The sequence below is a fragment of the Nonomuraea sp. B12E4 genome, assembly GCF_039871825.1.
Classification (GTDB): domain Bacteria; phylum Actinomycetota; class Actinomycetes; order Streptosporangiales; family Streptosporangiaceae; genus Nonomuraea.
In genome coordinates this window covers 113,515-228,857 of record NZ_JBDPME010000005.1, presented here as the reverse complement: position 1 = coordinate 228,857, position 115,343 = coordinate 113,515, and the positions used below count along the sequence as shown (strand labels likewise).

87 protein-coding genes and 2 pseudogenes (1 of these 89 running past the window's edge) are annotated in these 115,343 nt (G+C 72.2%); 37 read left to right on the top strand and 52 right to left on the bottom strand.

The annotated features are described in order from the left end of the window. Window positions 1-43: 43 nt before the first annotated feature. Window positions 44-6,289 (bottom strand): CHAT domain-containing protein, encoded by a 6,246-nt coding sequence (locus tag ABGB18_RS14645; protein WP_347696023.1) that lies wholly within the window; start codon window positions 6,287-6,289, stop codon window positions 44-46. Window positions 6,290-6,561: 272 nt separating this feature from the next. Between ABGB18_RS14645 and ABGB18_RS14640 the strand changes: the two genes are divergently transcribed. Continuing rightward, window positions 6,562-6,966, top strand: coding sequence for a nitroreductase family deazaflavin-dependent oxidoreductase (locus tag ABGB18_RS14640; RefSeq protein WP_347696022.1), 405 nt, complete (start codon window positions 6,562-6,564; stop codon window positions 6,964-6,966). A 48-nt stretch (window positions 6,967-7,014) separates the two neighbouring features. On the opposite strand, the gene glgA is transcribed toward ABGB18_RS14640, so the two are convergent. After that, window positions 7,015-8,187, bottom strand: a complete 1,173-nt coding sequence (glgA, locus tag ABGB18_RS14635) for a glycogen synthase (RefSeq protein ID WP_347696021.1) — start codon at window positions 8,185-8,187, stop codon at window positions 7,015-7,017. Between the two features lie 181 nt (window positions 8,188-8,368). On the opposite strand from glgA, the gene glgC reads away from it, so the two are divergent. Together glgC and ABGB18_RS14625 are read left to right on the top strand one after the other, a co-directional pair. Then, the gene (gene glgC, locus ABGB18_RS14630) at window positions 8,369-9,604 is read left to right on the top strand and encodes a glucose-1-phosphate adenylyltransferase (RefSeq protein WP_347696020.1); all 1,236 of its coding nucleotides are present in this window, start codon (window positions 8,369-8,371) and stop codon (window positions 9,602-9,604) included. A gap of 355 nt (window positions 9,605-9,959) precedes the next feature. Further along, window positions 9,960-11,438, top strand: coding sequence for an Nramp family divalent metal transporter (locus ABGB18_RS14625; RefSeq protein ID WP_347696019.1), 1,479 nt, complete (start codon window positions 9,960-9,962; stop codon window positions 11,436-11,438). A gap of 133 nt (window positions 11,439-11,571) precedes the next feature. Here ABGB18_RS14625 and ABGB18_RS14620 read toward each other — a convergent pair whose 3' ends face one another. The 4 genes from ABGB18_RS14620 to ABGB18_RS14605 all read right to left on the bottom strand — a co-directional run bounded on the left by ABGB18_RS14620 (window position 11,572) and on the right by ABGB18_RS14605 (window position 15,538). After that, window positions 11,572-12,528, bottom strand: coding sequence for a winged helix-turn-helix domain-containing protein (locus tag ABGB18_RS14620; protein WP_347696018.1), 957 nt, complete (start codon window positions 12,526-12,528; stop codon window positions 11,572-11,574). A 440-nt stretch (window positions 12,529-12,968) separates the two neighbouring features. Continuing rightward, window positions 12,969-13,616, bottom strand: a complete 648-nt coding sequence (locus ABGB18_RS14615) for a class I SAM-dependent methyltransferase (protein WP_347696017.1) — start codon at window positions 13,614-13,616, stop codon at window positions 12,969-12,971. Window positions 13,617-13,670: 54 nt separating this feature from the next. Next, window positions 13,671-14,369, bottom strand: a complete 699-nt coding sequence (locus ABGB18_RS14610) for a response regulator transcription factor (RefSeq protein WP_347696016.1) — start codon at window positions 14,367-14,369, stop codon at window positions 13,671-13,673. Next, window positions 14,366-15,538: a histidine kinase gene (locus ABGB18_RS14605; RefSeq protein ID WP_347696015.1), complete on the bottom strand. Its 1,173-nt coding sequence runs from the start codon at window positions 15,536-15,538 to the stop codon at window positions 14,366-14,368. Before ABGB18_RS14605 ends, ABGB18_RS14610 begins: the two co-directional genes overlap by 4 nt. A 262-nt stretch (window positions 15,539-15,800) precedes the next feature. Here ABGB18_RS14605 and ABGB18_RS14600 point away from each other — a divergent pair, with 262 nt between their 5' ends. The 3 genes from ABGB18_RS14600 (at window position 15,801) to ABGB18_RS14590 (ending at window position 20,298) form a co-directional block, all read left to right on the top strand. Continuing rightward, window positions 15,801-17,180, top strand: coding sequence for a xylan 1,4-beta-xylosidase (locus tag ABGB18_RS14600; protein WP_347696014.1), 1,380 nt, complete (start codon window positions 15,801-15,803; stop codon window positions 17,178-17,180). A gap of 174 nt (window positions 17,181-17,354) precedes the next feature. Then, window positions 17,355-18,056 carry a TetR/AcrR family transcriptional regulator gene (locus tag ABGB18_RS14595; protein ID WP_347696013.1) on the top strand — a complete coding sequence of 234 codons (702 nt, stop codon included), beginning with the start codon at window positions 17,355-17,357 and terminating at the stop codon, window positions 18,054-18,056. Window positions 18,057-18,207: 151 nt separating this feature from the next. Continuing rightward, the gene (locus ABGB18_RS14590) at window positions 18,208-20,298 is read left to right on the top strand and encodes a SpoIIE family protein phosphatase (RefSeq protein ID WP_347696012.1); all 2,091 of its coding nucleotides are present in this window, start codon (window positions 18,208-18,210) and stop codon (window positions 20,296-20,298) included. A 37-nt stretch (window positions 20,299-20,335) separates the two neighbouring features. On the opposite strand, the gene ABGB18_RS14585 is transcribed toward ABGB18_RS14590, so the two are convergent. Then, window positions 20,336-20,701, bottom strand: a complete 366-nt coding sequence (locus ABGB18_RS14585; protein WP_347696011.1) for a hypothetical protein — start codon at window positions 20,699-20,701, stop codon at window positions 20,336-20,338. A 138-nt stretch (window positions 20,702-20,839) separates the two neighbouring features. Here ABGB18_RS14585 and ABGB18_RS14580 point away from each other — a divergent pair, with 138 nt between their 5' ends. From ABGB18_RS14580 to ABGB18_RS14565, 4 genes are read left to right on the top strand one after another with little or no spacing between them, the layout of a single operon-like run. Beyond that, entirely contained in the window at window positions 20,840-22,825 is a 1,986-nt protein-coding gene (locus ABGB18_RS14580; protein WP_347696236.1) for a serine/threonine-protein kinase, read from the top strand. Next, window positions 22,822-23,607 (top strand): FHA domain-containing protein, encoded by a 786-nt coding sequence (locus ABGB18_RS14575; protein ID WP_347696010.1) that lies wholly within the window; start codon window positions 22,822-22,824, stop codon window positions 23,605-23,607. Before ABGB18_RS14580 ends, ABGB18_RS14575 begins: the two co-directional genes overlap by 4 nt. Before the next feature lie 22 nt (window positions 23,608-23,629). Next, window positions 23,630-23,947, top strand: a complete 318-nt coding sequence (locus tag ABGB18_RS14570) for a hypothetical protein (protein WP_347696009.1) — start codon at window positions 23,630-23,632, stop codon at window positions 23,945-23,947. A gap of 10 nt (window positions 23,948-23,957) precedes the next feature. Beyond that, window positions 23,958-25,082: a DUF418 domain-containing protein gene (locus tag ABGB18_RS14565; RefSeq protein WP_347696008.1), complete on the top strand. Its 1,125-nt coding sequence runs from the start codon at window positions 23,958-23,960 to the stop codon at window positions 25,080-25,082. Here ABGB18_RS14565 and ABGB18_RS14560 read toward each other — a convergent pair. Further along, window positions 24,981-25,580: pseudogene (locus ABGB18_RS14560) on the bottom strand (carboxylesterase family protein); the annotation flags it as partial. The gene ABGB18_RS14565 and the pseudogene ABGB18_RS14560 sit on opposite strands and share 102 nt — an antisense overlap. Window positions 25,581-25,765: 185 nt before the next feature. Here ABGB18_RS14560 and ABGB18_RS14555 point away from each other — a divergent pair. Next, window positions 25,766-26,755, top strand: a complete 990-nt coding sequence (locus ABGB18_RS14555; protein ID WP_347696007.1) for a class I mannose-6-phosphate isomerase — start codon at window positions 25,766-25,768, stop codon at window positions 26,753-26,755. A 230-nt stretch (window positions 26,756-26,985) separates the two neighbouring features. Then, entirely contained in the window at window positions 26,986-28,050 is a 1,065-nt protein-coding gene (locus tag ABGB18_RS14550; protein ID WP_347696006.1) for a hypothetical protein, read from the top strand. A gap of 49 nt (window positions 28,051-28,099) precedes the next feature. On the opposite strand, the gene ABGB18_RS14545 is transcribed toward ABGB18_RS14550, so the two are convergent. The 3 genes from ABGB18_RS14545 to ABGB18_RS14535 all read right to left on the bottom strand — a co-directional run bounded on the left by ABGB18_RS14545 (window position 28,100) and on the right by ABGB18_RS14535 (window position 30,868). Next, on the bottom strand, window positions 28,100-29,467 hold the full coding sequence (locus ABGB18_RS14545; protein ID WP_347696005.1) for an ATP-binding protein: 1,368 nt from the start codon (window positions 29,465-29,467) through the stop codon (window positions 28,100-28,102). A 108-nt stretch (window positions 29,468-29,575) separates the two neighbouring features. Then, window positions 29,576-30,412 (bottom strand): SDR family oxidoreductase, encoded by an 837-nt coding sequence (locus ABGB18_RS14540; RefSeq protein ID WP_347696004.1) that lies wholly within the window; start codon window positions 30,410-30,412, stop codon window positions 29,576-29,578. Window positions 30,413-30,481: 69 nt separating this feature from the next. Then, window positions 30,482-30,868 (bottom strand): VOC family protein, encoded by a 387-nt coding sequence (locus ABGB18_RS14535; protein WP_347696003.1) that lies wholly within the window; start codon window positions 30,866-30,868, stop codon window positions 30,482-30,484. 166 nt (window positions 30,869-31,034) lie between these two features. On the opposite strand from ABGB18_RS14535, the gene ABGB18_RS14530 reads away from it, so the two are divergent. From ABGB18_RS14530 to ABGB18_RS14515, 4 genes are all read left to right on the top strand, one after another. Next, window positions 31,035-31,295 carry an SAV_915 family protein gene (locus ABGB18_RS14530; protein WP_347696002.1) on the top strand — a complete coding sequence of 87 codons (261 nt, stop codon included), beginning with the start codon at window positions 31,035-31,037 and terminating at the stop codon, window positions 31,293-31,295. Then, window positions 31,295-32,614 (top strand): diaminopimelate decarboxylase, encoded by a 1,320-nt coding sequence (lysA, locus tag ABGB18_RS14525; RefSeq protein ID WP_347696001.1) that lies wholly within the window; start codon window positions 31,295-31,297, stop codon window positions 32,612-32,614. The genes ABGB18_RS14530 and lysA overlap by 1 nt, the downstream gene beginning before the upstream one ends. Before the next feature lie 122 nt (window positions 32,615-32,736). Continuing rightward, window positions 32,737-33,270, top strand: a complete 534-nt coding sequence (locus ABGB18_RS14520; RefSeq protein ID WP_347696000.1) for a hypothetical protein — start codon at window positions 32,737-32,739, stop codon at window positions 33,268-33,270. Further along, window positions 33,263-34,651 (top strand): SRPBCC family protein, encoded by a 1,389-nt coding sequence (locus ABGB18_RS14515; protein WP_347695999.1) that lies wholly within the window; start codon window positions 33,263-33,265, stop codon window positions 34,649-34,651. Before ABGB18_RS14520 ends, ABGB18_RS14515 begins: the two co-directional genes overlap by 8 nt. A gap of 6 nt (window positions 34,652-34,657) precedes the next feature. Here the strand turns inward: ABGB18_RS14515 and ABGB18_RS14510 are convergent, their stop codons facing one another. The 4 genes from ABGB18_RS14510 to ABGB18_RS14495 form a co-directional block, all read right to left on the bottom strand. After that, on the bottom strand, window positions 34,658-36,007 hold the full coding sequence (locus ABGB18_RS14510; protein ID WP_347695998.1) for a HAMP domain-containing sensor histidine kinase: 1,350 nt from the start codon (window positions 36,005-36,007) through the stop codon (window positions 34,658-34,660). A 270-nt stretch (window positions 36,008-36,277) separates the two neighbouring features. Next, window positions 36,278-37,072: a cytochrome c oxidase assembly protein gene (locus ABGB18_RS14505; protein WP_347695997.1), complete on the bottom strand. Its 795-nt coding sequence runs from the start codon at window positions 37,070-37,072 to the stop codon at window positions 36,278-36,280. After that, on the bottom strand, window positions 37,051-37,572 hold the full coding sequence (locus ABGB18_RS14500; RefSeq protein ID WP_347695996.1) for a DUF2243 domain-containing protein: 522 nt from the start codon (window positions 37,570-37,572) through the stop codon (window positions 37,051-37,053). The genes ABGB18_RS14505 and ABGB18_RS14500 overlap by 22 nt, the downstream gene beginning before the upstream one ends. 342 nt (window positions 37,573-37,914) lie before the next feature. Then, entirely contained in the window at window positions 37,915-39,261 is a 1,347-nt protein-coding gene (locus ABGB18_RS14495; protein WP_347695995.1) for an SGNH/GDSL hydrolase family protein, read from the bottom strand. Between the two features lie 159 nt (window positions 39,262-39,420). Between ABGB18_RS14495 and ABGB18_RS14490 the strand changes: the two genes are divergently transcribed. Then, entirely contained in the window at window positions 39,421-40,224 is an 804-nt protein-coding gene (locus ABGB18_RS14490; protein WP_347695994.1) for an SAM-dependent methyltransferase, read from the top strand. A 248-nt stretch (window positions 40,225-40,472) separates the two neighbouring features. Here ABGB18_RS14490 and ctaD read toward each other — a convergent pair whose 3' ends face one another. Further along, window positions 40,473-42,125: a cytochrome c oxidase subunit I gene (gene ctaD, locus ABGB18_RS14485; protein WP_347696235.1), complete on the bottom strand. Its 1,653-nt coding sequence runs from the start codon at window positions 42,123-42,125 to the stop codon at window positions 40,473-40,475. Between the two features lie 743 nt (window positions 42,126-42,868). On the opposite strand from ctaD, the gene ABGB18_RS14480 reads away from it, so the two are divergent. Further along, window positions 42,869-43,510 carry a histidine phosphatase family protein gene (locus ABGB18_RS14480; protein ID WP_347695993.1) on the top strand — a complete coding sequence of 214 codons (642 nt, stop codon included), beginning with the start codon at window positions 42,869-42,871 and terminating at the stop codon, window positions 43,508-43,510. 234 nt (window positions 43,511-43,744) lie between these two features. Further along, window positions 43,745-44,326: an AraC family transcriptional regulator gene (locus tag ABGB18_RS14475; RefSeq protein ID WP_347695992.1), complete on the top strand. Its 582-nt coding sequence runs from the start codon at window positions 43,745-43,747 to the stop codon at window positions 44,324-44,326. 104 nt (window positions 44,327-44,430) lie between these two features. On the opposite strand, the gene ABGB18_RS14470 is transcribed toward ABGB18_RS14475, so the two are convergent. The 5 genes from ABGB18_RS14470 to ABGB18_RS14450 all read right to left on the bottom strand — a co-directional run bounded on the left by ABGB18_RS14470 (window position 44,431) and on the right by ABGB18_RS14450 (window position 48,274). Continuing rightward, window positions 44,431-44,673, bottom strand: a complete 243-nt coding sequence (locus ABGB18_RS14470; RefSeq protein WP_347695991.1) for a hypothetical protein — start codon at window positions 44,671-44,673, stop codon at window positions 44,431-44,433. 66 nt (window positions 44,674-44,739) lie between these two features. Then, complete coding sequence (locus tag ABGB18_RS14465; protein ID WP_347695990.1) at window positions 44,740-45,546, bottom strand: ABC transporter permease; 807 nt, start codon at window positions 45,544-45,546, stop codon at window positions 44,740-44,742. A 14-nt stretch (window positions 45,547-45,560) separates the two neighbouring features. Further along, entirely contained in the window at window positions 45,561-46,379 is an 819-nt protein-coding gene (locus ABGB18_RS14460; protein ID WP_347695989.1) for an ATP-binding cassette domain-containing protein, read from the bottom strand. Then, a complete protein-coding gene (locus ABGB18_RS14455) occupies window positions 46,376-46,795 on the bottom strand; it encodes a MarR family transcriptional regulator (protein WP_347695988.1) in 420 nt (139 codons plus the stop codon). Before ABGB18_RS14455 ends, ABGB18_RS14460 begins: the two co-directional genes overlap by 4 nt. A 288-nt stretch (window positions 46,796-47,083) precedes the next feature. After that, a complete protein-coding gene (locus ABGB18_RS14450) occupies window positions 47,084-48,274 on the bottom strand; it encodes an MFS transporter (RefSeq protein ID WP_347695987.1) in 1,191 nt (396 codons plus the stop codon). A 58-nt stretch (window positions 48,275-48,332) separates the two neighbouring features. Between ABGB18_RS14450 and ABGB18_RS14445 the strand changes: the two genes are divergently transcribed. After that, window positions 48,333-48,698 (top strand): MerR family transcriptional regulator, encoded by a 366-nt coding sequence (locus ABGB18_RS14445; protein ID WP_347695986.1) that lies wholly within the window; start codon window positions 48,333-48,335, stop codon window positions 48,696-48,698. Between the two features lie 42 nt (window positions 48,699-48,740). Here the strand turns inward: ABGB18_RS14445 and ABGB18_RS14440 are convergent, their stop codons facing one another. The 10 genes from ABGB18_RS14440 to ABGB18_RS14395 form a co-directional block, all read right to left on the bottom strand. Further along, window positions 48,741-50,216, bottom strand: coding sequence for an MFS transporter (locus ABGB18_RS14440; protein ID WP_347695985.1), 1,476 nt, complete (start codon window positions 50,214-50,216; stop codon window positions 48,741-48,743). 98 nt (window positions 50,217-50,314) lie between these two features. Further along, window positions 50,315-52,237, bottom strand: coding sequence for a beta-L-arabinofuranosidase domain-containing protein (locus ABGB18_RS14435; protein ID WP_347695984.1), 1,923 nt, complete (start codon window positions 52,235-52,237; stop codon window positions 50,315-50,317). A gap of 26 nt (window positions 52,238-52,263) precedes the next feature. Next, complete coding sequence (locus tag ABGB18_RS14430; RefSeq protein ID WP_347695983.1) at window positions 52,264-53,133, bottom strand: carbohydrate ABC transporter permease; 870 nt, start codon at window positions 53,131-53,133, stop codon at window positions 52,264-52,266. A 2-nt stretch (window positions 53,134-53,135) separates the two neighbouring features. After that, a complete protein-coding gene (locus ABGB18_RS14425; protein ID WP_347695982.1) occupies window positions 53,136-54,020 on the bottom strand; it encodes a sugar ABC transporter permease in 885 nt (294 codons plus the stop codon). A gap of 59 nt (window positions 54,021-54,079) precedes the next feature. Then, window positions 54,080-55,372 (bottom strand): sugar ABC transporter substrate-binding protein, encoded by a 1,293-nt coding sequence (locus ABGB18_RS14420; protein ID WP_347695981.1) that lies wholly within the window; start codon window positions 55,370-55,372, stop codon window positions 54,080-54,082. Between the two features lie 90 nt (window positions 55,373-55,462). After that, window positions 55,463-56,434: an aldo/keto reductase gene (locus ABGB18_RS14415; protein ID WP_347695980.1), complete on the bottom strand. Its 972-nt coding sequence runs from the start codon at window positions 56,432-56,434 to the stop codon at window positions 55,463-55,465. Beyond that, window positions 56,434-57,321 (bottom strand): NAD(P)-dependent oxidoreductase, encoded by an 888-nt coding sequence (locus ABGB18_RS14410; RefSeq protein WP_347695979.1) that lies wholly within the window; start codon window positions 57,319-57,321, stop codon window positions 56,434-56,436. Before ABGB18_RS14410 ends, ABGB18_RS14415 begins: the two co-directional genes overlap by 1 nt. Window positions 57,322-57,335: 14 nt before the next feature. Next, entirely contained in the window at window positions 57,336-58,997 is a 1,662-nt protein-coding gene (locus tag ABGB18_RS14405) for a four-carbon acid sugar kinase family protein (RefSeq protein ID WP_347695978.1), read from the bottom strand. Further along, on the bottom strand, window positions 58,994-59,686 hold the full coding sequence (locus ABGB18_RS14400; protein WP_347695977.1) for a FadR/GntR family transcriptional regulator: 693 nt from the start codon (window positions 59,684-59,686) through the stop codon (window positions 58,994-58,996). The genes ABGB18_RS14405 and ABGB18_RS14400 overlap by 4 nt, the downstream gene beginning before the upstream one ends. Window positions 59,687-59,884: 198 nt before the next feature. Then, on the bottom strand, window positions 59,885-60,859 hold the full coding sequence (locus ABGB18_RS14395; protein WP_347695976.1) for an NAD(P)-dependent alcohol dehydrogenase: 975 nt from the start codon (window positions 60,857-60,859) through the stop codon (window positions 59,885-59,887). Window positions 60,860-61,303: 444 nt separating this feature from the next. Here ABGB18_RS14395 and ABGB18_RS14390 point away from each other — a divergent pair, with 444 nt between their 5' ends. Genes ABGB18_RS14390 through ABGB18_RS14380 form a run of 3 tightly spaced genes read left to right on the top strand, consistent with a single transcriptional unit; the run spans window position 61,304 to window position 64,780 of the window. Next, entirely contained in the window at window positions 61,304-62,704 is a 1,401-nt protein-coding gene (locus tag ABGB18_RS14390) for a family 2B encapsulin nanocompartment shell protein (RefSeq protein ID WP_347695975.1), read from the top strand. A gap of 11 nt (window positions 62,705-62,715) precedes the next feature. Continuing rightward, window positions 62,716-63,909 (top strand): family 2 encapsulin nanocompartment cargo protein terpene cyclase, encoded by a 1,194-nt coding sequence (locus ABGB18_RS14385; protein WP_347695974.1) that lies wholly within the window; start codon window positions 62,716-62,718, stop codon window positions 63,907-63,909. Window positions 63,910-63,925: 16 nt separating this feature from the next. Further along, on the top strand, window positions 63,926-64,780 hold the full coding sequence (locus ABGB18_RS14380; RefSeq protein ID WP_347695973.1) for a geranyl diphosphate 2-C-methyltransferase: 855 nt from the start codon (window positions 63,926-63,928) through the stop codon (window positions 64,778-64,780). Between the two features lie 85 nt (window positions 64,781-64,865). On the opposite strand, the gene ABGB18_RS14375 is transcribed toward ABGB18_RS14380, so the two are convergent. Then, a complete protein-coding gene (locus ABGB18_RS14375; protein WP_347695972.1) occupies window positions 64,866-65,222 on the bottom strand; it encodes a hypothetical protein in 357 nt (118 codons plus the stop codon). 89 nt (window positions 65,223-65,311) lie between these two features. Between ABGB18_RS14375 and ABGB18_RS14370 the strand changes: the two genes are divergently transcribed. The 7 genes from ABGB18_RS14370 to ABGB18_RS14340 all read left to right on the top strand — a co-directional run bounded on the left by ABGB18_RS14370 (window position 65,312) and on the right by ABGB18_RS14340 (window position 84,095). Next, complete coding sequence (locus ABGB18_RS14370; RefSeq protein ID WP_347695971.1) at window positions 65,312-66,220, top strand: class I SAM-dependent methyltransferase; 909 nt, start codon at window positions 65,312-65,314, stop codon at window positions 66,218-66,220. A gap of 154 nt (window positions 66,221-66,374) precedes the next feature. Next, a complete protein-coding gene (locus ABGB18_RS14365; RefSeq protein ID WP_347695970.1) occupies window positions 66,375-66,785 on the top strand; it encodes an ATP-binding protein in 411 nt (136 codons plus the stop codon). A 316-nt stretch (window positions 66,786-67,101) separates the two neighbouring features. Then, entirely contained in the window at window positions 67,102-67,683 is a 582-nt protein-coding gene (locus ABGB18_RS14360) for a GNAT family N-acetyltransferase (RefSeq protein WP_347695969.1), read from the top strand. Between the two features lie 5 nt (window positions 67,684-67,688). Next, window positions 67,689-68,948, top strand: a complete 1,260-nt coding sequence (locus ABGB18_RS14355) for a SidA/IucD/PvdA family monooxygenase (RefSeq protein ID WP_347695968.1) — start codon at window positions 67,689-67,691, stop codon at window positions 68,946-68,948. Continuing rightward, window positions 68,945-72,058, top strand: coding sequence for an amino acid adenylation domain-containing protein (locus tag ABGB18_RS14350; protein WP_347695967.1), 3,114 nt, complete (start codon window positions 68,945-68,947; stop codon window positions 72,056-72,058). Before ABGB18_RS14355 ends, ABGB18_RS14350 begins: the two co-directional genes overlap by 4 nt. Beyond that, window positions 72,055-83,886, top strand: a complete 11,832-nt coding sequence (locus tag ABGB18_RS14345) for an amino acid adenylation domain-containing protein (protein ID WP_347695966.1) — start codon at window positions 72,055-72,057, stop codon at window positions 83,884-83,886. The genes ABGB18_RS14350 and ABGB18_RS14345 overlap by 4 nt, the downstream gene beginning before the upstream one ends. Continuing rightward, window positions 83,883-84,095 (top strand): MbtH family protein, encoded by a 213-nt coding sequence (locus ABGB18_RS14340; protein WP_347695965.1) that lies wholly within the window; start codon window positions 83,883-83,885, stop codon window positions 84,093-84,095. Before ABGB18_RS14345 ends, ABGB18_RS14340 begins: the two co-directional genes overlap by 4 nt. 88 nt (window positions 84,096-84,183) lie before the next feature. On the opposite strand, the gene entS is transcribed toward ABGB18_RS14340, so the two are convergent. The 5 genes from entS to ABGB18_RS14315 all read right to left on the bottom strand — a co-directional run bounded on the left by entS (window position 84,184) and on the right by ABGB18_RS14315 (window position 90,835). Next, window positions 84,184-85,437, bottom strand: coding sequence for an enterobactin transporter EntS (gene entS, locus ABGB18_RS14335; RefSeq protein WP_347695964.1), 1,254 nt, complete (start codon window positions 85,435-85,437; stop codon window positions 84,184-84,186). A 242-nt stretch (window positions 85,438-85,679) separates the two neighbouring features. Continuing rightward, entirely contained in the window at window positions 85,680-86,972 is a 1,293-nt protein-coding gene (locus ABGB18_RS14330; protein WP_347695963.1) for a PHB depolymerase family esterase, read from the bottom strand. A gap of 160 nt (window positions 86,973-87,132) precedes the next feature. Then, window positions 87,133-87,267, bottom strand: a complete 135-nt coding sequence (locus ABGB18_RS14325; RefSeq protein ID WP_347695962.1) for a hypothetical protein — start codon at window positions 87,265-87,267, stop codon at window positions 87,133-87,135. Window positions 87,268-87,601: 334 nt separating this feature from the next. After that, window positions 87,602-88,714: a thioester reductase domain-containing protein gene (locus ABGB18_RS14320; protein WP_347695961.1), complete on the bottom strand. Its 1,113-nt coding sequence runs from the start codon at window positions 88,712-88,714 to the stop codon at window positions 87,602-87,604. Window positions 88,715-89,041: 327 nt separating this feature from the next. Continuing rightward, complete coding sequence (locus ABGB18_RS14315) at window positions 89,042-90,835, bottom strand: APC family permease (protein ID WP_347695960.1); 1,794 nt, start codon at window positions 90,833-90,835, stop codon at window positions 89,042-89,044. A 350-nt stretch (window positions 90,836-91,185) separates the two neighbouring features. Between ABGB18_RS14315 and ABGB18_RS14310 the strand changes: the two genes are divergently transcribed. Continuing rightward, on the top strand, window positions 91,186-91,644 hold the full coding sequence (locus ABGB18_RS14310; RefSeq protein ID WP_347695959.1) for a GNAT family N-acetyltransferase: 459 nt from the start codon (window positions 91,186-91,188) through the stop codon (window positions 91,642-91,644). Window positions 91,645-91,715: 71 nt separating this feature from the next. On the opposite strand, the gene ABGB18_RS14305 is transcribed toward ABGB18_RS14310, so the two are convergent. Both ABGB18_RS14305 and ABGB18_RS14300 read right to left on the bottom strand, forming a co-directional pair. Further along, window positions 91,716-91,895, bottom strand: a complete 180-nt coding sequence (locus ABGB18_RS14305; protein ID WP_347695958.1) for a hypothetical protein — start codon at window positions 91,893-91,895, stop codon at window positions 91,716-91,718. Between the two features lie 200 nt (window positions 91,896-92,095). Next, window positions 92,096-92,890 (bottom strand): sporulation protein, encoded by a 795-nt coding sequence (locus tag ABGB18_RS14300; RefSeq protein ID WP_347695957.1) that lies wholly within the window; start codon window positions 92,888-92,890, stop codon window positions 92,096-92,098. A 254-nt stretch (window positions 92,891-93,144) separates the two neighbouring features. Here ABGB18_RS14300 and ABGB18_RS14295 point away from each other — a divergent pair, with 254 nt between their 5' ends. Further along, a complete protein-coding gene (locus ABGB18_RS14295) occupies window positions 93,145-93,453 on the top strand; it encodes a hypothetical protein (protein ID WP_347695956.1) in 309 nt (102 codons plus the stop codon). On the opposite strand, the gene ABGB18_RS14290 is transcribed toward ABGB18_RS14295, so the two are convergent. The 6 genes from ABGB18_RS14290 to dnaE form a co-directional block, all read right to left on the bottom strand. Beyond that, a complete protein-coding gene (locus ABGB18_RS14290) occupies window positions 93,419-94,156 on the bottom strand; it encodes an IclR family transcriptional regulator (protein WP_347695955.1) in 738 nt (245 codons plus the stop codon). The two genes, ABGB18_RS14295 and ABGB18_RS14290, sit on opposite strands and share 35 nt — an antisense overlap. After that, window positions 94,099-96,114, bottom strand: coding sequence for an exo-alpha-sialidase (locus tag ABGB18_RS14285; protein ID WP_347695954.1), 2,016 nt, complete (start codon window positions 96,112-96,114; stop codon window positions 94,099-94,101). Before ABGB18_RS14285 ends, ABGB18_RS14290 begins: the two co-directional genes overlap by 58 nt. 285 nt (window positions 96,115-96,399) lie before the next feature. Further along, window positions 96,400-96,660 (bottom strand): hypothetical protein, encoded by a 261-nt coding sequence (locus ABGB18_RS14280; RefSeq protein ID WP_347695953.1) that lies wholly within the window; start codon window positions 96,658-96,660, stop codon window positions 96,400-96,402. A gap of 548 nt (window positions 96,661-97,208) precedes the next feature. Beyond that, complete coding sequence (locus ABGB18_RS14275) at window positions 97,209-98,267, bottom strand: diaminopropionate ammonia-lyase (RefSeq protein WP_347695952.1); 1,059 nt, start codon at window positions 98,265-98,267, stop codon at window positions 97,209-97,211. 72 nt (window positions 98,268-98,339) lie between these two features. Continuing rightward, window positions 98,340-98,684: a DUF6300 family protein gene (locus ABGB18_RS14270; RefSeq protein ID WP_347695951.1), complete on the bottom strand. Its 345-nt coding sequence runs from the start codon at window positions 98,682-98,684 to the stop codon at window positions 98,340-98,342. Continuing rightward, on the bottom strand, window positions 98,681-102,223 hold the full coding sequence (gene dnaE, locus ABGB18_RS14265; protein ID WP_347695950.1) for a DNA polymerase III subunit alpha: 3,543 nt from the start codon (window positions 102,221-102,223) through the stop codon (window positions 98,681-98,683). Before dnaE ends, ABGB18_RS14270 begins: the two co-directional genes overlap by 4 nt. A gap of 121 nt (window positions 102,224-102,344) precedes the next feature. Here dnaE and ABGB18_RS14260 point away from each other — a divergent pair, with 121 nt between their 5' ends. Beyond that, a complete protein-coding gene (locus tag ABGB18_RS14260) occupies window positions 102,345-103,310 on the top strand; it encodes a LysR family transcriptional regulator (protein ID WP_347695949.1) in 966 nt (321 codons plus the stop codon). Between the two features lie 45 nt (window positions 103,311-103,355). Here the strand turns inward: ABGB18_RS14260 and ABGB18_RS14255 are convergent, their stop codons facing one another. Continuing rightward, window positions 103,356-103,787: an ATP-binding protein gene (locus tag ABGB18_RS14255; RefSeq protein ID WP_347695948.1), complete on the bottom strand. Its 432-nt coding sequence runs from the start codon at window positions 103,785-103,787 to the stop codon at window positions 103,356-103,358. Window positions 103,788-103,912: 125 nt separating this feature from the next. Between ABGB18_RS14255 and ABGB18_RS14250 the strand changes: the two genes are divergently transcribed. The 3 genes from ABGB18_RS14250 (at window position 103,913) to ABGB18_RS14240 (ending at window position 106,152) form a co-directional block, all read left to right on the top strand. Further along, window positions 103,913-104,434, top strand: coding sequence for a GNAT family N-acetyltransferase (locus ABGB18_RS14250; protein WP_347695947.1), 522 nt, complete (start codon window positions 103,913-103,915; stop codon window positions 104,432-104,434). A gap of 213 nt (window positions 104,435-104,647) precedes the next feature. Then, on the top strand, window positions 104,648-105,007 hold the full coding sequence (locus ABGB18_RS14245; protein WP_347695946.1) for a DUF488 family protein: 360 nt from the start codon (window positions 104,648-104,650) through the stop codon (window positions 105,005-105,007). Window positions 105,008-105,387: 380 nt separating this feature from the next. Next, window positions 105,388-106,152, top strand: a complete 765-nt coding sequence (locus ABGB18_RS14240) for a GH25 family lysozyme (RefSeq protein WP_347695945.1) — start codon at window positions 105,388-105,390, stop codon at window positions 106,150-106,152. Window positions 106,153-106,171: 19 nt separating this feature from the next. Here the strand turns inward: ABGB18_RS14240 and ABGB18_RS14235 are convergent, their stop codons facing one another. The 4 genes and pseudogenes from ABGB18_RS14235 to boxC all read right to left on the bottom strand — a co-directional run bounded on the left by ABGB18_RS14235 (window position 106,172) and on the right by boxC (window position 110,683). Further along, complete coding sequence (locus ABGB18_RS14235) at window positions 106,172-107,038, bottom strand: alpha/beta hydrolase (protein ID WP_347695944.1); 867 nt, start codon at window positions 107,036-107,038, stop codon at window positions 106,172-106,174. 72 nt (window positions 107,039-107,110) lie between these two features. Continuing rightward, window positions 107,111-107,770 (bottom strand): annotated as a pseudogene (locus ABGB18_RS14230) (LLM class flavin-dependent oxidoreductase); the annotation flags it as partial. 370 nt (window positions 107,771-108,140) lie between these two features. Next, window positions 108,141-108,995 carry an amidohydrolase family protein gene (locus tag ABGB18_RS14225; RefSeq protein WP_347695943.1) on the bottom strand — a complete coding sequence of 285 codons (855 nt, stop codon included), beginning with the start codon at window positions 108,993-108,995 and terminating at the stop codon, window positions 108,141-108,143. 2 nt (window positions 108,996-108,997) lie between these two features. Further along, entirely contained in the window at window positions 108,998-110,683 is a 1,686-nt protein-coding gene (boxC, locus tag ABGB18_RS14220; RefSeq protein ID WP_347695942.1) for a 2,3-epoxybenzoyl-CoA dihydrolase, read from the bottom strand. Window positions 110,684-110,852: 169 nt separating this feature from the next. Between boxC and ABGB18_RS14215 the strand changes: the two genes are divergently transcribed. Next, window positions 110,853-111,734 (top strand): PaaX family transcriptional regulator C-terminal domain-containing protein, encoded by an 882-nt coding sequence (locus ABGB18_RS14215; RefSeq protein WP_347695941.1) that lies wholly within the window; start codon window positions 110,853-110,855, stop codon window positions 111,732-111,734. Here ABGB18_RS14215 and boxB read toward each other — a convergent pair. Together boxB and ABGB18_RS14205 are read right to left on the bottom strand one after the other, a co-directional pair. Next, window positions 111,731-113,209 (bottom strand): benzoyl-CoA 2,3-epoxidase subunit BoxB, encoded by a 1,479-nt coding sequence (gene boxB / locus ABGB18_RS14210; protein ID WP_347695940.1) that lies wholly within the window; start codon window positions 113,207-113,209, stop codon window positions 111,731-111,733. The genes ABGB18_RS14215 and boxB overlap by 4 nt on opposite strands. 505 nt (window positions 113,210-113,714) lie before the next feature. After that, window positions 113,715-115,343, bottom strand: partial view of an amino acid transporter gene (locus tag ABGB18_RS14205; protein WP_347695939.1) — the 3' portion only. 324 nt of this gene lie beyond the right edge of the window; only the last 1,629 of its 1,953 coding nucleotides appear in the window; its start codon lies beyond the right edge, outside the window — the gene reads right to left on this strand; its stop codon occupies window positions 113,715-113,717.

Below are 115,343 nucleotides of genomic sequence, written 5' to 3'. Positions count from 1 at the left end.
CCGGAACGACGACCGCCGCGCCCGACGTGACCGTGCCCGTCGGCTAGTTCGGCAGGCCGACCAGTACGTAGGGGGCCCACAGCTCGGGCTCGGCGGAGCCGTACAGCTCGCGTAAGTCCAGGACGGAAGCGCGCAGGGCCTGTGCCTGGCCGGTGCCGTCGCGCAGCCTGGTGTGGAAGTCGCGCAGGAGGGCGCGGGTGAGTTCGGCGGCCGGTGGCCAGAGGGTGAGGAGTACGGACCTGGCGCCGGCGTGGAGCAGGGCCTGGGTGAGGGCGGCGATGCCGGCCGCCGGTGAGCCGGTCTCCTGCGCGGCGGCGGGGGCGGGCTCGTGGGCGGCGAGGATGACCAGTCTGGCGTCCACGGTCATGCTCATGAGCTGCCTGGCGGTGAGGAGGCCGTCGGCGAGGCGGATGCCCGAGCCGTACGGGTCCGCCGGGTCGAACGCGGCCGGGCAGGACAGATGCACGACGTCCCAGGAGCCCGGCAGGAGCGCGGCGGTGGCCGCGGAGCCCGTGTGGGGCCGGGTGCCGAGCAGGCCGGCGGCGTCCTGCGCGGCTCCTTCGGACACGGGGCGGTCGTCGGGGTTCACGGTGAAGCCGAGCACCAGTGACCGTCCTCCTTCGGCGGGGGCGCGCCCGGTCAGGTGGGTGAGGGCCGCGGCGGACGGGGCGTGGACGACCGGGAAACGTTCGAGGAGGGGGCGGCCGCCGGGGGCCAGCGCGTGCAGCGGGAGGCGGTGCAGGCCGGCGTGCGGGATCAGGTAGAGCAGGCCGAGGTCCTCGCCCAGGGCCTCAAGGGCCGGGGCCAGCAGCAGGTCGGCCATGCGGTGCCGGAGATCCACTCGGTGGCGGCGGGTCTCCAGGTCCAGCAGTCCCGGACGGCGGCCGGTGGTGGCGGCGGCGAAGTCGGCCAGCAGGCCGGGGCCGACGAAGGCGGGGAAGGCGCGCGGCTCGGCCCAGCCGGTGCGGTGTGCCAGCACGGTCACGGAGTCCCCGCCGACGTGGAAGCCCAGCAGCCCGGTAGGGCCGCTACGGGCGGGGACAGTGGTGCCCGGCCGGGCCCTGCCGGATCGGGTGCCGGCGGCGGGGGCCTTCGGCTCGGCCCGGTCCGGGTGAGTCCCCGTGGCGGTGGGGGTGTCCGGATGCGGCTGGGCGGGTGAGGCGCCGGCGGTGGGGGTTGCCGGCCGGGGGTGGTCTGGTGGAGGGGTGATGGTGACGAGGGTGTCCAGTTGGGGGTGGGTGAGTGGGGCGGGGTGGCGGAGGGTGACGTAGGCGGGGGCGAGGGGTTTCATGCGCTGCCACAGGGCGTTCAGGCCGGTACGGGCCGTGCGGGCGCGGCGGGTGAGGGCGGCGGCCTCGGCAGGGTCGCGGGTGCGGTGGGCGGCCGACTCGAGGGTTCGTACGGCGTCCAACGCGCGTTGTTCCGCCTCCCGCAGATCGAGGGGTACGCCGCTCGGAACGGGTGGGTGCCGGTCGCCTAGCGCGGCCGTCAGGGCGTGGGCCTTGCTCCACTCCGCGTGCCGCCAGGCCGTCATCCCCTGACCCGAGCGCGCCGCGAGGGTGATCGCCCGGTCGCGGGCGGGGGCGTGGCCCAGGTCGCCGGCGCGTTCGGCGTCGGCGAGCGCCCCCGGCAGGTCACCGAGCGCCTCAGCGGCCAGGGAACGGTCATGGTGGGCCGCCGCCAGGTCCGGCTCGTGCCCGAGTTGCTCCAGCAGGTCGATGGCGGTGGACAGGCGGCGGTGGGCGCGGGAGGCGTGGGAGGCGTGGGAGCCGGCGACGTCGAGGGCCCCCAGGCGGCTCAGCGCCATCGCCTCCCCGGCGGTGAATCCGCTCTCTCTGGCCAGGGTCAGGGCCTCCTCCAGGTGGACCGTCGCGCGGGCGGAGTCCAGGAGGCGGGCGAGCATGATCAGGTCGAGGACGGCCCCGCGCCGGCGGCCGTGGGCGGTGTTGAGGTCGAGGGCCCGTTCGACGAGCGGGACGGCCTGCGGGCGTTCGCCGCGCAGGAGGTGGATCAGGGCAAGGTCCGCATAGGCGGTCGCCAGGCCGCCGGTCCGATCTTTCTGTTCCTCCATGAGGGAGATGGCGCGGGTGTAGCCGGTGGCTGCCGCGTCCAGTTCGCCTAGTTTGAGGTGGAGTGCGGCACGGCCGACGAGCAGCGCGGACCGCTGGGCGCGCCAGATCGCGGGCCCGGCCAGGGACAGGCCCTCGTCGTACACGCGGGCGGCCTCGGCCCAGCGGGCCTCGTCGGTCAGGCTCCGGCCCAGCTCGGTGAGGACTCCGATGAGCTGGGCGGGGAGGGAGGAGCCCGGCCGGCGGGCCAGGCCGGCGGCCCTGGTGAGGTGCTCCACCGCCTCGCCGGACCTGCCCAGCTCCCTGGCCGCCGTGCCGAGGTTGCGCAGGTGCTCGATCACGCGCTCGTCGCGCAGCTCGTAGCCGCGGGCCGCGTGGTCGTGGGCGGCGGTGAGATCGCCCAGGGCACGGCAGTACGTGGAGAGCCTGGCCAGCAGGTAAGACCGGTCGCCGGAGTCCGGGCTGTAGGGCCGCGTGGGGGTCCGGCCGTTCGTGCTCTGGGTGGGATCGGCGGCGAGGGCCTGCTCGGCCACGGCGCGGGCAGTGACCAGGTCGCCGGCCGCCTCGGCCTCCGCCAGCCGCAGCCAGAGCTCCAGCCGCTCCGCCGGCTCGCCGCGGCCGCCGGTCCGGAGCGCCGCGAGCGCCTGCTCCAGGGTGGCCCGGCCGCGGGTCAGGTCCCCCATCGTGAGCTGGATGGAGGCCAGCCGGGCCAGGAACGCCACGTCCAGCCCGCCCGCCATCGCCACCACCACCTCGAACGGCGCCCCCTCCAACCGAAGGAAGTCACCCGCTCCGGCACCTCCACCCAGGACGGAGCCCGCCGCGGAGCCTCCGGCCACCCCCGGTAGTCCCTCCAGGCCGGTGCCACCATCTGGTGGCGGAGTGGTGGTGAGGGATTCGAGGCCTGATTCGAGGGCTGCTCGGGCGCGGCGGAATTCGCCGCGTTCCTCCAGGGCGAACCCCAGCTTGATGGAGGCCAGCGCGGCCAGCCGGTGACGGCCGCTCGCGCGGAAGCCCGCCACCGCCAGCTCCAGCGCCGCCACCTGCGCCCGCAACTCCCCGGTACGGGCGGCGAGGGCGGCCAGCCGGTCGCGTACGACGGCCTCCTTGAGCGGGTCGCCGGCCGCCGGCCCCAGCGCCGAGCGCAGCCGTTCCGCGCCCGCCTGGAACTCCCCCAGCGCCACGTCCAGCGCCGCCCGCCCCAGCCTGGCCGTGAACAGCGCGTCCCGGTCCTCCGCCGCGGCGGCGAGCTCCAGAGCCCGCTCCAGGTCCGCCAGAGCCTCGTCGTGGCGCTCCAGGCCGGTCAGGCAGGCGGCACGCATGCTCAGCGCCACCGCCTCCTTGGCGGGCGCCCGCAGCGTGGCGAACCGCTCCCCCGCCGCCCCGAAGTCCTCCAGCGCCCGCTCGGCCGCCCCCTCGGTGTAGGCGAGCACCCCCAGGTTGTAGCGGACGGAGGCGGCGCCGTCGGCGTGGCCGATGGCCTCGTACTCGCGCTCGGCCAGCTCGAAGGCGACCCTGGCGCTGTCGGTGGCGCCGTGGCCGCGGCGGCGTTGCGCGACGCGGTACCACTCGTCGGCCGGTTCCCGGGGCTGCCCCCGGCGCCGCACGATCTCCACCAGGCGGTTCTCGCAGGTGGCGGCCTGGGCGAGGTGGCCGAGGGCGGCCAGCCGTACGGCGTGCGCGTCGAGCGCCCTGCAGGCGTCCTCCCAGGCGCCGCGGGCCTCCAGCTCCAGGGTGCAGGCCACGATGCGCTCCCCGGCGGCGATGAGGTCACCCTGGTCGGCGGCCGCCCCGGCGGCCGGCACGAGGACGAGTGCGGCCGCCCGCGTCTCGCCCAGCCCCAGGTAGAGCTCCCTGGCCCGGGCCGCGCAGGTAACCGCCCTGGCGGGGTCGCCCGCGGCCAGGCAGGCGCCGGCCGCGTCCGCCTGGTGGGCGGCCTCCTGGGCGGCCAGCCCGGCGCTCTCGCTCAGGGCGGCGGCGCGCAGGTGGTGCTCGACCGCGCCCGCGGCGTCGCCGGTCCGCAGCAGGACCTTGCCCATGCTGCCGAGTTGCCGCGCCTCGGACCCGGTCTCGCCGAGCGAGCGGTGGATCGCCGCCGACCGCCTGAACGCCTCCAGCGCCGCGTCGAACTCCCCGAGCTGCTCGTGGTTCGTCCCCTGCGCGGACAGCGCGTACGCCTGCCGGGACGGCGACCCGGCGGCGGCCCCGGCGGCTCGCTCCAGCACCCGCCCGGCCACCGGGTACCGCCCCAGCTCGGCCAGCCGCGCGCCGGCGTCGAGCAGGAATTCCGCGGGCACGTCGGCGGCCCGCTCGGCGAACCGCAGCAGCTTGAACGCCACGTCGTCATCCGGCGTCTGCAAGGCCAGGGACACGGCGGCCGCACCGAGCGACTCGTCCGGCGTCCCGGGGACCGCACCGAGCGACTCACCAGACGAGGCGGCGGCCGCACCAAGCGACTCCCCAGGCGGCGGGGCGACCGGGCCGGGCGGCTCATCCAGCGGCGGGGCAGCCGGGCCAGGCGGCGTGCCCGGCGTGTCGTCCGGGGAGTCGAGGACGGCGCCGATCTCGGACAGGACGACGGGGTCGCCGCCCGAGGCCAGTTTGAGCGCCTCGGCGAGATCGCCCGCGCCGCCCCGCGCCGAGAAGCGCGCGAGCAGCGCCCTGGCCAGCGCGCGTTCCGCCGGCACCTGGTCGCGGGCGCTCTTCAGGGCCAGCTCGGCGCCCTGGCGGGCGGCCGCCACCGCCTCGTCCAGATCCTCCGCCCGCCGCGCGGCACCGGCCCGCAGGGCGCGCCACACCAGCACCTCGGCGACCAGCCCGTACGCCTCCACCTGGACGGCCGCCCGCCCACCGGCCGCCAGGGCCTCGCGCAGCACACCAACGGCCTCGTCGGCGCCCCGCGCGGTGCGCTCCAGGTGGAGCGCCCGGCCCAGCAGCACCAGGGCGCCGGCCCGCCCCGGATCCTGCTCACCGTGTTCCGCCAGCGCCGTGCGGGCGGCCGCGATCGGCCCGGCGGCGTCCCCGCCGGTCACGACGGCCCTCCTGAGCAGCGCGTTCGCCAGGCCGGTGAGCAGCCCGGGGCGCTCGGGATGGCCGGGGGGAGCCAGCTCGGCCGCCTCGCGCATCGCCTCGACGGCGATGTCCAGGTCGGCCAGGGCGCCGGTGACGCCGTACCGCCGCCAGCGCCGCTCGCCCAGCAGGACGAGCCGGACCACCGGGTCGGCGCCCAGCCCCCGCGCCGTCTCGTCGGGCGTCAGGTGCAGGGCCTGCAGCATCTCCGTCGCCGCTTCCAGCGAGTGCTCGTTGCCGGAGACGACGTACCACTCGACCAGCCCGGCCGCGTACGGGCCCAGCACGCCGGGGTGGGCCCACTGATCGTGCCAGAAGTCCAGCGCGCACTGCCCCACCCTGATGAACGCCAGCAGGTCGCCGTCCGCGCACGACGCGGCGGCCCGCGCCTGGGTGAGGTCGACGAGCGTCCTGAGCGCCTGCGACCTGTCCTGGCTGCCCGGCGCGCTCCCGGCGGCCCCCAGGTAGGCCGCCACCAGCTCCACGTCATCGGGCACGGCCAGGGCGAGCGCCCCGGCCAGCTCTCCGCCCTGCGCCCCGTCGGCCAGCGCCGCCCTGAGCAGCACGTGCACGGCGTCGTCGATGACCTCCCGGTCCCCGGTGAGCCCGTGCAGCCTCACCAGGCCGCCGCCCAGCAGGGACAGCGCGCCGGGCGCCCACCCGGGGTCGGCGGCGCGCATGGACTCCTGCAGCAGCAGCCGGCCGAGCCGCTCGGCCACCTCCACCGTCGGGTGGGCCATCGCCCGCCGCACCAGGGCGTGCACGAGCAGCCCCACGTGCGGGTACGCGGCCGGGTCCACGTGCCCGAACACCTCTTCCACCAGCCCCGCCCAGGTGTCGGCCGTCTCCCCCGGCGGCACCCTGGAGCCGCGCAGCTTCTCCGGTAAGCGCCCGGGATCGACCACGGCCACGGCGGCGAAGAAGGCGCCCGCCACCGCGGTGTCCTGCGTGAGCCGCTGGTCGAGGCGGTAGCGGGCCAGGTGCAGGATCCCGATCAGCCGCCAGGTCGCGGCGTCGGACCGGTCGCCGGCCAGCGCCCGCATCGCCTGCTCCGCCTCGGCGAGCGCCGCGGGGTCCCAGATGAGCTCGGGGTCCGCGGCCTGTTCGAACCGCTCGATGCGGGCGGCCAGTCGCTCGGCCGGATCGTTCATGGGCCCAGGCTCTCACCGGCGCGCACCCCGCGTACAGAACCGCCGTCAGAGTGCCAGCTCGATGTCCGGCACGCCGGGCATGGGCAGCTCGAACGCCACGGGTCGAACGCGTATGCCCCGTCCTTGACGATCCCGCCGCCGGCCAGCCAGATCAGCGGTGACAACAGCGATGTGAGCGCTTACACAAATGCGGTGTGCCAGGCGCGTCAACATCCCGTACAGACCCCACCCCGTAACGGTGAGGTCACCCCGATCTTGGGTAGTTTGTCCCCATGCTCTATGGCAAGGAACACGTCCAGCGCTACCAGGAAACCGACGGAGCCGAAGGACACGACTGGAACAACACCACTGTCCTGCTCCTCACCACCAAGGGACGCAAGTCAGGCAAGCCCTACACCACGCCGCTCATCTACCAGCGGCACGGAGACGACTACGTGATCGTGGCCTCCAAGGGCGGCGATCCGGCGAATCCGCAGTGGTACGAGAACCTGCGGGCCGACCCCGACGTGGGCGTACAGGTGCTGGGTGACCGGTTCAGGGCCCGCGCCCGTACGGCCTCGGACGAGGAGAAGCCCGAGTTGTGGCGGCTGATGGCCAGGACCTGGCCGGACTACGACCAGTACCAGACGAAGACCGACCGGCCGATCCCGGTGGTGGTCCTCGAACGCGTCGACTAGCCGGGACCCCCGCGGGCCTGCCGGGCACGACAAGCCCGCGCCCGGCGTTCAGGTCCGCAACGTGGCGTACAGGTCCACCGTACGGTGAGCGATGCGCTCCCATGAGAAGCGCTCGACGGCGCGGGCCCGCCCGGCCCGGCCCAGCTCGCGGGCCCGCGCCGGGTCCCCGAGCAGCGTGTTGACGCGTTCGGCCAGGTCGGCGGCGAAGCGACCGGGGTCGTGCGGCGTCCCGTCGGCGCCCTGCGAGATGGGCACCAGCAGGCCCGTCTCCCCGTCGGCCACGACCTCGGGGATGCCGCCGGTGGCCGTCGCCACCACGGCCGTCTCGCAGGCCATGGCCTCCAGGTTGACGATCCCCATCGGCTCGTAGACCGACGGGCACACGAACACCGTCGCGTGCGTCAGGAGCTGGATCACCTCGGGCTTGGGCAACATCTCCTGGATCCAGACCACGCCGTCCCGGTCGAGCCCGCGCACCAGGTCCGTCACCTCGGCCGCGATCTCCGTCGTGTCGGGCGCGCCCGCGCAGAGCACGAGCTGCGCGCCCGGGTCGAAGGAGCGCGCCGCGTGCAGGAGGTGGACCAGGCCCTTCTGGCGGGTGATGCGGCCCACGAAGACGACGTAAGGTCTGGCCGGGTCGACGCCGTGTTTCCGCAGCACGTCGGTGCCGGGGTCGGGGGTGTACTGAGTGGTGTCGATGCCGTTGTGGATGACGCTGACCCGGGACGGCGGGATCTCGGGATAGGCGGCCAGCACGTCGCGCCGCATGCCCTCCGACACCGCGATCACCGCGTCCGCGGCGGCCAGGGCGGTGCGCTCGGCCCATGACGAGATCGCGTAGCCGCCGCCGAGTTGCTCGGCCTTCCACGGCCGCAGCGGCTCCAGGCTGTGGGTGGTGATCACGTGCGGCACCCCGTGCAGCAGCTTCGCGACATGCCCGGCGAAGTTGGCGTACCAGGTGTGCGAGTGGACGACGTCCGCGCCCGCGCAGGCCGCGGCCATCTCCAGGTCCACGCCGAGCACCTGGAGCGCGGCGTTGGCGCCGGCCAGCCCGCCGGGCACCCGGTAGGCCGAGACGCCGGGCTCGTCGCGATCGGCTCCGAAACAGCGGACCCGCACGTCGGCCAGCTTCCGCAGCTCCCTGGCCAGGTATTCCATGTGCACCCCGGCCCCGCCGTAGACCTCGGGCGGGTATTCCCGGCTGAGCAGATCAACACGCATGACACGACCCTACGAGCAAGGCGGCTTCCGGGCACACATCGACAAGCCCGGGAACCGTGCGCGCCGGCTCACGATCCACCGGCCCCCGTTCGTACGATGTCCTACAAATCTGGACACGAAAGGAGATTCACCATGCCGGGTTTCGTCGATAGATCGGCCATTTGAGGGTAGCGTCCTGGGCATGAGGTCCCGGAGGGTGCTTGCGGTTGTGCTGGCAGGTGGAGAGGGCAAGAGGCTCATGCCTCTCACGGCGGATCGGGCGAAACCGGCGGTGCCGTTCGGGGGGATGTATCGCCTCATCGACTTCGTGCTGTCCAATCTGGCGAACGGCGGCTTCCTGAAGATCGTCGTGCTGACGCAGTACAAGAATCACAGCCTCGACCGGCACGTCTCGCGCACCTGGCGGCTGTCGGCGATGCTGGGCAACTACGTGACCCCGGTGCCCGCGCAGCAGCGGCTCGGGCCGCGGTGGTTCTCCGGCTCGGCCGACGCACTCTTCCAGAACCTCAACCTGATCTACGACGAGATGCCCGAGCACGTGATCGTGTTCGGCGCCGACCACATCTACCGCATGGACCCGCGGCAGATGGTCGAGCAGCACGAGGACTCCGGCTCCGACGTGACGGTGGCGGCGATCAGGCAGCCGCTGTCGCTGGCCGACCAGTTCGGGGTGATCGAGACCGACCCCGAGGGGCGCCGGATCGTGGCGTTCAGGGAGAAGCCGAGGGACGCGGTGGGGCTGGCGGACTCGCCCGACGAGGTGTTCGCCTCGATGGGCAACTACGTGTTCAAGACGCAGTCGATGATCGACGCGCTGCGGGAGGACGCCCTCGATCCCACCAGCAAGCACGACCTGGGCGGCAACATCATCCCGATGCTGGTCAAGTCGGGCGGCGCCGACGTCTACGACTTCAAGAACAACATCGTGCCCGGCTCCAGCGAGCGCGACCGGGGCTACTGGCGCGACGTGGGCACCCTGGACGCGTACTACGACGCGCACATGGATCTCATCTCGGCGCATCCGGTGTTCAACCTCTACAACGACAAGTGGCCGATCTTCACCGGGCACGACCCGCTGCCGCCGGCCAAGTTCGTGCACAACGACGGCGACCGGGTGGGGCGGGCGATCGACTCGCTGGTGTCGCCCGGCGTGATCGTCTCCGGCGGCACGGCGTGCCGGTCGATCCTGTCGCCCAAGGTCGTGCTCCACTCCCACTCGCTGGTGGAGGACTCCGTCCTGATGGAGAACGTCAAGGTCGGGCGGGGCGCGATCGTCCGCAAGGCGATCATCGACAAGAACGTCGTGATCCCGGACGGCGCCAGGATCGGCTTCGACCTCGAATACGACCGCACGCGGTTCGCGCTGACCAGGGGCGGGGTCGTGGTCATCGGCAAGAACGAGATCGTCGATCGCTGACGCCCTCCAGGACGAATCTGCGCCGACCGCCCCGCCATGCCGAAGAGAGCAGCGGCGGCGGCGACGCCACCCGCGTGATGGGGTCACCCTTCATGGCCTCCCCCTGCGATCAGGAGACTCGATCGTCACTGTAGGCAGCATCGTCACTGGAGGCAGCGAGACCTTCCCCGTCGCGCCACGCCCGGCTCGCCCCACCTCCTCACCTTTCAGCCCACAAGATCCTTAAGAGGGCCTACGCCCCCGCCGGTTCCGGCACCCTCGTCAAGACAAATCTCCCTAAGACCGCCAAGCGATCACAATTGGGCCTTGTTGCCACCCTGCTTGAGGATCACCCTGAACGGCAGGAGGCACTGACATGTCGCACCCACTCGGAGTCAGCCGTCCAGACCTCGAAGTAGCCGATCTACCCACGCCTGAGGAGGTCTTCAAGGTCTCCAAGATCGGCAAAAAGGAACTCTTCAAGTACGCCGTCGGACCGAGCCTGATCGCGCTCGGCATCTCCATCGGCAGCGGCGAATGGCTGCTCGGCCCGCTCAGCGTGGGCCAGTACGGATTCGTCGGAGTCGGCTGGGTGATCGTCGTGTCGGCGTTACTGCAAACGTTCTACAACGTCGAATGCTCACGCTACGTACTGGCGACGGGCGAGACACCGGTCGTCGGATGGGGCAGGGTGCCGCCTGGCTGGCCGCTCTGGGTGCCGCTGTCCGTCCTCATCGTGATCTTCGCTTTCATCGCGGGAGGCTGGGCCGCCTCCGCGGGGCAGGGCGTCTACGCCCTGGTCCACGGCGTGCCGCCGGCCGCCGACGACGTCGAGCCGCGCTGGTGGGCCGTCGGCCTGCTGGTGCTGGTGTTCCTCATCACCGCGTCCGCCCGCCGCATCAGCCGCGCGCTGGAGCTGGCGAACTGGGTGATGGTGGGCGCCATCCTGCTCGCCCTGCTGGCCACGTGCCTGCTCGTGGTGCCGTTCAGCCAGTGGTGGGAGGGCATCCGCGGCTTCGTCACCCCGGCCGCGCCACCCGCCGGGATCACCGCCACCCAACTCGGCGGGCTGGCCGGTTTCACCGCGCTGGCCTCCGGCCTCAACTGGTACGTCATGGGCCACTACCGCGACAAGGGCTACGGCATGGGCCACCGCGTCGGCTACATCTCCGGCCTGCGCGGCGAGCGGAACGAGATCCGGGCCAGCGGCGTCACCTTCCCCGACGACGAGCTCAACCGCGGCCTCTGGCGCAGGTGGTACCGGCTGCTCATGGTGGACATGTGGGGCGTGTTCTTCGTCGGCGCCATGCTCGGCATGCTGCTGCCCACGATCCTCATGGCCCAGGCGGTCACCCTGGCCGGCGAGCAGCCCACCCGGGCGAACGTGCCGACGTTCGTGGCCAGCGCGCTCGGCGACCAGTACGGGTCGGTGGTCTTCTACGTGGCGCTCGTCGTGGGCGTGCTGGTCCTGTTCTCCACGCAGCTCGGCATCTTCGAGGCGATGGTGCGGGTGACGACGGACGCGGCCAACGCCACCAGCCCGCGCCTGCGCGCCCTGATCTCGGGCGACCCCCGCCGCTTCTACTACCCGTTCATGATCGTGCTGCTCGTCATCATCTCGATCGTCATCTTCCAGTCGCTGCCGGTGGGCCTGGTGGAATGGTCGGCCAACATGTCGAACCTGGGCGCGCTGATCTACCCGTTCCTGCTCATGTACCTGAACAGCAGGCTCCCGCGCCCGGCCCGGCCACGCCCCTGGCACTACGTCATCCTCGTGCTCAACTTCCTGTTCTTCGGCTTCTTCTTCGTCAACTTCATCGCCGACTTCATCGGGGCGCCGCTGGTGACCTTCTGAAGGTTCCAGGTTCGCCCAACCGAGAGGGGTCCCTCCGGCTCGGCACCAGCTTGGCCGGCGCCTCGCCCGTGGCGATGGGCCTGTCCGAGCCGGAGGGAAACCGTCGTGGGCACGCACCCGCCTCGCCGAAGCCTCAGTGGCGGAACAGCTCCAGCAGCTCGTCCGCGCGGTCGGTGCGGGCGATCCAGACCTCGCGGCCGCGGCGCTCCCTCGTGATGAGCCGCGCGGCCCGCAGCCGGTCGCAGTGGTAGGTGATGCTGCTGGGCGCCACCCGCATCCCGCTGGCCAGCATGGACATGGTCATGGGCCGCCTGAGCGAGCAGAGCAGATCCGCGCGGACCTGCCCCATCAGCGCCGACAGCTCGTCGTGCGCCGGAGCCTCGGGGCGGCGCCAGAGCGAATCGGCCCCGGGCACCGGGTACGCGATCCACACGGCCTCCTCCTGGTCCAGGCTGACGATCAACGCGTCCTTGCCCGCCAGCATCGGCACCAGGACGATCTCCCGCCCGCCCAGCTCGAACGTGCCGGGTTCGAGGTCGGAGATCAGCAGCCGGCCCTCGTCGTACACGATGCGGCCGTTGAGCGCGCCGAGCAGCAGCTCCGGCCCGCCGCGTACGGAGGCCACGCCGACCCGCCGCACCTCCCTGTCCAGCAGGCCGCGGGCCTGCTGCCACAGGGGCTCGGTGGCGCGCCAGACCGCGGCCAGGGCGTCGGCGTAGCCGTGCAGCCACTGGGTGGGGTGCTCGGCGGCCCAGCGCCAGTGCGGGGGCGGCGGCCCCTCGCCGAAGGCCTGCTCCAGGTCCTTGATGAGGGTGCCGGACGGCAGCTCGCGCAGGGCGGCGAGCTGGGCCGGCACCGTGACGTCGGCGCCGACGGGCGCGCGGGGCACGAGACTGTCGGGGACCACGGAGTGGCCGGGGGCGGCCAGCGGTCGCACGGCCTGCCGGCCCAGCGGGCCGACCCGCGAGGTGACGGCCTTGCGCCAGAGTTCCGGCAGGCCGCGGCGGCGGCCGGCGAGCGCGTCGCTGATCACGGCGAGCGCCGTGAGATGCGGGGAGACCGAGACGGAAATCTGTGGCGTGGAGGTCATGCGCAGTTCGCTCCACACGGTGGTGCTGGTTACGGTGGCTCCTCGGGTTGAACTCGATCCGGTGACGATTCGCCAACCTAGCTCTGACCCTTTCTGGTGACTTTCACCCGAGTTGCACAATCGAAGCCACCGACTTTCATGCGAAATATCGGCGTAATCTGAGCCTGAGTAGGGATCATCCGGTGGGACAGGACGGTGATGAGCGAACCAGCGGCCGAGCTCTACCGCCGGCCGGCCCTTGGGGCCGAACGCGGCCCGGCCGCTCGCGACAGCAAGGACACCGACCTCGGGAACGGGGTCGATGCCTGAAGCCCGGCACGGGCGGTGCGCGACGGCCGTCTTCCTGGCGCATTCGATCGGCACCCAGGTGATCACGTTCGTGCTGCGGCCCACCATGTCCTACAGCACCCCGCCGCCGGTCAGTGCTCGGGTGCCGCCGGTCAGTGTTCGGGTACGGCCTGCTCGGCCTCGTAGACGGCGACCGCGAACGGGCGGTGCGACTTGTCCTCCACGTGGTGCGACAGCAGCGGCAGGCCGATGTGCCCGTGCAGCCGCCGCGACTCCGGCCAGGGATGGACCAGGACGAGCAGCCCGCCGGGGCTCAGCAGCCTGGTGAGCCGGGCCGAGGCGAGGCGGAGCCGCTCGTCCGTACCCAGGTAGTAGAGGGTCTCCGCGCAGAAGACCAGGTCGTAGTCGTGCGGGTGGTCGTAGGAGAGCAGGTCGGCGCGGACGAAGGTCAGGCCGGGCGGGCCCGGGTGGGCGCGGGCGCGGTTGAGCGCGCGTTCGGAGACGTCCACGCCGGTGATGCTCGCCTGCGGGTAGGTTTCGCCGAGCTTGTGGGTGAAGGCGCCCTCGCTGCAGCCCACGTCCAGGATGCGGGCGTAGGGCCGATCGGGCAGGGCGCGCAGCGTGGTGGCGTACTTGTGCTGCTCGTAGGAGTCGGTACGCAGGCGCCAGCGGTCGGGCGCGCGATGGTGCCAGTTGAAGTAGCGGCGCAGCACGGCCGCCTGGCGGTGCGGCGGGAGCACGGACACGCTCTTGAAGAGCGCGCGGTGCATCAGCTCGGGGAGGGGGCGGGGATGGGTCATACGACCTGCCGCCGATGAGACGCGGGCATGCCCGGAATGTACGAAAGGAGCGGCCTAGGCGTCATGAGGCGTGGGACCGAATCGCCCCTCGTCCTTGAGGCCCAGCCGGCGCCCGCCGGGGCGGACGAGGCCGATCTCGAACGCGTACACCGCCGCCTGGGTGCGGTCGCGCAGGGAGAGCTTGGTCAGCACGTTGCTGACGTGGGTCTTGACCGTGCGCTCGGCGATGACGAGCTCCTCGGCGATCTCGGCGTTCGACCGGCCGTCGGCGATGAGGACCAGCACCTCCGTCTCGCGCTCGCTCAGCCCCTCGATCTGCCGGGAGGCGGGGGTGGCGGGGCTGAGCCGGGCGAACTCCCCGATCAGCCGGCGGGTCACGGAGGGGGCCAGCAGCGCGTCGCCGGCGGCCACGATGCGCACCGCCTCGCTCAGCTCGCGGGCTCCGGCCTGCTTCAGCAGGAAGCCGCTGGCCCCGGCCCTGAGCGCCTGGTAGACGTACTCGTCCAGGTCGAACGTGGTCAGCACCACGACCTTGGCCTGCCCGGCGATCTGCCGGGTGGCCTCCAGGCCGTTGAGCACCGGCATGCGCACGTCCATCACGACGACCTCGGGACGCAGCTCCGCGACCAGGGCGACGGCCTCGCGGCCGTCCCCGGCCTGCCCGACCACCTCGATGTCGGGCTGGGCGTCGAGCAGCACCGCGAATCCCTCGCGGACCATGGCCTGGTCGTCGGCTATCAGCACGCGGATCATGCCTCTCCTTCCCGGGTCAGCGGCAGCCGGGCGTGGACCAGGTAGCCACCGTCCGGTCGCGGTCCCGTCTCCAGCTCTCCCTCCAGCATGACCACCCGCTCGCGCATCCCGATCAGCCCGCGCCCCGGTCCCGCCCGCAGCGGGGCCGGCGGCCCGGCGGGCGCGTCGTTGGCCACCCGCACCCCCAGCAGGCCGGGCAGGTAGGCCACCTCGACCAGCGTCGCGGCGCCGGGCGCGTGCCGCAGCACGTTGCTCAGCGCCTCCTGCGCGATGCGATAAGCGGACAGCTCGACCCCGGGCGAGACCGGCACCGGCTCGCCGCGGACCTCCAGCCGGGCCGGCACACCGGCCTCGGCCATCCGTGCCACCAGCCGGTCGAGCTGGCCGAGGGCGGGCGGCGGCGCCCCGGGGCCGTCGTCGTCCCTGAGCAGGCCGAGGATGCGGTGCAGCTCCGTGAGCGCCTCCAGGGCGCTGGACCGGATGACGGCGAAGCTCTCGGTCAGCACCTGCGGCGGGTCTGGCAGCCGGTACGGCGCCGCCTCCGCCTGCACGGCGACCACCGACATGTGGTGGGCCACCACGTCGTGCAACTCGCGGGCGATGCGCGCGCGTTCCTCCAGCAGGGCGTGCCGCGCCCGCGCCTGGCTGCTCTCGCGCCGCGCCCGCGCCAGGTGGCGCTGCGCCTCGTCCCGGGAGCGCACCACGACGACCGCCACCAGCGCCGCCCCGGACAGCACCGTCATGTCGGCCAGCGCCGGCAGCCCCGCCCCGCCGGGCACCACCAGGCCGAGCACGAGCCCGGCCAGCAGGGTGAAGAGCCACCGTTCCGCCAGCACCCGCGTCCTGGCCCGCAGGCCGCTCAGCACCAGCACGCTGACGTGGATGGCCAGGACAGGCGCCGGCCAGACCACCCCGTCCTGGGCGGCCCGCGCGATGAGGGCGGCCAGCACGGCGCCGGCGAGCGAGAGCCAGAAGGCCACCGCCGGCCGCCACGGGCACAACGCCACCGCCAGGGCGAACACCAGCGCCAGCGCGCCCGCGGGCTCGATACGCACCCCGTGGCTCTCGATCAGCGTGTGCCAGGCCACCACGGCCAGGAAGACCGCGTAGAGCCCCGCCGCCGCCTGCCCCCACCGCACCGTCTCCATCAGAACGACCACCTCGCGCATCGCCGCACCCTGTGCGCGATCCTGCCCGACGAACGCGGCGAGCGCGCCGCTTCGTTTCCCGGGCGGGCCGGCCGGCGGGCTGAGAGATTCTTCACATCCGTACGGCCCCCGCGAACGAACGGTCTCAAGGGTGAGTCAAGGCTTATCCGCGCTTCGGACGATAACGATTGGCTGTGAAACATTGCTCCCCGTGTGACCCTTTCAGTCCGCGCATGGAACGCTACTGACGGCATGAGGCCGGCAAGGATCAGGTGAGATTTGGGTGGGATCGACTAACGGGCGCTCGAAGCGACGGCGGCTCGGCCGGCTGACGGCCTCGGCGGCGGCGGTCGCCGCCATGGTGCTGGCCATGGCGAGCTGCGGAAACGTCGGCGCGGAGGAGCCGGAGACGCCCCCGCGGACCTCGGCGGCGCCGCAATCCGCGGCCAGGAGCGAGCTGGTCAGGCCGCCGGAGGTGGAGCCCGGCTGGCCGCGATGGGGTTTCACGCACACGGGGACCAGCGCGAACAACATCACCGAGCGGTTCGAGCACGACGTGGCGGATTCACTGGCACGCACGCCGATGCTGCAGAACCAGCACATCATGGGGTTCGGCGCGCTCAATCCGGAGCCGTACCGGGGACGGTTCTTCTGGGAGGACCTCGACAGCCGGCTGAACCTCATGCAGGAGTCCGACGCCACCGCGGTCATCACGCTCTGCTGCGCGCCCGACTGGATGAAGGGCGGGCCCGAGGGCGAGACCGAGGATTCGGCGTGGGACGAGCACCTGGAGGACGCCCCCTATCCCGAGCACTTCGACGACTTCGCCCGGCTGGCGGCCGAGGTGGCCACAAAGTACCAGGACGTCAAGTACTTCATGGTGTGGAACGAGTTCAAGGGCTTCTGGAAGGACCACTCCAAGCCCGCGGACTACAAGGGCTACACGCAGATGTACAACAAGGTGTACGAGGCGGTGAAAAAGGCCCGGCCGGACGCCCAGGTCGGCGGCCCGTACATCGGGTTCGACAGCAACCAGAACGGTGAGTCCGAGCTGCGCGGCCCGTGGGGGGTGGTCAACCAGAACGTCCTCGACGCCTTCGAGTACTGGTTCAAGCACAAGAAGGGCGCCGACTTCGTCGTGGTCGACGGCGCCTCGCCGACCGACGCGCACGAGTTGCTGCCGGACGAGTTCGGAGCGCTGCAGAAGTTCTCCGACGTGACCAAGTGGCTGCGTAACAAGGTCGGCGACCTGCCGGTGTGGTGGTCGGAATACTACTTCGAGCCCGAGGACGGCACCACCCAGTGGTCCGCGGAGAAGATCTTGGCGGTCCAGGCCGCCGCGATGATGGAGTTCGCCAAGAGCGGCGCCGCCACCGCGTTGTACTGGAACCCGCAGGAGAAGGAGGGTCCCTGCCCCGGCTGCATGTGGGATCAGCAGACCGGTGGGCCCACGGCGACGGGCGAGCTGATCGCCAGCTTCACCCGCTGGTTCCCCGCCGACGCGCGAATCGAGGCGGTCACCTCCTCCGACCCGAGGGTGCGGGTGCTGGCCCAGCCCGAGCAGCTTCTCCTGGTCAACACCTCCGACTCCGCGGTGACCACGTCCGTGGACGGCGAGGACTTCCAGCTCCAGCCGTACGAGATCAGGTGGAGCGACCGGTAGCGGGGAGCAGGCGACCGGGGACGGAACCCCAGGGTGATCCCTGGGCCGCCCCGGTGCCCGCGCCGCCGCGCCGAGGCGGCTCGTTCCGGCTCCGGTCCGGGCAGAGGTTACTTTTACCCGTGCTTGTCGATCAAGTCGCGGGCCCGGCAACGGGTCCGCTCTAGGGTCGCGTGCATGGACTCTCCAGAAGCGGGCGTGGACTCTCCGGGGGACGGCGAGCGGGCGCGGATCCTGCGGGCGGCGATCAAATTGTTCGCCGCGCTCGGCTACGACAGCACCGCGATCCAGCAGATCGCCGAGGCCGCCGGGGTGGAGACGAAGAACGTCGGCGAGCATTTCCCGACCAAGCGGGAGCTCTACCTGGCGGTCATGCGGGAGGTCCACAACGTCCAGTCCGCCGATGTCATGGCGTGGGCCGACGGCCTGCGGGCCGCGCCGCCCGAGGAGAAGGCGGCCGCCCTGCGACGGCTCCTGGACGGCTATCTCGACCTGTGCCTGCGCCACCCCGAGATCCCGATGTTGTGGACGCACCGCTGGATGGCCGACGCCAGCGACATCGGCCTGGACACGGTCGACGTGCAGCCGATGACGCCGCACATCATCGACAGGATCGCCGCCGTGACGGAGCCGGCGGGCATCGACCCGCAGTTCACCACGTACACGATCATCTGGTGCATCCACGGGTTCGTGCTCAGCGGGGTGCTGGACCCGGCGGCGCAGCGGCATGGCACGGACGATCCGTACACGTTGGAGCGTTTTCGCGAACACATGTACGAGCTGCTTGTCCGGGCCGCCGGGCTGCCCAGGCCGGGGGCGCAGAGCACTGGCCAAGGCACGCACGGCGCCGGCTCGAGGAACCCCGAACCGAGCCCCTAAACCGCCTCTGCGCTGACGCAATCGTCAACAACCCGTTACGATCACACGTGTATTCTGCCCGTATGTGGAGTTTTGGGCGGATTATCCGCTCACGGCTCGTGAGCGGGGCAGGCTGAGGCAGGTGCGGGGGCACGCCGTCTCGGCCCCTGGCGTGGCGACCCATTCGCCCCGTCTCGACGATCTGCTGGCCGAGGCCGTCAGCGGCACCGGGGCCCACATCGGCGCCGCCTACCTGCTGGCCGAGGACGGCCGGGTGCTGCTCATGGACGCGGCCCTGGGCCTGCCGGCGGCGCTGGCCAGGGCGCTGTCCAGGATCAGGACGAACGACCCCGTGCCGATCGCCGCGGCAGTGCGAGAACAGCGGCTGATCTGGCTGTCCTGCCGGGAGCAGCTGGCCCGCTCGTTCCCGGTGGCGGCGCTGACCATGCCCTACCACTTCGCCGTGGCGGCCGTCCCGATCCGCTGCGGCGGCGCCGTCCGCGGCGGGTTCCTGTTGCTGTGGCCGGCCGGGCACATGGCGCGGCTGAGCCCGCGCAAGCTCGGCGTCATCGAGGACGTCTGCGCCCGCGCGGGCGACACGCTCCGGCGGGCCACCGAACGAGGCCGGCCGATCCTCCCCGAGCCGCGCCCGCGGATCCTGGACCCGCGCTCGGTGCGCCCGGCGGACCCGCGGGCTGACCTGGTCGCGCTCGACTGCCTCAACCGGCTGCCGGAGGGCTTCTGCGTGCTCGACGCCGACGGGCGCGTGACGCTGGTCACCGCGCCGGCCGCCGACCTGCTGCGGAGCCGCCCGGCCGAGCTGGTCGGCGCGCGCCCGTGGGAGCGGCTGCCGTGGCTGGGCGACCCGGCGTTCGAGGACCGCTTCCGGGCCGCCGTCGTCGGGCGCCAGGTCACCCGTTACACGGCCCGCGGCCCCGCGGGGAGGCGGCTGTCGTTCCAGCTCTACCCCGGCCTGTCGGGCGTCACCGTGCGCGTCGCCGCGGAGGACGGCCCCGGCGGCCACGCGCCCGAGGGCGGCACCGACCGGCGGCCACAGGTGCTCGCGCTGCACGAGATGCTGCACCTGGCGACCACGCTCGCGCGGGCGGTGTCGGCGCAGGAGGTGATCGACCTCGTCGCCGACCACGTCATGCCCGTCTATGACGTACAGGCCCTGGCCATCCTCACCGCCAAGGGCGGCCGGACGCGGGTGGCGGCCGCCCGCGGCTACAGCCGGCAGGCCGTGGACGACTTCGAAGGCCGCCCGGTGATCCCGCCGGTGCCCGGCGGGCAGCCCTTCGACCACGGCGGGCCGGAGTTCTTCGGGTCCTGGGAGGAGTTGCGGCGGGCCTACCCGGAGGTGGTCCGCTCCGACGGCATGTCGGCGTGGGCGTTCCTGCCGCTGGTCACCTCACACCATGCCGCCATCGGTACCTGCGTGCTCGCGCACGACCGCCCTCACCGGTTCGGGCCGGAGGAGCGCGCGACGCTGACGGCGCTCGCCGGGCTGATCGCCCAGGCGTTCGAGCGCGCCCGGCTGTACGACGTCACGCACCAGCTCGCCAAGTGCCTGCAGTCGAGCCTGCTGCCGCGTACGCTGCCCGAGATCCCCGGCCTGGAGCTGGCCGCCCGGTACGTGCCCGCCACCCCCGGCATGGACATCGGCGGCGACTTCTACGACCTCATCCGCCTGGACGACGCCGTGGCCGCGGCCGTCATCGGCGACGTGCAGGGCCACGACATGACCGCGGCGGCCCTCATGGGCCAGGTGCGTACCGCCATCCGCGCCCACGCCACCGCGGGGGCCAGCCCCGGCGAGGTGCTCGCGCACACCAACCGGCTGCTCACCGAGCTGGCTCCCGACAGGTTCACCAGTTGCCTGTATCTCAGCCTCGACCTGCGCGCCCACACCGCGTGCCTGGCCAGCGCCGGCCACCTGCCACCTCTGCTGAGCCGGCTCGACGCGCCCGCTCGGGTCGTCGAGTCCACTCCCGGCCTGCTGCTCGGCATCGACCCCGGGGCCGAGTACACCACCACCGAGCTGGCCCTGCCGCCCGGCTCCGTGCTGGCCCTCTACACCGACGGCCTCATCGAGGAGCCTGGCCGGGACCTGGGTGAGGCCATCGCGAAACTGGCCGAGCTCTTCGCCCCCTGCCCCGGCCTGCCCCTGTCCGACGTGCTGGACTCGCTCATCGAGCCGGCCGCCATCGAGCGGCGCACGGACGACATCGCGGTGCTCCTCCTGCGCGACGCGACCGCGTAGCGCGCCTTCACGGACCTCAGAGCCTTCCGGCGGGCGCTCAGCGGACGGGTGCCAGCCGGAGCACCGCCTTGCCGGACGACAATCCGGCCACGCGTACGCCGATGCCGTTGACCGACCCGGAGGTGCCCTTGCCGAGCCGCGCCTGCGACATCACGCCCGGCCCGGTGCCCTTCACGAGCACGCTCTGCCCGGTGAAACTGATGGCCAGCCGGGTGATGCCGAACTTGGAGCTCACCCGGAACGTGACCCGTTTGGTCAGTGTCAGGTTGCATTTGCCGTCGTAGCAGGCGCGCAGGTTGGGCGCGGCCACGGCGGCCTTCATGGTCACCGGCGCCTGGGTCACGGGCGCCAGACCGCCGGCGAGGGACGCGGCGATCATCAACGTGGCGGCGACGGGGGGCATGATCCTCCTCGGTAAAGTGGCCGGAATGCCGTTAACCGGTTAGTGTGCACCGATCCGTCGGGACCGGTCCCCTGTGATCATGCCACGGAAACGCTGCGTGTTCGATACCTCACTCGATAGGTTCGATTCGTGCGCAACATGGTCAAGGGCGTCGCGGTGCGCCCCGGGACGACGATCGACAGGCGCTACCGGCTCACCAGGAGACTGGCGCGCGGGCAGACGGGCGAGGTCTGGCTGGCACGCGACCGGGAGCTGGGCAGGGACGTCGTGCTCAAAAGGCTGGCGGACGGCGACGGCGGCACGTTCGACCGGTTGTGGGCCGAGGCGCGGGCGCTGGCGCGGTTCAGCCACGCGCACGTCGTCACCCTCTACCACGCGGTCCGCGTGGGCCGGGGCCGCCGGGCCACCTCCTGGCTGGTGATGGAGTACGTGCCGGGCGGCAGCCTGGAGGGCCGGCCCCCGATGTCCCCCGGGCTGGCGGCGCGGATCGGTGCGCAGATCGCCGGCGCGGTGGCCGCCCTGCACGCCGAGGGCATCGTGCACTGCGACATCAAGCCGGGCAACGTCGTCGTGACCGCCGACGGCACGGCCAAGCTGGCCGACTTCGGGGCCGCCTACCGGGTCGGCGGCGTGGCGACGATCACCCCCAACAGCGCGATCGGCTACACCCCCGACTACGCGGCGCCCGAGGTCGTCCGGGGGCAGCCGGAGAAGCGGTCGGACGTGTTCTCGCTGGCGGCCATGGTGTACACGCTGGTCGCCGGCCGGCCGCCGCGCCGGGGCACGTCGGGCGCGGACTCCTACAACGTGAGGTGGGAGGCGGCCAGGGCCGAGATCGTACTGGAGGCCGAGCTGGGGCCGCTGGCCGACGTGCTGCGGCCGATGCTGAGCCGCGACCCGGACGAGCGGCCGGGCGCGGCCGAGGCGCGGCTGCGGCTGGAGGCGGTCGCCGGGGCGCCCGAGCCGATCCCCGAACCGGACCCGGCCGGGGACGGCAGGGACGAGCACGGCCCGGGATGGCGGTTCGTCCGGCGGCCGGTGCTGGGCTCGCTCCCGGGTCCGTTCCTGGGCCCGGTCCCGGTGGTGGGCCTGGTCGCCTTGGCGGCGGCGCTGGCGCTGGCGCTCGCCGTGCCGTCCGTGATGTCGGGCTGGGACGGCCCCACGCCGACCGTCGCCGTGGAGCGGCCCACGCCGACCCCCGGCGGCGGCCGGCCCGCGCCGCCGCCCAGCCTGCTCGGCGACCCGCGTACGGCCGACCCGTGCGCGCTGCTCGAACCCGCCTCGCTGGGCCGCTTCGGCAGGACGGAGCTGGACGTCGACTACGGCAACTTCGACCGGTGCGACGTGCTCGTCCATCCCGAGAACGACAGCGTGGTGGACGTCCGGGTGGACTTCAACCACGACCAGCCGCCCGAGCAGGTGGACCCGGCGCACACCACGGGGCGGGTCAGCGTCCTGGAGGATCCGGCGGAGAGCGACGAGTGCATGCGCACGCTGGTGCTGTCCGGTGTGCACGACTCGGTCGTGACGGTCACCGCGAAACGCGACGAACGTGGCAAGGCACCCCTGTGCGAGATCGCCGACCTGGCCACCTCGCGCGCGGTCGAGGTGCTCAACCAGGGCCCGGTCAAGCGGCGCTCGCCCGGTCTCCCCGCCGGGTCGCTGGCCCACCAGGACGCCTGCACGCTGCTGAACGCGAGCGCGCTGGAGATCATCCCCGGCGTGGACGCGGCCGACCCCGACCCCGGCTTCGGCCGCTGGGACTGCGAGTGGGACAGCACCACCAGCGACACCTGGCTGACCCTGCGGTTCGACCGGGGGCAGCCGCCGGACGCCTCGGACGGCACCGCCACCCGGCTGAACGGCTTCCGCGCCGTGATCGAGCCGGCCGGCGAGGGCGACGACACGTGCCTGGTGCAGGTGGTCTACCGCTCCTACTCCGACCAGCACGGGGAGACCGCGGTCGAGACCGTGCGCCTGCTGGTGGGCGGGTCGCGGCCGATGGACCGCCTGTGCCGGATGGCCACCGAGCTCGCCGGCTCGGCCACCGCCGGGCTCGCCCGGGGAAGGGTCCCGGACCCCACCGGGCAGGCTGGAGCCGAACAAGAGGGAGGCGAGCGATGAACGTCCAGGACAGCCTGGCCCGCGGCGTCGCGCCCGCGCCGCCGGGCACGCTGCACGCGCGCACGGTCGCGGGGGGCATCCAGGTCCGGCCGCGCCCGGGGCTGACCGTACGCTTCGGGCGCGGGGAACGGCCCGACGTCCACCTGAGCGTCGGGGAGGACGACCTGTGGGTGAGCCGCCAGCACGGTGAGCTGACCTACCGCAAGCGCCAGTGGTGGCTGCGCAACACCGGCCAGCAACTCCTCCGGCTGCCGCGCGGCCGGCTCATGCACGCGACGACCGAGTCCATCCCGCTGGCGACGGGGTACACGCCGGTGTTCGTCCGGGGCTCCGGCTATCGGGAGCACCTGGTGGAGCTGTACGTGTCGGGCCACGAGCCCCGCACGCCCAACCGGCACGCCGTCACGCTGCCGCCGCGCCGGTGGCCGCTCGACGACGACGAGCGGCTGCTGCTGGTGGTGCTGGGACAGCGTTATCTGCTGTACGAGGACGGCCCCCGTCCCCTGTCGTACCGGCAGGCCGCCGAGCAGCTCGACACCTTGCGGCCGGACGGGCAGTGGCGGGAGCGCAGGATCGAGAACAAGATCGAGGCCGTACGGAAGCGGCTGGACGCGGGCGGGTTCCCGTACCCGCTGGTGCACGACAGGTCGGCGGGCGGGCCGAGCGACAACCTGCTGCACAACCTGCTCAGGGGGTTGGTGGACTCCACCACGCTCGTGCCTCCCGACCTGGACCTGCTGGAGGAGGAGCAGGGCGGAGGGGACGGCATACTGCGGATGTAGAACGTGGCTGGGGAGGAGTGCGATGGCCGGGGTGCCCGACGCCGACCAGCGTGGGCGCGACTACGTGGCCTACGTGGACGGGCTGATCCTGCACCGCCTCCTGGACATCGGGACACCGCCGGCCCTCCGTCCCGGCACCCCGGAGAGCGTGCGGGACCTGCGCGACCGGATCCGCGAACTGCTCGGCGCGATGATCCGCCACACACCGGGGACCGCGGCCGAACCCCAGGTCAGCGGCGACCACCCCGGGGACCCGATACCAAAGATGCGCGGCCGTACATCTTCTTATGTAGCGCTGTTTCGGTCCCGGGGACGAGCTTGGGGCGGGGCGGCGCCGTGAAGCTTGAAAGGTGACGAAACGCATCGACGCCCTGGACGTCCTCCGCGGCGTGGCGATCATGGGCACGCTGGGCACCAACATCTGGATCTTCACCGACCCCGGCGGGCCGGCGAACTTCCTGGGCAGCGACCCGAACGTGGCCGAGACGTTCCTGCGGTTCCTGTCGAACGGCAAGTTCCTGGGTCTGCTGACCCTGCTGTTCGGCGTCGGGCTCGAACTGCAGTATCGCAGCGCGGTACGCCGGGGCCTGACGTGGCCGGGCCGGTATCTGTGGCGGGCGGCGCTGCTGTTCGCCGAGGGCGCGCTGCACTACATCCTGATCTTCGAGTTCGACGTGCTCATGGGGTACGCCATCACGTCCATGCTCGTCGCGTACCTGATCGGCCGGAGCGACCGCGCGATCAGGGCCTGGATGATCACCGCGGGGACGCTGCACGTGTTCCTGGTGAGCGTGCTGACCGCGGCCCTGCTGTTCGGCGGCGGCGGGATCGCCGGCACCGCGACCACCCTCTACAGCCAGGGCAGCTGGCCCGAGCAGGTCGCCGCCCGGCTCCGGGACCTGCCCGTCTACCGGTCGGAGCTGATCTTCATCATCCCCATGGGGATCGTGCTGTTCCTGGCCGGCGCCCGGCTGCTGCGCGCGGGCGTCTTCGAGGAGCGCGGCGCGCGCCTGCGCGGGCGGCTGGTGGTGGCCGGGCTCGGCGTCGCCGCGCCGCTGAACCTGGTGACCTCCTTCGCGGGCCCCGCCTGGTTCGCCGTCGACCGCTACATCCTGCCGCCCCTGGTCGCCCTGGGCCTGCTGGGGCTGGTCACCTCGATCGTGCTGGGCCTGCGCGGCGCGCCCGGCGTGGCCCGTACGGCCCTGGGCAGGGTCGGCCGCACGGCACTGTCCTGCTACGTCCTGCAGAACCTGGTGGCGAGCGCGCTCTGCTACGGCTGGGGCCTCGGCCTGGCCGCCCGGCTCGACTGGCTGCGCCCCTGGTGGGTGCCGGTGGCCTGGGCCGGGATCTGTCTGCTGTTCATGATCCTCGCGTCACTGTGGCTGCGCCGCCACGAGCGCGGACCGCTGGAACTGGCCTGGCAGTGGGCCTACCAGGCGCCCTGGCGCAAACGCGCGACCAGCCCGGTCGCCTAGCGAAGGGCGCTCAGCCCGCGAGGGCCCCCCGCGGACAACGAGGGTGGCGCTCTCGTCCCTGGTCGTGCCGATCAGCATCGGCAGGTCCGGCGGGGCCAGCAGGTCGTCCGCCAGGCCGTCGGCGGCGACGAGCTGGAACGGCGGGCTCACGTCGAGCGGCCGCTGCCGCCGCCGGGCCACGTCGAGCTGGGCGGCCAGCAGGTCGGGCACGGGGCACGATCGCAACCGCTCCTGATGCGCCCGGTCGAGCCCCGCGGCCTCCAGGTAGAGCTCGCCGATCTCGGCCGCCTCCACCGGGTCGTACGGCCGCAGCCCCGTCGGCGCGCTCTCCAGGATGACCTGCTGGAACAGGTCATGGCCCGCGGGGTGGGCGAGGATCGCGAGGGCGGACTGCGCCCCGCCGGACTGCCCGGCCAGCGTCACCCGTGCCGGATCGCCACCGAAGGCGGCGATGTTCTCCCGTACCCAGCGCAGGGCCGCCATCTGGTCGAGCAGGCCCGGGAGGTGCCTGCCGTGGCCGGGCCCATGTCCGCACGCGGCAAAGAAGGCGCAGGTCACCGACCCGGCCGCCCCCGCCCGGGCTCGTCCATGCACGCCATCACCGACGCCCTTGAGATGCCCACCGGTCCGGCACGCCGCGCGCCGGTACGGCCCACGGCCCCCACAGCGGTTTGATAGAGGACATGCACCCTTTGCTCCTTGGTCCGAACCAGCCGCCCGAGCGCTTCTACCTGGGAGGCGACAAGATCTCCCGATTCCGCGGCCTGGAAAGCGCCGGGCCGCGGACGCCGGAGGACTGGATCGCGTCGGTGACGACTCTCTTCGGCGAGGAGACCCTCGGCCTGACCCGGCTGCCCGACCGGGAGTGGCTGGCGACCGCCATCGCCCGCGACCCGCTCGCCTGGCTGGGCCCGCGGCACGCCGGCCGCTTCGGCGACGACCCTTTGCTGCTGGTGAAGCTGCTCGACGCCGGGCAGCGCCTGCCCGTGCACAGCCATCCGGGCGGCGATTTCGCCCGGCGCCACCTGGGGCGGCCGCACGGCAAGGCAGAGGCGTGGCTGATCCTCGAGGGCGGCCCGATCCATCTGGGCTTCCGAGCCGGCCTCGACCGCCCGACACTGGACCAGTGGGTAGGCGACCAGGACGTCGGCACCATGCTCGCCGCCCTGAACACGGTCGAGGTGTCCCCCGGCGACACGGTCTTCGTGCCGGCCGGGGTGCCGCACGCGATCGGGGCCGGGGTCTTCGTCATCGAACTTCAGGAGCCCGAGGACCTGTCCGTGCTGATGGAGTGGACCGGCTTCGCCGTGGACGGGCCGGCCCTGGGGCATCTCGGCCTCGGCTTCGACCTCGCGCTGAGCTCCGTGGACCGCACCGCCAGAGACGTCGAGCCGCTGATCCGGCGGGGGGCCATGACCGTGCCCGGGAGCGTGCTGGCGCCGGAGGCGGATCCGTTCTTCCGTGCGGAGCTCGTCCGGGTGGCCGGGGAGGCGGTGCTCGAACCGGGATACAGCGTGCTCGTCGTGACCAGCGGCGACGGGACCCTCGCCGGCGCCGGCCAGGACCCGCTCCCCCTCCACGCCGGCGCCACCGTCCTGGTGCCGCACGCCGCCGGCCCCCTCACCCTGATCGGGCACATGGACCTGGTGAGGTGCCTGCCTCCAGCGGCCTGACACCGGATCTCGTCCCAGGGCGGCGGGCGGCATGCCGGTCAGGCCCCCGGCGGGGCGGCGGCGCTCGGATCGGTCGGTGGCGGCGCCGGTCATATCGACACGGCGCTCATCCTGCTCGCGACCGGCGCCACGTCTTCCGATTGGGGCCGGTGGGGTGGATGGGACGCGTTCGCCTGGAGGACGGGCGGCGTTCACAGGCGCGCCCGAAACACCCCATAAGATTGTAGTTCATGGCTTTTAACGACATTTCCCCCAACAGGAATCGTGGTCTGACCCGGCGCTCCCTCCTGGCCGGCGCGCTGTCCGGAGCCGGGCTCGCCGTGGTGGGCGGCACCGCGGCGCACGCCGCGGGACGGCCGAGCAGCAGGCGACGCGTGCTGGTCGCCACCAACGAGCCCTGGGGCACCTACCACGCGGCCCCGCTCCTGCCGGAGGCGCGCCGCCAGGGGTGGGAGGTCGTGCAGTTGGTGCCCGACCGGTCGCAGATCAAGCCGGACGACCCGGTCAAGGTCGCGACGCCCGACGAGATCCCGGCGGCCGACCTGCTCGTGGTGACGGGCGCCGGGGACTGGCCCGCCGACTGCGCCGCCCGGCTGCGCGACCTGCCGCTGGTCGCCAGCTCGCTCGCGTACCAGTTGCCGCAGGAGGCGCCGCGGGCGAGGGAGTTCCGCGACCGGCTGCGGGCGATCACCGCCTCGTCACCCGCTGAGGCGAAGGTGTTCGACGACTACCTGGGCACGCGCCGCCGGATCGAGGTGGTGGGCACGCCGCAGACGGACGATCTGCCCCGCTACCGGCCGGAGGCGGGGACCGTACTGGTGCTCACCAGCGTGACCAAGGACGACGAGACGGGTGGTTCGGCTCCCGGCACGCAGTTGCTGCTGGACTCGGCCGAGCGGCTCGCGGCGGCGGGCAAGCACATCCTGGTCGGGCTGCACCCGCGCGAGGACCGCTCGCTGTGGGAGCGGTACGAGATCAGCGCCGTCCCCTCGGTCCAGGCGTCGGCGCGGGCCGAGTCCGCCATCGGCATCCCGGGCACGGTCTTCCCCGTCGTGGCGGCGATGGGCGTGCCGCTGGTGGGCTGCACCGACCCGGCCCTGCAGATCCCCGACTACCTGCTGAGCGTCTGCACGCACACCATCACGAAGGCGGACGACGCGGTGACGGCGGTGGAGACGGCCGAGCCCGTCTCGCGCAAGGTGCTCTACGAGGCGGTCGGCCCGGTGGGCGGCTCGGCCAAGCGGCTGTTCAAGGTGTGGCGGAAGGCCGGGCACTCGGCGCACGCCGCGGCCTGACCTGCCCGAACAGGCCCCCAGCGGGACGAGGGGCCGGGGCCGCCGGCTGTCACTCGTGGTCGGCGGCCGGCTGCGCGAGCGGGAGGCGCAGCACGAACCTGGCGCCCCGCTGGGACTCCTCGGCGCGCAGAGTCCCGTGGTGGGCGTGCGCGATGGCGCGGCAGATGGCCAGGCCCAGCCCGCTGCCGCCGGGATCGCGTTCCCGGCCGTCCCGGAGCCGTACGAAGGGTTCGAACACCCGCTCCCGGTCCTCGGGCGCGATCCCGCCCCCGTCGTCGGTCACGGTGAGCACGGCGTACCCGCCCGAGCGCACCACGCCGACCTCGACCCGGGTACAGGCGTGCCGCTGCGCGTTGACCAGCAGGTTCGTCAGCAGCTCGGCCAGCTGGACGCGGCTGCCGAGGACCCGCAGGCCGTGCTGCACCCGCACCCGCGTCGCCAGGCCCGTTCTGAGGCCGCTCACCTCGTCGCGTACCAGGGCGCTCAGGTCGACCGGCTCGGGACGGTGCGGGGAGGTCGTGGTGATGCGGGCGAGCAGCAGCATCTCGTCGATGATGGCCTCGGCGCGCTCCAGCGTGGCCAGCGCGTCCCGCATGACCTCGTACGGGTCCGCGTCGGGATATCTCAGCGCCTCCTCCAGCCGGGCGCGCAGGCCGGTCAGCGGCGTACGCAGCTCGTGCGAGACCATCGAGCTGTAGCGCCGCTGGAGCTCCACGGCCTCCTGCAGGCGCGCCAGGGTCCTGTTGGCGGTACGCGCGAGCCGGGCGACGGCGTCCCGGCCCGGCGGCGCCGGGATCCGCCGGCCCAGATCGCTCACCGTGATCTCGGCCATCCTGGCGCGCATCGCCTCCACCGGCCGCAACGTCCGGCTGACGAGCATCGAGGTCACCCACGTCATCAGGGCGGTGACGCCCAGCACCCCGGCGGTGACCGAGAACTCCAGGCCCGGCGCGTCCAGGATGGCCGGGCGGGTCCTGCCCGCGTACACGACGTGGGTGTCGCCGCCCCACAGCAGTTCCTCCTCCTGCGGCGAGGGCCTGCTGGCGGTGAGCATGACGCACTCGCCCGCCGCGCACTCGGTGCCGTTCGTGGTCCGGTCGCGCGAGGAGGGCCACAGCGTGCTCAGCCGCGGCCGCCCGGCGGCGGCTCCGCTGGCCGACACCACCCGCCCGCTGGAGTCGACGAGCTGGAGCAGATCCGCCCCTGACGTGGTGTCCGGCATGGCTCGGCCGGTGCTCAACGCCCCGAGGCACTGCGTGGCGGCGTGCTGCGTGCCGCGGAAGACGTTCTGCTCGATCCTGTCACGGACCAGCAGGTCGATGGCGAAGCCGACCACCGAGAGCCCGATCAGCGACAGCAACGCGATCGCCACGATGAGGCGTGCCTGCACGGAGAGCCGGCCAAGACGCAGGGACACCACCCCCCCCGGTGGTCATTCCGGTGGTCGTCAACCCATATCGTGTCAAGAATCAATTCATGCGTGATCAAAGCCCCTGCAATGACTTAGTTGTCCCTTTAACCACCGTCAGGAGTCTTTGCGGTGGGCGGCGACGGAGACCGGCTCCCAGGCCCGCCACGTCGCCAGCCGGCGTTCGTAGTCGGCCACGGCGACGGCGAGCGGGCCGTCGCCGAAGAAGATCCGCAGCGGCGGCTCCTCGGCGTCCACGACCTTGAGGATCGCCTCGCGGGTGGCCTCGGGGTCGCCGGGGTCGCCCACCCGCCTGGCACGCTGCTCGGCTGCCTTGGCCCGGGTCCCTTCGTAGGCGGGCAGCGGGGTGGCGTGCGCGGCCGACGAACCGGCCCAGTCGGTGGTGTACGCGGCGGGCTCCACCAGGGTCACCCGTATGCCGAAATCGGCGACCTCCTGGGACAGCGCCTGGCTGAAGCCCTCCAGCGCCCACTTGGAGGCGTTGTACCAGCCGATGTTGGGGAAGGCGGAGACGCCGCCGATCGAGGAGACCTGGATGATGTGGCCTCCGCCCTGCTCGCGCAGGTACGGCAGCGCCGCCTGGGTCACCCACAGCGCGCCGAACAGGTTCGTGTCGATCTGTGCGCGGGCCTCCTCCTCGGAGAGCTCCTCGATCATGCCGAACTGGCCGTAACCGGCGTTGTTGACCACCACGTCCAGCCAGCCGAACCGCTCGTGGGCGCGGGCGAGGGCGTCGAAGACCGCGGCGCGGTCGGTGACGTCGAGGGGCAGGGGCAGCAGCGCGTCGCCGTACTCGGCGGCCAGGCCGGCCAGCGACTTGGGGTCCCTGGCCGTCGCGGCCACCTTGTCGCCGCGGTCCAGGGCGGCGATGGCCCATTCGCGGCCGAAGCCGCGCGAGGTGCCGGTGATGAACCAGATCTTGTTCGCGCTCATGTGCGTCTCTCCCGGATGCGAGGGTTCGGCGGGCGGGCCCCCGAGCGGCCCGACCTCGACCGTACGGCCTCAGCGCGGGTCGCGGCGTAGGGGGTGGCCGGCCGGCACCTGCACCAGGGCGATGCGGTGGCCGTCCGGGTCGGCGATCCACGACTCGATGAGGCCCCACGGCTCCAGGCGGGCCTCGCGCAGCACCGTGACGCCCGCCTGCCGGAGCCGCTCCTGCTCGGCCGCCGCATCACGGACCTGCAGCCAGAGGGACAGCCCCGCGCCGTCCTTGCCGTCGGACTGCCCGGAGACCTCCAGGAACCCCTGGCCCAGGAAGAACACCACGCCTGGATGGTCGGGCGGCCCGAACTCGCGGTAGACGGCCAGGCCGAGCGTCTCGGCGTAGAAACGGCGGCTGCGGGCGAGATCGTTCGGCCGCAACAACACGCGGCTGCTCAGCACCTCCATGCCGGATCCCTTCCCCTCCTGCCTGGTGACGACGCCCCGCCTGGCCCCCGCTGTCAAGATGGCGTCAGGACTCGGGCCTTCGCCGTCGTGATGCCGTAGCAATCGGCCGCCCGGCCCGGAACCCGGCCTAGCGTGCTTGGTGAGCATCTCTCATCAGGAGGAAGCGATGTTGCAAGCCCCGTTGTACGTCCCGGTCAATCGGGGGGCGTACGCGCAGGTCCTGCGCCTTTTCAGGACCGCTTCGGGCAAGCGGACGGCCGCCGCCTTCACCTCGCCGCTGCGGCTGGCCAGGGTGCTGGGCGCCGACCAGCAGTGGATCCGGCTCAGCGAGCCGGCGCTGCGGCACATGATCGCCGACCTCGACGTCATCGGCGTCGTGATCGACCCCGCGGGCACGATGACCCGGCCGGCCGCGAAGGTCGCGTGATGGACGTCCTGGATCGGGCGCAGGCGCTCGGCGCCCCGTGGGCTCCGTCGATGCGCTCCCTGCCCGACGGCGACGCCGACCTCGCGGGCGTGTCGCTCATGGAGCTCGTCCGCCGCTTCGGCACCCCCGCTTACGTGCTGGACGAGGCCGAGGTCCGCCGGCGCTGCCGCGCCTACCGCGCCGCGCTGCCGAACGCCGACATCATGTACGCGGCCAAGGCGTTCCTGTGCCGGGCCATGGTGAGCTGGGTGCGTTCGGAAGGGCTCGGCCTGGACGTGTGCTCGGGCGGCGAGCTGGCCCTGGCCCTGGCCTCCGGCTTCCCCGCCGGGCGGATCGTCTTCCACGGCAACGCCAAGACGCCGCGCGAGCTGCACGAGGCGGTGGACGCCGGGGTGGGCCGCATCGTGATCGACAACCTGGCGGAGATCAACCACCTGGCGGCGCTCATCCCCGCGGGGCATCGGCAGAAGGTGCTGATCCGGGTGATCCCCGACATCGAGGCCGGTGCGTACGCGGCGATCCGGACCGGTGGGGAGGACCAGAAGTTCGGGCTGTCGATGGCGGGCGGCTCGGCCGCCGAGGCGGTGCACCGGGTGCTGGACCAGCGCGGGCTGGAGCTGGCCGGGCTGCACTGCCATCTCGGCTCGCAGATCTCCGAGGTGGAGCCGTACGAGCTGGCGGCCCGTACGATGGTGGAGCAGCTCGCCCGGATCAGGGAGACCCGCGGCGTGGCGCTGCCGGAGCTGGACCTGGGCGGCGGTCACGGCATCGCCTACCTGCACGGCGAGCACGGCCTCGACCTCGGACGCTTCGCGGCCACGGTGCGCACGACGGTCGAGGAGCGGGCGGTCGGGCTCGGCCTGCCCGTGCCCCGGCTGATCATAGAGCCCGGCCGGGCGATCAGCGGGCCCGCCGGGGTGAGCCTCTACCGGGTGATCGCGGTCAAGCGTGGGATGCGGCGGACGTTCGTGGCCGTGGACGGCGGCATGAGCGACCACCCCCGTACGTCCCTCTATGGCGCCCGCTACGCCACCACCATGATCGGCCGCGTCTCCACGGCGGGGCCGCGCGAGGTGACCGTGGTCGGGCACCACTGTGAGTCCGGCGACACGATCGCCGAGGACGCCCCGCTGCCCGCCGACATCCGGCCAGGCGACGTGCTGGCGGTGGCCGCCACCGGGGCCTACCACCACTCCATGGCCTCGACCTACAACCTCACCTGTCGCCCGCCGGTGGTGGCCGTGGCCGGTGGGCAGGCCCGGCTGGTGGTCAGGCGCGAGGAACAGGACGATCTGATGCGCCGCGATGTCGGCCTGTGACGGGTGGTGAGCCTGGGCTCTTGCTCAATTCCTGTCCACTTTTTATCTAGTTTTAGATTCTTCGTCCCTTTTGCGGGCAGGCCACCGGCAAGTGTCCCCGGCCACGCAGAGGAGCGCGGATCATGTCGAACAAGTGCCGGATAGCCTTGGCCGTCCTCGCCGGGTATTACCTCGGCCGGCGCCGCAAGTTGCGCATGGCCGCGGCCCTGGCGGCGGCCGGGCTGGCCGGCCGCGTACGCATGGGCGAGGGTGGGCTGCTGTCGCAGGGACTCAAGTCTCTCGGCTCCACCCCGGAGATCGAGCAGCTCACCGGCCGCCTCCGCGGCGAACTACTGGAGGTCGGCAAGGCGGCGGCTGTGGCCGCGACCAGCAGGCAGATCGACTCGCTGAGCGACCGGCTGCACGAGCGCGCCGAGGCGCTGCGCGCGCCTGAGGCGCTGAAGGAGCCGCGGCGGGCGGCCCGCCCCAGGAACCACGAGGACGAGTACGACGAGCGCGACCGATACGCGGACCGCGGGGAGGACGAACGCGACGAACGCGACCGATACGCGGAGCGCGAAGAGGACGAACGCGACTCCAGGGAGTCCGGCCGGGCACGGCAACGACCGCGTCCCGTACGGCGAACCGACCCGTCTCGGAGGCGATCAGATGACTGAGGCAGCAAGGTCCGGACAAGTCGGGCGCGCGGTCCGCGGAGCGACGGGCGCGGCCAGGCGAGCGGCCGACACGGGCCGGGACACGGCGGGCCGGGCGGCCCGGGAGGCAGGCCGGGCCCCGGAAGGGGCCAAGCGCGTCGCCAAGGAGGCCGGACGCATCCCCGAACGCACCAAGGAGGCGGCCGGCGGGATCTCGGAGCGGGCCAAGGAGGCCGGCGGCGGGATCTCCGAGAGCGCCAAGGACCTCGGCCGGGGAATCATCGGCAGCCTGCCGACGGACCGGCTCCGGCAGGAGGCGCAGAACCTGCTGCAGGCCGCCGGCGAGCGCGCGCTCGCCCGCGCCGGGGAGAAGATCGAGGGCCTCACCGGCCGGCTGACCGACTACACCGAGAACAGCGGCAAGAGCCTCATCGGGGCGGTGACCGGCTCGGGCAAGCTCGGCGGCGGCATCCGCGGCGGCATGATCGGCGGCGCCATCAAGGGCGGGCTGAAGGGGCTGCTGCGCAAGGCGACCGGCGGCAAGGGCGGCAGCAAGGGCGGGCACGGCAAGGTCACCAACATCGTCGAGACGCTCGACGTCGGCGCGCCCCGCCGCCTGGTGTACAACCAGTGGACCCAGTTCCAGGACTTCCCGACCTTCATGAAGAAGGTGGAGACCGTCAACCAGGAGTCCGACGAGAACCTCGCCTGGAAGGCCCAGATCCTGTGGTCCCACCGGAACTGGAAGGCGCACATCGTCGAGCAGATCCCGGATCAGCGCATCGTCTGGCGGTCCGAGGGCCAGAAGGGCTATGTCGACGGGGCCGTGACGTTCCACGAGCTCACCGACGACCTCACCCGGATCCTGGTGGTGCTGGAGTATCACGCGCAGGGGTTGTTCGAGCGTACCGGGAACCTGTGGCGTGCCCAGGGACGGCGGGTACGGCTGGAGCTCAAGCACTTCAGGCGGCACGTGATGGCACATCTCGTGCTGGACCCCGACAGCGTCGGCGACGGCTGGCGCGGCGAGATCCGCGACGGCGAGGTCGTCAAGGACCACCAGACGGCGATCGCGGAGGAACGGGGCGAGGAGCCCGAGGAGGAGCGGGCCGAGGACGAGGAGCCCGAGGAGGAGCCCGAGGAGGAGCCCGAGGAGGAGCCCGGCCGGGAGCGCGCTGAGGAGGAGCCGGAAGAGGAAGAAGAGGAAGAAGAAGAGCCCGAGCGGAGGCGCGCGGCGGCGGAACCCGAAGAGGACTACGAGGACGAAGAGGACTACGAGGACGAGGAGCCCGAGGGCTACGAGGAAGAGCGCGAGGAGGAGCCACGCGCCCGCCGCCCGATCAGAGCCGAGTCCCGCCAGGCCCCGGAACGGCGCCGCTCCGCACGCCACTCGACCGAATAGCCCGGTCTAACGGCACGAGTCCATCAGCGGGAGCCACAACACGAACTTGGCCCCCCGCTGCGAGTCCGCGACGCGCAGGGTGCCGTGATGGGCGCGGGCGATGTCGCGGGAGATGGCCAGGCCGAGCCCGCTGCCGCCGGGATCGCGGCGGCGCCCGTCGTCGAGGCGGACGAAACGTTCGAAGACCCGCTCGCGGTGCGCGGGCGCGATCCCGGACCCGTCGTCCGCCACCGTGACCGCGACCCCATCGCCGGCCGGCGCGACGGTGACCTCGACGGAGCTCTCGGCGTGCCGCTGGGCGTTGGTCAGCAGGTTGTCCACCACGCGGATCAGCTGCATCCGGGAGCCGCAGATCCGCAGCCCGGCCGGCGCGTGGACCTTCGTCGGAATCGGCCGGTGCTGCGCGTTCACCTCCGCGACGACCAGCTCGCCGACGTCGATCTTCTCCGGGGGCGCCGGGTCGGTGGCCCGGAGGCGGGCGAGCAGCAGGAGGTCGTTGACGATCGCCTCCAGCCGGTCGGTGGTCGCCAGCGCGGTCCGGAGCGTCTCCTGGGTGTCGACGTCGTCGGGATATCGCAGCGCCTCCTCCAGTTGCATGCGCAGCCCGGCGATCGGGGTGCGCAGCTCGTGAGAGGTCGTGGAGGCGAACTGGCGCTGCTCCTCCACCGCGCCCTCCAGTTGGGAGAGCGTGTGATTGGCGGTGGTGGCTAGCTGCGTGATCTCGTCATGCCCGGGCGGCACGGGGACGCGCAGGCTCAGGTCGCTCACGGTGATCTCGGAGATCCGGGCCCTGATGGCCTCGACGGGCCGCAGCGTGCGCCCCACCAGCACCCAGGCCGTCCACGCCGCGACGGCGGTGATCAGGCCGATGCCCGCGACGACGGCGTAGTCCAGGCGGTGGGTGGCCAGCAGGTCGGGCTCCCGGATACCGGCGTAGACGACGCCCGCGTCGGCGTCCGGGGTCAGGCGGATGGCCTCCAGCAATACGCACCGCCCCGGCCCCTCGCACTCCTCGCGCCGCTGGAAGCGGTCGTCGGGCGGGGGGCGGAGCCGGCTGATCGGGACGGTCGCGGAGGCCCTTCTGCTGGACTTCAGGACCTTCTGGTGGGCGTCCACGATCTGGACGAGATCGACAGGCGGATACGCGGGTATCCGGTGGGGCACCACTCCGTTGCGCGCCGCCGCGCTCCACTGACTCGCTACTCGTTCGGCCTGGTCGAAGAGGTTCGACTGGACCCGATAGCGGATGGTGAGATCCACCGTCGCTCCGAGCACGGCCAGGATGATCAATGAGAACCCGGCCGCGACCGCGGTGTAACGCGCACGGATGGAGCGTGGACGTGGAAGTGGTGACACTCCGTCTCCTCCTCATGCGGCTGACCCCCGACTACGGCAGCCGCAGCAATCAACCAGCGTAAGTGGTCAAACGAGCATATTGAGCGCATAAAGGACCATAATTATGAATTCATCCAAACCACTAACCTTGCGTGACCATTTCTTTCCTTTGGGGTGGGGAACCGTTTCTCGGCCATGACCGTGGCCGCAGCCCGGAGAAACGTTCCGTAATCGCAGCCCCCTGGCGGTGACTCCGGCCGTAAAGACCCGGCCACGAGGCTTTGCCATCGGTCAGCCGCGTACGGGGACTTCCCGGCGGGGCCGCCACCCGGTCACCAGGGCCAGGGCCAGCAGCAGTTCGCTGAGATCACCGCCGTAGTACATGATCTCGGCCCCGCCCCGCAGCGCCTCCTCGGGCACGGGCACGTCCACCCCGAGCCCGGCGTACATGAGCTGCGACAGCCCGGCGTGCGCCGCCACCGCCACGCCCAGCACCACCAGCCGCGCCGGCACCGGCGGGCGGCGCGGAGCGGGATCGGGCCCCGCGACCACCCACGCGAACAGGCAGCCGGCCAGGAGGAAGTGCACCTCCACCGCCGCGTGCAGCCAGCCGTTCGCGACGGTGTGCCGGTAAAGGGGCGTGCAGTAGAGCACCACCATGCCGCCCACGCTCAGGGCCAGCGCGGTGACCGGGTTGGCCAGGACGTGCACGGCACGGCGGCGCAGCAGCGCGCCGAGCAGCCGCGCGCGGGCGGCGGGCAGGGAGCGCAGCAGCAGCGTCATCGGCGCGCCGAGCACCAGGAACAGTGGCGCCAGCATGCCGATGAGCAGGTGCTGCAGCATGTGGCCGCGGAAGTCGGCGGCGGCCAGGGCCGCGACCGGCCCGGTCGTGGCGGCGGCCACCAGCACGCCGCCGGCCAGGAACGACGTGCCGCGCCACCCGCTCCACCCCCGCGGATCCCGGCGCAGCCGCGCCGCCAGCAGCAGGTAGCCGGCCATGGCCAGGACGGTCAGGAGCAACACCGGCGAGCCGCCGGGAGGCGGGTGCCCGGTGTGCGCGAGCGTCACGTACGCCCGGTTTCGCACAGGTCGATCGTGCGGCCGCCGCGGCGCAGCGCCCACCCGCCGACCACCAGCAGCGCGCCCAGCAGCAGGAAGCCGAGATCCCACCAGAGCTGGTACGGGCCCGTGCGCACGTGGTGGATGCCCAGCAGATGGTGGTCGATCACGCCCTCCACCAGGTTGAAGAAACCCCAGCCGGCCAGGATCCAGCCCCACAACTGCCGCGAGCGCCACACCCGCCCGCGGGAGGTGGTGACGCGGGAGTAGAGCAGGCCGAGCCCGATCAGCACCGCCAGCCAGGTGACGGTGTGGAACAGCCCGTCCCACAGGGTGTTCATGCGCAGGCCCGGCACGGTGTCGGGCGAGTAGTAGCGCACCCCGATGTTGTCGGTGTCGGTGCTGCTCAGCATGTGGTGCCACTGCAGGATCTGGTGCAGTGCGATGCCGTCCACGAACCCGCCCAGCCCGATCCCCAGGATCGTGCCGGGCAGCGCGATCCCGCGCCCCGTCCTCGTGGCGGCCATGGCGAACCCTCCTTCGCGTCCGGGCGTGGACTACCCGGATGGCGGGCGGGGCACGCGAGGGCGGCCGAGGTCCTTACCAAAAACCGCCGCAGCCGTGGGCCGCCGCCCGCACCCGCTGTGAACGGAAGAGCCTCCGCCCTGTTCGGCCAGACGTCCGCCTGGGAAAACGTGTGGATCACGAAAGAGGCCGCCGTACAGACTGGAGCACATGACCGAACGCGATCTGGTCCTGGCGGCGACGGTCGGGGAGGTGGCGGAGATCAGGCGGCTGCTGGACGCGGGCGTCTCCCCGGACGAGCCCCTGGAGGCCCGAGCCTGACTCCCGGTGCGCCGGTAAAGCCCTTAGCGGAACAGCCGGGCGGGGACGGCGGCGGCGAGCGCCTGGTAGCCCGCCGGGTTCAGGTGCAGCCCGTCGCCCACGTCGTACGCCGGCCGCAGCCGCCGCGGCTGCCCCGGGTCGCGTGCCGCCCGGTCGAAGTCGATCACGGCGTCGAACCTGCCGCTGGTGCGGATCCACTCGTTGACCGCCTGCCGGGCCGCCTCACGGTAGCCGTCGGGGTCGTCGTAGTTCGCGTTGCCACCGAAGGGGGTGAGCGTGGCCCCGTACACGCGGAGGTCCTGGGCGTGCGCCCTGGTGACCATCTGGTCGAAGGCGAAGATCAGGTCGTCGGCGACCTGCTTCTGGGCGGCCTGCGTGGCCGCGGCCGTGCCGATGTCGTTGACGCCCTCGAAGACGATCAGCCAGTTGACGCCGCTCTGGGCGAGCACGTCCCGGTCCAGCCGGCCCAGGGCGTTGGGGCCCAGGCCGTCGTTGAGCACGCGGTTGCCGCCCGCCGCCTGGTTGCCGACGGCCACGCCGTCGGTGCGATGGTCGGCGCGCAACCGGTCGAAGAGCTGGTCCGGCCAGCGGTTGTTGGCGTTCGTGGTGGAGCCGCGGCCGTCGGTCAGGGAGTCGCCCAGCACGGCGACCGCCGCCGTGGTGCGCTTGGTCCACACCTCGACGCCGCTGAGGAAGTACCAGTGGTCGACCGGGACCGCGCCCGGCAGGTCGGCGGCCTCGACCTGGTTGCCCGTCACCAGGTAGGAGGTGGTCCTGGAGCCGGGGTGCGAGGTGATGTCGGTGGAGGCCTGCCCCTCGGCGAGGTAGACGGTCACGGCGAGCACGGAGCCGGGCGCCGTGGGCAGGTCCAGCGGGTCGGACACGACCTGCGCCCCGACCGGGACGACCGCCGACGTGCGGCCGGAGAAGGTCACCGGGCGGGTGCTGCCCGGCTGGATCGCGCTCACGCCGGCCCGCCCGCCGTCGGGGAGGGCCACCGAGGCGCGGGTGATGGGCAGCGGCGCGCCGCCGAACGCGTTGGACAAGCGCAGCCGCACTCGCGGCCCGCCGACCGACACCCGTACGGTCTGCCGCAGCGTGCTGTCGGCCAGGACCAGGCCCTCCTGCGTGTACGGCGCCGGCGGCATGTTCCCCGGCTCGGTGAGCTGCGGCATGGCGGTCCACGTGGCCACCCACCGGCCGCCGGGCACCGACGTGCCGTCGGCGTCACCGATCCCGCCGGCCATGACGGAGCCGATCGTGACCGTCGCCGCGCCCAGGGCGGCGACCATGGCCAGCCGCAGGATCCTGCCGACGGAGGGGAACAAACGCCCGCCCGGGGCGCCCGGCCCCGCACCCGCTGACACCATCTGACTCCGCCCCTTGACTCTGAAAGTTTCGAGATCAGGCAGAATATTTCTGCCGCGACAGTAGTGGCCCCAGTCCAGCCGGTCAATGGGGTCAGGGATGATCGCCTTTGAGGCTTGCGCTAACTTAAGTAGTAAATGATCTCAGTTGGAGGATGCGCAATGACGGAACAGGGCGGTAACGGGCCGAGGGGCATCGATGTCACGAGGCCGAGCGTCGCCCGGATGTACGACTACTACCTCGGGGGGAAGGACAATTTCGAGATCGACCGCGAGGCCGTGCGGCGGGTCGAGAAGGCCATGCCGGAGATCCGCCAGCTCGCCCAGGAGAACCGGGCGTTCCTGCGCCGCGCGGTGCGCTACATGGCCAGGCAGGGAATCCGGCAGTTCATCGACATCGGCTCGGGCCTGCCCACCGCGGGCAACACCCACGAGATCGCCCGGGAGATCACCCCGGACGCCCGGGTGGTCTACGTCGACAACGACCCCGTCGTGCTCCAGCACGGCCGCGCGCTCCTGGCCACCGACGACAACACCGCCGTGGCCGCCGCCGACATGCGCTCCCCCGCCGAGGTCCTCGGGCATCCGGAGACGGTCAAACTCCTCGACTTCACCCAGCCCGTCGGTGTGCTGATGATCGCCATGGTGCACTTCCTCACCCTGGAGGAGCGGGGCCCGATCATGGACAAGCTGCGCGCCGCCCTGCCGCCGGGCAGCATGCTCACGGCGACCCACGCCACCGTAGACGGCCACGAGGCGGACGCCGTGGCCCAGATCGAGAACGTCTACGCGGCGACGCCGACGCCCATCTACTTCCGCGAGCACGCGGAGGTGGTCCGTTTCTTCGACGGGTTCGACCTGATCGATCCCGGCCTGGTCACCCTCGACGCCTGGCACCCCGACCCCGCCGACCCGGCCCCCGCGGGCACGGGGTGGCTGTTGGGAGCGGTCGGCCGCAAGCCGTAACCGGCACGGCCGCCATCCGGAGCCCCGGATGGCGGCCGCCAGGCCGGAAGGCCAGCCGACGACCCTGACCGTGGCCATCCCGCCCGCCCGCACCGGCACCTTGGCGACGGTGTAGCGGACGCCCGTCCACGACCTCCTGCTTGCCCGGCACACCGCCACGACCTCCAGGGTGAACGGCACCTCCGGGTAGTCGCCGTTGAGCCCCTGCCGGTTGCCGGCGTGGGTCTCCGGTGCCCGCGGTGGCCCCTTCAGGGCAGGGGTGGCCGGCCCGTGTGCGGATAGTGCAGGTCGAAGGCCGGGCGTTCGGAACGGATGCGCGGCAACGAGGTGAAGTTGTGCCGGGGCGGTGGGCAGGAGGTGGCCCACTCCAGCGAGTTCGAGAACCCCCAGGGGTCGTCCACCGACACCTTCGGCGAGTGGCGGGCGGTCCAGTAGATGTTGTAGAGGAACACCAGCGTCGACAGGCCGAGCAGGAACGCGCCGACCGAGGAGATCATGTTGAGGGTGGTGAAGCCGTCTGCCGCGCTGTAGTCGGCGTAGCGGCGCGGGAACCCGAGCATGCCGAGCCAGTGCTGCACCAGGAACGTGGTGTGGAAGCCGATGAACAGCGGCCAGAAGTGGATCTTGCCCAGCGTGTCGTTGAGCATCCTGCCGGTCAGCTTCGGCCACCAGAAGTAGAAGCCGGAGAACATGGCGAACACCACCGTGCCGAAGACCACGTAGTGGAAATGGGCCACCACGAAGTAGGTGTCGCTGATGTGGAAGTCGAGCGGTGGCGAGGCCAGGATGACCCCGGTGAGGCCGCCCAGCAGGAAGGTGACCAGGAAGCCGACGGAGAAGAGCATCGGCGTCTCGAAGCTGAGATGGCCCCGCCACATGGTGCCGGTCCAGTTGAAGAACTTCACCCCGGTCGGCACCGCGATCAGGAACGTCGTGAACGAGAAGAACGGCAGCAGCACCTGCCCGGTCGGGAACATGTGGTGCGCCCACACGGTCATCGACAACCCCGCGATGGCGATGGTCGCGCCGACCATGCCGATGTAGCCGAACAGCGGCTTGCGGCTGAAGACCGGGATCACCTCGGTGATGATCCCGAAGAACGGCAGCGCGATGATGTAGACCTCGGGATGGCCGAAGAACCAGAACAGGTGCTGCCACAACATCGAGCCGCCGTTGGTCGCCTCGAAGACCTGCGTACCGAACTTCCGGTCGATCGCCAGCACCAGCAGCGCGGCGGCCAGCACCGGGAAGGCCAGCAGCACCATCATGCTGGTCAGCAGCGTGTTCCAGGTGAAGATCGGCAGCCGGAACATCGTCATGCCGGGCGCTCTCATGCAGATGATCGTGGTGATGAAGTTGACCGACGTGAGAATGGTGCCGAGCCCGCTGAGCGCCAGGCCCATCACCCACACGTCGCCGCCGATGTCAGGGTTGTACTGGGCGGTGGACAGCGGGGTGTAGGCGAACCAGCCGAAGGGGGCGGCCCCGTTCGGCGCCAGGAAACCGCTCACGACCATGAGCCCGCCGAACAGGAACAGCCAGTAACCCACCATGTTGAGGCGGGGGAAGGCCACGTCCGGGGCGCCGATCTGCAGGGGCATGATCGCATTGGCGAACCCGCCGAAGAGCGGGGTCGCGAACAGCAGCAGCATCACCGTGCCGTGAATGGTGAACAGCTCGTTGTAGCGATCGGACGAGACGAACTGCAGCCCCGGGGCGACCAGCTCGGCCCTGATCAGCATCGCCATGAGCCCGGCCAGCAGGAAGAAGCAGAAACTGGTGGCGAGATAGAGATTCCCGATCACCTTGTGGTCGGTGGTGGACAGCCACGAGACGATCAACCGCCCGGCCCCGGGCCGGGCGCCCGGCTCGGAGATCACCGGCTCCGGCTCCGGCTCGATCCTGGTCACGACGCACTTCCTCCCGACGGTTGCCGGGGGGATGCAAGCGGACTTCCCGGTCCACCGCCTGCTTAACCCGACCCCAGGCCCCCGAAAGTCGGCCATGGGCTGCGGCGACACGCTGAACGGCGCCCAGGAGGGCCGGGCCGAGCGGCGCTCTGACAGCCGACGCTCAGGAGTCCTCGGATTGTTATGTCTGGAATTCTGGGGCTCTGGCCACTTCGGACTTACATTGGCGCTCGTGACTCCTCCGCTCCCAGCGGGGAGCGGCTTCTCACCAAGCCGCTTGCGCAGGCCCCGCCCCAGAGCCACGTCCGTTCCGCTTGACAACTGAAAACGCCCTCGCGGAGCCGGGGGACCGCTTTGACCGTGATCACCAGGCTGCGCGCGGCGAGTCGCCCTCTCCCGGACGGTCGTCGACTGTGATCGGCACCGAGGTGACCGCGCCGCTGGCGAGGGCAACCCGGTAGGCGCGCCACTTATGCACGTACAGGAGCTGTTCGCCAACACCTGATCGATGACCCTTCGGACCTGACCAGATGTGGCTCTGATGCGGCCATCAAGAATCGGCAACCGGCCATACAGCCGGCCTCCTCGCACCTCGAACGGATGCTGCACGATCCAGGTGATCTGCCTGGCGTCATCTGCGCTCACACCGCTGGTCACCAGCGACGTGGTCATCATCTTCCCTCGTGAACCACCTCTAAGATCACTCAACAACCCCCAGCAGGAAGAGCTCACTCATGCGCACCATTTACGCCGTCACCCATCCGGAGGCGACGCACCACGTCGAGGGGGTCGTCGGCGGCTGGCATGATTCACAGCTGACACCAGCCGGCCTCAGCGCGGCAGCCTCCATTGCCCAGGCGCTGCGGGCCCAGGTCCCGGACGGCGTCGATGTGGAGCTGTTCTCCTCGGATCTGCAGCGCACCCGGCAAACGGCCGAGAAGGTAGCCGAGTTGTTCGGCGTGAACCCAATCCTGGACCGCAGGCTGCGGGAGAAATCCTATGGAGAGGCGGGAGGAAGGCCGCAGGAATGGCTGGACCAACGATTCGTCCCGCCGCCGGCTGCCGGGGAGCGGTTGGAACACGACGAGGGCGTGGCGGGTGCCGAGACCAAGGCGGCATTGGCGCAGCGCATCTACGCGGTCATGGACGAGATCTTGCAGCGTCCGTGCGAACACCAGATCATCGTGACGCACGGCGGCTCCCTGACATTCCTCGTGACGTCCTGGATCAAGATGCCGATCAAGGCGGTCGGCCATGCCTATTTCCGGGCGCCGTCCGGCAGCATCACCACGCTGCGCGAAGACGACATCTACCACAGCCGCCAGGTCGTCAATCTCGGTGACACCCGCCATCTCGACTCCGCCAAAGCCGGCTGACCCCCTGCCGAGCCAGGCGACGTCGCTCCCGGCCCGCACCGGCACCAGACCCTCACCGCCCTGCTCGGCGACGTTCATCACCTGGTCGCGGGCACTCCAGCCGGTCCGCGAAAGAGTTCTGGATGACCGCCACCATCAGTTCCCCGCTGAGCACCGCGCGGGCGGAGGGAGAGCAGTAGGTAGCCTGCGAGAAGTACGGAGGCTGGTTGTGCGTGATCTGTCCGGGGGATGTGCATGGTGCCGCTGACGGACCCCCTTTCCGATGCCCTGGCCCTGCTGAATGTGCGGGCCGCGATGCCCTCGCGGCTGGAGGCCGGTGGGCGCTGGGCGTTGCGGTTCGAGGGGTACGAGCACGTCAAGCTGGGTGCGGTCCTGTCGGGGTCGTGCTGGCTGACCGTCGAAGGGGCGCGACCGCTGCGGCTGGAGGCCGGAGACTGCCATGGCGCCGGCGGGATCCCGGGCCGGCTCGGGGCCCTGCGCGACCCGCAGATCGGCGCGGTGCTGGCGCTGATGCACCGGCAGGCCGGGCGGCGCTGGACGGTGGCGGCCCTGGCGGCCGAGGCGGGCATGTCCCGCACGGCGTTCGCGGTGCGGTTCAAGGCCCTGATGGGGCTTCCCCCGCTGGAATATCTGCTGCGCCGCCGCATGCGCTCGGCGGCCGAGGCGCTGCGTACGACGGACCGTACGGTGGCGTCGGTGGCGGCGGAGTGGGGCTACGCGTCCGAGAGCGCCTTCAGCACGGCGTTCAAGCGCGTGGTCGGGCACCCGCCGGCCCACCACCGGCCAGGACGCCCGGCCACCGGTATCTCCTCCTGACACCGACTCCTCAAGATCGCTTCTCGGTGATCCGGATCCGGGCCGAGGGCGGGTCCGGGCCAGGATCGGAGTCGAGGCCGGGACCCGCCAGACTGGCCCAAGCCCTATCTGCCTCCGGACCCACCGGCCGTTCCCGACCGTTCCGGCTCTGCCGCGTCGAGTGACGGCGGGGCGGGGCGCGGGGCGGGGCGCGGGTCCGGGCCAAAGAGGCGGGGAGGGGGAACGACCTGCCCGGCCCCGACCGGCGGCACCTGATCGACGATCGCCTGGATCGCCGCCCTGCGCCGCTCGATACCCGAATCGTTGATGGAGATCCGCCGCTTGCTTGGGTTCTTCTCGTCGACCACGAACGGCAGCGTATTGAGGCGGGCACCAACGGAGGGCAACGGCAACGTCCGCGATGGGTAGCGGTGTCAGCGGGCCAGGCGGCCGAGCAGGCTGGAGGACACCGTGATACCGAGCACCGCGGCCAGCAGCAGCACCCCACCGTCCAGCGCCAGGTGCGCCGGGGTGCCCAGCAGCAGGCCGCGCAGGGCGTCCACCTCGTAGCTGAGCGGGTTCACCATGCTGATGGCCTGCAGCCAGCCGGGCATGATGGCGGTGGGATAGAGGGCGTTCGAGGCGAAGAACAGGGGCATGGTGATGGCCTGGCCGATGCCCATCAGCCGGTCTCGGGTCAGCACGATGCCGGCGATCGTCATCGACAGGCAGGAGAAGAACGCCGACCCGAGCACCACCGTCACGAGTACGCCGAGCAGGCGCAGCGGGTTCCACGTCATGCCCACGCCCAGCAGAGTCGCGATCAGCACCACCACGACCGCCTGGATCACCGCCTTCACCCCGGCGGCGAACGCCTTCCCGGTGACCAGCGCCGCCCGCGGGGTCGGTGTGACCAGCAGCTTCGTCAGGACGCCCGAGTCGCGTTCCCAGATGATCTGGATGCCGTAGAAGATGGCGATGAACATCGTGGACTGGGCGATGATCCCCGGAGCCAGATAGTCGAGATAGGGCACCCCGCCGGTCGGGATCGCCCGGATCCGGGTGAACGTCTCTCCGAAGATCAGCAGCCACAGCGCGGGCTGGATCGCGCGGGTGTAGAGCTCGGTGCGGTCGTGGCGCAGCTTCTGCAGCTCCACCACGCACATGGCGGCCACCCGCGCGGGCAGGACGCGCCAGCCCGTACGCGGGGCCGGCCGGGGTGGTGAGCAGGTCCAGCCCATCGACCCTGGGCAGGTCAGCCGACGCGGCGGGCGGTGTTACGGGTACGCCGGACATCGCGGAACTTCCCTCCTTCCTCCTCCAGGCCGCTCCCGGCGACCTCCCTGAACACGTCCTCCAGCGTCGGATCGGAGCCGTCGCCGCGGCGCTCCCTGAGTTGGGCGGTGAGCTCCTTGGGGGCACCGATCGCCCGTATCTGTCCTTGGTGCATCAAGGCCACCCGGTCGCAGTACTGGTCGGCCTCGTCCATGTAGTGGGTGGTGACCAGGACCGTCATGCCGGTCGCCGCGCGTACGGCCTGGATGTGCTCCCAGACGCTGGTACGGGCGATGGGGTCGAGCCCGATCGTCGGCTCGTCGAGCATGAGCAGCCGGGGCGAACTGACCAGCGCCTGGGCCAGCTCCAGCCGGCGGATCATGCCGCCGGAGAACGTGGCCGTCATCCGGTCGGCGACGTCGGCGAGGCCGACCGCCTCCAGCGCCTGGGCGACCCGGGCCGCACGCTCGCGGCGGGGGATGTCGAAGACGCGGGCGAACAGCGAGACGTTCTCCCGCCCGGTGAGCCGGGCGTCCGCGGAGAGCTGCTGGGGAACGTACCCGAGCAGGCGGCGCACCGCCATCCGGTCGGCGGCCGCGTCGCGGCCGAAAACCCGCACCATCCCGGGCCGGACCGGCAGCAGCGTGGTCACGCAGCGGATGGCGGTCGTCTTGCCGGCGCCGTTCGGGCCGAGCAGACCGAAGATCTCGCCCTGCGTGACGGACAGGTCGAGCCCGTCCACGGCCAGGGTGTCGCCGAAGGAGTAACGCAGGCCCGCACAGGTGAGGGCGTCGGTCATGGCCGCTCGACCTCCTCCCGCAGGCTGCCGGCGAGCCGGCGCAGGGCGGGGAGCGCGGCGGCCAGCGCCTCCTGGTCGGCCGCGTCGAGCCGCTCCACGTGATCGCGTACGAGTGCGGCGCGGCGCTGTCCCCAGGCGCGCAGCCGGGCCTCGGCCACCGGGGTGGGCAGCAGCCGCGCGGACCTGCGGTCGTCCTGACCCGCCTCCCGGCGCAGCAGCCCGGCGGCCGTGAGCTGGTTCACCAGCGTGGACACCGAGTTTCCCGCCAGATAGAGCTCCTTGGCGGCGGCCGAGACGCCGATCCCGGGCGATTCGGCGACCAGGCGCAACAGCTCGACCTGCGCGCCACGCAGCCGCGGTGCCGCGGGGGTGTCACGCAGCAGCCTTCTTCGAACAAGCCGCTGAATACCGGACATTACGGATATCAGGGCCTCGGGAAGATCTGAAGGGCTCATATCCGAAAATATTACCTCTGCTAACGATATAACACCATCCATCCCCTCCCACCTGCCCATCAACCGGAGCCCACCACACCAACCAGCCCATCCGGCGCCCTGGAACACGCGAGACTCCCGCCAATCCATCCGCGTCGACCAGGTCGAGGCCGCCCCTGGCCGCGACCACCGCCACACCGGGCGTGACGCCCGGCCTGGCGAAGGTCACCGGGACGATCCCCTTCTGCTGCGAGCAGCGGGCCCGGCGGGTCAGGGAGCCGGCACCGCCAGCCTGGCGCCGGCCTCCTGGCCGCTTCCGTTACGCGTCCGGGGAACGGCCCAGTAGGACAGCGCCAGGCCGAGCACGGTCAGCACCGCCCCGGCCAGGCCCGTCCAGCGCAGCGCGCCGGCGGTGACGATCGCGCCGCCGATCACGGACCCGGCGGCCGCCCCCAGGTTGAACGCCCCGACGTTGGCCGCCACCGCCAGCGTGGGCGCCGCCCCGGCGTGGCGCAGGATCAGGCCCTGCAGCGGCGCGATCGTCGCGGTTCCCAGCAGCCCGAGGATCAGCACCGCCGCCACCGCCGTCGGCTTCCACACGATCGCGAACGGGAACAGCACCAGCAGGCCGCCCAGCCCGCCGAACACCCCGCGCACCGTCGCGCTCAGCGACCTGTTGGTGAGCCGTCCGGCGGCCAGGTTCCCCGCGAAGCTGCCCGCGCCGTAGGCCAGCAGCAGCCCCGACACGACCGGCGCGGCGAACCCGGTGACCTGGGTCAGCAGCGGTGCGATGTAGGTGAACACGGTCGCCACCCCTGCGAGCCCGACGGCGGTGGTGGCGATCACCGCCAGCACCGGCCGCCGGGTCACCACCCGCAGTTCCTCCCGCAGGCTGACGGGTTGCGCCGCCTGCCGAGGCAGCACCGCGGCCAGCAGCGCCGTACCGGCCAGAGACAGGACGGTCAGCGCCAGGAACGGGACCCGCCATCCGGCGCTTTCGCCCAGCAGGGCCCCCAGCGGCACCCCCAGCAAAGTGGCCACCGTCAATCCCGACGCCACGGCGGCGATCGCGGTGCCGGCCCGCTCGGCCGGCACCGCCCGGGTCGCGGTCACCAGGGCCAGCGCCAGGAACGCCGCGTGGCTCAGCGACGACACCCCGCGCCCGGCCAGCAGCACCGGGAACGACGGCGCCCACGCGCACAGGGCGCTGCCGGCCGCGAACAGCAGCATCAGTCCCAGCGCCAGGGCCTTGCGGGGCAGCCGCGCGGTCGCGGCCGCCACCAGTGGCCCGCCGATCACCACGCCGAGGGCGTAGACGGTGACGGCTTGCCCGGCGGCCCCCACGGACACGTCAAGGGCCGCGCCGACCTGGGGTAGCAGGCCCGAGATCAGGTACTCCGCCGTACAGACCACGAACACGTTGATGCACAGAGCTGCGAGAATCGCGAAGCTTCTACTCATGCCTGGACGGTAGAGTTTCACATGGATGTGAGAGTCAACGAGGAGTGAGCGGGATCACATGCGCATCGGAGAGCTGTCACGCCGCACGGGCGTCGCCGAGCGGCTGCTGCGTTACTACGAGGAGCAGGGGCTGCTGCACCCCACCCGCCGCTCCAGCGGCTACCGCGAATACGGTGAGGCCGACGTCGGCACCGTCCGCCGCATCCGCAGCCTGCTGGCCGCCGGACTGAACACCGCCACCATCGCCGTGGTGCTGCCGTGCCTGCGTGATGACGACGAGCGCCTGGTGCCCACGTGCCCGGACCTGGTCGCCCAGCTCGGCCGGGAACGCGACCGCATCACCGCGGCCATCGACGACCTGCGGCACTCCAGGGCCATGCTCGACACCGTCATCGCGGCCGCCCCCGCCGAGTTCGCCGCCTGACCGCCTCAAGCCCGCGCGCCGCCGAACAACGCGGCCACCGTCTCAAGCCCGCGGGCCGAACAACGCGGCCGCCCGCTCGGCGGTGGCCATGGCCCAGCGCCCGGTGCTGAGCAGCCCCAGGGCCAGGACGCCGAGGCCGAGGCCGGCCAGCAGCCACCACACCCCGTGCGCCACATCGGTGAACGCCGTCCCGCCCTGGGACGCGGCCGCGCCCACGATCGTCCCGGAGATCGCCACCCCCAGGGTGGTGCCGGTCTGCCGCCCGGCGGAGGCCAGCGAGGCGGCCACCCCGGCCATCGAGCGGGGCATCCCGGAGACCGCCGTGTTGGTGATCGGCGGGTTGACGGTGCCGAGGAAGATACCGAAAAGCAGGTAGATCGCCAGCACGACCGGCAGCGGGGTGGCCGGTCCGAGCCAGACCGACGCGGCGCCGCCCAGGGCCAGCGCGGCCCCGGCGACCACCAGCGGCAGCCGCGGACCGCGCTTGCCGATCAGCCGGCCGGTGATCGGGGACAGCACCAGCACCAGCGCCCCCACCGGAAGCAGGCACAGCCCGGCCGTCAGCGCCGACATGCCGCGTACGTCCTGGAGGTACTGGGTGGTCACGAACAGGAACGCGCCGAACCCGCACAGCGCGAGCAGCGCCATCGAGATCGCCGTGCTGAACGGAACGCTGTGGAAGAAGCGCAGCTCCAGCAGGGGGTCGGCCCGGCGCGGTTCGTAGGCCAGCAGGCCCAGCGCGGCGAGTGCGGCGACGGCCAGCAGGCCGAGGATGACCGGCGAGGTCCAGCCCAGCCACCTGGACTCGATGATCGCGTAGACGAGTCCGCCCAGCACGAGGACTACCAGGATCTGGCCCACCGGGTCGAACCGGCGCGCCCGGGCGGCACGGGACTCGGGCACGAACAGCGCGGCGCACACGATCGCGGCGGCCACGATCGGCACGTTGATCCAGAAGACGGCGTGCCAGCCGAGGCCGTCGACCAGGACGCCGCCGAGGATCGGCCCCAGCGCCAGCGCCAGCCCGGACATCGAGCCGAACACTCCGATGGCCCCCGCCCGCTCGGCCGGGTCCGGGAACGTGTTGGCGACGATCGCCATCGCCACCGGGTTGAGCATCGTGCCGCCGACGGCCTGCAGCGCACGCGCCGCGATCAGCAGGCCGATGCTCGGCGCCAGGGCGCACAGCAGCGAGCCGAGCCCGAAGGCGGCCAGGCCGATCTGGAAGACGCGCCGCCGGCCCACCCGGTCGGCGGTGGACCCGGCCAGCAGCAGGAAACTCGCCAGCACCAGGGTGTAGGCGTCGACCGTCCACTGCAGCCCGGACACCGACGCGTGCAGGTCACGCCGGATCGCCGGCAGCGCGACGGTGACGATGGAGATGTCCATCACCACGACGACGATGCTGGCGCAGCAGATCGCGAGGACGAGGAGCCGGCGACGGCGGCTGGGCTCCGCGTCGTGCCGCCCCGCCCCGCGTTCGCCGGCCGTGACTTGCGGCCGTATGGAAGCACTCATGACTCATGACGCTAGTTATTAGAGCGCGCTCGAAGTCAATTCGCGTGGGAGCACAGCGGGGCCGCGGATTCAGGCGACCGAGGTCCGGGCGACGAAACTCAGGCGACCGGGATCCAGGTCCGCATCGTGGACGATCCGCGGTTCGCCCACAGCCGGTACGGGATCGCCGTCAGCTCGATCGGCCGCCCGCTCGAAGCCGGCGTGCCCACCTCCCGCCAGCCGTCCCCCGCCCAGCCCGAGTCGTCACGCAGGCGCCCCTCGACCCGCACGACGGTCGTACCGCCGAACAGGTCGGCGTCCCACTCGACCCGCGGCTCCGCGCCCGCCACGACCTCGACCGCGTCCAGGTCCGGCTCGCCGCCGACGCTCTCCAGGCAGTGGACGACGGGCCCGCGCTCGATCGCGACCTGGCCGCGTACGGCGTCGACCGCGGGATGCGGGACGGTCAGCCGCGCCGGCATGGGCAGGTCGAGCACGACCACGTCGCCCTCGGCCCACACGCGCTCGACGACGGCGTAGCCGCGCTCGTCCCGCTCGACGGGCACGGACTCGCCGGCGACGATGAGCGACGGCCGCCGGCACCAGGCCGGCACGCGCAGGGACAGCGCCCACGGGCTCGCGGGAGAGCGCTCGACCGTCACACGGACCACTCCGTCCTCCGGATACCTGGTCGCCACCGACAGCGCGACCTCCCCGGCGCGCACGCTGGAGGGCATGTAGAGGTGCAGTTGCACGCCGTGGTCGTCGGAGGTGGCGAGGTAGCCGCCGAGCGAGGCGACCGTGCGCAGGATGTTCGGCGGGCAGCAGGCGACGTCGTACCACTCCGCGCGGGTGCCGGGGGCGTCGGTGCGCAGCGGCTTGCCGCCGGCGGGCGCGGGCGGCCGGGGCGAGCGGCGCTGCAGCGGGTTGACGTAGAAGAAGCCGTCGCGGCCCAGCGAGGTCGAGCCGGAGAAGGCGTTGTAGAGGATGCGCTCGATGAGGTCCGCGTGGGCGCCGTCCCCGGTGGCCAGCAGCAGCCGCCAGCTCAGCATGAGACTCGCGATCGACGCGCAGGTCTCACCGTAGATGAGGTCCGGCGGCAGCTCGAAGCGGTCCCCGAACGCCTCGCCCTCGAACCGCGAGCCGACCGCGCCGGTGAGGTAGGTCTTCTCGCCGACCATGGACCGCCACTGCCGCCGTGCGGCCCGCAGCAGCGCGTCCTCGCCGGTCTCCAGGTAGACGTCCATGACGCCGCAGAGCAGGTACAGGGCCCGAACGGCGTGCCCGACGACGGTGTCCTGGTCCCGTACGGGCACCGTGTCCTGGAAGTAGGCCGGGCCGAAGAGCCCCGGGCCGATCACCCCGTGCCCGCGCACGTCGATGAGCTGCCGGGCGAGGTCCAGGTAGGCCCGCTCCCCCGTGTGCCGGTAGAGCTCGACCAGGGCGGTCTCGATCTCGGGATGGCCGTCGGTGTCCCCACGCCGCCCGTCGCCGAACTCGGCCACCAGGTGGTCGGCGAAGCGCCGGCCGACGGCGAGCAGGCTCTCGTCCCCGGTGGTGCGGGCGAGCGCGATGCCCGCCTGGATGAGGTGGCCGGCGCAGTAGAGCTCGTGCCCCCGGGTGAGGTCGGCGTAGCGCTCCTTGAGCCCGGCCTGGACGAACGTGTTGAGGTATCCGTCGTCCTCCCGCACCCGTTCCAGCAGCGCCACGGAGTCGGCGACGAAGCGGCCGAACTCCTCGGACGGGCCATGGGACAGGTCCCAGCCGATGCCTTCGAGCACCTTGTAGAGGTCGGAGTCGCAGAAGACCCAGCCGCGGCGCTCGGCGGTGACCGCGGGGTCGGCCAGCCGGCGGAAGTTGTCCAGCACGCCGTCCTTCTCCAGCCAGCGCATCGCGTGCGGCGCGGTCACCGTGCGGTTGTCCCGCTGCCAGCGGGCCCAGTAGCCGTCGGTGATCCGGACGTGCTCCATCGAGAGCGGCCGCAGGGTGAGGTGCGCGCCGGTGCGGGGCGAGCAGGGCGCGACGATCTCTTCAGTGTTCATGGCGGTCCTTCGGGAGGTCGGGGCGGTCAGCCGCGCAGCGCGCCGTTGAGCAGGCCGGTGACGTAGTAGCGGTTCAGTACGAGGTACAGCACCACGCACGGCACCATGGCGACGACGATGCCGGCCTGCAGGGCGCCGAAGTCGATCTGGCCGAAGGTGCCCTCGCGCACGCTGACGAGCATGAGCGGCAGGGTGAACTTGTCCCCGGTGTTGAGGAAGATGAGCGGCGCGAGGAACTCGTTCCACGAGGCCAGGAAGGCGAACAGGCCCACGGTCACCACGCCGGGCGTCACGATGCGCAGCGAGACGTGCCGGAGCGCGCCGAACGCCCCCGCGCCGTCGAGGAAGGCGGCCTCCTCCAGCTCGCGCGGGATCGAGTCGAAGGCGTTGCGCATGATGAGCACGCCGAACGGCAACTGGAACATCACCAGTACGAGCCCGAGCCCGATGAGGGAGTCCTGCAGCCCGAGCACGCCGAGCAGAAGGTAGAGCGGCAGCAGCATCGTCGCGTACGGCACCATCAGGATCGCCAGAATGGTGACGAAGGTGAGGTTCTTCCCCCGAAACTCGTAGCGGGAGAAGCCGTAACCGGCCAGCACCGAGATGATGACGGTTCCCCCGACGGTGACGAGGGCGACGAGCAGGCTGTTGCCCGTGTACGCGGCGATCCCCGCACCGAATTTGCCGAGCGTCTCGTAGTTGCCCAGCGAGAGCGAGCTCGGCAGGAAGGTCGGCGGGCTCGCGTTCGCCTCGGTCGGGCTCTTGAGCGAGTTGAGCACCGCCCACAGGAGCGGGAAGAGGAAGAGTACGGCCAGGACGCCCGCGACGAGGTGGAAGGCGCCGGTCTTGGCACCCGACCAGAGTGTGGCCGGGGCGGAGGGGTTGCGGATGGCCATGGTCAGACGTCTTTCCGGCGCAGCAACGGGAGCTGGATCGCGCTGATGAGAAGCAGCACGACGAGCAGCACGACCGACAGTGCCGCGGCCTTGCCCATGTCGAAGTTGACGAAGGCCGTGTTGTAGACGGCGAAGACGACGCTCACCGTGCTGTTGTCCGGCCCTCCCTTGGTCAGGATGAGGAACTGGTCGAAGGCCAGCAGTGAGCCCGTCACCGACAGGATGAAGAGCAGCGCGAGCGTCGGCCGCAGCGACGGGATCGTGATGTAGCGCAGTTGCTGCCACCGGCTGGCCCCGTCCACCCGGGCGGCCTCGAACAGCGCGACCGGGATCGACTGCAGGCCCATGAGCAGCACGATCACCTGGAAGCCCATGAACTTCCAGGAGACCAGGGCGATGATCGACCAGAACGCGAGCGTCGGGCTGGCGAGGAACGCGATGGGCTTGTCCACGAGGTGCAGGCCGACGAGCACCTGGTTGAAGACGCCGATGACGGGGTCGGAGTCGACGAACCAGAGCAGGGTGGCCGCCGCCGTGCCGACCACGTACGGCAGGAAGTAGCTCGTCCGGTAGAACCTCGTCGCGCGCCTGCGGCTGTTCGCGATCGCGACCAGCAGGAACGAGATGAGGAACATGACGATCGTCGTGACGACGGTGTAGGCGAGCGTGAAGCCGATCGCCTGGGTGAAGACCTCGTTGCCCGGGATGTCGAGATAGTTGTCGAACCCGGTGAAGGTGGGCTTGCCGAGCAGCGGATAGTCCTGCAGCGACATCCAGACGAGGATGCCGAGGGGGATCACGAAGAGTACGAGCGTGAGGAGTCCGGCGGGAGCGACGAAGAGCGCCCCGGTCCTCCCGGCTTGTGAGGTTGTTTTGGAGACTGCCATGGTCCTGCTCCCGTGCGGGCGGGGCCGCCCTGCCCGCAGGACGGCACCGCGGGGGTGTGCTACTGCTGCGCGTTGTCCAGCGCCGCCTGGATCGCCTGCTGGCCCTTCTTGACCGCGTCATCCGCGTTCGCGCCGAAGACGGCGCCGCGGACCATCGCGATCCACGGACCGGTCGGGTCGTTGAAGACCTGGCCGAAGGGCAGCGCGAACGGGGTCTTGCCCTTGGCCACGCCGTCCATGATGAACTTCGTGCGCGGGTCCTTGGCCGTGTTCGGGTTGCCGGCGAGGTCGGTGCGCACGGGCAGGTCGCCGTTCTTGGCGACGATGCCGACCTGCTGCTGCTCCTGGAGCGTCCAGCTCAGGAAGTCCCAGGCGGCGTCGGCGTGCTCGGACGTCGCCGAGATCGCGGCCGCGTCGCCGCCGACGAAGGTCGAGGTGCCCGAGCCGTCCGGCGACATGATCCGCGCCACGCCCCAGTCGAAGTCGGTCTGCTTCTGCAGGTCGCCGACGATCGCCGAGCCCTGCGCCATCATGCCGACGTGGCCGGAGACGAAGTTGTTGGCCCAGGTCGAGCCGTCCTGCGTCTGGGCGTTGGCGGGCATGACGCCGGCGTCCCAGAGCTGCTTGTAGAGGCCGAAGACCTGCTTGACGGTGTCGTTGTCGAAGTTCGCCGTCTTGCCCTGGTTGGCGAGCACGTCCACGCCGCCCGCCCACATGAACGGCATCATCGTGTACGCGGTGCAGCCGCCGCAGTTGCCGCCGAAGTCGTAGCCGTAGGTGTCGGACCCGAGCGCGCGGATCTTCTTGGCGTCGGCGAGCAGCTCCTCGAAGTTGGCCGGCGGCTTCTCCGGGTCGAGCCCGGCCTTCTTGAACAGGTCCTTGTTGTAGAAGAGCACCGACGAGGCGAGCTTGTGCGGGATGGCGTACTGCTTGCCCTCCCAGGTGCCGGCCTGGACGTGCGCGGGCGCGACGCTCGACGCGAACGGCAGCGCCTTGATCCGGCTGGTGAGGTCGAGGAAGACGCCCTTGCTCGTGTAGTTGGGCAGGTAGACGACGTCGGAGACGACGATGTCGGGCAGCGAGCGGGCACCCGCGGCGGTCCCGATCTTCTGCAGGAAGCCGTCGTCGGGGATGCCGGTGACCTTGACCTGGTTCTTGTGTGTCTTGTTGTAGGCGTCCACCAGGGCGGTGGAGAACGCCTCGGTCGGCGAGGCGACCCAGAGGGTCACCGTCTGCGGGCCGTCGCCGGAGTCCGAGCTCCCGCCCGAACAGGCGGTGACACCGAGCAGGACAAGGGCGGCGCCGGCGGCCGGCAGCGCGCCCCTTCTGAGCGGTGAGCGGTGAGTACCCATGGAGCCTTTCCTTGCCGTGATATGGCGTCTGACCGCTGACATCAGACGTCTGGTGAGGGACGTTGGTGAGGGGTTTCGGATTTCCACAAGCTATCGGCCGCCCTCAAGCCGGCGACGGCGCTGCTCAAGGCCGCGCGCTCCGTACGGATAGTCGCCGATGACGGGTTCGCTGGCCGCGGCCAGCAGGGCGGTTTCCTCGTCGTCGAGCGCCAGATCGAAGGCGGCCAGGTTGTCCTCGAGCTGCTCCATGGTGCGGGCGCCGAGGATGACCGAGGTCACGGCGGGGTGCGCGGCGAGCCAGGCGAGGGCGACGCGGCCGGAGGAGACGTGGCGCCGCTCGGCGATCCGGCCGAGCGCGTCGAGCACCGCCCGCGCCTGCTCCTGCCGGGCGGCGGGCACTCCGTCGAGCCGGCCCGTCAGCACCCCGGCCGCCAGCGGCGACCAGACGAGCAGCCCCAGGCCGTTGGCCTGGAGCGCCGGGATGATCTCCCATTCGAGCTCGCGGGTGAGCAGGTTGTACTGCGCCTGCAGGGCGCTCGGGCCGACCAGGCCGCGGAACGACGCGACGTCCACGATCCGCTGCACCTGCCAGGCGGTGTAGTTGGAGAGCCCGACATAGTGGATCTTGCCGGCCGCCACCGCGTCATCGAGGAAGCCCAGGGTCTCCTCGACCGGGGTGTGCGGGTCGAACGCGTGCGCCTGGTAGAGGTCGATCGTCTCGACGCCGAGCCGGGTGAGGGACCCGTCCAGGGCGCGGGCGAGATGCTTGCGGGACAGACCGACGTCGTTGGTGCCGGGCCCGGTGGGAAAGCGCGCCTTGGTCGCGAGCACGATCCGGTCGCGTACGTCGGCGGGCCTGCTCGCGATCCAGCGGCCGACGATGCGCTCGCTGGTGCCCTCCCCGTAGGAGTCGGCGGTGTCCACGAGCGTGCCGCCCACCTCGACGAAGCGGTCGAGCTGCGCGAACGCCTCCGCCTCCGGGGTCTTCTGGCCGAAGGTCATCGTGCCGAGCGCCACCCGGGAGATCGAGCAGCCGCTGGAGCCGAGGGTCGTGTGGCGCATCAGACGACCTCGTCGCGGCGGGGCGAGAGCAGGGTCACGACCGAGGAGTCGTCGCGCTCCCCCAGCCCGTGGCTCTCGGCGAGCAGGTAGAGCTGCTCGGCCGTGGCGGCGAGCGGGGTCGCCACATGGGTCTGCCGGGCGACCTCGGTGACGATGCTCATGTCCTTGACGAAGATGTCGAGCCGCGACTTCACCTCCGCGCCGCCGCCGTACGCCTCCAGCATGCGCGGGCCGCGGTCGGCGAACATGAACGAGCTGCCCGCGCCCTGCGACAGCGCGGCGATGACGGTCCTCGGGTCGACCCCGAGCCCGCGGGCCAGCGCGATGGCCTCGGCCGCGGCGGCGATGTGCACACCGGCGAGGAGCTGGTTGATCGTCTTGAAGACCTGGCCGTCGCCGGCCTTGGCGCCGACGACCGTGAGCGTGGAGGCGAGCCGTTCGAGCACCGGCCCGGCGGCCGTGAGCGCCTCGTCCGGCGCGCCGACGAGGATGAGCAGGTCGCCCTTGCCCGCGCGTCCGGGGCCGCCGCTCACGGGGGCGTCGACCAGGCCGATGCCGGCCGCCGACAGCCGCTCGGCGATCGAGTGCACCGCGGCCGGGCCGATGGTGCTGGTCAGCACGACCACTCCGGTGAACCCGGAGCCGGCCACCCCGTCGATCCCGAACAGGGCGGTCTCGACCTGGGCCTGGTCGCGTACGGCGAGCACGGCGACGTCACGGCCCGCCGCCGCCTGGGCCGGGCTCGCGGCGGCCGTGGCGCCGCCCTCGACGGCGGCCCGCAGCCGGCCCGGGGCCGGGTCGTAGGCCGCGACGGGGAAGGCACCGGTGAGCCGCAGCGCCATGGGCAGTCCGATGGCACCGAGCCCGATGACCGCGACTTGTTGCATGGGTTGTTCCTTTCTCAGCAGGTCGGCCGCAGGCGGTCGACGACGTCGGCGAGCGCCTCGTCGTCGCCGACGTTGCCGGCGAAGACGACGTACGGCAGGCCCATGGAGCGGCCCTCGGCCGCCATCCACAGCGAGACGATGCCGGGGAGCAGGGTGCCGAGGGCGTGGGCGCGTACGATGCCGAGGCCGTCGGTCGCGACGTCCGAGGACGTGATGCCGCCCTTGGCCACGACGAACGCCGGGCGCACCCGGGCCGTGACGCCGCGCACGACGCTCACGACGCCCGCGCTGATCGTGCGGGAGAGCGCGAGGTTGGCCTCGGGGGAACCCGCGGTGCGCAGGGTGCGGCTGGTGGCGAGCACGACCTGCCCGGTCGCCAGCAGCGCGACGGCCCTGCCCACGACCTCGGCGACGTAGGACTCGACGCCGGCGGGGTCGAGCAGCCGGTCGCTGTCCAGCTCGATCAGCTCGACCGCCCGGCGCTCCCGCAGGCGCGCGAGCTGCCGTGTGGTCTGCGCGACATGCGACCCGACGACGACAAGCCCATGAGCGGGCGCGGGCTCTGTGACGCGCCGACCAGTACCGGTGTCCGGTCGGGCGGGGTCCGTGACCCCCGGGCTGAGGCCGTCGTCCGGTCGGGCGGGGTTTGTGGGGCGCGGGCCGCCGATCAGGCGGCCCAGGTCGGTGAGGTGGCTCAGGTTGGCGTCGTCGATCGGCGGGGTGGCGGTCTGCCCGCTGCGGGCGCGGACGAAGGACGGCCCGACGCGGTAGACGAACCTCTTGCCCAGACGCTCGGCCTCGACCAGCGCGAGCGTGAGGTTGCGCAGGTCGTCGTCGCAGGCGGCGTCGACCACGACCGGCCGTCCGCCCTCGAACGAGGCCAGGCGCGACACGAGCGCCGCCTGGTCCCCCGAGCGCAGCTCGCGCAGCGTGATGACGGGCACCTCGGCCCGCTGGATAGCGCCGGCGGTCTTCTCCTCGACCCACTCGGGCAGCCTCGACGCGCGGTAGCCGAACGTCGCGTCGCGGGCGAACTCGCTGGCGCCGACCGGCAGCATGCCCTCGGCGGTGCGGAGATAGTGCGCCCCGTCCACCGTCACGCGGCCCGCGTCGATGTAGGCGGGCACCAGCAGCACCGCGTCCACCCGCCCGGCCAGCTCCTCGGCTATGACGTCGGTCTCCAGCGGGAAGTGCCCGCGCAGCGTGGAGTCGCCGCGGCTGGCGAAGACGACCTCGACCCCTTCGAGCCGGGCGGCCGCCAGGCTCGCGCGCACGACCTCCCGGTCCCGCGCCGCCGCGTCCTGCGCGGCCATCGCCCGCGTGTTGACCAGCACGAACACCGCCGGGGCTCCCTGGGCGAGGGCCCAGCGCAGGTCGTCCACGGACCAGCGGGTGAGAACGGGCAGCCCGGCGACGGTCTGCGTGCCCGTGGGGTCGTCGTCGAGCACGATCACCCGAGGGCCGGACTCCACCGCCGCGGCCAGCCGCCCGCCGTCCACCGGCACGGCCGGCGGCTGCCCCGTGAGCAACTCCGCCAGCGGGCGCGGCACCGCCTCCCCGACGTCGCCCTCCGCGCTCACGGCCGCCCCGGTCCCCGCACCCACCGCTCCTCCGGTCTCCCTGCTCACGGCCGTTCTGGACTCCCCGCTCACCACGGTTCCGGTCTCCGCGCTCACGGCTGCTCGTCCAGGACGTGCTGCCGGAGGTCGCGCTGCGTCTGCTGCATGTGCGCCTCCATCGCGATGCGGGCCTGCTCGCTGTCACCCGCGGTGAGCGCGCTCACGATGTTGCCGTGCTGCTCGATCGCGTTCCTCTGGATCTCGGGAACGGCGGACGTCTGGCGTCTGGCCTCGATGAGCAGCCGGCCGAAGGGGACGAAGAGCAGCGGCACGAAGATGTTGCCGCTCGCCCGCATGATCACGTCGTGGAAGCGGATGTCCGCCTCCACGAACCGCGTGACATCACCCTCGGCCGAGGCCGCGCGCATCTCGTCGACCTGCACGCCGAGCTGCACGAGGTCCTCGTCGGTACGGCGCTCGGCGGCGAGCTGGGCCGCCCCGATCTCGATCATCCGGCGCGCTTCCAGCAGCCGTTCCGGCCCGTGACCCAGGCTGCCCTCCGAGGCACGCACGACCGCCTCCAGCGAGGTCCACTCCTCCGGCGGATTGACCTCGGTGCCGCGGCCGCGGCGGATGCGCACCACGTTCTGGGTGCGCAGGATGCGGATCGCCTCGCGGATGGTGAGCCGGCTCACGTTGTACGTGGTGGCCAGCTCGCCCTCGGGGGGAAGCGGCTTGCTCGTCGTGAGCCGCCCTTCGATGATCTCCTGGAACAGGCGCTCGGCGATGGTTTCGGCAAGTGTCACGAATGGGCTCCCTCGGCCATCAGACACCTGACGTCTGATGTCGCTCGCAGGCTAGCGCAACCCTCCCAAGACCACCAGAGGTTCAACTCAGGGAATGCGGAGGGTAAACGGCGCAGCGACGGGCCCGCATGGTGCCCGCGATGCGCGGGGAACGCGCCGCGCCGCTCGGGGAGCGCGCCGCGCGGGGAATCGGCCGGGCTAGGTTGACGGCCCGGCGACGGTGATCACGACGTTTCCGATTTTCTGGCCCGTCTCGACGTAGCGGTAGGCCGCGAGAATCTCGTCCAGCGTGTACCGCCGGTCGATGACCGGCCGGAACTGCCCGGACTCGATGAGACCCTTGAAATACCGGGCCATCTCCGGATCCTCCCGCGGAATGGGAAACCTCACCCGCCGGCCGCCGAGCAGCGGGGTGACCAGCGCCAGGAACAGATTCTGGGAGAAGGGGCCGACATCGGTGGCGACGTACACGCCACGTCGTTTCAGCAGCCGCCGGCACCGGCCGAACGAGCTCTTGCCCACCGCGTCCATGACGACGTCGTACCGCTGCTCGTCCCGGGTGAAGTCCTCGGCCGTGTAATCGATGACGCGGGCCGCGCCCAGACCCTTGACGAGCTCGATGTTCCTGGTGTCGCAGACGGCGGTCACCGTGGCGCCGAGGCTTTTCACGAGCTGGACCGCCGCCGAGCCGATGGCCCCGGTGGCGCCGTACACGAGGACGTCCTGTCCCGCCCGCATCTTCGCTGCCCTGATGCACGTGAGGGCGTAATGCGAGCCCTCGGTGCTCGGGGCCACCTCCTCGTACGTCAGGCCGTCCGGAATGATCGCCACCGCGGCGTGCTGGGGAATCGCCAGGTATTCGGCGTGGGCGCCGAATGTGCGGTCGTTGTATCCGAATACGCGGTCGCCGGCCCGGAAGGAGGTGACGCCGCCGCCCGTCGCCTCGACCTCGCCCGCGAACTCGGTCCCGAGAATGGTCACCCGTGGCCTGATGAGACCGGTGAAGAACCTCCAGAGAAAGGGTTTGGCCGCGCGTAACGCGCAGTCCGTGCGATTGACCGTCGTCGCGTGGACCTTGACGAGCAGCTCGCCGTCCTTGATTTCCGGCTTTTCCGCCACCGAGACGCTGACCACTTCCGGCGGGCCATATCTGCTGCGAATCGCGGCCTTCATGGCCGCATTGTAGCCACCATGTTCACGGCCCGGCGGGCCCGAAATATCACGAAGCCGGCTCGTCCCAGTCGAGGGGAAGGCCGAAGGTCCCGTGCAGGCCCATCACCTGTTTTAAGCCTGGACGGTTCCAGACCGGCGGAGCATAACGGAAAGGTGTGGCCCGGGGGGAAGATCAACGCGCGCCGACGCCATCGTCGTCGACGACGACACCATCACCGTCCGCCCGGCCCGCTGACGCGCCTCCGACCGGCCGGCCACCCGAGGGGTGACCAGCCGGTTTTCGCGCGCGCGGGATCTTAACCGCCGCCGCGCCGCTGGGAAAGCCAGATCACCGTTTCGCGGCAGCCACCGTCCCCTCCCTGCCAGGAGATTCAACTGTCAGTGTCCGAATGATTACGTTCGGTATCTAACAGAGCGGCGATCCACGATCCGCGATTGCGAGGGATGATGCCACCCACGGAGGCGACGGAACAGCGGCTGAGCCTGGACACCCGGGCCGCACGCAACCTGGCCACCACCACCAAGACCCGTCCGCAGATGCAGGCCATCAGCTCCCGCTGGCTGCTGCGCATGCTGCCCTGGGTGGACGTGCGCGGCGGGACCTACCGGGTCAACCGCAGGCTCACGCACACCGTCGGGCGGGGCCGGGTGAGCGTGGCGCAGAACGGCGCGGACGACGTGCGGATCATCCCGGAGACGCTCACGGAGCTGCCCGTGCTGCGCGGGTTCGGCGACGCCGGCGTGCTGGCCGCCATCGCCGAGGCGTTCACCCCGCGGGAGGTCGAGGCGGGCGAGGTCCTCGTGGAGGCCGGCACCCCGCTCACCGAGACGTACGTCATCGCCCACGGCCGCCTCGAACGGCTCTCCACCGGCAGATACGGCACCACGGAGTTCCTCGGCGTCATCGCCGACGGCGACCAGTTCGGCGACGAGGCGCTCAGCCAGGGGGCGCCCCGGTGGCCGGTCACCGTCAGGGCAGCCACCCCCGCCACGGTCATGGTGGCGCCGCGGCTGGAGCTGCGGCGGATCCTCAGCCGTTCCCCCGCCCTGCGCGAGCACATCGAGCGCTACCTGGAGGGCACCTACCGGCCGGTCAACCGGCGCGGCGAGGCAGCGGTCGCCATCGCGTCCGGGCACGTGGGCGAGCCGCTGATCGACGGCACGTTCGTGGACTACGACCTCCACCCGCGCGAATACGACCTCAGCGTCACGCAGACCGTCCTGCGCGTGCACACCCGGGTGGCCGACCTCTACAACGACCCGATGAGCCAGCTCGAACAGCAGTTGCGCCTGACCGTCCACGAGATACGCGAGCGCGAGGAGTGGGAGCTGCTCAACAACCGCGAGTTCGGGCTGCTGCACAACACGGACTACTCCCAGCGCATCTACACCTGGTCGGGGCCGCCCACCCCGGACGACCTGGACGACCTGATCAGCATGCGCCGCAAGACCCGCCTGCTGCTCGCCCATCCCAAGGCGATCGCCGCCTTCTTCCGCGAGTGCAACAGGCGCGGGCTGGTGGTGGGCAGCACCGAGGTCAACGGGCACGAGATCCCGGCCTGGCGGGGCGTGCCGATCTTCCCCTGCGGCAAGATCCCGATCGCGAAGGACATGACCACCTCCATCCTGGCGCTCCGCACGGGCGAGGACGACCAGGGCGTCGTCGGCCTGTATCAGACCGGCATCCCCGAGGAGTACGAGCCCGGCCTGAACGTGCGCTTCATGGACATCAACCCCCAGGCAGTGATGTCTTACCTGGTCAGCGCCTACTACTCGGTGGCGATCCTCGTCCCCGACGCGATCGGGATCCTGGAGAACGTCGACGTCGCGGCCCCGCGCTCGTAGGGAGGTGTGCCATGCCGGACAACGCCACCGCGGTGCCGCTGCCCGCGGGCCCGACGGGCCTGGGATCGTTCACGCTCAGCCTGCCGGCCGCGCTGCAGCCGTACCGGGCCGAGTTCGAGGCGACGGATGGGCACGAGCCCGCCGAACCGCCCGGCCGGGGATGGGACCTCGCGCTGCGGGCGCCGTCCGGCGGCGAGCGCAGGCACAGCCTCGCCCCACTGGCCTACCGGGAGCGGGAGTGGGGCGACGGGTCCTACCCGCCGCTCTACTGCCCCGAGACCGCGCGCGTCGACGACGGTCTCGGCGCCGAGGTCGACCGGCGGCTGGTGGCGTGGGCGGAGCGGGTCGGCCTGCACGAGGGGCGGCTGGAGGAGTTCGCCGCGACCGGGTTCGGGCGGCTGGCGATGCTCGCCCACCCCGACTCCGACGATCCCGACCACCTGCTGATCGCGGCCCAGATGAACGCCGCGTGGTGGGCGGCCGACGACTACTACGCCGACGAGACGGACCTCGGCGCCACGCCGACGGAGCTGCCGCCGCGCCTCGCCCTGGTGATGTCGGCCATGGACCCGCCCCCGGACGCCGGCGAGTACACCCGCACGCTCGAAGAGGCGATCCGGGCCGACCCCGTCCTGGTGTCGCTGCGCTCGGCCAGGAGCCACGTGTCCCGGCACGCCACCCCGTCGCAGGTGATGCGCACCTGCACCACCACCTTCCAGATGTACGTGAGCTGGACCGCCTACGCCGCCTGGCGCTACCTGGACGCGCAGCCGCCGGTCTGGCGCTATCTCGCGGCCCGTCAGCACGACAGCTTCTACACCTCGATGATCCTCATCGACATCGTCGGCGGCTACGAGCTGCCCGCCAACCTCTTCTACGACCGGCGCTTCCACACCGCCCTGATGCAGGCGGGCACCGCCAGCGTCATCGTCAACGACCTGCACTCCGTCGAGAAGGAGGCGGCCGACGCCCTCCCCGACTCCAACCTGATCCTGCTCATCGCGGCCGAGGACGGCTGCTCCACGCGCGAAGCCACCGAGCGCGCCGTCCACCTGCACAACGACTTCGTCAAAGGCTTCGAGCAGAGTCAGCGCGAACTCGCCGCCGTCCCCTCCCCCGAGCTCAAACGATTCCTGCGCGGTGCGCAGGGCTGGATGGGTGGATGCCTCGAATGGCACGGCTCGACCAGCCGCTACCAGTCATGACGAGAAAGGAGCTCAGATGACCGTCACACCACAAACCCCCGTGCTCAGCAGCCTGTACCAGGAGTCCGTCGCCGCCTATTGGAATGCCGAGCGGAATCCGGTCAACCTGCGCCTGGGCGAGGTCGATGGCCTCTACCACCACCATTACGGCATCGGGGAGGTGGACTGGTCGGTGCTGGACGGCCCGGCGGAGACGAGGGAGAAGCGCGTCGTCAACGAGCTGCACCGGCTCGAGTCCGTCCAGGCGGAGACCCTCCTCGCGCACCTCGGCCCGCTGCGGCCGGAGGACCGGGTGATGGACGCCGGCTCGGGCCGCGGCGGCTCCAGCATCCTGGTCAACCTGCGCCAGGGCTGCCAGGTGGACGGCGTTTCCATCTCCGAGTCGCAGGTCGCCTTCGCCAACGACCAGGCCAGGAAACGCGGGGTGGACGACAAAGTACGCTTCCACTTCCGCAACATGCTGGACACCGGCTTCCCGACCGGAGCGTTCCAGGCCATCTGGAACAACGAGAGCACGATGTACGTCGAGCTCTCCCAGTTGTTCGCCGAGCACGCCAGGCTGCTGAGGCGGGGCGGCAGATACGTGTGCATCACCGGCTGCTACAACAACGCCTACGGCCTGCCGTCCCGCGCGATCAGCCAGATCAACGCCCACTACATTTGCGACATCCACCCGCGCAGCACGTATTTCGCCGAGATGGCGGCCAACCGGCTTGTCCCGATCAGTGTCGTGGACCTCACGGCGGCCACCATCCCGTACTGGGAGCTCCGGGCGAAGTCCCACCTGGCCACCGGCATCGAGGACGCCTTCCTCGACGCCTACAAGAGCGGCAGCTTCCAGTATCTGCTCATCGCCGCTGACCGCGTCTGACCGCACCTCCCCGATCCTGGTCGGTCCACCGCCCGCGCCGCACCCCTCCGGAAGGCGGCGCGGGCGGCGGACCGACCCTGAGCTCTCAGTCGCGCGGCCGTTCGGGGACGAGCGCGCCGCGCAGCAGCGGGCGGGCCGCCAGGGCCACGAGCACCGCGGCGAGCACGCCGACGCCCGTCATGGCCACGGCCCTGGCGACCGCCCAGCCGAGCCACTGGACCTGGTAAACGTCGAGCAGGGGCAGGATCACCATCACGGCTCCCGAGACGGCCGCCATGGCGCAGACCGGCAGCGCGGCGATGACCGCCTGCCGCACGAGCACCCCGCCCAGGGCCCGCTCCGGCACTCCGGAGGCGGCCAGCGCGGCGAACGAGCGGCGGTGGTCGATCAGCTCCTCCGCCTGGTGCACGTGCGAGTGGCCCGGGCGCCCGCCACGGCTCACTTGTCGGACCGTCGAACTCTCGGCGACCTGCCGATGGCCATGCGGCAAACCCCCTTTCAGCGGGTAAACGCGGCTGTTAGCGTCCCGGCATGTCCGCACCGGATCTGACCACCGCCCTCGAACGCATCCCCGGCTGGTTCTGGCCTGCCGACCAGCGCCTGTTCGAGTGGTTCCTGTCCGCCGACACCTCGGGTGACCTGCTGGAGCTCGGGACGTACCTGGGCAAGAGCGCCGTCCTGATCGGCGGGTACGCGCGGCCGGGCGAGACCTTCACGGTCTGCGACCTGTTCGAGTCGGAAGCTCCGGACGCGGACAACGACGTCGAGACCACCAAGTCCTACTCCACGCTCACCCGCCGCAAGTTCGAGCAGAACTACCTGAGCGTCCACGACACCCTGCCCGAGATCGTGCACGGGCCCACGTCGATCATCCTCGACCACGTGAAGGCGGACAGCTGCAGGTTCGTCCACGTGGACGCCTCCCACCTCTCCGCACACGTACGCGGTGACGTGCAGGCGGCGCGGACCGTGCTCCGGGACGGCGGGATCGTCGCCTTCGACGACTACCGCAGCGAGCACACGCCGGGCGTGGCGCTCGCGGTCTGGGAGGCGGTCGCCGGGCTCGGGCTGGAGCCCATCGTCATCAGCTCGCAGAAGCTGTACGCCATGTGGGGCGATCCGGTGCCCGTCCAGCGGCGGCTGCTCACCTGGCTGGAGTCGCGCGAGGACCTGTGGCACACGACGGACGCGCTCGGGGAGCGGCAGCTCGTACGCGTCAACCAGCGCAAGAAGCCCAAGCCCGCGGCGTCGCCCGGCAACGAGCTGGACAAGCTCGCGACCGAGCTGCGGCGCACCACGGCGGAGCTGAAGAAGGCCACGGCCGAGTCGCACAGCGCCGTCCAGGCGCTGCGGAAGGCCACCAGGGAGGTCAGCCTGCTCGGCCCGGTCGCGCACCGCGCGGCGGGCTGGCTCCGCCGGCGCGCCACCCCGCGGAAGTGACCTCCGGGCGCGCCTGGGGCGGCGCGCGGAGGTGACCTCCGGGCGCGGCTGAGGGCGCGGAATCGCAACAATCATGTGGCGCGGATTCCCAAGAATGATTATGAGCGGTTATCGTGCATTTGGGAGCGCTCCCACATCGAGAGACGTGATGCAGATGACCCTCTACCCCGGGCCGTTATCCGCTTCGGCGATCCACGCGGTGGAATACCTGCTGCCGTCGGTGCCGTCCGGTGTGGGTAAGGCGCGCTCCCTGGTCCGGACGGAGCTGACCGGCTGGGCCCCCCAGCAGGCCATCGACGACTGCCTGCTCATCGTCAGCGAACTGGTCACCAACGCCGTCCGGCACGGCGGGTCGGCGTACGCGCTACGCCTGGAGGTCCGCGAGGACCGGCTGTACGGCGAGGTCTTCGACCCGGGCGACGGCGTGCCCCAGCAGCGCTCCCCCGACATCGACGCGATCTCCGGCCGGGGGCTGCAGATCGTGGCGGCGCTCTCCGACGCGTGGGGCGTGACGCCGGGCGACGGCGGCAAGACCGTGTGGTTCACGGTCGTCCGCACCTTCTGACGATCGGTCCCGCCCACCGGGTCCGGCGCGTTCGCCCGCGTGAATGAACCGGCTCCGCCGTGGGAGCTCGACGGCCTGCTGGGTGACGGTGCGGAGATCGCCTTCGCCTCCGACCTCACCCTCGCCCGCCGGGCTCGCTGACCTCGGGCGGGCGACCTCGGGCGGGCGACCTCGGACGACGGCGGTGGCGGCAACGGGCCGCTGCCGCCGTTTCTTTTTGTGGGCATTGACATCTCTTGACTGTTTCGCGGATCCGATGCTTAGTTAGGCATGGCGCCAGTTTAGGTTAGGCAAACCTAACTATTGCGGAGGATGAGTGAGCCAGCCACACCTGCAGGACATCGGAGCGCCACCCGTTCCCCCGAGGGTGGGCGACTGGCGGATCACCGTGATCGAGCCTGAGGCTGACGGGATCGCCGTGGTCTGCGACTGGATGAACCGGCCGCACGTGGCGGGCCCGTGGGACCAGGCCTGGCCGTACGAGCGGTGGGCGGAGGAGATCGCCCGGCAGGCGGCGGGTGCGCACTCGCGGCCGTGCCTGGCGTCCTTGGACGGTGAGCCGGTCGCCTACCTGGAGCTCTACCGGGTGCTGCGGGACAGGCTGGCACCCCTGTACCCGTACCGGCCGCGCGACATCGGCGTGCACATCGCCATCGGCGCGCACGAGAACCTCGGCCGCGGCCTCGGCCGGGAGTTGCTGCGGGCGGTCGCCGTGGGACTGCTGGCGGCCGAGCCGGAGTGCACCCGGGTCGTCGCGGAGCCGAACGTCCGCAACGCGGCCTCGCTCCGGGCGTTCGCCGCGGCCGGGTTCGTACGGGCGGGAGGGGTCACGATGCCGCACAAGACCGCCGCCCTGATGGTGTATCCGCGCGCCCAGGAGGACGTGCCCCAGTGGTGACTCCGGTGTTCGATCTCGTCGGGATCGGTTTCGGCCCGTCCAACCTCGCCCTGGCGATCGCCCTCGCCGAGGCCGGGTCCCCCGCGCAGTCCGCGGTCTTCCTGGAGAAGCAGGAGGCGTTCGGCTGGCACCGTGGAATGTTGATCGAGGGTGCCACCATGCAGGTGTCCTTCCTCAAGGACCTGGTCACCATGCGCAACCCCGCCAGCCCGTACAGCTTCGTCGGCTATCTGCACGCCAAGGGCCGGCTGGCCGACTTCATCAACCAGAAGACCATGTATCCCACGCGCGTGGAGTTCCACGACTACCTCGAATGGGTGGCGGCGCGCTTCGAGCGGCAGGTCTGCTATGACGCGGAGGTGGTCACCATCCGCCCGGTGGAGGCGGACGGCGAGGTCAGGGAGCTCGACCTCGCCGTGCAGCGCGGCGAATTGACCACCTACCGGGCGCGCAACGTCGTGCTGGCCGCCGGGCTCCGCCCCGTCCTGCCCGCCGGGGTCGTCGCGGGCGAGCGGGTGTGGCACAGCCAGGAGCTGATGTACCGGCTGGCGGGCTTCCCGGTCGAACGGCCGCGCAGGTTCGTGGTGGTCGGCGCGGGGCAGAGCGCGGCGGAGGTGGTCGAGCACCTGCACACCCGCTTCCCCGCCGCGGAGATCTGCGCGGTCTTCTCCAGGTACGGCTACAGCCCGGCCGACGACAGCCCCTTCGCCAACAGCGTCTTCGACCCCGCGGCCGTGGACCGTTTCTACGACGCCCCGCACGACGTCAAGCAAATGATCATGACCTACCACGCGAACACCAACTACTCGGTCGTGGACCTCGACCTGCTGCAGGAGCTGTTCCGGCGCGCCTACCGGGAGAAGGTGGCCGGGGCCCAGCGGTTGCGCGTCATGAACCTTTCTCGCGCCGTCGGCCTGGAGAGCCACTCCGACGGTGTGAGCGTCCACGTCGAGTCGCTGGTCACGGGCGAGGTCGAGGCGCTGCGCGCGGACGTGGTGGTCTACGCGACCGGGTACCGGCCGGTGGAGCCGCTGGACCTGCTCGGCGCGGCCGGGCGGTTCTGCCTGCGTGACGAGCGCGGCGAGCTGGTGGTCGGGCGCGATCACCGGGTGCGTACCGTGCCGGAGATGTCCTGCGGCATCTACCTGCAGGGCGCCACCGAGCACACCCACGGGCTGACCGCCACGCTGCTGTCCACCACGGCCGTGCGGGCGGGCGAGATCGCGAGCTCGCTGGCGGCCGCGATCCTGGAGCCGGTCCGGTGACGCTGACCGAACTGATCGAGGCGCGGGCGGCGGCGACGCCTGACGCGCCCGCCGTACGTTTCCGCGACGTCACCCTGACCTACGCGGAGCTGGACGGGGCGGCGTCGGGCCTGGCCGCGCGGCTGCGGGAGCGCGGGGCGGGCCCCGAGCGGATCGTCGCGGTCGCGCTGCCGCGGTCGGCCGAGCTCGTCGTCGCGCTGGTCGCGGTGCTGAAGGCGGGGGCCGCGTACCTGCCGGTGGATCCGGACTATCCGGCCGAACGGGTCACTTTCATGCTGGCCGACGCCGAGCCCGTGGTGACGCTGCGCGCCGTGTCCCTCGAACCGGCCGCGCGGGCCGTGGCGGGCACGCGGGTGGATTCGCGGCATCCGGCGTACGTCATCTACACCTCCGGTTCCACCGGGCGGCCCAAGGGGGTGGTGGTCTCGCACGAGGCCATCGTCAACCGGATCCGGTGGATGCAGGCGGAGTACGGCCTGACCGGGGCGGACCGGGTGCTGCAGAAGACGCCGTCCAGCTTCGACGTGTCGGTGTGGGAGTTCTTCTGGCCGCTGGTCGCCGGGGCCACGCTGGTGGTGGCCGAGCCGGGCGGGCAACGGGACGCCGCCTACCTGGCCGGGCTGATCCAGCGGGAACGGGTCACGACGGTGCATTTCGTACCGTCTATGCTGCGCGCGTTCCTGGCCGACCCGGACGCCGCCGGATGCGCCGGGCTGCGCAGGGTGATCTGCAGCGGCGAGGCGCTGCCCGCCGACCTGGTGGCGGACTTCCACGCCGCCCTGCCCGGGTGCGAACTGCACAACCTGTACGGGCCGACCGAGGCGGCGGTGGACGTGACCTTCTGGCGGTGCCGTCCGGGCAGCGCGGACGGGACGGTGCCGATCGGGCGGCCCGTCTGGCACACCACCGTTCACGTGCTGGACCGTGACCTGCGCCCGGCGTCGTACGGCGAGCTGTACATCGGCGGGGTGCAGGTGGCGCGCGGCTACCTGCGGCGGCCGGGACTGACGGCGGGGCGGTTCGTACCGGATCCGTTCGGCCCGCCCGGGTCGCGCATGTACCGCACGGGCGACCTGGCCCGCCGCCGGGCGGACGGGGTCGTCGAGTACGCGGGCAGATCCGACGACCAGATCAAGGTCCGCGGCTTCCGGGTGGAGCCGGGCGAGGTCGAGGCGGTCCTGTCCGGTCATCCGGGCGTGGCGCAGGCGGCGGTGACCGCGAGGGAGGACCGCCCGGGGGTGGTCCGGCTGGTCGCCTACATCGTCCCTGCCGCCGGGGTGGGCCTTGGCGGGTTGCGGGAGCACGTCGCCGCGCGGCTGCCCGCTCACATGGTGCCCGCGGTGTTCGTGGTCCTGGACGCGATGCCGCTGACCCCCAACGGCAAACTCGACCGCCGTGCCTTGCCCGCTCCCGAGCCCCCGCCTGCCGGTGCGGCGGGCGCGAACGCCGCGCCCGCCGGGGTGGCGGGCATCGCCGGGGTGGCTGGCGGGGAGCAGGGGCCCGCCGCCAGGGTGTTAGGGGTCGAGGGGACGCTCGCGGGGCTGTTCGCCGAGGTGTTGCGGCTGCCGTCGGTGGGCCTGGGGGACGACTTCTTCGCGCTGGGCGGGGACAGCATCCTCGCGCTCCACCTCACCGGCCGGGCGCGCCGGGCCGGGCTGGCGATCACCGCCCGCCAGGTGCTCGAACTGGGCACCGTCCGCGCCCTCGCGGCCGTGGCCGGCAAGGGAGCGTCCGCCGAACCTCAAGAGGCGGCGCTCGGCGCCGTTCCCGCCACGCCGATCATGGGCTGGCTACGCGAGCGTGGCCCGCAGATCGACCGTTTCGCCCAGTCAATGACGCTGCGCCTGCCCCGGGGAGTGGGCGGCGACCGGCTCACCCGCGCCCTGCAGACGGTGCTGGATCACCACGACCTCCTCCGCGCCCGGCTGACCGACGACGGGCTCGACGTGCCACCGCCCGGCTCGGTGCCCGCCGCATCCCTGCTGCACGTGGTGGCAGCCGGCGATCTGCCCGCGGGCGCGGACACCGTGGCGGCCGGCGACCTACCGGTGGAGGCGGTGGCGGAGGCGTGGGGTGGGCTGGCGCCGCGGGACGGTGTGATGTTGCGGGCGGTCTGGCTGGACGTGGGCCCGGGCAGGTCCGGCCTGCTCCACCTGGTGGCGCACCATCTCGTCGTGGACGGGGTGTCCTGGCGGGTGCTGGCCGAGGACCTGGCACACGCCTACGAAGGCATGCCCTTGACCCGCTCCACCTCCTTCAGAACCTGGGCCCGCGCCCTGCCCGCCCTCGACCGCCGCGCCGAGCTGCCGTACTGGAAGGCGACGCTGACCGGCGCGGCGGAGCCGGGGGACGACGCGGCAGCGGCGGGCGCGGCGGAGCTGTGGGGGCTTGACCCGCGGCTTGATACCGTCGGGTCCGCCGTTCGCCTGACCCTGACCGCCCGGCTCGACGTGACGCTTGAACTGGTGCTCGCCGCGCTGGCGTCGGCCGTGGTCGAGCAGCGGGCCCGCCGTGGGTGGCCGGGTGGGCGTGAGGTGCTCGTCGATCTTGAGGGGCATGGGCGCGAGGACCTGGCGGACGGTGCGGAGCTGTCCCGTACGGTGGGGTGGTTCACCAGCATCTCCCCCGTACGCCTGGACGGCGGCGCTGACACTCCGGCCCGCGTCTCCCGGCGCCTGCGCGCTGTCCCCGCCAAGGGCGCCGGGTACGGCCTGCTCCGCTACCTCGACCCGGCCACCGGCCCGGTCCTCGCCCGCCTGCCCAGGCCGCGGATCTGCGTCAACTATCTCGGCGGGTTCACCGGTGACGGAGGCGACTGGAGCATGGTGCTCGGCCAGGAGAGCCTCCTGGACCTGGCCGATCCCGGCCTTCCGCTCGCCCACCCCGTGACGATCGACGCCCTCGTGGTCGCGGGCCCCGGGGGGCCGAGCCTGCGGGCCACGTGGACGTACGCGCCGCGGGTGGTGCCCGAGCCGGTCGTCCGCGAGCTGGCCGATCTGTGGCTCGCCGCGCTCGGGGCCATCGACCCTCCCGCCGCCGGCCCTTCCGGTCCCTTCCTGGTCGACGTCGACCAGGAGGAACTCGACGAGTTCGAGGAGACTCTGGCTTGAACGCCGCCCCTGAAGTCAAGAAGGTCCAGGATGTCTGGCCGCTCACACCGCTCCAGGAAGGTCTGCTCTTCCATGCCCTGGACGGCGGAAGCGACGGGCGCGACACCGCTCCGGACGGCGGGAGCGACCCGTACACCGTGCATTCCACCCTCGACCTGCGCGGTCCGCTGGACGTCGCGGCCCTGCGCGGCGCCGCGGAAACGCTGCTGCGCCGCCACGACATCCTGCGCGGGGCCTTCCGCCGTCGCAAGAACGGTCAGCCGGTGCAGGTCATCGCCGCCCGCGCCGCCCTGCGCTGGCACGAGGTGGACCTGACGGACGCGGCGGACGCGGATCGGGTGGCCGAGATCGTCGAGGAGGATCGGCGGGCGCCCTTTGATCTGGCGGCGCCCCCGCTGCTGCGGTTCACGCTGGTCCGGCTGGCTTCCGAACGGCACCTCCTGCTCGTGGCCAACCACCACCTGGTGCTGGACGGCTGGTCGCTGCACCTGCTGCTGCGGGAGCTCCTTGAGCTGTACGGCGGTGCGGACCTGCCGCCCGCGCCGCCGTACCGGGACCATCTGGCCTGGCTGGCGGGGCGGGACGAGCGGGCCGCGCGGGAGACCTGGCGGGAGTATCTGGCCGGGTTCGATGAGCCGGCGCTGCTGGTGGGGGCGGCGGCGGGTGCGGTGCGCGAGGTGGTCAGCGAGCTGCCGGCCGAGCTGACCGCCCGGCTGGCGGCGGTGGCCCGCGACTCGCGGGCCACCATGAGCATGGTCGTGCAGTTGGCGTGGGGGCTGGTGCTCGGTCTGCTCACCGGACGGGACGACGTGGTGTTCGGCGTCACCGTCGCCGGCCGCCCGCCCGAGGTGCCGGGGGCCGAGCGGATGATCGGCCTGTTCATCAACACCGTGCCGGTACGGGTGCGGCTGCGCCCCGGCAGCCCGGTCGCCGAACACCTGGCCCGGCTGCGGGACGCCCATGCCCGGCTCATCGACCACCACCATCTCGGGCTGGCCGAGATCCAGGCCGGCCGGGAGCTCTTCGACACGCTGGTGTTGTTCGAGAACCAGCCGAACCGCCTGGCGGGCGACGCCACAACACGCCTGGCGGGCGACGCCACAACACGCCTGGCGGGCGACGCCACAACACGCCTGGCGGGCGACGCCACAACACGCCTGGCGGGCGACGCCACAACACGCCTGGCGGGCGACGCCGCAACAAGGCCGGCGGGTACCGGTGGGCTGGTGGTCGCCGGGGTCGAGGAGCGTGACGCGACCCACTACCCGGTCACGGTCAGCGTGCGGCCGGGCGAGCGGCTGCGTCTGGAGCTGGCCTACCGTGAGGGGTCGGTGAGCGCCGCCGAGGCGGAGCGCCTCGCCGGGCGCCTCGTCAGGGCGCTGGAGGAGCTCGCGGCCGATCCCGGGCGCCCGGTCGGGCTGCTGGACCTGCTGGAGCAGCACGAGCGCGATCAGGTGCTGGGGGAATGGGCGGGCTCGGAAGGCGAACCCGAGCACGCCCGAACGGACCCGGCACAGGTGGTTTCCCCGGGCACGTTGGCCGAGGTCTTCCGGGAGCGGTGTGCGGCCGGCGCGGATGACGTCGCGGTGGTGGACGGGCGCGGGAACGCGTTGACCTACGCCGAGCTGGCCGATCGGGCGAGCCGGCTGGCCGGGGTGCTGGGTGCGCGCGGTGCCGGGCCGGAGGACGTGGTGGCGGTGGCCGTGCCGCGCGGTCTGGACACGGTCGTGGCCATCCTCGGGGTGTGGCAGGCGGGTGCCGCTTATCTGCCGGTTGACCTGGGCTATCCGCCGGAGCGGATCGCGCTGATGCTGGGGGATGCCGGGGCGGCCGTGGTGGTCACCGACGCGGCGACGGCGCCATCCCTGCCGGCGGCGGGTGACCTGCTGGTGCTGATGGACGATCCGGGGGTCGGGGCCGGGTCCACGACGGCGCCGCTGCCCGGGAACCCGGCGTACGTGATCTACACCTCCGGCTCCACCGGCAGGCCGAAGGGCGTGGTGGTGACGCACGCGGCGGTGGCCAACCTGCTGGCCGCGCACCAGGCGGACGTGATCGCCGCGGCCGTGGCGGCCGTGGGCCGGCGGCTGCGGGTGGCGCACAGTGCCTCGTTCTCGTTCGACGCCTCGGTGGATCCGCTGCTGTGGATGCTCGCCGGGCACGAGTTGCACGTGCTCGACGACACCACGTACCAGGATCCCGGGCTGCTGGCGGCCTACGTGGCCGAGCACCGGATCGACTACGTGGATGTGACGCCGTCGTACCTGGCCTCGCTGATCCCGGCGCTGGAGGACGGCCCGCACCGGCCGGCGGTCGTCGCGGTGGGCGGCGAGGCGGTGCCCGGCCCGCTCTGGGAGCGGGTGTGCGCGCTGGACGGCGTGGTGGCCCGCGACCTGTACGGTCCCACGGAGTGCACCGTGGACGCCTACGTGCGCCGGCAGGACGGCGGCGCGGCGCCCATCCCCGGCGTACGCGTGCTGCTGCTGGACGGGATGCTGCGCCCGGTGCCGCCCGGGGTCACCGGCGAGCTGTACCTGGCCGGGGCCGGGCTGGCCCGCGGCTACCTGGGGCGTGCCGGGCTGACCGCCGAGCGGTTCGTGCCGTGCCCGTTCGGGCCCGCGGGGGCACGCATGTACCGGACGGGCGACCTGGCCCGGTGGCGTGAGGGGCGGCTGGAGTTCGCCGGCCGGGCCGACGACCAGGTGAAGATCCGCGGCTTCCGGGTCGAGCCGGGCGAGATCGAGTCCGCGCTCGCCGCCCACCCGCGGGTCGGCCAGGCCGCGGTGGCCGTCCACGAGTCCGGGACCGGCGGGCGGCGCCTGGTCGCCTACGTGTGCGGGCAGGTCGGCGAGCGGGAGTTGCGCGAGCACGCCCGAGGCCTGCTCCCGAGGCATCTGCTCCCTTCCGCGTACGTGCTGCTCGACGAGCTGCCGGCGCTTCCCAACGGGAAGACCGACCGGCGCGCGCTGCCCGCCCCCGGGCGGGCGCGGGCCGGGCGGGACCCGCGTGACCCGCGCGAGGAGCGGCTGTGCGCGCTCTTCGCCGAGGTGCTCGGCGTCGACCGGGTGGGGATCGACGACGACTTCTTCGAGCTGGGCGGCCACTCGCTGCTCGCGGCCCGGCTCGTGAGCAGGATCAGGTCGGAGCTGGGCGCCGCTGCGGGAGTCCGCACGCTGTTCGACGCGCCCACCGTCGCCGAGCTGGGCGGGCGCCTCGGCGTCGCGGCCGACCGGCCGCCGCTCGTCCCCGGGGACCGCCCCGTACGGGTGCCGCTGTCGTACGCCCAGCGCCGCCTGTGGTTCCAGCACCGGCTGGCGGGCGGCTCCGCCACCTACAACATGCCCTTCGCCCTGCGCCTCGACGGGCCCCTCGACGTCGCGGCGCTGGAGGCGGCCCTGGGTGACGTGGTGGCCCGGCACGAGGTGCTGCGGACGGTGTTCGGCGAGCACGAGGGCGAGCCGTACCAGGTGGTCCTCGACCGGGTGAGCCCGGTCGTGGAGGCGGGGCCGCCCGACCTCGGGCACGTCTTCGACCTGGCCGCCGAGCCGCCGCTGCGGGTGTGGCCGGCGGCGGACCGGCTGACGCTGCTGCTGCACCACGTGGCGGGGGACGAGTGGTCGCTGCGGCCGCTCGTGGCGGACCTGACCGCCGCCTACCGGGCGCGGGCGGCGGGCCGGGCGCCGGAATGGGAGCCGCTGCCCGTGCAGTACGCCGACTACGCGCTCTGGCAGCGGGAGCTGCTGGGCGACCCGGACGACCCGGGCAGCCGGCTGGCCGGGGAGCTCGCCCACTGGCGCCAGGCGCTCGACGGCCTCCCGCCGCAGCTCGCGCTGCCCGTGGACCGGCCCTTCCCGGAACGGGTCTCCTGGCATGGCGCCACCATCGACTTCGACCTGCCGGGGGCGGCGGTGGCCGGGCTGGCGCGGCGTTCCGGGTGCACGGCGTTCATGGTGGTGCACGCGGCGGTGGCCGCCCTGCTCACCAGGCTGGGCGCGGGCACCGACATCCCCGTCGGCACCCCCATCGCCGGACGCCCCGACGAAACCCTCACCGACCTGGTCGGGTTCTTCGTCAACACCCTCGTCCTGCGCACCGACACCGGCGGAGACCCCACCTTCACCGCACTCCTCGACCGCGTACGCCGCACCGACCTGACCGCCTTCGACCACGCCGAGATTCCCTTCGACCTGCTGGTGGAGGGGCTGCGGCCGGTCCGCGTGCCCGGCCGGCACCCGCTGTTCCAGGTGATGGTGACCTATGAGCACGACTCCGGCCTGCCCGTCGAGGAGATCGATCTGGCGGTGGCCAAGTTCGACCTGACGTTCGTGTTCGGGCCGGACGGGGGGCGGCTGGAGTTCCGTACCGACCTGTTCGACGCCGCGACCGCGGAGGGGCTCGCCGCCCGCCTGGTCCACCTGATCGGCCAGGCGGCGGCCCGGCCCGACCGGCCTCTCTCGGAGCTCGTGGTGGCCCCGATGCGGGAACCGTCCGTGCGCGGCGTGCCCGGCGGCGCGCCCGATGGCCCGGCCGAACCCCGTACGGAGGCCGAGCGGACCCTGGGCCGGTTGTTCGCCGAGGTGCTCGGGCTCGGTGAGGTCGGCGTCGGCGACGACTTCTTCCGGCTGGGCGGGCACTCGCTGCTCGCCGCGCGGCTCGCCGCCAGGATCAGGTCGGTCATGGCGGCCGAGGTGTCGCTGGGCGACGTCTTCGCCGCGCCGACCGTCGCCGGGCTCGCCGGGCTCCTCGGCGCGGCGGACCGGCCCGCGCCGGTGGCGCCGCCGGCCGCCCGGGCGCGTCCGGCCCGGCCGCCGCTCTCCCACGCGCAGCGGCGGTTGTGGTTCCTGCACAAGCTCGACGGCCCGTCCGCCGCCTACACCGTGCCGCTGATCCTGCGCCTGCGCGAGCGGCTGGACGCCGACGTGCTGCGGCGGGCCCTGGGTGACGTGGTGGCCCGGCACGAGGTGCTGCGGACGGTGTTCGGCGAGCACGACGGGGAGCCGTACCAGGTGATCCTGGACGGGGTGAGCCCGGTCGTGGAGGCGGGGCCGCCCGACCTCGACCGGCCCTTCGACCTGGCCGCCGAGCCGCCGCTGCGGGTGTGGCTGGAGGCGGACCGGCTGACGCTGCTGCTGCACCACATCGCGTGCGACGAGTGGTCGCTGGAGCCGCTCCTGTCCGACCTGACCGCCGCCTACCGGGCGCGGGCGGCGGGCCGGGCGCCGGAATGGCGGCCGCTGCCCGTGCAGTACGCCGACTACGCGCTGTGGCAGCGGGGGTCACTGGGCGAGCTGATGGACCGGCAGCTCGGCTACTGGACCGGCGCCCTCGCCGGGCTGCCCGAGCGGCTGGAGCTGCCCGCCTGGAGCGGGGACCGGGGTGCCGCCACGGTCGGCCTCTCCCCCGGGCTGCGGCGGGCGCTGGCCGAGCTGGCCCGGGACAGCGGGGCCACGATGTTCATGGTGGTACACGCGGCGGTGGCCGCCCTGCTCACCAGGCTGGGCGCGGGCACCGACATCCCCATCGGCACCCCCATCGCCGGACGCCCCGACGAAACCCTCACCGACCTGGTCGGGTTCTTCGTCAACACCCTCGTCCTGCGCACCGACACCGGCGGAGACCCCACCTTCACCGCACTCCTCGACCGCGTACGCCGCACCGACCTGACCGCCTTCGACCACGCCGACGTGCCCTTCGACCAGGTGGTGCAGGCGGTCAACCCCGTCCGGGGCAGCGGGAACCCGCTGTTCCAGGTGGCGGTCGCCTACCATCCGGCCGCCGCGACGCCCGCGGGGACGCCGGGCGCGTTCGACGCCGTCGAGGAGCCCGCGCCGGCGGGCCCGGCCAAGTTCGACCTGGGTGTCACCTTCACCGAGCGTGGCGATGGGCTGGACCTCCTGGTCGAGCATCGGCACGGGGCGGCCGGGCGGATCGCCGGCATGCTGGTCCGGGTGCTGGCCCACGTGGCCGAGAAGCCGGACGCGCGGGTCAGCGAGCAGCCGGTCCTCGCGCCGGAGGAGTTGCGGACGATCCTCGCCGAGTGGAACGACACCGGTGCCGCCGAGCCGTACCGGACATTGCCGGAGCTGTTCGAGGCGCGGGTCAGGGCCACGCCCGAGGCGGTGGCGGCGATCTGCGAGGACGACCGGCTGACCTACGCGGAGCTGGACGCGCGGGCGGAGCGCCTGGCCGCCGCGCTCGCCGCACGCGGGGCCGGGCCGGAGCGGATCGTGGCGATCGCGCTGCCGCGCGACCTGCGGATGGTGGTCGGCGTGCTGGCGGTGGCCAAGGCGGGCGCCGCCTACTTGCCGATCGACCCCGCCCACCCGGCCGAGCGCATCGCGTCGATGCTCGACGACGCGCGGCCGGCACTGCTCCTGGCCACCCGGGAAACGGCCCGGTACGTGCCCATGCCGCCACTCCTCATGGACGACCTGCCCGAGCCTGGCGGCGCTGATCCGGAACGGCGCCATCCTGTGCCGGGCGCCGCATGCCCGGAAGGGCACGGCCCGGAGCCTGGCGGCGCCGTCCCGGTGCGGCCGGGCCCTCGCAATCCGGCCTACGTCATCTACACCTCGGGCTCGACCGGCCGGCCCAAGGGGGTCGTGCTGGAGCATGCGGGCGTGCGCGCGCTGGTGGACACCGCCGTCCGGCGGTTCGGGGTCGGGCCGGGCAGCAGGGTTCTGCAGTTCGCCTCGATCAGCTTCGACGTGGCGTTCTGGGAGCTGACCATGGCGCTGTGCACCGGCGCCACGCTCGTGGTCGTGCCCGCCGAGCGGCGGGTCGCCGGTCCCGAGCTGACCGAGTACGTCACCGGCCATCGGGTCACCCACCTCGCCCTGCCGCCCGCGCTGCTGTCCGCGCTGCCGCCGGACTGCACCCTGCCGGCCGGCTCCACGCTGCTGGTGGGCACCGAGACGGTCACCCCCGAGCTGGTACGGCGCTGGGCCCGGCGGCACCGGATCTTCGACGCCTACGGGCCGACGGAGGCGATGGTGAACTCCACGCTGTGGGCGGCGACCGGCGACCTCGACGCCCTGGTGAGCGTGCCCATCGGCCATCCCGACGTGGGCAAGCGCGTCTACATCCTGGACCGCGCCCTGCGTCCGGTGCCGCCCGGCGTCATCGGCGAGTTGTACGTGGCGGGCGCCGGCCTGGCCCGCGGCTACCTCGACCGGCCCGGCCTGACCGGCGAGCGCTTCGTGCCGGACCCGTACGGGGCCGCGGGCGATCGCATGTACCGCACGGGCGACCTCGCCAGGTGGCGTGCGGACGGCGCGGTGGAGTTCGCCGGGCGGGCGGACGGCCAGATCAAGATCCGCGGGTTCCGCATCGAGCCGGGCGAGATCGAGTCCGTGCTGGCGGGCTGCCCGGGGGTGCGCGAGGTCACGGTGCTCGCGCGGGAGGACCGGCCGGGCGACCGGCGGCTCGTGGCCTACGTGACGGGGGCGGAGGGCGACCCGGCGGCGTTGCGCGCGTACGCCGCGGCCAGGTTGCCCGATTACCTGGTGCCCGCCGCGTTCGTCACGCTGGATGCCCTGCCGCTGATGGTCAACGGCAAGGTGGACCGGAAGGCGCTGCCCGTGCCGGGAGGCCCGGCCGCCGGGTCCAGGGCCGCGCGTACGGACGTGGAGCGGGTGTTGTGCGAGGTCCTCGGAGAGGCGCTGGGGGTCGAGTCCGTCGGCATCGACGACAACTTCTTCCACCTGGGCGGGCATTCGCTGCTGGCGGTGAAGGTGATCGCCCGCGTCCGGGCCCGGCTGGGGGCCGAGCTGCCGCTGCGGACCCTGTTCGACCGGCCCACGGCCGCCGGCCTGGCCGCCGCGCTCACCCCGCCCTCCGCCGGCCCCTGGCCTTCCGGGGGCGCGGGGCTTCCCGGAGGCGGCGCGGCCTCCGGCGGCGGGGGTGTTCGCGCGCTGGTGCCGGTGGTTCGTCCGGTTCGGGTGCCGCTGTCGTCCGGTCAGTCGCGGTTGTGGTTCCTGCAGGCGCTCGAAGGGCGGTCGGCCACCTACAACGTGCCGCTGGCCGTTCGGCTGCCGGGGCCGCTCGACCCGGCGGTGGCCGGGGCGGCGCTGGGTGACGTGGTGCGGCGGCACGAGATCCTGCGCACGGTCTTCCGTGACGAGGACGGCAGGCCGTACCAGGTGGTCCTGGACGCGGCGGACCCAGTCGTCGCGGCCGGGCCCCCGGAACTCGGGCACGTCTTCGACCTGGCCGCCGAGCCGCCGCTGCGGGCATGGCTGGAGGGGGACCGGCTGACGCTGGTCATGCACCACATCGTGTGCGACGAGTGGTCGGCCGGGCCGCTGGTCGCCGACCTCGCGGCCGCCGTACGGGCGCGGGCGGCGGGCCGGGCGCCGGAGTTCGCGCCGCTCCCCGTGCAGGTCGCCGACCACGCCCGGTGGGAACGTGACCGGCTCGACGCCCTCCTCCCGGCGCAGCTCTCGTACTGGACGCGGACCCTGGCCGGGCTGCCCGGCCGGATCCCGCTGCCGCCGGCCGGGCCGGGCGGGGCGGTGGTCCGCGAGGTGCCCGGGCGGGACGCGCTGGCGGCGCTCGCCGCGCGCGCGGGCGCGAGCGTGTTCATGGTGCTGCACGCGGCGGTGGCGGCGCTGCTGACCAGGCTGGGCGCGGGAACCGACCTGCCGATCGGTACGCCGGTCGCGGGCCGCCCGGACGAGGCCCTGGCGGATCTGGTCGGCTTCTTCGTCAACACCGTCGTCCTGCGCGTGGACACCGGCGGCGACCCCGGCTTCGCCGAGCTGCTCGGGCGGGTACGCGAGACGGACCTGGCCGCGTTCGAGCACTCCGAGGTGCCCTTCGAACGCGTCGTGGAGGCGGTCAACCCCGACCGCTCGACGGCGGGGAACCCGCTCTTCCAGGTCATGGTCACCTATCAGCGGACCGGGCCGGCGCCGCTGGAGGTGCTGCCGGAGCCCGGCCCGCCGGCCCCGAAGTTCGACCTGGCCTTCGCCTTCACCGAGACGGACGAGCGCCTGGAGGTCGCGATCGAGCACCGGTTGGAGCACGCCGCGGCCCGGCAGGTCGCCGACGGGCTGCTGCGGGTGCTGGAGCAGGTGGTGGCCGCGCCGGGGCGCCCGATCGGGGACCTGGACCTGCCCCCCGCCGACAACCCCGCCGACGACGACCCCGCCACCGTCGCCACCCGTGACACCAACGCGGGAGGCGGAGCCGCCGGGCAGACCGATTCCGCAGGGCGCGGCGCCGTCGGGCGGGGTGAGGCTGTGCGGCGTGAGCCGGATGGGCCGGTCGAGGTGCGGCTGCTGGCGATCTTCGAGGAGGTGCTCGGCCGGAGCGGCATCGGCGTCGGTGAGGAGTTCTTCCACCTTGGCGGGCACTCGCTGCTGGCCGTCCGCCTGATCAGCCGGATCCGGGCGGAGCTCGGCGGGAACGTGACGATCCGGGACGTCTTCGAGGCCCCGACCGTCGCGGCGCTCGCGGGCAGGCTCGCCACCGCCCGCGGGCGGGCCCGGCCCGCGCTGGTCGCGCGGCCGCGCGGGACACGGATCCCGCTGTCGTCCGCACAGCGGCGGTTGTGGTTCCTGCACACCCTGGAAGGTCCGTCGGCCACCTACAACGTGCCCCTGTCCGTACGGCTGCGCGGCCCGCTGGACCCCGGCGCGCTCCGCGCCGCCCTGGCCGACGTCGTGGCCAGGCACGAGGTGCTCAGAACACTCATCGCCGAGGACGACGACGGCCCCTACCAGCGGGTCCTCGATCCCGGCGAGGCGCGGGCGCGGCCGGCCTTCGACCCCGGGCCCGGCCGTCCCGACCACGGTTTCGATCTGGCCGGCGAGCTGCCGATCCGGGCCTGGCTGCACGCCGACGGGCCGGACGAGCACGTGCTGCTCGTGCTGCTGCACCACATCGCCTGCGACGAGTGGTCGGTCGGCCCGCTCTGGACCGACCTGGCCGCCGCCTACCGGGCGCGGGCGGCGGGCCGGGCGCCGGAGTGGGAGCCGCTGCCGGTGCAGTACGCCGACTACGCCCGCCGGCAGCAGGAGACCGAGGAGCGGGAGCAGCTCGCCTTCTGGCGGCGGACCCTCGACGGCCTGCCCGCGCACCCCCGGCTCCCGCACGACCTGCCCCGCCCGCCCGTGGCCACCGCCGAGGGCGACGTGGCCCACTTCCACCTGCCCGCCGGGACCCGCGCCGCGCTGGCCGAGCTGGCCCGGGACAGCGGGGCCACGATGTTCATGGTGGTACACGCGGCGGTGGCCGCCCTGCTCACCAGGCTGGGCGCGGGCACCGACATCCCCATCGGCACCCCCATCGCCGGACGCCCCGACGAAACCCTCACCGACCTGGTCGGGTTCTTCGTCAACACCCTCGTCCTGCGCACCGACACCGGCGGAGACCCCACCTTCACCGAACTCCTCGACCGCGTACGCCGCACCGACCTGGCTGCCTTCGACCACGCCGACGTGCCCTTCGACCAGGTGGTGCAGGCGGTCGCCCCGGTCAGGTCGCCCGCCTGGCATCCGCTGTTCCAGGTCATGGTCGCCTACCACCCGGCCGGGCGGCCGCTCGAACCGCTGGCGGGGGTGACCGTGGTGCCCGAGGAGGCGGGCACGGCCACCGCCAAGTTCGATCTGGCGGTGTCGGTGTCGGAGGAGGGCGACGGGGCGATCGAGTACCGTACCGATCTGTTCACCCGGGGTGCGGCGGAGCGGGTCGCCGCCTGCCTGGCGGACCTGCTGGGCACGGTGGCGCGCGAGCCGGGCACCCGGCTCAGCGGGCTGGCGGTCGAGCCGATGGCGCACGCGGCGTGGGCGCGGCTCGCGGCGGTGCCACGCCACGAGCCGTCCGGGGCCGCCGGGGTCGAGGCCGGGCTGTGCGGGCTGTTCGCCGACGTGCTCGGTGTCCCCCTGCCCCGCCCGGACGAGAGCTTCTTCGAGCTGGGCGGCCACTCGCTGCTCGCCGGGACGCTGATCAACAGGATTCGGGCCGAGTTCGGGGTGCGGCTGCCGGTCAGGACCGTGTTCGAGGCTCCGACGGCCGCCGCGCTCGCCGAGCGGGTGAGCTCCCCCTACCGCCCCGGGCACGCCCTGGACGTGCTGCTGCCGATCAGGACGGGCGGGGAGGGGGCGCCGCTGTTCTGCGTGCATCCGCTGTTCGGGCTCGCCTGGTGCTTCACGGGGCTGGCGGGGCTGGTGGACGCGCCGGTCTACGGGCTGCAGGCGCGCGGCCTGGCCGGGACGGGGCCGCTTCCCGCCAGTCTGGACGAGATGGCCGCCGAGTACGTCGCGGCCATCCGCACGGTGCGACCCGCTGGGCCGTACCGGCTGCTCGGCTGGTCCTTCGGCGGTGTCGTCGCGCATGCCATGGCCGCCAGGTTGCGGGGCGAGGGCGAGCGGGTGGAGTTGCTGGCCGTGCTCGACGCGTACCCGCTGCTGCCCGGTGAGGAGCCCGAGAGCGGCGACGACGAGCAGGACGCCCTGCGGTTCCTGCTGCGCCTGGCCGGGCACGCCGCGCAGGGGCCTCTCGACCGGCGGGGCGTCGTGCGTTACCTGCGCGCGGGCGGAGGGGCGATGGCCGAGCTGGAGGAGACGACCGTCTCCGCGATGATCGACGTCGCGATCAACGCCGAACGCCTGATCCGGACCGACCCGCATCCGTACTTCGACGGCGACCTGCTGTTCGTCACGGCGGGCGCGGACAAGGACGGCTCGGGGCTGGACGTCTCCCGGTGGCGTCCCCATGTCGGCGGCGTCATCGAGAACCACACCGTCGACTGCGAGCACTTCGAGCTGGCCGATCCGGGGCCGCTCGCCCACATCGCCCGCATAGTGAGGGAGAAGCTGTCATGACGAACCCGTTCGAGGACCCCGGCTCCGACTATCTCGTCGTCGTCAACGACGAGGCCCAGCACGCCCTGTGGCCTGCCTGGATACCGGTGCCCGAGGGATGGCGCGACGTGCACGGCCCGGCGGCGCGCGAGTCGTGCCTGGAGTACGTCGAGACACATTGGACGGACATGCGCCCGGCCGGCCTGGCCCGGGCCATGGACGGCACCTGACCGGCGGCGCCTCGCCCGCGCCCGGGAGGCGCCGCCACAGTACGCGGGCGGGCGCCGGGCACGGTTCGGTCAGCGGGCGGGCGGCGGGCTATCGCGGGGCGGGGTCGGTGAGCGGGCGGGCGCGCCTGAGTTCCGGTACGGCGACGGTGAGCAGGGCCACCCCCGCCAGGCAGGCCAGGCCGCCCGCGACCACCGCCCCCGCCGGGGACGACACCCTGGCCAGCCCGCCGGCGATCAGGTTGCCCACCGCCGGGCCCACCGTGGCCTCGGCCAGCCACAGGCTGCTCACCCGCCCGAGCAGGTGGTCGGGGGTGTTGCCCTGGAGCAGCGCCCCGGCCAGCACCTCCGAGATCACCTGGCCGACGCCCGAGGCCGCCAGGAAGACCAGCCCCAGCCAGAGCTCCCCGCTCAGCCCGAAGCACACCATCGCCAGGCCCCACAGCGCGACGGCCCCGGTCAGCCAGTGCCCCGGCCAGCGTACCCCGGACACCCAGCCGCTGGTCAGCACCGTGAGCAGCGCGCCCGTCGCGGGCGCGCTGTAGAGCAGCCCCAGCACCGCCGCGTCGCCCTCGAACCGCCCGGCGACCAGCTCGGGGAAGACGGCGTACGGCATGGCGAACAGCGTCCCGCTGAGGTCGAGCAGGATCAGGCCGGAGATCAGCCGGTTGCGCAGGGCGTGGCGGGCCCCGTCCGCGAGAGCCCGCAAGGGGTGCCGTTCGGCCGCCTCCTCGTCCTGTGCCGGGGGCAGCGGCCGGACGCGGCAGAACAGCACGATCGTGGCGGCCGTGGTGAGCGTGGTGAGCCCGAAGCACGCCGCGAGCCCTGGACCGGCGATCAGCAGGCCGCCCAGCGACGGGCCGGCCACGGTGCCGAGCTGCGTGGTGATGGAGGTGAGCGCCTCGGCGGCGGCCAGCCGTTCCCGGCCCACCAGTGCGGGGGTGACCGCCATCAACGCGGTCTCGCTGAGCCCGTCGGCCAGCCCGATGAGGGCCGCGCAGGCGTACAGGGCCCAGAGGTCCGGCTCGGGCAGCAGCGCGTTGAGTCCCAGGCCCGCGAAGCCCGCGGCGGCGAGCGCGCGTGACCAGATGACGAGCCGCCGCCTGTCCAGCCGGTCGGCGAGCACGCCGCCGGCCAGCGTCCCGGCCAGCAGCGGCCCGCCGAGCGCCAGGCTCACCAGGGCCACGTGGAGGGACGAGCCGGTCAGCTCGAAGACCTGTACGGCCAGGGCGACCCCGGTCACGCCGACGCCCAGGAGGGAGACCAGGCGGGCGACGAAGGCGAACCTGAAGTCGCGGCTGGCGCGAAGCGGGGCGACGTCGACGACGAGCTGTCCCAGGCGCATGAACGGCCTTCCAGAAGATCCTATTTAGGCAAGGCTCACCTAAATTACCTGGAGACCGTTCATGACGCCAGCGTGCCGCCGCACGACCGGAGACCCCTGACCGACCGCCGCCCGCACAACGACCCGGCCACGCGGCCGCCCCCCGGCCCAGGCGGCGATCCGGCCGCCTCCCCGATGGCGGCCCGACCGCTTCTGCCGGGTGCCCGCGCGGCGGGGGCGACCGGCCGCCGCGCGGGCGGGTGTCAGGCCACCGTGCAGGCGGTCCCGTTGAGCGAGAAGGCCGAGGGCCGTCCGGTGCCGCCCGTGTGGGTGGCCTGGAACCCGAAGGACGCCGAGGCCCCGGGGGCGATGGAGCCGTTGTGGGCGGCGTTCGTGGCGGTGACCTGGCCGCTGGCCGGCGCGACGGAGGCGTTCCAGGCGGACGCCACCGTTTGCCCCGCCGGCAGCGCGAACGCCAGGCGCCAGCCGGAGACCGGCGCGGTGCCCGTGTTGGTGATCGAGACGGCGGCGGTGAAGCCCGTGTTCCAGGTGTTCATCGTGTACGTCACCCGGCACGGGCCGGTGGCCGTCGGCGTGATGGTCGGGGTCGTGGTGGGAGTGCCCGTGGGCCCGCCGGTGTTCAGGCCGAAGAAGCGGATCGCCTCGGCGGCCATGCCGCCCCTGGGCAGGTCGTGGCCCGCGCCCTGGATGCTGATCGCCTCCACCGGAGCCATGCCGCCGGTGCCGCCGTAGCGCGTACGCGTGTAACTCGCCTGCGGCGTGTCGGTGAGGCTGGGGGTCTGGCTCAGGCCGTGGACGTTGGTCCACTGCTTGATCTGCTCCTGGAAGTTCGGGTACCGCAGCGTGCTGTCCTGGGTGCCGTGCCAGATCTGCATCCGGGGCCGGGCGCCGCTGTATCCGGGATAGGCCGCGCGCACCGCGTCACCCCACTGCTGCGGCGTCCTGCTGATCTGGCCGTTGGCGCAGGCGCTGTTCCAGCTCGATCCGTCGGTGGTGGCGAAGCAGCCGAACGGCACGCCCATGAACGCCGCCCCCGCCTTGAACACGTCGGGGTAGTCGCCGAGCAGGACGTTGGTCATCATCGCGCCCGAGGACACGCCGGTGACGAACGTGCGGTCGGGGTCGCCGCCGTAGCGCTGGTGGACGTACCTGACCATCGACATGATGCCGACCGGGTCGCTGCCACCGTCGCGCCGCAGCGCCTGCGGCGAGGAGACGTCGAAGCAGGCGCCGCTCCTGGTGGCCGACGGGTAGACGAGGATGAACTTGTACCGGTCGGCCAGGGAGGCGAACTCGGTGCCGGAATGGAGGGCGGGGCCGGAGCCGGTGCAGTAGTGCACGGCGAGCACGACTGGCGGCCGGCTTCCGGCGTTGTCGGGGACGTACAGGTGCATCCGCAGGTTGGTCGGGTTGGTGCCGAAGCCGGTGACCTCGGTCAGCTGGGCCGATGACGCGGGCGTGGCCACGGCCAGGCCCACGGCGGCCAGCACGGCCGAGCTGATCAGGACTCCCGCCATCCGAACTCGCACGCTCATTCAAGACCTCCGCTTCGCCGAAACATTGCGATAGTCGAGCGAAAGTTTCAAGCGTGCAACCGTCGCCGGGAGACCGGCCGCCCGGGGACGCCGTGACGTGCGGAAACGGCCTCCATGACGGAGAAAGTTTCATGCGCGTCCAGCGGCCGAACCCCCCGAATCACCAGGTGACGGGCAGCTGCTCGTCCACCTGGTATTCCGGCCGGACCGGGTTGGGGGTGTCGCCGACGCCGGTGACGGCGTGATCGACGTGCAGGGTGTGCCATCCGCCGCAGCGCGTTCCGCTCGGCGTCATACGGCCGGAGCACCGCATGGGCGGGCTCCTGCCCCTCGGCGACCATCTCGGGGTCGTCGAGATAGGTCTACACGTCCGCGGGCTGTCCGGGAAGCGCCGCGGCCGGGACTGTCAGCCGGCCGAGCACGCCCACGACGACGGCCAGGACGGCGGCCGACCGGCCCCTTGCTTCCCCGAGAGACATGCCGCGCTCCCTGCCCGAGGGGAAGATCTCTCTTTAGTTTTGATGCTGTCCCAACAAAGGTCAACAAGAAGAGCCACCGACCCTGTCGTTTTCTGTGGGGACGGGCACCGCGGCAAGCTCAGGCCGACACGGCGCCGCCGGGCCGGTGCGTCATCCTCGGTGGTAGGTGGCAGGCAGGAAGCCGGTCGCGGTCAGGTGCCGCACGTATTTGCCGAGGAGAGGCACGTCCACCGGCGGGTGGTGCAGCCCCAGGCGGCGCAGGGTGGCGGTGGTGCGGGGTGCCCGGAACAGCGGCCTGCCGCCCATGACGCGGTCGGCGATGATCGGCAGCAGCCGCACCATCGGGTCGCAGTCGGGCTGCTCACCCAGCCGCTGGAGGGTCATGGCCCACTCGGTCGCCGGCAGGACCCGGACGGGCCAGCCGACGTGGTTGAGGGCTGTCGCGACGTCCGTCATCCGGGTCGGCCAGGGGTGGCAGATGTGCGCGATCGGCTCGGAGCCCGCCGGGGCGGCCGTCAGCGCGAGGACGGCGTCGGCGGCGAAGTCCACCGGAGTCAGGTTCACCAGGGCGTCCGGGAGGACACCGGTGCTGAGCGCCGAGCGTACGAGGAGCCAGAGGTCGTCGCCGTCGGACTGGCAGGCGCCCGTCCTGCTGTCGCCGGCGACGCGGTCGAGCCGCAGGACGGCGGCCGGCAGTCCGTCCCTGCGGGCCTGCAGCACGAGGGACTCGGCCGCGCGCTTGGTCCGCCCGTAGCCGGAGGTGTCCTCGTAGCAGTCCAGCGCCGGCGTGTCCTCGTCGACCACGCCGCGCGCCCGGCCGAACACCTCCGACGTGGAGATGAACCGCACGGCGGCCCCACCCTGCCGGGCCAGGCGCAGGATCTCCCTGGTGCCGGCCACGTTGGCGGCCTCCAGCATGCGGGCGGGCATCACGAGGTTGACCCGCGCCGCCGCGTGGATCACGGTGGTGACGCTCCGGGCCAGGTCGTCGAACCGCTCCGGGGACAACCCCAGGCCGGCGGCCGCCAGGTCACCGGCCACCGGCACGACCCTCGCCTGATCCGGCAGGTCGAGCCCGTAGGCGATCTGGGCCGATCGGATGCGCTCCATGGCCTCCGGCTCGGTCATACTGCGAACGAGGCAGTGCACCCGCACCGCCGAGCTCTCCAGGAGCCTCCGCAGCAGGAACGCTCCGACGAAACCGGTCGCGCCGGTGAGCAGAATGTCCGAGTCCGCGACGGCTGCCCGCCCGTTTGCCGTCACAGAATGTGACTGATTCACGACGTCAAGTTACCACGAGCATACTCGGCCCTTGAAGAGCCTTTATCAAGATGAACACCGCTACCTGGGCGTTCGCCGCCACGCCCGCTTTCCAGACCCGACCGTCCACGCCGAAAACGGTTACAGAAAGTAATTAGCTCCGCGCCGGGCGGCATCTCCATTGGCCGGCCCGCTCCGGACGGCCTGCCGCGCGCCCGGGTCGGCGCGGTGGTCCCCCTGGCCATCGCGGCACTCCTGGCCATCGCGGCACTCCTGGCAGCCCGGCCGTGGCAGCGCGCCCAGCCGCGACAACCGGGCGGGCACGGCACGTCAACTGAGGCGGAAGCGCATCCGGCACACCACCGCGTCCGTACGCCGCCGAAGGGCCCTGGCCAGCACCGCCCCGCGCTGGTTCTGCAGCAGCCGCTGCCAGGCGTGGTCGGGTTCGATCTCCGCGATGAGCACGAACACGTGCGGTTCGGGCACCTGGGCGAGATACCTGAGCAGCGGCTCGTCCAGCCGCCGGTGCTCGTCGGAGAGCCGCACCAGCTCCACGCCCGGGTCCCAGCGCTCCCAGTCCGCCATGAACGTTCGCGCCTCCTCCTCGTCGTCGGGGTGGGTGACGTTGACGGCGACCACCCGGTCCCCCAGCGAGAGCGCCGCCGACAGCGCGTCCCGGGTCAGCCGGGTGACCGTGTGCACGGGCACCACCACCAGCGAGCGCCGGGGCCGGGGCGGTGGCGGAGTCCGGCCCAGCTCCAGCCGCGCGCCGATCCGCGCGTACGAGCGGTTGACCCACTCCATGCCCGCCACCAGCAGCGGCAGGGTGACCACGATCAGCCAGCCGCCCTCGCCGAACTTCGAAACCGTCACCACGATCGCCGCCAGGAAGGTCAGCATCGCACCGAACCCGTTCAGCGCCGTACGCCGGCGCCACCCCTCGGGCCGGTCCATCAGCCAGTGCCGGACCATGCCCGTCTGCGACAGGGTGAACCCGACGAACACCCCGATCGCGAACAGCGGCACCAGCAGGTTCATCTGACCCCTGGCCACGACCAGCAGCAGGCCGCCGGCGACGGCCAGGAACGCGATGCCGTACCGGTGGACCTGCCGGTCCGCGCGCAGGGCGAACAGGTGCGGCAGGTTGTTGTCCCTGGCCAGCAGCCGGGCCAGCACCGGCAGCCCGCCGAAGGAGGTGTTCGCGGCCAGTGCCAGCAGCACCACGGTGGCGAACTGCACCACGTAGAAGAGCGCCCCGTCTCCCAGCGACGCCCGCGTCACCTGTGCCAGCACGGTCACGCCGTCGGCGGGGGCGATGCCGAACTTCTCGATCAACGCGGCGATGCCCAGCAACATGACCGCCAGCAGGCCGCCCAGGGCCAGCTCGGCGCGCTGCGCCCGGCGTACCCGGGGCTTTCTGAACGACGGGACGGCGTTGGCGATCGCCTCGACCCCCGTCAGCGAGGCGCACCCGTTCGCGAACGCCTTCAGCACCAGCAGCACCCCGACCGTCTGCAGGCCGTCCACCTGTTGCCGGACATCGACGGCGGGCTCGCCGCGTACCAGCCCGGCCACGATGACCAGCAGGATCGCGCCCACGTAGATCACGGTCGGGGCGACGAACGCGCGGGCGCTGTGCGCGATCCCGCGCAGGTTGACCGCCGTCACCAGGGCGAGCACCACAAGGCACAGCTCCACCGTGTACGGCAGCAGCTCGGGGAAGGCCGAGGTGAGAGCCGCGACCCCGGCGGCCACCGAGACGGCGACGTTGAGCACGTAGTCGACGATCAGCGCGGCACCGGCGACCAGGCCGGCCCGGCGGCCCAGGTGGGTCTTGGCCACTCCGTACGCGCCGCCGCCCGCCGGGAAGGCCGCGATGACCTGCCGGTAGGACAGGGTCAGCACGCCCAGCAGGAGCGCGATGGTGAGCGTGACCGGGATCGTGAACCCCAGCCCCGCGCCGCCCGCCAGCGCCAGCACGAGCACGATCGCCTCGGGCCCGTACGCGACCGACGCCATCGCGTCCAGCGACAACGCGGCCAGCCCGCCGACGACCGACAGGCGATACCTGTCGCCGGTATCAGGGGGCTCCTTGGCGCGGGCAGGGGTCTTGACAATGGACATTCCGGGATGCTCCTGAATAGGGGTTTTCGCCCCCATCCTGCGCACACCCAAGTCCCACGAGTGCCGCTCTATACGCGTTTCCAACACGAATTCCGTCAATAGCTACACAAAACAGACGGAACCCTTGATACGGGCCGAGCGGACGATGGTTTCCGGGCGCCCGTCGCGGCGCCGGGCCGACACGTTGCCGGCCGAGGCGTTGCCGGGCCGGCCTGTTGCCGTCAGCCGGCGCCCCGTCGTCCGGCGCGCCGGCGTACGTGCGGCGCCGCCTCCGGCGACCCCTGCGATCAGCCCGTTTCAGTGAACCGCTACGATCAACCACCCCACCCGCACATCCACCCAGGGGAGCCATGACGCCATCGACCGAACACGAGCTGCGCCCCGCCACCCCCGCCGACTACGACGCCATAGCCGCCGTCCTCAATGACTGGTGGGGCCGTCCGGTCCTGCCTTCACTGCCCAGGCTCTTCCTCGACCACTTCCACCGGACGAGCCTGATCGCCGAAGGTGTGACCGGAATGTCCGGCTTTCTCATCGGCTTCATGTCCCCGTCCGAACCCGACGAGGCGTACATCCACTTCGTCGGTGTCTCTCCCGAGGCCAGGGCCGGCGGCCTCGCCAGGACGATGTACGAGCACTTCTTCGACATCGCCCGCCACCACGACCGGCACGTCGTGAAGGCCATCACCGCACCGGTCAACACGGCCTCCCAAGCCTTCCACCGCCGCCTGGGATTCACGGTCAGCGACCCCGTCCCGGACTACAACGGCCCTGGAACGAGCCTGGTCACCTTCGCCCGAGCCCTCTGACCGGCGGAGAAGCCGGGTCTGGACGCGAGTTGGGCGGGCCAGGGCACTTCATGGCGCCCATGGGGTCGCCCTCACCCCTTCTCGGCCGACACCGGAGGCACCGGGTCTTTGCCGAAGACCCACGGCGCGAAGACGACCATCCACCCATCGGGATCGGCGAACGCCACGGCTCCCCGTTCGGCCCAGTACGCATTGTCCAAAGTGGCCGGCGGATGCCCCAGGCCGGTCAGGCGCCCGGCGACGGCCGCCACCGCGTCGGGACCTCAGACCTAGGTCCAGCCCACCAGACATCCACAAAACCGACCCCACCTCAGCGTCCACAGCGCCCAAAGACGACCACCACCCCACCGCAACAACAACCGCGACCACCACGACGGCAACAGGGGCGGCGGCCACGGCAGGCACCGGCGGCGAGTGTTCCAAGGCGGAGGCGACGACAGCGGTTTGGGGGTCAGGTGCGGGGTCGGCGGTGGTGGTCACCGCGGGCGTGATGGACCAGCCTGGCCAGCCAGCGGTCGATTTCGCTCTGCCAGTCCGTACGCAGCGCCTCCTCATGGCTCATCCGGAAGCGCTCCCCGCCGGAACGCCGGCCCGCCGTCACCCCCGCCCCCAGCAGCAGGTCCAGCCCCGACGCGCTCGGGACGAACGCCAGCTCGATCGCGTGCACCACGCCCGCATGATGGCTGGGCGGATAGAACTCGATCTGCTGGTGGAACGGGAGTTCCTGCTGTACGCGGCCCAGCGGACCAGCCCTCAGGCCGGCGGACTTGAACGGGAAGCCGAGCTGGGCGAACGCCTGCAGCACGCGTAACTGCGAGGGCACCGGCCGGACCGCCACCATGGCCAGGTCGCCCCGGCCGACGGTCGTGTCGATCGTCACCTGGGCCTGGACGACCAGGGCCAGACCGGTCAGATGCCGGCCGCCGATCTCGCTGAGCGGCGTCTCCCACGGCACCTCCACCCGGAACTCGATCGCCCGATCCGCGCCCTGGCGAAGGACGGCCGGGCCCGCGATCTGGGCCTGTGAGAACTCCTCGATCCCGGCCCGGTCTCCCGCCTCCCTCGGGGGCCTCAGCCGGACGGCCAGCCTGAGGCCGACACGCTCGATCTCGGTGTCGAAGTCACCGCCGCGCAGCCGCACCTCACCGGAGAGGGTGCCGCCTGGCTGCGTCCAGGTCCTGGCCAGAAGGGTGGCTACCGAGGGGGCACCGGCCCCGAAGGCACTGCACATCCGTATGAAGACCACGGTCGATCTCCCCGAGTCAATCGATCGAGCCACTCACCGGCCTGAACGATCGAGAGGGAAGCCGGGTTCCGACGGTGAGCGATTTGTCACCCTACGGAGCCGGCGCGTGACGACCGGCGGCCCTCCCACGCGTTCGATCCGCTCATTGGTCACCACGCTTGGCAGGCCCATCTACCAGCACTTTTCCACATCGTGGGTATATGCTCACAACGTAAGCCAGCTTTACCGCGGGGCTTACGCGATGGGACGGGAACATGTCAGACGTCGGAACTCTGGCCAATACCGCGGTGGCCGTCGTGGGTGTCGTGGTTCTGATCGTCAGGCTCAGGTTCAACCCCGTGGTCGCCCTGGTGGCCGGCGCGGGCTACCTCGGGATCACCGCCGGGATCGGGGTGGCGAAGACCGCGGCGACGATCATCACGGGTTTCGGCGACATCATGGCCGACATCGGCTTGCTGGTCGCGTCCAGGGTGCCCGCTCCACGGCCACCCCCTTCGAGTGGGCCGCCGGCCGCCGAGGCGCCGCGGCTCAGCTCGGGTAGCGCCCGCCCAGTGTCCTGGTGATCCGCTCGGCGTGCTCGACCAGCGGGTCCACCCAGAACAGGCACTGCTCGTACGGCATGCGCAAGCTCGGCCCCATGATCATCACCGCGCCCACCAGGTCGGCCGCCGCGTCGAACACGGGTGCCGCCAGCCCCGACGCCCCGTCCACCCGCTCGCCCACGCTGATCGCGTATCCCTCGGCCCGGGTGCGTACGATCAGCCTGCGCAGCTCGCCGGGATCGGTGACGGTCTGCTGGGTGAGCTGCGGGAGCGTTCCATGCAGCACGTCCTCGGCCAGCTCCGGGTCCCAGGCCAGCAGCACCCGGCCGGCCGAACCGACGGCGACGGGCGCGATCTTGCCCACGTGCATGTCGCGCCGCAGGGCGTGATACGTCTCCGCCACCGCGACGCACACCCGGTGCGCCCCCTCGGCGCGGAAGAAGCACGCGGTCTCTCCCGTCTTGTCCCGCAACTCCTTCAGCACCGGATTGACCACGGACAGCACGTCGAGGTCCTTGACCGCCGCGGCGGCCCAGTAGGCCATCCGCGCCCCGATCCGGACCTGGTCGCCCGCTCTGTCCAGGAATCCGTGCGCGACCATGTTCGCCACCAGCCGCTGCAGCGTGGACGTCGGCAACCCGGTCGCCTCCCGCAGCTCCCGCAACGTCACCGACGGCTCGGCGAGCGTGAAGGAGTTGAGTATCTCGGCGACTTTCCCCAGCACGAGCACCGGTTGCCTGGACCCGCCCCGGTCGTTACTCCCCACCCCACGACCTTACGAGACCGCTCGGGTGAGGCGTCGAGGCGGGGTTGCGTGTGAGCCCGATCGCCCGCCGTCACGGCGGCGGACCAGCTCCGGGAACCAGGCCGGACGGCCCAGTCAGGCGATGTACGGAAGCTGCTCCCGGCCGCCGTGGCGGCCGCGGGTTCGCGGGGCACCGGCACGGGAGGTCCGCCGCGCTGGAGTGTCGTCGGCGCGGGGGTGGCGGCGTAGAGCTCCAGTTCGTTCAGCATGCTGCAGCGCCGGCCCAGTCCGGGGCCGCAGTCGCCGGTCGGGCCGAGGACGATCTTGACGTGGCGGCCCCGGGTGCCCGGTGGCAGGGGCGTGTACCGCATCGCGTAGTCCACCCGGTCCGCCACGGTGACGATGGGTTTGCCCCAGTTCTTGCCGTTCCGGGAGACGTACACCTCGGCGTCGGCGGCGTGCCCGGGACGCAGGCTCAGGCCGACGTCGGTGAAGGTCTGCTCGGACTCGAAGTGGACGACATAGGTGCCGCGACCACGGGCGACGGCACTGGACCAATAGCCGGTGCTGCCGTCGTAGGCGCCGCCGGGGCGGGCTCGCGGGTGCGCCGCGGCCGACCAGGTCATGTTCGTGCTGACCGTCAGCTCGCCGCGTTCGGCCTTCGCCGCCAGGTCGATCCGGCCCGGGTCCGGGGGGACGACGTGGAAGCGGCGGCGCTTGATCGCGTACCAGCCGCCGTGCTCGAAGGTGTGGCCGGCCGGGCACGCCGTCTCATTCAGCGTGCCGTCCGGCCACTTGCCCGGGAGCTTGCAGTTGTCGAAGACCTGAACCAGCCGATGGGAGCCGATGGCGGCGATGCCGGTGTAACCGGACGAGCCGCGCTTGTCGAAGACGCCGTCGCGGTTGTGGTAGGTCACCCGGGGCAGTCCCCAGGAGTCGCCGCGGCCGTCGAGGGAGACGGTCATCCAGTTGTCCGGGCGGCCGGCGCTGAGGACCAGGACGCCGTCGGGCATCAGCAGCAGCCTCGGCGCGACCCCGCGGACGGCGCAGTCCTGCCCCGGCAGCCGCAGGAAGTCCACCGGCGACCAGGTCGCGCCGTCGTCGGTCGAGCGGCTGTGGTGCAGCGTGGAGTAGGGGCCGCCGTCGCGCCGCAGCACGGCCAGCAGGCTGCCGTCGGCCACCTGCTCGACGGCCGCCTCGTTGTAGGTGAAACCGTCGCTCGGCTCGGCGATCACACCGCGCCTGGCGAACGTCCGGCCGCCGTCGCGGCTGGCGTACAGCTCGGCCTTGAAGGCGGCGGTGGGGCCGTAGGGGTTGTAGGCGGTCACCAGGATCGTGCCGTCGAGCAACTGGATCGGCATGCCGTGCGCGACGCCGAGGCCGGCCAGCTCGTCCGGGGTGGTGAAGGTGGCCGTCGATCGTGTCCAGGTCTCCCCCGCGTCGGTCGAGGTGAGCACGCCGAGCCGGCTGGTGTGCCCGTCCACCTGCGTCAGGTAGTAGCGGGTGGCGAACAGGCGCCCGTCGAGCAACTGGAGCGGAGCCTCGCGCAGGGGCGCGGCCCGGGGGACGCCGAAGGTCTCGCCGTCGTCGGCGGAGACGGCCAGCTCGCCGGTGTGCTCCATCACCTCATCGACGTTCGTGGACCAGGTGGCGATCACCTTCCTGGCCGCGTTGCCGTTCCTGTCCACCAGGTCGATCGCCGCCACGCCGGGGAACCCGGCGAACCTGGCGCGCTGCTCCAGCGTGGGCTCGGCGGCGGCCGGCGCGGGGACGGGCTGGATCCAGGCGATCGGATCGAGCAGCGCCGCGTCGACGAAGTCGTCCGGGATCCCGCAGTACTCCAGGGGTACGATGCGGTTCGCGTGGGCGACGCCGTACGGGGCGGCGAGTGAGAGCAGGAATGCGGCGAGGAGCACGAACAGGACAGCCACGGTCACGCCCGCTTCTCTCAGCCGCGCGAAGGAGAAGTGTGCTTGACCATGTCGGCGGTATCCCTTGCGCTTTCGTCGAGCCGCCAGGCGAAGTGCCCGGCGGATAAGGCATGACACTAGATGAGGTGTCGGCCGATTCCGTGGATTTGCGGGCGGGTGGGCGCCGTGTCGCCGCCGGGCGAACCGGCCGGTCAGCGCGGGGAACGAGTCGGCGTCCAGCCGCGTGCCCGGACGAGGGGCAGGTCCCGTTCGCACGGAAGCGGGAGAGACCGCGGCTGGACGCCCACGTGGCTACGGCTTGATCGTGCCTCGGTAGCCGACCGGGCCTTCACCCTTGAACTGCGCGGACCCCGAGAAGCTGTTGCCGTCCTCGAAGAACGTCACCGATCCGTTGCCCTGCGGGCTCGCCCAGGAGACCTGGGTGCCAGTGCCCGGCATGCCCGATGCCGGGACGACCCCGGCCCGGTTGTTGATGACGATGGTCAGGTCTGCGTCGTCGTGCCAGTCGGCATTGGGTCCGCCCCACTGAATCTGGGTCTTGTACGTCGCCATTGCGATCCCCTCCCGCGTCACTCCGGTGAATGGTGAACCGTGCTGAGTGGAACGACAGCCCGCTGGCACCCCTCACCCATGTTCTTCGCGGCACCCGGAGGGCTCCGAGCGAACCACCGAACAGGCAGGAGCTCCTGGTAGGAGGCCAGGCAGGGCCTTATGCCGCCATTGACTATGTGATGTCCCTGTCCGGCGGTCAATCGAGCGCCGGAATACCGGTGACTTTGCGGCCGTCACAAAAGCCTCGCGGCTCCTCGGCCACGACTCTCTGACCTGGCGCGGGCCGGGGCCGCGGTGGGCGCCCAGGCCGGCGCCGAACCGGCCCGGCCGCCGCTACCAGGGGCGACGGTCCGGTACCTCACCGTATGGCTAGGGTGGCGTGTGGGCCCGTTTGGGTGGATGCCGATATGGCTGTTCGCGGCCCCATTCCCCTGCTCGCGGCGGTACAAGTCAAGCCGGACCTGGTGCAACACCTCGACCTCTCCTCCCGTCTTAGCCGGGCCCCGCACGGCAGGGGGCGTGCGCGGCGGCGCTCTTCCTGGGAGCCGTCAGGTGGTGCCGGGGGTGGGTGGGGGGCCTTCGGTGCTGAGCAGGACGACGGTGGCGGTGCGGTCCAGGCCGAGCCGGTCGAGCGGCAGCCTGCGCACTCCCGCGAGTGCCGCGGCGCCGCACGGACCGGCCGCGACGCCGAGCCCGGCCAGGTCGGCGACGGCGGTCGCGACCTGCCCCTCGCCGACGGCGACGGCCCCGGACAGCCCCGCCAGCAGGTGCGGCCACGCCGCCGACGAGGGCGTGCCGCAGTTGAGCCCCGCCATGCTCGTCACCCCGGTACGGACCCGCACGCGCTGACCCGCGATCAGGCTGCGGCGCACGCAGTCGGCCGAGTCCGGCTCGACGGTGACGACGTGGGCCCGGCCGCGGTAGTGGGTGACGACGGCCTGGGCCAGCGACCCGACCCCGGCGGGCACCACGACGAGGTCGGGTGTGGCGCACTCGTCGATCTCGGCGGCCAGCGTCCGGTAGCCGTCCACGATCCAGGCGGGCACCCGCTCGTATCCGTCCCAGGCGGTGTCCTGGACCAGCTCGGCGCCGGTGTGGGCGGCGTACTTGGCGGCCCGGCGGACCGCCTCGTCGTAGTCGCCGTCCACCCGCTCGATCGTGGCGCCCTCCTCCGCGATGAGGTCGACCACCCCCTGCTGCAGCACCTCGGGCACGAAGACGTACGCGTGCGCGCCCACCAGCCGGGCCATCCGGGCCAGCGCCCGCCCGTGGTTGCCGTCGGTGGCGGTGGTCAGCACCACCGGCTCCCGCGTGACCGCCGCCCGCAGCGGCTCCGTGCCGACCGGGCCGGCCAGCCCGAACCGGTCCGCCAGCAGCCGGGCCACCGCCCACGAGGCGCCGAGGATCTTGAACGCGGACAGTCCCAGCCGGGACGACTCGTCCTTGACCAGCACCCGGCCGACGCCCAGCTCGGCGGCCAGATCGGGGAGCTCGGCCAGCGGCGTCGGGGCGTAGCCGGGCAGCCCGGCGTGGAAGGCGCGGGCGGCGCCGTCCCACGCCGGGGCGGTCGGGCCGCCACGCAGGCGTGCTTCGGGGTTCAGATACATGGCTCCAGGATCCGGCCCTCGCGATCACCAGGTCCAGCGCGGCTCGCCCGCCGAGCGAGGTGCCCGGACACGTCACGGCTCGCCCGCACCGCCCGCCGGCGAGGCGCCGGACAGGTCACAGCTCGCCGCGGAACCAGGCCCCCGGCCGTCAGAGCGGGCCGGCCGGGCCCGCTCGATCCAGCGGAGCAGGTCGTCGGCGAGCTGGGCCACGTGCTCCGGCTGCACGGATCCGTGGGCGTCGAAGTACGCGACGATCGGGCCGGCGACGGGGTCGTCCGCGTCGCAGCGGGCGCACAGGAGGACCTCGCTGACGCCGCATACCTCGTTCCCTGATCCGTCCGTCCAGGTGTGCGGCACGCGCAGGGCGGCCAGGACGTTGTCGGTGCGGCAGCGGGGGCACGGCCAGTCGCCGGTCATGCCACGCCGATCGCGCCGGCGCCGAGCAGCGCCTTGACGTCGCCGTAGAACGCCGGCTCCGGCGTGACCTGGAACGGCTGCAGGAGCAGCAGCACGCCGGCGGCGCCGCGGCGGTGCAGGCGCACGTGGACGGGTGCCCGGCCGGGATGGGTGGTCAGGATGTGCCGGAACTCCCGGACGAGTCGCGGGCTGAGCTGGGTCTCCTGGATCGAGATCACCACGGGCGGCTCGGCGTCCCCCTGGGCGACGTTGAGGAAGGTCAGCTCCTCGCCGTAGACGCTCACCGTCTCGTCGCGTACGTTGATCCGCCCCCGTACGGAGACCACGCGGTCCTGGGCCAGCTCCTCGCCGTACAGGAGGTAGGTCTTGGGGAAGACGAGGCACTCCACGGCGGCGTCGTGGTCCTCCAGGGTGAGGATCGCCCACGGGCTGCCCTGCTTGGTGACCTTGCGTTGCAGGCCGGAGATGATGCCGCTGATCCGGGTCACGCCGTCCTGCCGCCCGGAGGCCAGCAGGTCGGCGATGGCGGTGTCGCGGTGGGCGTTCAGTACGTGCTCGGCACCGTCGAGGGGGTGGCTGGAGACGTACAGGCCGAGCATCTCGCGTTCGAAGGCGAGCAGGGTGGCCTTGTCCCATTCGCCCTCGGGGATGGCGACCGCGAAGGCGCCGGTCTCGCCCGGCTCCCCGAACAGCGAGTCCTGGCCGTGGGCGGCGTTGCGCTTGAGGTCGATGACCCCGTCGATGGCCGGCTCGTGCACCGCGACCAGGGCCTGCCGGTGATGTCCCAGGCCGTCGAAGGCGCCGGCCTTGGCCAGCGACTCGACCACGCGCTTGTTGCAGACGACGGACGGGACCTTGGCCAGGAAGTCGTTGAAGCCCTCGTAGGGGCCGGCGGCCTCGCGGGTGGCGACGATGGCGTCCACGACGTTGGCGCCGACATTGCGTACGGCTCCCAGGCCGAAGCGGATGTCGGAGCCGACGGCGGCGAAGTCGAGCTGACTGGCGTTGACGTCGGGCGGCAGCACCTTGAGGCCCAGCCGCCGGCAGTCGGCCAGGTAGACGGCCATCTTGTCCTTGTCGTCGCCGACGGAGGTGAGCAGCGCGGCGAGGTATTCGCTGGGGTGGTTGGCCTTGAGGTAGGCGGTCCAGTAGGAGACCAGGCCGTAGCCGGCGGTATGCGACTTGTTGAAGCCGTAGCCGCTGAACGGGACCAGCACGTCCCAGACCGCCCTGATCGCCTCGGCGGAGAAGCCGCGCTCGCGCATGCCCGCCGAGAACCGGTCCCATTCGGCGTCCAGGACCTCCTTCTTCTTCTTGCCCATGGCCCTGCGCAGCATGTCGGCGGCGCCGAGGGAGTAGCCGGCCAGTTGCTGGGCGATGGCCATGACCTGCTCCTGGAAGACGACCAGGTGGTAGGTGTCGCCGAGGATGGGTTCGAGCGCGTCGGCCAGTTCGGGGTGGATCGGCTCGACCGGCTGCCTGCCGGTCTTGCGCAGGGCGTAGTTGGTGTGGGCGTTCATCTCCATCGGGCCGGGCCGGTAGAGCGCGTTGACCGCCGCGATGTCGGTGAACGTGGTGGGCTGCATCAGCTTCAGCAGCACCCGCATGCCGCCGCTGTCGAGCTGGAACACCCCGAGCGTGTCACCGCGCGCCAGCAGCTCGTACGTCGCGGGGTCGTCGAGCGGGACCTGCCGGATGTCGAGGTCGATGCCCTTGTTGGCGCGCACGCCCGCGATCGCGTCGCCGATGACGGTGAGGTTGCGCAGGCCGAGGAAGTCCATCTTCAGCAGGCCCATGTCCTCGGCCTGGGTGAAGGGGAACCCGGTGATGACCGGGCCGCCGGCCTTCGGCTTGACCAGCGGGATCACGTCGACCAGCGGCTCGCTGGAGAGGATCACCCCGGCGGCGTGGATGCCGGTGCCCCGGGTCAGGTTCTCGATGCCGGCGGCGGTGTCGATCACCCTTTTGACGTCGGGGTCCTGCTCGTACATCTGGCGCAGCTCGGCCGCCTCGCCGTGGCGCGGGTGCCCGGTGTCGTGGATGGCGGCCAGCGGGATCTCCTTGCCGCCGGCCGCCGCGGGGAAGGCCTTGGTGATGCGGTCGCCCAGCGCGTACGGCAGGCCGAGCACGCGGCAGGAGTCCTTGATGGCGGCCTTGGCCTTGATGGTGCCGAACGTGACGATCTGGCAGACGCGGTCGTCGCCGTACTTGCGGGTGACGTAGTCGATCATCTCGTCCCGCCGCCGGTCGTCGAAGTCGAGGTCGACATCCGGCATGGTGATGCGCTCGGGGTTGAGGAAGCGTTCGAAGATGAGTTTGTGCTCGATCGGGTCGAGCTGGGTGATTCCGGTGCAGTAGGCGACGATCGAACCGGTGGCCGAGCCGCGGCCGGGGCCGAGGCCGATGCCGTGCTCCCGGGCGTACCGGCAGATGTCGGCGACCACCAGGAAGTAGCCGGGGAAGCCCATCGCGTCGATGACCGACAGCTCGTAGTCGATGCGGTCCAGCACCGCCTGCGGCGGGTGGTCGCCGTAGCGGTGCCGCGCCCCCGCCAGGCTCTCCTTGCGCAGCCAGCTCGACTCGCTCTCGCCCTCGGGGACGGGGTAGCGCGGCGTCAGGTCCCGGTGGGCGAACACCTCGCCGTAGTCGCCGACCCGCTCGGCGATCAGCAGCGTGTTGTCGCAGGCGCCCGGCACCTCGCCGTCCCACAGCGCGCGCATCTCCGCCGCGGACTTGATGTAGTAGCCGCTGCCGCTGAACCGGAACCGGTCGGTGTCGGCGAGCCGCTTGCCGGTGCCCACGCACAGCAGCACGTCGTGCGCCCGGGACTGGTCCTCGGTGACGTAGTGGGAGTCGTTGGTGGCCAGCGGCGGCAGCCCGAGCTCGCGGCCCAGCCTGAGCAGGTCGTCGCGGACCCGGCGCTCGATGGCGAGGCCGTGGTCCATCAGCTCCAGGAAATAGTTGCCGGCGCCGAAGAGGTCACGATACCGGGCGGCGGCCTCGACGGCCCGGTCGTACTGGCCGAGCCGCAGCCGGGTCTGCACCTCGCCGGACGGGCAGCCGGTGGTGGCGATGACGCCCTGGCCGTGCTCGGCGAGCAGCTCATCATCCATGCGGGGATATTTCTGGACGTGTCCCTCCAGCCATGCCCGGGACTGCAGCCGGAACAGGTTCCGCAGCCCCTGGGCGTCGGCCGCCCACATCGTCATGTGCGTGTACAGGCCGCGCCCGGAGACGTCGCCGCCCTCGCCGGTGTCGTCGTTCGACCTGCGCAGCGCGAGGTTGTCGCTGTAGTACACCGGCTGCCGGTGATGGCGGGAGGCAGGCGCGACATAGCTCTCCATGCCGATGATCGGCTTGATGCCCGCCCTGCGGGCCGTGTGGAAGAACTCGTACGCGCCGTGCACGTTGCCGTGATCGCTCATCGCCACGGCCGGCATGCCCTGCCGGGACACCTCGTCCACCAGCCGCCCCACCTTGGCGGCGCCGTCAAGCATGCTGTACTCGGTATGCACGTGCAGGTGCGCAAAAGACTCCACAGAAACCACGCCTCCTGGTTGTAGGCTCACCCCAGCGAGCGAGTATTCGACCCGAGGGCAGGACCGGTTGTCCAACAATCGACACGCCGATTTGCAACAACCATCAGTTGTGGAGGAGGTGATGCCGGATCTCGATCTCGGCACCGTGCGCGCCTTCGTCGCCGTCACCGAGGACCGCTACTTCAGCGAGGCCGCGGCGCGGCTGGGGGTGAGCCAGCAGGCCGTCTCCAAGCGGATCGCGAAGCTGGAGTCCGACCTCGGCGTGCGGCTGTTCTACCGCACCCGCAACGGGGCCGACCTGACCGCCGACGGCAGCGCGTTCCTGCACCACGCGCGCACCCTCGTCGGCATCGCCGACCAGGCGATCGGGGTGCTGCGCGGCCGGCGCCGCTCGCTCCGGGTGGACGTGCTGGACACCAGGCTGGCCGGATCCGTCGATCTGATCCGGGCCTTCCACCGGGACACTGCGGACGTGGACGTGGTCGTCACCACCTCGAACGGGCTCAGATCCGCCCGCGACACGCTCGTCCGCGGGTCCGTCGACGCCGCCTTCGTCCGCGTCAGCGGGACGCTGGAGGAGGAGCTCCGGCCCGTACCGGCCTACCTGGAGCCGGTGCACCTGCTGGTCGGCCGCGACCACCCCCTCGCCCACCGGCCGGAGGTGGCGATCGGGCTGCTGGCCGGGGCGACCGTGTGGATGCCCGGCAACGCCGCGGGCAGCGAGTGGGCCGAGTACTACCGCCTGCTCGGGGCCGCGTTCGGCTTCCGGATCGACGACTCGGGGCCGGACTTCGGCTGGGACTACTTCGTGGAGGGGGTCGGCGCCGGTGACCGCCTGGGGTTCGTGGGCGAGCGGAGCCAGCTCCCCTGGCATCCGGGCACGGTCCGGATCCCGGTCGTGGACCCCGTCCCGGTCTACCCGTGCTCCTTGTTGTGCCACCGGCAGAACCACCATCCGCTGCTGGCCAAGCTCATCCGCTTCGTCGAGGACAACTTCCGGCCCTACGATCCGCGCCGCCAGTGGCTGCCCGACCTCGACCGCGCCGCCTTCGCCGGAGCCCCCGGCCTGCCTCCGCCCCTGTCGTAGCGGCGGCACCCCGCGCGCAGGGCTGTCCGCCGCGCGCGGGAGCGGCTACCGCTGTCCGTGGCGCAGGCGCATGCGCAGCCGTATCAGGCCGAATCCGGGCCGGCTGTCGATCCTCAGCTCGTCGCACGTCTGCCGGATCAGCCACAGGCCGTGGCCGCGGACGCTCGGCCTGGGCTGCCGGTGCGGCACCTGCTCGGGGGACAGCCGCCCGCTGGTGTCGGTGACCTGCACGGTGATCGTGTCCCGGTCGTGCCAGCAGCACACGGTGCCCCGCCCGCCGCCGTGTTCCAGCACGTTGACGGCCGCCTCGTGGACAGCGATCACCAGGTCCTCGACCCTCGGCGCGGGTGTCAGTCCCGCCGCGCGGGCCAGGCCGCGCACCCGTGCTCGTAAGGTGGCCAGATCCCAGTCGATCGGCCACCTCCGAATGGAACGGAGGTCGTCTGTCGGGGCCAGCTCTACACGTTCGCCGGTCATCACGGAACTCGCTTGCACTTCGATGGTCGGGTCGCCATGGCGACGCCCACCTACCCGGATTTTTCGCGGAAAGTCACGCTTGACCCAGCAATCATGCCGCTGATCGAACCTTGTACGGTGGCACCGTGACTCCGCAAGCCGCCGAGACGATCGGCACCAGGCGCCTGATACTCCGGCCGCTCCAGGTCGAACACGCCGATGAGATGGTCTCCGTCCTGGGCGACCCGGCCCTGCACACGTTCATCGGCGGCGCCCCCGCCGACCTGGACGGTCTGCGCGCGCGCTACACCCGCCTGGTCGCGGGCTCGCCGGACCCGGCCGTCTCCTGGTTCAACTGGGTGATCGAGCTGCGCGACCAGGCGTGCCTGGCAGGCACGGTCCAGGCGACGCTCAGCCCGTCCCCGCCCGGGGTCGTCGCGGAGATCGCCTGGGTGGTCGGGACTCCGTGGCAGGGCCGGGGCATCGCCACCGAGGCCGCCGCCGGGCTCGTCGCCTGGCTCGGCGAGCAGCAGTACGTACACACCGTGATCGCCCACATCCACCCCGACCACCGGGCCTCCGCCGCCGTCGCCACCGCCGCCGGGCTCGCTCCCACCGGCGAATCGCACGACGGCGAGATCAGGTGGCGCAGGACGATCGCGCGGTAGGCGCGCGTCTCACGCCGGCGACGCGTCATCGTCCTCGCCACCCCGGGGCCGGTGCCGGTGCGGTTCACCGGGCTCGCGCTCGATACGCGCATGACCGCCTTCGCTAAGGCCGTCGACCGCCTGCGCCGGCCGGAGTCCTGACCACCTTCGGGCGACACGCCGTGCTCGGCGGCGAATCAGGGGCGAGGGCTCCGAGGTGCGACGATGTGAGGCATGTCCTTCCTGATCAAGCGGATCTACGACGAGCCGGACGCCGGCGACGGGTTCCGGGTTCTCGTCGATCGGCTCTGGCCGCGGGGTGTCGCCAAGGAGCAGGCCGAGCTGGATCTGTGGCTGCAGGAAGTCGCGCCGAGTCCGGAGCTGCGGACCTGGTTCGGCCACCGGGCCGAGCGGTTCGAGGAGTTCTCGGCCCGCTACACCGCCGAGCTCGACGGCAACCCGGCGGTGGACGTGCTCCGGCGGGCCGGTCGCGAGCACCCGTCGGTGACCCTGCTGTACGGCGCGAAGAATCCCGAGATCAATCACGCCGTCGTGCTGGCCGGCTACCTGGCCTCCACGGCCGGCAGCACCTGATCCACCGCCGGGCCGGGACTTGGGCAGGGCGCCGGATAAGGGCCCGGCCCGCGGGTCCAGGAGCCGGGGAAGGGCGGCCTGCGGCTCCCGGAGCCAGGGAAGGAAGGGTCGGGGGAAAGTTTTACCTGGGGCGCGAACCGCCGGTGGATACGGGGTTTCTCCCGCTTTCCAGCGACGTACATTGCAAAATCTGATTTATCTGACTTGCCGCGATTTGTGCAGGTATATACCTTTTTGCGTAATCGCGGTAAACCCCGGGCAGACCATCGTCCGCGCAGGCACCGCGCCGCCGCCCCTTTGACCGAACCGTGCAGTGGTGTCCTGGGTCTTCAGGATCACCGACCCGGTAGGCGGCATGGAAGCAAGGAGTCAAAGCCCCCATGCTCAAGCCCCGGCTCGCCGCAATGGCCCATACCCTGAAAGATCGTCTCCGCCCGTACACCAAGCATCTCAGCTTCGTCGTCGCCGCCGCGCTCGTGGCCGGAATCCTCGCCGTCGCGAGCGTGACCGGCACGGCTCTCGCCAGGTCGAACGACGTCGAAGCCGCGCCGGAGGCCGGGTCGTACACCTACGGCCTGGACGTCTCCCACTACGAGCCCATGTACGACTGGGCCGACAGTCCCGCCCAGTTCGGCATCATCAAGGCCACCGAGGGCCTCGACTTCCGCGACGCCTCCTTCGCCCGGCACTGGCAGGAGCTGGGCAAGAAGGGCATCGTCCGCGGGGCGTACCACTACGGGCATCCCCGCGACAATCCCATCGCCGAGGCGAACTTCTTCCTGGCCACGGTTAACGCCCAGCCCGCCAAGCGCGGCGACCTGCTGGTCCTGGACCTGGAGACCACCGACGGCAAGACCGTCTCCGAGGTCAACGACTGGGCCAGGACCTGGCTGTCGTACGTGAAGGACAAGACCGGCATCACCCCGATGTTCTACAGCGGCTGGCGCTTCGCCAACACCTACGGCCACGGCCTGTCGGAGTATCCGCTGTGGGTCGCCCACTACGGCAAGGAGAAGGGGACGGTCGTCCCGCCCGCCGACTGGAAGTCCTGGACCATCCACCAGTACTCCGAGTCGCCCATCGACCAGAACGTCAGCACCCTCACCCCCGACCAGCTACGCGACCTGGGCCGCCCCGCCGTGTGAGCGGGGCGGTTCGGGGGCGTCAGCAGGCCAGGACCTGCCGCAGCGTGACGGCGAACGCGTCCGGGTCTCCCGGCATGCCGAACTCGTCTCCGAGGAAGCCGCCGTGGTTGCCGGGGAACGTCACCGGCTCGCTGCCGAGCCGGTCGGCGATCGCCCGGCCCGCGCGGCAGGCGAGCTGCCCCTCCGACTCGATCCCGACGCCCACGACGACGCGGGTCGAGGCCGCGCGCAGGGCCTCGAAGTCGTGCTCGTGGTGCGTGCAGGTGATGAGGTTCTGTCCGAACAGCGCGTCGTCGCGGGCGCCGTCGTCCTCCGCCGGCAGGCCGAGTTCCGCCGGGCTCCGCATGGGCCGGCCGGCGAAGTCGGCCGGGATCTCCCCCTGCAGACTGGAGATCGCGAGGAACTTCACCATCGCGGGCCCGAAGCCGTCCTGCTCGTACGTGCGGCGGATGTCCAGGGTCGCGGCCAGCGCCTCCTCCCGGTCCGGCAGGACCTGGACGGCCGGCGGCTCGTGCGCCACGAGCGTGCGCACCTGCTCCGGGTGCCGGGCCACCAGCACCAGCGCGTTGACGGCGCCGCCACTGCTGGCGAAGATGTCCACCGGCCCGCCGCCCAGCTCGGTGATCAGCCGGTGCAGGTCGTCGGCGTGCTGGTCGGGCGTCGACTCGGCGGCGCCGTCGGTCCGCCGGCTCCGGCCCACCCCGCGCGGGTCGTAGGTCACCACCGTGTGGTCGGCGAAGTGCCCGGCCAGGGTGCCGAAGCCGGTGGCGTCCATCGGCGATCCGATCATCAGCAGCACCGGGGCGCCGTCCGCCTCGGCCTCCCGTACGTCGTAGTGCAGAACCGCGCCAGGCACCGTGAGGGTGTGGGTCTTGGGCTCGGGCATGTGCTCGCTCCTTCTCGATGGTCGGAATGTAGACCGGCGGGAGCGGCGGAACTCATCGATGGCGGGCCGGGCTCAGGGGCGCAGGTGGGGCAGCACCGCGCGGGCGTAGAAGTCGATCACGCGTGCCTGATCCTCCTGGCCGGAGTGGACGAACGGCGTGCCGCCGGCGTCGATGATCCGCTGCAGCGCCTTGACGTGTACGTCGGGATCGGTGCCGCGCGGCCACGATCGGTAGACCTCCGGCAGCGTCCAGCGCCTCTCCGCGATGCGCTGGATGGTGACCGGGTTGGGCTGGTAGAGCAGGTCGCCGAAGCCGTGCACGGTGAAGCGCCACTTCTGGGCCGCCTGCTCGGCCTGGGCCCGGTCGCCGACGACCACCCAGGTCTCCACCAGCTTCGGCATGCTGTCGGGGTCCTTGCCGGCGGCGCGGGCGCCCTTGACGAACTGGTCGTGCAGGGCCGGGTTGGTCAGGTCCTTGACCTGGGTGATCCAGCCGTCGCCGTACCGGCCGGCCAGGTGGGCGCTCCTGGGCCCGCTCGCGGCCACGTAGATGGGCACCGGCTGGTCGGGCACGTCGTACAACCTGTACTGGTCGGTCCGGTAGTAGTCGCCCTTGAAGGTGGTGCGCTTGCCGGTCCACAGGCGGCGGATGAGCTGGATGGCCTCCACCAGGCGGTCGTGGCGTTCGGGGTAGCGGCCGAAGCGGCCGGTGCCGGCCTGCTCGTTGAGCGCCTCGCCGGTGCCGCCGCTCGGCGCGTTCGGCGGCCGCGACCAGTTCGGGCGTGCGGAACTGCTCGTGCCCGAGGACGAAGCCGGCCGGCGTCGCCGGCCGCCGCCCCGCCGGTCCCGGAGACCCCGTGGGGTCCGACGCCGCCCTGCCGGGGGGACGGGACGGCGCCGGCCGCGACAGCCCGGCCGCCCCTATGGCCGCCGCTCCCAGCAGCGAGAACCGCCGCCGCGACATCTCACCGTCGGCCCCCAGCCGCTCCTCACCGTCGCCTGGCCGTTCCCTGTGCTCGTGTCCGCTCATCGTCCAGCCTCCCCCCGGAAACTGGACTACCCGCCATAAAACAGACATACATCAGCAGGCGGGCCGCACCGGTCACGGACGGAGGCCGGAGTACACCTTCAGCGCGTTCCCCGCGAGCACGGCGCGGGCCACCTCGTCAGGCAGGAGGCCGGCCACCGCGCGCGCGTTGGCGGCGGTGCCGGGGACGCCGGGCCAGTCGGTGCCGAAGATCCACTTTCGGGCCAGGCGGGTGAGGTCGTACCGGGCGTAGTACTCGGGGAGCCGCTTGGGTGGCAGGCCGGCCAGCTCCAGCCACACGGTGTCGTTCGACAGGGCCAGGAAGGCGGCCGCGTCGTACCACCAGCCGCGCCCGCCGTGCGCCAGCACCACGTTCAGGCCGGGGAAGTCGCGCACGACCGGGATGAGGAAGGCGGGGTCGGCGTTCTCGTTGGCGGAGCCGGGGAAGGAGCTGGTGCCGCAGTGCACCACGAGCGGCACGCCCCGCTCCTCCAGCACGTGGTAGGCCGGATAGAGCGCGGCGTCGTCACACCGGAACCCGCCGTGCACCGGATGCAGCTTCAGCGCGGCCGCGCCCAGGTCGAGCTGGCGGCGCAGCTCGTCGGCGACGGGGAAGTGCAGGTGCGGGTTGATGTTGGCGACCGGCCGGAACCTGCGCGGATTGTGCTCCACGATGGGCAGCAGGTCCTCGAAGGGCTGCGTGCCGGTGGCCTTGGGACTGTACTCGCAGAACAGCAGCGCGACGTCCACCCCCTGGGCGGCGAAGAGCTCGTCCAGGCGGGCCGGGCGCGGCCGGCCCGCGGCGTCCCAGACGTCCTCCAGCACGCCGTCCGCGCCGAAGTCGTGCGTCCACCGCACCCAGGCGGGCTTGAGCGTGCCGAGCACCGGCACGTGGACGTGCGCGTCGATGAGCGGCATCCCGTCGATCATGGTCACACCCGCTCGCGGTCGTAGTCGCCCGTGCGGCCGGTGCCGTAGCGGCGCAGCGCGCCGCCGGGGCCGGAGGCGTTCGGGCGGACGAAGATCCAGTTCTGCCAGGCGGTGAGCCGCCCGAAGATCTTCGTCTCCACGGTCTCGGGGCCCACGAAGCGGTGGTTGGCCTCCATGCCGGTCAGCGCGTCCGGCGACAGCGAGGCGCGTTCCTCCAGCGCGATGCGCAGCTCCTCCTCGAAGTCGATGTCGTCGAGGGCCATGGTGACCAGGCCGAGCTCCACCGCGGCGGCCGCGTCGAGCGGCTCGCCGAACCGGCGGCGGGCCGCGTCGAGGTCCTGCTCGTGGCCCCAGAACCGGGACCGCAGGCGCGACAGGCCGTTGCCCATCGGGTAGTCGCCGTCGTTGGAGGGGGTGAGGACCAGGGTGGCGGGGTCGGCGCCGGGGTCGCGGTCCTCGTAGACGCCCTCCAGCATGTACTGCCGGTCGGCGGAAAGGGCCAGCTCCGCCAGCAGACCGGCGAAGGCCGTGCCCGGGTCGATCACGGCGATGAGGCTGCGGCTGGTGACGTCGAGGCGTTTGAGCGTGCGCTTGTAGTAGTGGCGCACCTCGTTGACGAACCAGTCGCCGGCCATCTCCCGTAGCTGGGCGTCGTAGGCCAGCACCCGCCCGGCGTCCCCCACCGCGCGCAGCACCCAGATGCCGAGGTCGGGCTCGTTGGTCCTCAGGTGCAGGACGAGGTCGTCCAGCGCGCGGGTCACGGCGAGCGGCCAGTAGCCGGCGCCCTGGGCCACCGGCTCGGCCGGCGGGGCGTCCTGGGGCCCGGACACCGCGATCTCCACGCGGTGGTTCGCCCGGTCGATCCGCGCGGACACGTGGGGATAGGTGATGGCCTCGCCGTCGTCCTCGCGGTCGAGCGGCGTCAGGGGCACCCCTGTGGCGCCCGAGGGCCGGCTGGACGCCGCCGCGGCCTCGCGAGCGCGCCCGGCCACCTCCTCCCGCAGGGCCTCGCGCGGCACGGCGGCGTCGACCAGGCCCCACTCGACCGCCGTGCGGCCGCGGAAACCCTCGGACCTGGTGGCGAACAGGTCGGCGCGGTCCTTGCGCACGTGCCGCTTGTCCACCAGGCGGGTCAGGCCGCCGGTGCCCGGCAGCACGCCGAGCAGGGGCACCTCGGGCAGGGACACGGCCGAGGAGCCGTCGTCGGCCAGGACGATCTGGTCGCAGGCGAGCGCCAGCTCGTAGCCGCCGCCGGCGGCGGCGCCGTTGAGCGCGGCGATCCAGGTCTGGCCGGAGTGCTCGGTGGCGTCCTCGATGCCGTTGCGGGTCTCGTTGGTGAACTTGCAGAAGTTCACCTTCCAGGCGTGCGTGGACTGGGCGAGCATCCTGATGTTGGCCCCGGCGCAGAACATCCGCTCCAGGCCGCCGGTCAGCACCACCGCCTTGACCCCGGGGTGCTCGAAGCGCAGCCGCTGAACGAGGTCGTACAGCTCGATGTCCACGCCGAGGTCGTAGGAGTTCATCTTGAGCTCGTAGCCCGGGACCAGGCCGCCGTGCTCGTCCACCCGCAGGGTGACGGTGGCCACCGCCCCGTCCACGTCGAGCCGCCAGTGGCGGTAGCGGTCCGGGGAGACGGCGAAGCGGACCACCGGCCGGGCCGCGTCGGTGGTTTCAGCGGTGACAGTCAAGGCGCGCTCCGTCAGACGAGGGGGTTCCCTGCCAACTTTCGACGTATACGATACTCATCGTCAATCCCCTGTAGCATTTGTCGCCGGCCGGGCGGGCAGCGCAGGCGCTCCCTGCCGCCCCGCCCGACCTGGCAGAATGCGCGTCGTCGTCGAAGGACAGGAGGCCCGCGTGACCCCGCGCGAACCGCGCCCGGAGCCCGGCCCGGCGGCCGGGACCGTGGAGCGCCGGCGGGAGAGGGGCTCGGCCGGCGCCCGTTCGCTCCTGCTGACGGTGCTCGGCGAGTTCGTGCTCCCGCGTGGCGGCGAGGTGTGGACCGGCACCCTGGTCGACGCGCTCGGCGCGCTCGGCGTGGAGGAGAAGTCCGCACGGCAGGCGCTGTCGCGCACGGCCGCCGAGGGCCTGCTGGAGTCGGTCCGGCACGGCCGCAGGGTGCGCTGGAACCTCACCGAGGCCGGCGACCGGCTGCTGCGCGCGGGCACCGAGCGCATCTACGGCTTCATGCGCCGCCCGCACGCCTGGGACGGCCGCTGGCTCGTGCTGACCGCCGGGGTGCCGGAGACCCAGCGCCGGCTCCGCCACCGGCTGCGCACCAAGCTCACCTGGCTCGGGCTCGGCTCGCCCGCCCCCACGCTCTGGGTGGTGCCCGACGCGGCCAAGGAGGCCGAGGTGCGCGAGGTCATCCGCGAGCTGGACCTGGCCGACCGGGCCTACGCCTGGACGGGGTCGTCGGCGGAGATCGGCGACACCGCCAAGCTGATCAGCGCCGCGTGGGACCTCGACGACGTGGAGAAGCGCTATGTGGGCTTCATCGAGGACTTCGAGGGCCGGGTGGTCGCCTCGGACCGGGCGGCGTTCGTCAACCAGGTGCTGCTCATCCAGGAGTGGCGGCGCTTCCCGTTCCTCGACCCCGACCTGCCGGCCGAGCTGCTCGACCACGCCTGGCCGGGGCCGCGGGCGGCGGCCGTCTTCCACGACCTGCGCAACCGCTGGCACCGGCGGGCCCAGGCCGAGTGGGACCGGATGGACGCCGGGGCCGCCGCCCGGCACTAGAGGAGCCCCTCGTCGGCCAGGTGCACGTAGTCGAACTCGACCGGCTGGTCGTTGATCCCGGTCTTGGGCGGGGCGATCCAGCCGGCGAACTTGCCGTACTCGTACTCCGGGACCATGAGGGCGGCGACCTTCTCCCGGTCCGCGGGCGTGGGCAGCCACAGGTCGGCGCCGTCCTGCCAGGCGGCCTCGGTCACGACCTCGCCGTGCGGGGTCACGTGGTGGCCGGCGTAGCCGCCGACCTTGCGGTTGAAGCCCTCGTGCGGCAGGTAGAGCCGCTCGGCCACGCCGGCGGCCGCCAGCACCCGGTTCCAGCGGCGCACGCCGCCCGCGCAGTCGGCCGCGTATTCGTCGCGCAGGTCGAGGTTGAGCGCGCTCAGCATCGGCACGGTCCTCGTACGGATCTGCCCGTCCTCGATGTGACGCAGCTCGCGGGTGGCATCCAGCAACACGTGGTCGTCCTTGCGCCGGGTCTCCATCCAGCGGCCCTTCAGGCCGGCGGTGTAGTAGTTGCCGGCGTTGGTGGACTGCTCGGAGCCGAACAGGTCCATCGACACGGCGTACTGGAAGTTCAGATATTTCTGGATGACGTCCAGCGAGATGCCGCCGTACGGGAAGACGTCGGCCGTGCCGTGCTCCCTCATGAGCCCGGCGGTACGCTCCAGGATCCGCTCCACCCCGGTGGTGCCCACGAACATGTGGTGGGCCTCCTCCTTGAGCATGAACTGGCAGGTACGCGCCAGCGGGTCGAACGCCGACTCCTTGAGGGTGCCGAGCTGGTATTTACCGTCGCGGTCGGTGAAGTAGGTGAACATGAAGAACTGCAGCCAGTCGGTGGTCTCCTCGTTGAAGGCGCCCAGGATGCGCGGCGCGTTGAGGTCGCCGGAGTTGCGCTTGAGCAGTTGCTCGGCCTCCTCCCGCCCCTCGCGCCCGAAGTAGGCGTGCAGCAGATAGACCATCGCCCACAGGTGGCGGCCCTCCTCCACGTTGACCTGGAAGAGGTTGCGCAGGTCGTAGATGCTCGGCGCGGTGTTGCCGAGGATGCGCTGCTGCTCCACCGAGGCGGGCTCGGTGTCGCCCTGCACGACGATCAGCCGCATGAGGGCGGCCCGGTGCTCGCCGGGCACCTCCTGCCAGGCGGGCTCGCCCTTGTGCTTGCCGAAGTTGACCCTGCGGCCGGGGTCACGCTCGGCCAGGAAGATCCCCCAGCGGTACTCGTCCATGGGGACGTGCTCGAAGTGCGCCCAGCCGTCACGGCCCACGGCGACCGCCGTCCGCAGGTAGACGTCCTTGGTGGGCAGCGCCGGGCCGAGCTGCTTCCACCAGTCCAGGAACTTCGGCTGCCAGCTCTCCAGCGCCCGCCGCAGGCGGCGGGCGCCCGCCAGGCCGACGTTGTTGGGGATGCGCTGGCTGTAGTCCACCCGGTTGAGCGGGCCGGTGGGCGCGGGTGCGGCGCCGGTGCGGGAATCGGTGCTCATCACTACTCCTGAAGATCGACGTCCTCGCCGCCAGGCGTGCAGACACTCCCAACTTGCCACACTTCGATTGCGATGTGGAAGGACAGTGTAGAAACTCGGTGCGATGATCTCTCCCGCGATCGGCCACCCCCGCGACAGCCGGGTGACCGGGGGCGGAAAGTCGACACCGCGGCCGACCCCTACCTCGGCGCCGAGCGCGGCGAAGCGCTGGAGCTCGCGGTGCTGGTCCTGCTGGAGCGGCTCTCGCCCACCGAACGCGCGACTACGTGGCGTGCTCGACGGGCACCAACCCCGCCACCGGCGGCGCGGCGATCCGCGCGGCACTCCCCCGCAACGCCATCATGAAGGCCCCCCGCCCAGTGACTCGAAGCACCGACACCGCGAATGCCGGCCGGGCACGCCCACCGGTGAAGGCAGGCGGCCGCCCGATTGTCACCACTCACCACTTCCCGCTCGCCGCTTCTCACCTTCTTGTGAAGCGCCGCACCCTTTACAACGTAGATCGCTATCCGACGTGGACGATGGGACGGCGGCCGGGATCGGCCTCGGCCTGGCGGAGGACCTCCCTGGTCAGGGGCGGAACGTCGCCGCCGCCGAAGACGAGATAGCGCAGCAGGGCGGCGATGGGGTTGCCCTCGGCGGCCCAGTGGAAGTAGACGTGCGGAGTCTTGCCGGTCTGGTCACGCAGGTACAGCAGCAGGGCCGCGATGGCGTTGGCGATGGTGGTGCTCCGCATGCGCAGGATGCGGAAGCCGTGGCGTTCCTCGCCGGTGACGCGGAGCTCGCCGGCGAACTCGGAGGCGTCGGGGATGGTGACCTCCAGGAAGAGCAGGCCCTCGCTGGTGCGCAGGCGGTGCAGCTCCCAGGCCTCGCGGGCCTTGTCGATGTACTCCTTCTGATCGCGGAGATGGGGTTCGTTGGCGACCAGGTAGATCTCGCCGGCTTCGTTGATGAAACGGCGGGCGTGGTCGTCCAGGTGGATGTGGGTCACGCGCAGCTCGGTGGAGCGGGTGGCCCGGGAGATCAGCGAGATGACCACGATGGCCAGCACGAACAGCGACGCGATCACCAGCCCGTCGGGCCGTTCGATGATGTTGGCGACGGTGGCGTAGGCGAGGACCAGCGCGACGAACCCGAAACCGACGGCGGCCCTGGCGCGCCGCCGGACCCACGCCGACAGGGTGACCGCGACGGCGGCCGACAGGATCAGGGCCAGGACCCCGGTGGCGTACGCGCCGCCCTGGGCGTCCACCTCGGCGTCGAAGAACAGGGTGATGAGGAAGGCGATGCCGGTGAAGACCAGCACCATGGGCCGGATGGCGCGGGTCCAGTCCGGGGCCATGCCGTAGCGGGGCAGGTAGCGCGGCACGATGTTGAGCAGCCCGGCCAGCGCGGACGCGCCGGCGAACCACAGGATGGCGATGGTGGACAGGTCGTACGCGGTGCCGAACCGGTCACCCAGGTACAGGTGGGCCAGGTAGGCCAGCGCACGCCCGTTGGCCGAGCCGCCCTCGGCGAACTCCGCGGCCGGGATGAGCACGGTGGTGGCGAAGCTGGAGGTGATCAGGAAGACGCTCATGATGAGCGCGGCGGTGGTCAGCAGCTTGCGCGCGCCCTTGATCCGCGGGGCCAGGTCTCCCCTGATCAGCGGCATGACCGCCACCCCGGTTTCGAAGCCGGACAGGCCCAGGGCGAGTTTCGGCATCACGTACAGGGAGACGGCCACCATCGCGACCGGGCTGGAGTAGTCGGCGGCCAGGATGTTCTGCCAGTTGTCCACCTGTCCCGGGCGGGCGATCACGCGCTGTACGGCGGTGGCCACCACGACCACGTTGAACAGGAGGTAGACGGCGACCAGGACGACCGCGATCGAGATGGCCTCGCTGAAACCGGCCAGGAACACGCCGCCCAGCGCGGCGATCAGCAGCAGGGTGACCGGCACCTGCCAGTCCGCCCAGGCGGGCGGCACGAACGGGTTGTGCAGGATGTGCGCGGTGGCGTCGGCCGCCGACAGGGTGATGGTGACGATGAAGGCGGTCGCCACGAACCCGAGCAGGAACAGCACCAGCAGCTTGCCGCGCCAGCCGGGCAGCAGGCGCTCCAGCATCGACAGCGAGCCCAGCCCGTGCGGGCT

Coding starts and splice junctions, on each gene's coding strand:
- ABGB18_RS14645 (WP_347696023.1), bottom strand. CDS start 6,289: ATGAACGATCCGGCCGAGCGACTGGCCGCCCGCATCGAGCGGTTCGAA.
- ABGB18_RS14640 (WP_347696022.1), top strand. CDS start 6,562: ATGCTCTATGGCAAGGAACACGTCCAGCGCTACCAGGAAACCGACGGA.
- glgA (WP_347696021.1), bottom strand. CDS start 8,187: ATGCGTGTTGATCTGCTCAGCCGGGAATACCCGCCCGAGGTCTACGGC.
- glgC (WP_347696020.1), top strand. CDS start 8,369: ATGAGGTCCCGGAGGGTGCTTGCGGTTGTGCTGGCAGGTGGAGAGGGC.
- ABGB18_RS14625 (WP_347696019.1), top strand. CDS start 9,960: ATGTCGCACCCACTCGGAGTCAGCCGTCCAGACCTCGAAGTAGCCGAT.
- ABGB18_RS14620 (WP_347696018.1), bottom strand. CDS start 12,528: ATGACCTCCACGCCACAGATTTCCGTCTCGGTCTCCCCGCATCTCACG.
- ABGB18_RS14615 (WP_347696017.1), bottom strand. CDS start 13,616: ATGACCCATCCCCGCCCCCTCCCCGAGCTGATGCACCGCGCGCTCTTC.
- ABGB18_RS14610 (WP_347696016.1), bottom strand. CDS start 14,369: ATGATCCGCGTGCTGATAGCCGACGACCAGGCCATGGTCCGCGAGGGA.
- ABGB18_RS14605 (WP_347696015.1), bottom strand. CDS start 15,538: ATGCGCGAGGTGGTCGTTCTGATGGAGACGGTGCGGTGGGGGCAGGCG.
- ABGB18_RS14595 (WP_347696013.1), top strand. CDS start 17,355: ATGGACTCTCCAGAAGCGGGCGTGGACTCTCCGGGGGACGGCGAGCGG.
- ABGB18_RS14585 (WP_347696011.1), bottom strand. CDS start 20,701: ATGCCCCCCGTCGCCGCCACGTTGATGATCGCCGCGTCCCTCGCCGGC.
- ABGB18_RS14580 (WP_347696236.1), top strand. CDS start 20,840: ATGGTCAAGGGCGTCGCGGTGCGCCCCGGGACGACGATCGACAGGCGC.
- ABGB18_RS14575 (WP_347696010.1), top strand. CDS start 22,822: ATGAACGTCCAGGACAGCCTGGCCCGCGGCGTCGCGCCCGCGCCGCCG.
- ABGB18_RS14570 (WP_347696009.1), top strand. CDS start 23,630: ATGGCCGGGGTGCCCGACGCCGACCAGCGTGGGCGCGACTACGTGGCC.
- ABGB18_RS14555 (WP_347696007.1), top strand. CDS start 25,766: ATGCACCCTTTGCTCCTTGGTCCGAACCAGCCGCCCGAGCGCTTCTAC.
- ABGB18_RS14550 (WP_347696006.1), top strand. CDS start 26,986: ATGGCTTTTAACGACATTTCCCCCAACAGGAATCGTGGTCTGACCCGG.
- ABGB18_RS14540 (WP_347696004.1), bottom strand. CDS start 30,412: ATGAGCGCGAACAAGATCTGGTTCATCACCGGCACCTCGCGCGGCTTC.
- ABGB18_RS14535 (WP_347696003.1), bottom strand. CDS start 30,868: ATGGAGGTGCTGAGCAGCCGCGTGTTGTTGCGGCCGAACGATCTCGCC.
- ABGB18_RS14530 (WP_347696002.1), top strand. CDS start 31,035: ATGTTGCAAGCCCCGTTGTACGTCCCGGTCAATCGGGGGGCGTACGCG.
- lysA (WP_347696001.1), top strand. CDS start 31,295: ATGGACGTCCTGGATCGGGCGCAGGCGCTCGGCGCCCCGTGGGCTCCG.
- ABGB18_RS14520 (WP_347696000.1), top strand. CDS start 32,737: ATGTCGAACAAGTGCCGGATAGCCTTGGCCGTCCTCGCCGGGTATTAC.
- ABGB18_RS14515 (WP_347695999.1), top strand. CDS start 33,263: ATGACTGAGGCAGCAAGGTCCGGACAAGTCGGGCGCGCGGTCCGCGGA.
- ABGB18_RS14500 (WP_347695996.1), bottom strand. CDS start 37,572: ATGGCCGCCACGAGGACGGGGCGCGGGATCGCGCTGCCCGGCACGATC.
- ABGB18_RS14495 (WP_347695995.1), bottom strand. CDS start 39,261: ATGGTGTCAGCGGGTGCGGGGCCGGGCGCCCCGGGCGGGCGTTTGTTC.
- ABGB18_RS14490 (WP_347695994.1), top strand. CDS start 39,421: ATGACGGAACAGGGCGGTAACGGGCCGAGGGGCATCGATGTCACGAGG.
- ABGB18_RS14480 (WP_347695993.1), top strand. CDS start 42,869: ATGCGCACCATTTACGCCGTCACCCATCCGGAGGCGACGCACCACGTC.
- ABGB18_RS14475 (WP_347695992.1), top strand. CDS start 43,745: ATGGTGCCGCTGACGGACCCCCTTTCCGATGCCCTGGCCCTGCTGAAT.
- ABGB18_RS14465 (WP_347695990.1), bottom strand. CDS start 45,546: ATGGGCTGGACCTGCTCACCACCCCGGCCGGCCCCGCGTACGGGCTGG.
- ABGB18_RS14460 (WP_347695989.1), bottom strand. CDS start 46,379: ATGACCGACGCCCTCACCTGTGCGGGCCTGCGTTACTCCTTCGGCGAC.
- ABGB18_RS14455 (WP_347695988.1), bottom strand. CDS start 46,795: ATGTCCGGTATTCAGCGGCTTGTTCGAAGAAGGCTGCTGCGTGACACC.
- ABGB18_RS14450 (WP_347695987.1), bottom strand. CDS start 48,274: ATGAGTAGAAGCTTCGCGATTCTCGCAGCTCTGTGCATCAACGTGTTC.
- ABGB18_RS14445 (WP_347695986.1), top strand. CDS start 48,333: ATGCGCATCGGAGAGCTGTCACGCCGCACGGGCGTCGCCGAGCGGCTG.
- ABGB18_RS14440 (WP_347695985.1), bottom strand. CDS start 50,216: ATGAGTGCTTCCATACGGCCGCAAGTCACGGCCGGCGAACGCGGGGCG.
- ABGB18_RS14435 (WP_347695984.1), bottom strand. CDS start 52,237: ATGAACACTGAAGAGATCGTCGCGCCCTGCTCGCCCCGCACCGGCGCG.
- ABGB18_RS14430 (WP_347695983.1), bottom strand. CDS start 53,133: ATGGCCATCCGCAACCCCTCCGCCCCGGCCACACTCTGGTCGGGTGCC.
- ABGB18_RS14425 (WP_347695982.1), bottom strand. CDS start 54,020: ATGGCAGTCTCCAAAACAACCTCACAAGCCGGGAGGACCGGGGCGCTC.
- ABGB18_RS14420 (WP_347695981.1), bottom strand. CDS start 55,372: ATGGGTACTCACCGCTCACCGCTCAGAAGGGGCGCGCTGCCGGCCGCC.
- ABGB18_RS14415 (WP_347695980.1), bottom strand. CDS start 56,434: ATGCGCCACACGACCCTCGGCTCCAGCGGCTGCTCGATCTCCCGGGTG.
- ABGB18_RS14410 (WP_347695979.1), bottom strand. CDS start 57,321: ATGCAACAAGTCGCGGTCATCGGGCTCGGTGCCATCGGACTGCCCATG.
- ABGB18_RS14395 (WP_347695976.1), bottom strand. CDS start 60,859: ATGAAGGCCGCGATTCGCAGCAGATATGGCCCGCCGGAAGTGGTCAGC.
- ABGB18_RS14390 (WP_347695975.1), top strand. CDS start 61,304: ATGATGCCACCCACGGAGGCGACGGAACAGCGGCTGAGCCTGGACACC.
- ABGB18_RS14385 (WP_347695974.1), top strand. CDS start 62,716: ATGCCGGACAACGCCACCGCGGTGCCGCTGCCCGCGGGCCCGACGGGC.
- ABGB18_RS14380 (WP_347695973.1), top strand. CDS start 63,926: ATGACCGTCACACCACAAACCCCCGTGCTCAGCAGCCTGTACCAGGAG.
- ABGB18_RS14370 (WP_347695971.1), top strand. CDS start 65,312: ATGTCCGCACCGGATCTGACCACCGCCCTCGAACGCATCCCCGGCTGG.
- ABGB18_RS14365 (WP_347695970.1), top strand. CDS start 66,375: ATGACCCTCTACCCCGGGCCGTTATCCGCTTCGGCGATCCACGCGGTG.
- ABGB18_RS14340 (WP_347695965.1), top strand. CDS start 83,883: ATGACGAACCCGTTCGAGGACCCCGGCTCCGACTATCTCGTCGTCGTC.
- entS (WP_347695964.1), bottom strand. CDS start 85,437: ATGCGCCTGGGACAGCTCGTCGTCGACGTCGCCCCGCTTCGCGCCAGC.
- ABGB18_RS14330 (WP_347695963.1), bottom strand. CDS start 86,972: ATGAGCGTGCGAGTTCGGATGGCGGGAGTCCTGATCAGCTCGGCCGTG.
- ABGB18_RS14325 (WP_347695962.1), bottom strand. CDS start 87,267: ATGACGCCGAGCGGAACGCGCTGCGGCGGATGGCACACCCTGCACGTC.
- ABGB18_RS14315 (WP_347695960.1), bottom strand. CDS start 90,835: ATGTCCATTGTCAAGACCCCTGCCCGCGCCAAGGAGCCCCCTGATACC.
- ABGB18_RS14310 (WP_347695959.1), top strand. CDS start 91,186: ATGACGCCATCGACCGAACACGAGCTGCGCCCCGCCACCCCCGCCGAC.
- ABGB18_RS14295 (WP_347695956.1), top strand. CDS start 93,145: ATGTCAGACGTCGGAACTCTGGCCAATACCGCGGTGGCCGTCGTGGGT.
- ABGB18_RS14280 (WP_347695953.1), bottom strand. CDS start 96,660: ATGGCGACGTACAAGACCCAGATTCAGTGGGGCGGACCCAATGCCGAC.
- ABGB18_RS14275 (WP_347695952.1), bottom strand. CDS start 98,267: ATGTATCTGAACCCCGAAGCACGCCTGCGTGGCGGCCCGACCGCCCCG.
- ABGB18_RS14270 (WP_347695951.1), bottom strand. CDS start 98,684: ATGACCGGCGACTGGCCGTGCCCCCGCTGCCGCACCGACAACGTCCTG.
- ABGB18_RS14260 (WP_347695949.1), top strand. CDS start 102,345: ATGCCGGATCTCGATCTCGGCACCGTGCGCGCCTTCGTCGCCGTCACC.
- ABGB18_RS14255 (WP_347695948.1), bottom strand. CDS start 103,787: ATGACCGGCGAACGTGTAGAGCTGGCCCCGACAGACGACCTCCGTTCC.
- ABGB18_RS14245 (WP_347695946.1), top strand. CDS start 104,648: ATGTCCTTCCTGATCAAGCGGATCTACGACGAGCCGGACGCCGGCGAC.
- ABGB18_RS14240 (WP_347695945.1), top strand. CDS start 105,388: ATGCTCAAGCCCCGGCTCGCCGCAATGGCCCATACCCTGAAAGATCGT.
- ABGB18_RS14235 (WP_347695944.1), bottom strand. CDS start 107,038: ATGCCCGAGCCCAAGACCCACACCCTCACGGTGCCTGGCGCGGTTCTG.
- ABGB18_RS14225 (WP_347695943.1), bottom strand. CDS start 108,995: ATGATCGACGGGATGCCGCTCATCGACGCGCACGTCCACGTGCCGGTG.
- boxB (WP_347695940.1), bottom strand. CDS start 113,209: ATGAGCACCGATTCCCGCACCGGCGCCGCACCCGCGCCCACCGGCCCG.